Below are 112,942 nucleotides of genomic sequence, written 5' to 3' on the forward strand. Positions count from 1 at the left end.
TGCCTTTGCCCAAGCTATCAGGCAATCGCGAACCTGCCGTTGGACGAACAGCTGATCCATTTGCATGACCCCGCATTCCGGGCCACACTGCTGACCGAGCAGCCGCAGGACGGCAATCCACTGGCGATGATGACCCGCAACTGGGACTGGATCTTCCCGTTTGGAGATCCACCCAACTATGAACCGCCAGCAGAGACAAGCGTCGGGGCACAGGCACGTGCCCAGGGCAGGACACCGGAAGAAGTGGCCTACGATCTGCTGATGAATGGCGGCGACGGGCGTGGGCTGCTCTACAACGCACTTGGCAATTACTATGAAGGGCGGTTCGACGCGCTCTACGAAATGATCAATCATCCCGACACCGTAATGGGGCTGGGTGATGGAGGCGCGCACTACGCCGCAATTTGCGATGCCAGTTATCCGACCTTCCTGCTGACTTACTGGGTCCGTGACCGGAATGGGCCAAAGCTCACTCTGCCACAGGTCGTCCGATCGCTGACGGCACGACCAGCCGAAACGGTCGGGCTGGAGGATCGTGGGCGGCTGGCCCCCGGCTACAAGGCCGACGTCAACATCATCGATACCGAGAGAATGGAACTACACGCACCCACCGTGCGCCGAGACCTTCCGACAGGCGGACGCCGGCTCGACCAGGCAGCAACCGGTTTCGTCGCCACGATATGTTCCGGCACGATTATTCGCCGTCACGATCGTCCCACCGGAGCACGTCCCGGTCGCGTCGTGCGGGGCAGCCAGCCGGTGCCGGAACGGAAATCCGTTCTCGAACGCGATAACGCCTGATTACCCGATCATGCCATCGCCGCGGCATCTGTCGTGCCGCGGCGATGGCCTCGCGTCGATTACCGGCGTTACTACCTGTCAGCCAGCTTCCGTTTCCATTTCAGGCAGATCCCCCCAGGCGACGAATTTGGGCGTACCGTCTTCGCCGATAATCTCGGTCATCATCGACGTCACCCGGCTGCGTGATTCCGCAATCAACCAGCGGCCATCCTGCTTGCGATAGACATCGTCGTATTCCACCGCGAGGTGAGTGACCGCCCGACTGGCCATCAGAATCGTGCGGAAGTTCAAAGACCACTTTCCTTTGGCAGTATCCGGCCCCGTCAATTCGATCTCGGCATTGCTCGCATGATGGATGTCATAGACACCCTCCTGGCAGGCCATCTCTTCATAGACTTTGAGAAAATCCTCACGGTCGGTGAAGAGCGGGAAATTCTGATATTCGATATGCACCGGGCCCGAAAGAAACGTCTCACGCAATTCATCAACCATCTTGAGATCGCAACAACGCAGGTAACGTGCCTTGAGTTGGCGAATTGCCTCGATATCCTCCAAGGCGGTTAGACGGGCAGCAAGGTCTTCAAGACTGACGGACATAACATTCTCCTCCCAATCATCGCCCGTTTCCCGAGCGACAGTGACTTGCGCTTTAATTTCCCGACGCGCATGACGCAAACCAAACCCAACGCCGCGACATATTTCACAAACGCGCAGCATAAAGCCGGTGAATCGCAGGAAAATGCCATGAACGAATATGACACGATCCGATATGAAACCGACGCTGGCCTACTGCGCCTCACTCTGAATCGGCCGGACCATCTCAATGCCTTCACAGTCACGATGGCCGACGAACTGGAGGATGCCTATCGCCGGGCGAGCAGCGATGACGCCGTCAAAGTCATTGTCGTTACAGGTGCGGGCAAGGCCTTTTGCGCAGGGATGGACTTGTCGGTCGAAGGCAACGTCTTCGGCCTCGACGAAACGCTCTCTCCCACGATGGCCGACTTGCAGGAACGCCCCGTCCGTGACGAGATCGAACACGGTGTACGTGACACCGGTGGCCGTGTCGCGCTGGCAATGTTCGACTGCCGCAAACCCATCGTCGGCGCAATCAATGGTGCAGCAGTCGGCGTAGGCGCGACCATGACCCTGCCGATGGACTTTCGGCTGGCATCGGAAAAGGCCCGGATGGGTTTCGTCTTCGGACGGTTGGGCATCACGCCGGAAGCATGTTCCACTTGGTTCTTGCCCCAGATCGTGGGGATGCAGCAGGCACTCGAGTGGTTTTACCGCGCCGACATCTTCGATGCGCAAACCGCCCTTGAAAAAGGGCTCGTACGGTCGATCCATGCTCCGGAGGAACTGATGAACGCGGCCTGCACTTTCGCCCGCACGTTAATCACGGATCGCTCCCCGGTCAGCATAGCATTGATCCGGCAGATGACCCTGCGCAATGCCGGTCAACCGCATCCACGCATGGCTCATGACGTGGACTCGCTGGCGATGTTCTACACCAGCATTGGCGACGGCAAGGAAGGCGTAGAAGCCTTCCGCGAAAAACGCGCGCCCAGATTCACCGGCAAGGCTTCAGCGATGCCGCCATTCTACCCTTGGCAGGAGAGTTGAAGGGACTGAATCACGGGGCCAGCCACGCTCTGAGCACATAGGCCACCGCCCCCAGAACCGATACGCTTGCCACCCACAACCCCGCCATCCAGGCGAGCCTGTTCCATAAAGGTGCTTCGCCGGAACCGCAGTCCCTATGTGATGCGCGACCCCGCATCAGTGATATCCTTCGGAACCGACCTTGCCGCGAAACACCCAATAGGCCCAGCCTGTATACGCGAGAATCAAGGGCATGGTCAGCGCAACGCCAACCAGCATGAATACCTGGCTGCTATGCGGAGCAGCAGCATCCCAGATAGTGACGCTGTCCGGCACGACGTAGGGCCACATGCTGATGCCCAGCCCTATTGTCCCAAGCAGGAAAACGCCCAGCGAGAGCAGGAAAGGCGCGGCATGCTGCCTCTTTGCCAGAGCGCGGATCAGAAAGCCTGTGAGAATTGCAGTCAACAGCGGCACCTGTGCAGCAAACAGCACGTTGGGCATGGCAAACCAGCGCTGCCAATAGCTTTCCTCCAGCAGCGGCGTGTACAGGCTCACCGCCACCAGCAATACCAGAGTTGCGACCATGGCCCGGAACGCCAGCTTGTAGGCATGGCCCTGCGTGCTGCCTTCCGTCTTCCACACGAGCCAGGTTGAACCGAGCAGGGCATAACCGGCTACGACACCCAACCCTGTCAGTAGCGTGTAAGGCGTCAGCCAGTCCCACCAGCTTCCGGCATAGGCCCGGTCAGCCACCTCGATCCCTTGCAAGATAGCGCCCAGCGTCATGCCCTGCGCCATCGCGGCCACCAACGATCCACCGGCGAAAGCCATATCCCAGAACGCCCGATGATCAGGATCGCGCCAGCGGAATTCAAACGCCACACCACGAAAGACCAGGCCGAGAAGCATGGCGATGATCAATGGATAGGTGGCAGGCAGGATGATAGCGTAGGCCAACGGAAAAGCTGCGAAGAGCCCGCCGCCACCCAGCACCAGCCAGGTTTCGTTACCGTCCCATACCGGTGCGATGGAGTTCATCGCCTGATCTCGTTCCTGCCCGACGGCAAAGCTCGGAAACAGGATGCCGATCCCCAGATCGAAACCATCCATTACGACATAGGCGAAAATGCCAAAGGCAATGATGAAAGCCCAGATTACGGTGAGGTCGATTGCCATGACGCTTACTCCTCCCCGACCGGTTTTTCGGTCGGATCAGATGGATTGTGGGGCTGATTCTGTGCCAGCCCGGGGGTGATCCCGGCGGTCCGCACCGGCCCTTTCTCAGTCCGCCTGACACCCAGTTCCTGTATCTTGGGTGCGCTGTGCATCAAACGCAGGATATACCATGTGCCCGTGCCGAAAACTGCAAAATAGACGATGACAAACGCCAGCAATGATGCACCTACGGCTGGCGCATCGAGGGGGGAGGCGGAATGCGCCGTCCGCAACAAACCATAGATCGTAAACGGCTGACGCCCGACTTCGGTGACCATCCACCCTGCAATCACTGCAACGAAGCCTGACGGCCCCATCACGATTGCCGCCTTGTGCAACAGCGGCCAGTCATAAAGCCGCTTTTTCCACCGTGCGAACAGGCTCCACACCCCAAGCCCCATCATCGCAAAACCAAGCCCGACCATGACACGGAAAGCCCAGAATACCGGACCGACCGGAGGCTGGTCGCTTTCGGGGATGGTATCCAGCCCCGCGAGAGGCGCATTGAGATCGTGTTTGAGAATCAGCGAGGAAGCTTTCGGAATCTCGATTGCATAGTCGACGCGTTTCTCTTCGCTGTTCGGGATACCCGCGACAATGAAGGGCGCGCCGTCGGGATGGCTTTGATAATGCCCTTCCATCGCCATCACCTTTGCGGGCTGATGCTCCAAGGTATTGAGCCCATGCAAGTCGCCTGCGAAAATCTGAATGGGCGCGACGATCGCAGCCATCCACATCGCCATGGAAAACATCTTGCGCGCATGCGCATTCGTGCGGTCTTTCAGAAGATGCCAGGCACCGACCCCGCCAACCACGAACGCCGTGGTCAGATAGGCAGCAATCACCGTATGGACGAGCCGATAGGGGAAGCTTGCAGTGAAGATGATCGCCAGCCAGCTTTCCGGCAGATATTGCCCCTCCGGAGAAAGAACGTAGCCTGCGGGCGTTTGCATCCAGCTGTTTACCGAAAGAATCCAGAAAGCCGACACGAAAGTGCCGATTGCGACCATCAATGTGGCCACGAAATGCAGTTTCCTGCCGACCCTTTCCAGCCCGAACAGCATGACGCCGAGAAAGCCTGCCTCCAGAAAAAACGCGGTCAGCACCTCGTAGGCGAGCAGCGGCCCGATCACGGGCCCTGCCTTGTCCGAAAATACCGCCCAGTTGGTCCCGAACTGGTAGGACATGACAATCCCCGACACGACGCCCATTGCGAACGCGACGGCGAAGATCTTCAGCCAATACTTGAACAGATCGAGATAGAGTTGCTTGCCCGTCTTCAACCACAGGGCTTCAAGGACGGCGAGGTAACTCGCGAGCCCGATGGACAAGGCCGGAAAGATGAAATGAAAACTGACGGTGAAGGCGAACTGCACCCGCGCCAGGAACAAGGCGTCGAATTGATCGAACATCTAGCAGGCCTCCTGCGGCTTGGCTTGTGCCTGTAATTTCCGCCAGCGGTAGAACGTCTTTTCGGAAATGCCAACCTCGCGGCAACTTTCACACACTCCCCGGCCAGAGGAAATCAACTTTTCTATCCTGCGGCAGCGTATGTCCTTATCCGGAATAGCAACCATGACTCCCCATTTCCTCCTGCGGCATTCAGGCGAACAAGATCAGTCCGCTTTTGTATAACATGTACGTGGCAACGATCAGGATCAGTGCGGCGAAAACCGTGTTGAGCTGTCCCTTACGGGCAGAAAGGCGTCTCGATGCAGCAGTCCCGCCAACGCTCCCGACAATTCCCCCGGCAATGAAAACGCCCGCGAGCGGCCAGTCCAGCATTCCCGACACCGCATAGTTGAGCGCTGTCGTCACACCGAATGCACTGACGGCAACCAATGACGTGCCGATCGCTCGATAGACAGGCATTGCCGTTGAACGGACGAGCGCGGGCACGATCAAAAATCCGCCGCCGATACCGAAAAACCCGCTCAAGGCGCCCGTGCCGAAACCATATGGCAGGACCGTGGGCAGATTTTCGCGATTGCAGACAACACCTTTCACACCTTCATCGGTGCGCCCGCGGTACATCTGGACGCCCACGACCACCATCAGCAAGGCAAACAGGAACAGCAGCTTTTGCCCATCGAACGCCTTGCCAAGACTTGATCCGGCCAGCGCGCCGATAACGCCCGCCACGGCAAAGGCACTGCCACAACGCCAGTTGACGTTTCCAGCCCTGGCGTGGCTCAATAGCCCGGCCATGGCATTCACTGCCACGGCCAGGGCACTGGTACCGATAGCGATATGCGGGCTCTTCACGCCCACGACATACACCATCAGGGGCACGGCCAGGATCGATCCACCGCCACCGACCAGCCCTAGCGTAAAGCCGACAGCAATTCCGCTGAATGCAGCGAGCAGATAATGCAACTGATCGATCACAGCCGGCTCCTCCTGTCTCCAGTCAGATCAGATTGATCGGGATCTTCAGGTATGTGACGCCATTGCTCTCAGGCGGTGGCATGTGCCCCGCACGCATGTTCACCTGAACTGACGGCAGGATCAGCCGCGGCATGGCAAGCGTTGCATCGCGCCCTTCCCGCATAGCCACGAACTCATCCTCGCTGATGCCATCATGGGCGTGGATATTGCCATCGCGTTCTGCAGCGACGGTTGTCTCCCAGGCATATTCGCTGCGGCCCGCAGGCAGATAATCGTGGCACATGAACAACCGCGTGGCGGGAGGCAGGGAAAGGATACGGCGCAACGAACGAAACAATTTGCGGGCATCGCCGCCAGGAAAGTCTGCCCGCGCTGTGCCATAGTCGGGCATGAACATCGTGTCCCCGACGAACACTGCGTCACCGATGGCATACGCGATGCAGGCAGGCGTATGGCCTGGAACATGCAGGACACTGACTTCCAGATTGCCGAGACCGAAAGTATCCCCGTCCGCGAACAGCCGATCGAAATCGGATCCGTCGCGTTCGAATTCCGTACCGGCATTGAACAGCTTTCCAAATGTCTGCTGTACCGTGACGATATGTTCGCCGATCGCGATCTTGCCGCCGACTTTCTGCTGCAAATAAGGTGCGGCAGACAGATGGTCGGCATGGGCATGCGTCTCTAGCAACCACATTACTTTCAGATTTTCTGAACATATGAAGTCTATGACTTTATCGGCCGACGCATAAGATATGCGCCCCGACGCCTGATCGAAATCGAGTACGGAGTCGATGACAGCAGCCTCCCGCGTCGCTCGATCGTAGACCACATAAGTAACGGTTGAGGTCGATTCATCGAAAAATGAGCGGATTTCCGGACGCAACGCCTTATCCGCAAAAGCCTCCTCTATCCTGGCCGCTGTAGCAGCCAGTGGGATGTCCTGGGAATAGTGAGCCATCTTTACTCCCCTTTCCCACTTTATGTATTTATGTAAATGTATTGCGTCAAGGATTCTTTTGCGGTAGCGGATGTCCATGGAAGCCGAACAACGCCCACAGAACTGTGTTCTGAGAATCGGGGACATCGCCCCCAACTTCAGCGCGCGCAGCACGGGCGGTGCATTGGAAATGGCTGATTTCCGCGGGAAATGGCTGGTACTGTTCTCTCATCCGGCCGACTTTACCCCGGTTTGCACATCGGAATTCATTGCCTTCGCACAAGCGGCCGATCGCTTCGCAGCGCTTGACTGCAATTTGATGGCCTTGTCCGTCGACAGTCTTTACGCCCATTTCGCCTGGGTGCGGATGATCCGCGACCAGTTCGGCGTGGAAGTGCGGTTCCCGATCGTCGAAGACCCCACTCTCGTTATCGGTCGGGCCTACGGGATGATTGCGCAGGATGCCCACGACGCCTCAGCCGCACGGACGGTTTTCATCATCGATCCGGAAGGCATTATCCGGGCCATGATCTGCTACCCGGTCGAAATAGGTCGATCAGTGGAAGAAATCCTGCGGACCCTTGCAGCATTGCAGGCCGTGGACACTCATCAGGCTCTCGCGCCGGAGGGATGGCGCCCCGGCGCACCCCTTTTCGCCCAACCGGAGCCTTCTCTCGACACGGTTTTCGCCGCCAAGGACCCGATGGAATGGTTTCTCAGTAAAGACAGCTTGAAGGATGACAGCGATGGCTGAGCCACCCATCGATGGCCTCAAGGCAATTGCACACCCGCTACGCTATGCGATCCTCGCTGCGCTGTCCGGTGCCGAGTTGAATGTGGGTGAGATCGAAACGGCGACCGGCATCACCCAGCCAGCCCTGTCGCAACAGCTTTCGATATTGCGCAACGCCGGGCTGGTCACATCGCGCCGCGATGCCAAGATGGTCTATTACCGCGGGGATGAACATACATTGGGGGCGCTGGCAGCGGCTGTACACTCGATTGTTCCTGCCAAATCAAAAGTACCGGCGGATAAACCCGGCAAAAAGGTTACGGGTGCAGCGGTTTTCGCACGCTTGCGCTGATTAGCGCCACAAGAGAGCAATTCCCCTCTTTCCTAACCCTTGCACTACCCGGTTTGCTGTTGGGGCCGGTGCTCGGCAACCATGCTCCACACTGCCATAAACAGTGCCGCGATCATCGGCCCGACAATAAACCCATTGAGGCCGAACAACTGCAATCCCGCCAGCGTAGCGATCAGAACCACGAAATCGGGCATTCGGGTATCCTGCCCCACCAAAAACGGGCGCAGAAGATTGTCGATCAGCCCGATGACGAACAATCCGCAAAAAACCAGCACGACACCTTCCCAGATGGAGCCGGTGACCAATAGATAGATCGACACCGGTACCCACACGATCCCGGTGCCGACCGCAGGCACGAGAGAGAAGAAGCCCATAAGCAAGCCCCACAGCAAGGCACCTTCGATTCCAAGAGCCCAAAAAATGAGCCCACCGACCAGGCCTTGCAGCAATGCGACGACAACCGTGCCTTTCATAGTTGCGCGGACGACAACGACGAAGTGACGCAACAGGGCATCTCGCTCCGCAGTGCGCAGGGGCACTGCTGCAAGCACCTTCTTGCCCATGGTATCGCCATCGCGCAGCAGGAAGAACGTGAGGTAAAGCATGATGCCGAGCGAGGCGATGAACTTGAGCGCGCCCTGCCCGAACAGGAGCGCGCGCGAGGCGATCGCCTGCAACCCTCCGGCAACCCCGGATCCGAATACATCCTTCAGACCGTCGAAATCCGCGACTCCAGCGGATGAGACCATCCGGGAGGCCCAGTCAGGCAGCGAGGTCTGGAAGTTGCGGTACATACCCGCGAAATCCACTTGCCCGGACTGGATCTGGCCGTAGATCGCGGTTGCTTCCTGCACCAACGCAATGCCCAGCATGAATGCCGGGATGATCACAAGTGCCACGATCAGCAAAACCGTGAGCATCGCGGCCAGATTTTTCCGTTGCCCAAGCTTCGAACACAGCTTGCGATTAAGCGGCGCGAACAGGATGGCCGCAACCAAGCCCCATAATATAGCCCCGAAATATGGCGCGATCAGCCAGACGAATGCCAGGGTGACAAGCAGGACAAGAGCAATGAAGCCCACATCCTCCAACCTGAATATGCTTGGATCACCTTCATCCATGGCGCATGTGTCGCATCAAAACAGCCCAAAATCCATCACTTATGACAGGTGTCGGAATGCGTCTGGCCTTATGTGAGGCAACGTGCGCAAGATTAGCGCAATCAACCACGTCCGCGGTAATTTGCCACCCCCTGATCCGGAACCCACAGGCCCTCGGGCGCGGGGCCGGACTGCCAGAAGACATCGATCGGTATTCCCCCGCGCGGATACCAGTACCCGCCGATCCGCAACCACAGCGGCGTCATTTCGGTAAACAATCTCTGGCCGATTCCCACAGTCACATCTTCATGGAATCCGTGATGATTGCGGAAACTTCCGAGAAACAGCTTGAGTGATTTCGATTCAACTATCGTCGCTTGCGGAGCATAGTCGATAACAAGGTGGGCAAAGTCCGGCTGACCGGTCACAGGACAAAGCGAGGTAAATTCCGGAGCGGAGAAGCGAATAGTGTATAGTGCCCCTGCACGCGGGTTGGGAACATAGTCCAGCACTGCCACCTCGGGCGACTCGGGAAGAGCGCTCTGTTGTCCGAGATGGCGCGTTTCGGGCGGCTGTTCGTCATTGTTCATGCCCTGCTGATGCATCGAACGGTGTAGATACACAAGCTCACGAATTGACGCGGTAAACTCAATCGCTATTCAACGCGCCCGACGCTGTGGCGTCAAGATGGCAGGTGCTATGGTTATCAAGGTGAAGATTCCGGGAATTGCATTGGCGGCCCTCGCGGCAGCTGTGCCTGCACACGCCCAGACAACCGGTGGTGGATTGGAGGATTTCCGGCTTCCTCCGTCCAGCAAAACCACGCCCGACGTGCAAGGGCCGGTCACGCCCGATAACCCCATTATCGACCTGCCAGCGCCCAATACGCAGACTGCGCCGCACACCACACAACCTGCTCCCAAAGAGCCCACTGCTGCTCCCAGGCCGACAGCCGCCGCACCGTCTGCGCCAAAAAGCGAAAGTCCTGCTCGCGAGCCTCGGCCCACCTCTGCGCCTTCGCCGCGTACGGAGCCTGTCGCCCAGCCACAGACGCGCAATACGGCCCCTGCCCGTCAGACTGCTCCGATAGAGCCCCCCTCACCTGCTCCATCCCCCGTGGCGTCGGCGGAACCCGCGGCTAATTCCACACCGCAGGACGTCGCGCCTGCCCAGACCGAGGTCGTTACGCCGCCTGTAGTGGCGCCGCAGGCTGCAACCGCGCCAGCTCCGGTGAACAACGACCCCTGGTGGCGCTATGTCCTTCTGGGCCTGCTGCTCTTTCCCATGGGTTTTGCCGCAGGCCAGTTCTGGCGGCACAACAAGGGCATGCGCAAGAGTTCCTTCGCGCCCACGATCGAGCGTCCGAAGCCTCGTGCCGTACCGGCCAGAGCCGCTCCGGAAAACGATCAGCCCGCAGCGCCAGAACCACTTCCGGGTGCTTTCGACGAAGAGCTTGAAAGAGCGGAAGCCGCACAGTTGCCGCCTCTACGCCATGCGCTGGAAACGACCAGCCTGAGCGTGACATTGGTCAATGCCCTGTTGTCTTACCAGTTGACCCTGACCAACGCATCCCGCCAGATGATCCGCGACATCCGGATTGCCGGCGACATCGTCTCGGCGCATTCATCTCAATCCATGGAAGAACAACTCTCGGGGCCGGACGGCAACGCCGTGCTGCACACGGTATCCGGCCTGCTGCCAGGCCAGAGTATATTTCTCAATGGCCAGTTGCGGATGCCGATTGCAGCGATCCGCCCAGTGAAACGCGAACATGCCATGCTGTTCATCCCGCTGATCCGTATGCGGATCGAGGCTGAAGGGCTGGCCAGTGCGCTGGTGCAGACCTGTGTTGTCGGCCAGCATCCGGCAGGCCCCGGAGCAGGGCTGCGCCCGTTCCGGCTCGACGCCGGTCCGCGTGTCTACACCGAAATCGGGCAGCGCACCTTGCAGCCCGCGGCGCAGGCCGCAGCCTGAAACCCCCTCGACCTTGCGCCAAGGCGCGGCTAGGTCAGGTTTTGTGACAGGAAACGATAAAGGCAAAGGCACAGGCACACGGTTGGCATCTGCGGGCCGTAAACCTGACTGGACCGGCACTCCCTCCAATCCCGGCAGCGTGGTCAATCCACCTGTCTGGCGCGCCAGCACGCATCTTTACGACGATGTCGCCGCGCTGAGGGAGGGAGGAAAGAGCAATGCCGACGGCCATTTCTATTATGGCAGACGCGGGGCGCCGACCCAGTGGGCACTGGCCGAAGCTCTGACCGAACTGGAACCGGGTGCTGCTGGAACCCTGCTTTACCCAAGCGGAGTGGCCGCCATTGCCGGTGCACTGCTGGCGCTGATCAAGCCCGGCGATCATGTGCTGATGGCCGACAACGTCTATGAGCCGAGCCGCAATATCGGACGCGGTCTCCTGACCAACATCGGGGTGCAAACGGATTTCTTCGACCCCCTCGATCTCGATGGGTTTTCCGACCGCTTCACACCGAAAACCCGTGTCGTGCTGCTCGAAGCTCCCGGTAGCCTGACCATGGAAGTTCCGGACATTCCCGCTTTCGCCGCCATTGCCCGCGAGAAAGAGGCCATCAGCCTGATCGACAACACCTGGGCCAGCCCACTGGGTTTTCCGGCCCTCGAACGTGGCTGCGACATCGCGATCATGTCTTTGACCAAACATGTGGGCGGCCATTCCGACCTGATGATGGGCAGTGTCTCCGCGGGTGAATCACTCTATCGTCGGCTGCGCAGAACATATCACCAGCTCGGCCAGGTCGTATCGCCTGACGATGCCGCCCTCGCCCTTCGCGGGTTGAGAACCCTGCAGGTCCGGCTCGAACGCGCGACAGCCAGTGCGCTGGAAATCGCCGGGTGGCTCGCCACGCGGCCAGAGGTTGCCAAAGTCCTTTGCCCCATGCTGCCTGGCTCTCCCGGCCATGAGATTTGGGCACGGACATTCTCCGGTGGCTGCGGGCTGTTCAGCTTTATCCTCAAGGGCCGGACGGAAGATGCCCGCGCACGCTTCATCGACGCGCTGGACTTGTTTGGCATCGGCTACAGCTGGGGCGGGTTTGAAAGTCTGGTCGTGCCATTCGACCCCGCTGACGCACGCAGTGCCACATCGTGGCCCCCTGCGGGTATGGCCCCGACCGACAGGCTAGGCATCCGGCTGTCGGTCGGGCTCGAAGAGCCGAAAGATCTGATCGCCGATCTCGATCAGGCTTTCTCCGCAATGGAGGCGGTATGACGGACGTATCGGGCGCCGAAGGCATCAAGCAGGCGGTAACGTCAGAAAATCTGACCATCGGCAAGATCATCGACATTCTCGACAGTTACAGCCTTGATGTCGGAAAGACACACGTATCCCTGTGGGATGCGCTGGTGGTCGTTTTCGTCATCGTCAGCGTCATTGTCCTTGCCCAACTGGCGAGCAAACTTTCCCATTTCCTGCTGAAGCGGATTACCCGACTCGACGCGGCGCAAAAGCTATTGGCAGACAAGCTTGCGACAATTGCGGTCTGGGCGTTAGCCATCCTGATCGGTATCGACTTTCTCGGCATAGACCTCACCGCACTGGCCGTCTTCTCCGGCGCTTTCGGCCTGGCCATCGGCTTCGGCCTGCAAAAGACATTCGGCAACCTGATCGCGGGTATCATCCTTCTAATGGATCGCTCGATCAAACCCGGCGACGTGATCGCGGTGAGCGATATGAGCGGACGGGAAAGCTTCGGCCAGATCCGCAAGATCGGCATCCGGGCAATATCGGTCACGACGCGGGACATGAAGGAATACCTGATCCCCAACGAGAACCTGATGGTGAACCAGGTGGAAAACTGGTCCTACAGCACTCGCGATGTCCGCGTGAAAGTGCCCATCGGGGTCAGCTACGGCACCGATATCGAGCTGGCCGAAAAGCTTATGATGGAGGCGACCGAAGGCGCTCCGCGGGTGCTGAAAATACCCGAGCCGAAAGTCCTGCTGATGGGATTTGGCGAAAGCTCTGTCGATTTCGAGATTCGTTTCTGGATTACCGACCCGGAAGAAGGGATCGGGGGCGTCCGCTCAGCCGTACTGAAACGGGTGTGGCACCTCTTTCATGAAAACAATATTGAGATCCCCTTTCCGCAGCGCGATATAAATCTGAGAAATAACGAACAATTCGAACAACTTATTTCCGCAATCGGGCAGCACCTTTCAAACAATCGGAATAGCGACTGAAACGGGGCCCCGACCGGGCCTAAAGATCAGCTAGGCACCCGCCAAAGCTTTCTCGCTGGCGCACAAGACGGCGAGCGGCCATGTCACATCCCATGAATGAGTGCTCTGACATTGGAACAGTCTATCTGGTCGGCGCCGGTCCGGGCGATCCGGATCTGCTGACTCTGCGTGCGGCACGGTTGGTAATGAATGCGAAGATCCTAGTTCATGACGGACTGGTCGATCCTTCGATTCTCGAACTGGCGCGACAGGGCACGCGGATGATTTCCGTCGCCAAGCGGCGTGCGCATCACACCATGCCTCAAGAAGAGATCAACGCCCTGCTGATACGCGAAGCATTGGCCGGTCACGATGTCGTGCGGCTGAAAGGCGGCGACCCGTTCATCTTTGGTCGCGGCGGAGAAGAGGCTGAGGCTTGCCGTGCGGCAGGCGTTCCGGTGGAGGTCGTGCCGGGCATAAGCGCCGCGATGGGCGCAGCCGCAGCCGCACAGATCCCGCTGACTCACCGCGAAGGGGCAAGCATCGTCACTTTCGTTGCCGGGCAATGCAAGGGACTCACCGAACAGGATTGGGTCGGCCTTGCGGGCAAGGACCGCACCCTGGTAATTTATATGGGCGTCAAGACCGCGCCGCAAATTGCTGAAAAGCTCATGGCTGACGGTCTTGCCCCGGACGTTCCGGTAGCCGTGGTTGAAAATGCGGCCCGTTCCGATATGCGCGTGCTGCGTACCGCTCTGGCCGGACTGCCTGATCTCGTGATTCGCGCGAAGGTCAAAAGTCCGGCTCTCATCATCATTGGTGACGTCACCGCACGAGAGGATTCCGTGCTGGCCGCCGTCGCCCTGGAGGCAATCCCATGAAGATCCTGACCGGAAACGACCTCAAGACCGGGGCCGTCACATGGTGGACCGGCCAGGATTGGTCGATTCACGTGGAAGATGCTGTCGATGTCGGCGACGAAGCCGACGCTATCGCGGCGCGCGAAGAAGGCGCTCGCCGCGTCAATTCGCCTTATGCGATCGATGCCGTGCGCGAAGACAATGGCGGCATCCGTCCGGCCCATATCAAGGACCGCATCCGTGCGCTTGGCCCGACCGTGCGCCCCGACCTAACTCTCAAGCCTGCCGATCCTGAAGCCGGCAACTGGGTGATCTGATGTACCGTTATGACCAATACGACCAGGACATGGTCGATGCCCGTGTCGCGGAATTCCGCGATCAGACCCAACGCCGCATCGAAGGCAAGCTGACCGAAGACCAGTTCAAGCCCCTCCGCTTGCAGAACGGTCTCTATCTCCAGCTCCATGCCTACATGCTGCGTGTCGCCGTGCCTTACGGCACGCTCAGCAGCGCGCAAATGCACATGCTGGCCGATATCGCGGACAAGTATGACCGCGGTTACGGACATTTCACCACTCGCCAGAATATTCAGTACAACTGGATCAAGCTGGAAGACGCGCCACAGATTCTGGCTGATCTCGCCACAGTCGAAATGCACGCCATCCAGACCAGTGGGAACTGCATTCGCAACATCAGTTCGGATCAGTTTGCCGGTGCTGCGGCCGATGAAATCGTCGATCCGCGCCCTTATGCCGAACTGCTGCGCCAGTGGTCGAGCTTCCATCCGGAATTTCTCGCCCTTCCTCGCAAGTTCAAGATTTGCGTCATTGCCAGCGAAACCGATCGCGCAGCTATGAAGCTGCACGATATCGGCATCCGCATTGTCAGGAACGATCAGGGTGAACTGGGCGCGGCATTCTATGTCGGTGGCGGCATGGGCCGTACCCCGATGATTGCCCCCCTGCTGCGCGAATTCGTGCCGCTGGACCAGCTTATTACCTATTCGGAAGCGTGCCTGCGCGTTTACAACCGGTATGGCCGGCGCGACAACAAGTACAAGGCACGGATCAAGATCCTCGTCCATGAACTCGGCAAGGACGAATATGCCCGTCAGGTGGAGGAGGAATTCGCCCACCTTCAGACGCTGGGGATAGAACCGCCGATCGCCGAATTGGAGCGGATCAAGACTTATTTCACCGACCCTGCGTTCCAAGCGGGTGCTTCGGATGATCTGGACCTGTCAGATCCCGATTTTGCCCTGTGGGTGGAACGCAATTGCCTGGCCCACAAGCAGTCAGGCTATATCGTCGCGAACATCAGCCTGAAGCCGGTAGGCGGCATTCCCGGCGATGCCAGCGCCGCGCAGATCCACCTGATGGCCGATCTAGCCAAGGAATACAGCTTCGACGAACTGCGCGTAACCCACGCGCAGAACATCGTGCTCCCGCACGTCAGGAAGGCCGATCTCTACACCCTGTGGCAGAAGCTGGACGAAGCCGGACTTGGTGCAGCGAACCTCGACACTATCGAGGATATCATCGCCTGCCCCGGTCTCGACTATTGCAGCCTTGCCAATGCCCGTTCGATTCCCGTTGCGCAAAAGATCGCAACGCGTTTCGCTGAAACCGGGAAGAGCGGGACGCTGGGCGAATTGAAGCTGAAAATTTCAGGCTGCATCAACGCCTGCGGCCATCACCACGCGGGGCATATCGGCATTCTCGGCGTCGACCGTAAGGGAGTTGAAAACTACCAGCTCCTGCTCGGCGGCTGCGAAGGTGACGATACCTCGCTGGGCCAGATCACTGGTCCGGGGTTCGACGAAGACGGCATTGTGGGCGCAGTTGAAACGGCTACCGACGTCTATCTTGCCAACAGGAAGGACGGGGAGCGTTTCCTCGACACTTATCGCCGGATTGGCATGGCACCTTTCAAGGAGGCGCTCTATGGTTGATGTACTCCGCCTGCGCGACGACGATCCCGTTTCGGATCCCGCTGTCACCGTAGATTCCTTCATCGAACAGTCCAATGCGGCTGCCGTGCGGGTCGAGCCGGGCGACGATGCGCGCCAATTGCTGCCGCACCTTGAACAGCTCCGCCTGGTCGAAGTGAATTTCCCCGCTTTCACTGACGGGCGCGGTTATTCTGCGGCGCGCATACTGCGCGAGGGTGGCTACACTGGCGAACTGCGGGCAGTCGGTGACGTTCTGCTCGACCAGCTTTCGCATCTGCGGCGCTGCGGCTTCGACGCTTTCGCCCCGGAGAAGCCGATCGATCAGGCTGACGCCGAGGCGGCGTTCGGACGCTGGCCCCATGTCTATCAGGCCGCAGCGGACGATCGCGCACCCATCTGGAAACTGCGCCATGGCTGAAGCTGCGCGCCGTATCGACCGCATCGACACCTCAGCGCGCTTCACCGCTGCAGACGCCGCCGCGCTTAACGCGCGCTATGCCGGCGCTTCGGCGGAGGACGTGCTGCGTGCCGTGCTGTTGGACGGTGTTGCAGGCAGGATCGCCCTTGTTTCCAGCTTCGGCGCGGAAAGCTCGGTGTTGTTGCACATGGCCTCGCGGATCGACCCTGCGGCCACGGTCCTGTTTCTCGAAACAGGCAAGCATTTCCCCGAAACGCTGGACTACCGGAATGAATTGGCCGAGCTCCTCGGTTTGACCAATGTTCAGGACCTGACACCCGATCCGGCCGATATCGCCGCGAAGGATGAAAGCGGGCTACGCTGGTCTTGGGATCCGGATGGCTGCTGCGACATTCGCAAGGTTTTGCCGTTGGCCAATGCTCTGGCCAGCTACGACGCGTCGATCACGGGCCGCAAGGCATTCCAGTCAGCCACGCGGGCGGACCTTCCCCTGTTCGAACTCGACACCTCGGATTCCGCAGGACGGCTAAAGGTCAATCCGCTGATTTCCTGGGACAAGGCAGCGCTCGACGCCTACATGACCGAACACGATCTGCCTCGGCACCCCTTGGTCGAACAGGGATATCCTTCGATCGGCTGCTCCCCCTGCACCAGCAAGGTCGCACCGGGCGAAGATCCGCGTTCCGGCCGCTGGAAGGGGTGGGACAAGACCGAATGCGGCATTCACGCGCCCAGCAGCACATCTGACGTCCCGGATGGTGGCGGCGAACTCCCGCCGGGCTATGAGCCTGTCTTCTAGAAGCTCTGTCGGCGGCTGACAGCCTGCCGATAGTCGGCTACGCCCGAAAAATGAGAAACGTGCCCTGCATGCGATGGATGGTCAGGCGTCTGTTTTTGACGCTGCTTCTGACCGTCATCGCAACGCATGCTCTTGTTCCGCTACGCTTCAACCTCGAACCGGCGTCGGGCTCTGCCTTCAGTGCGGCAACTGCCGAGGTCGCAATCGGCAGCAACAGCCGACAGTCGTCTTGTATCAAATCTGATCCAAACGACGACAATCCGGGTCTGATCGCGCATCCACCGGAACCGATCGCACTGGATACCGTCCAACACCGGCCTTTCATGAATGAAGGGTTCGGCGCGACCGGTCCGCCGACATTTCACACCACCTGTTCGCCCCTGCACCCAAGAGCGCCGCCAGCCACATGAAGGATCGCCGGCTGCGAAATATCGCAGCCCGTTTCCCCTTCATGGAAGCTGGACAATGTTCAAAAATATTTCCGACGATCTTCCGTCGACGACAAATCGTGCGATCGCCGAAGCCATCATCATTCGTTATCCCAAAATCAGCGATGACGAGTTGAAGGCAGTGCTTCATTACTTGAAGAAAGAAGCCACTGCGATGGACAATGCACTGATCGCGTCCAATCCAGAGCTGACAGAACCCTATCGTCAGCTAAGCCACGACCATTATCTTAATCGCCTGCGCCCGATGGAAACGGCCATGGTAACAGGCTTCGTCATCCTGATTGGCCTCTCGCTATTGCTTCTAAGTGCAATCGCCAAGACGATCTGAGCAAGACAAGTTGGGCGGTCAATCGGTCATCCGATTGACCGCCCATTCTTACATTCGGAACCAGAAGAATTGCGCGATCTAATGTCGTGGCTGAACCATGCGATCAACAAACGCGATACCCAGTGCAGACAGGATAAAGACGCTGTGAATGATAGTCTGCCATAACACACCTTCACTGGTCACATTGGCGTCAGGCGTCCCGATGCGGCTCGCTTCGATGAAAGTCCGCAACAGGTGAATCGACGAAATACCAATGATTGCCATTGCCAGCTTCACTTTGAGAACACCGGCATTCACATGGCTTAGCCATTCCGGCTGATCGGGATGTCCCCGCAGGCCGAGCCTCGATACGAAGGTTTCATATCCGCCGACAATCACCATCACCAGCAGGTTGGAAATCATCACCACGTCAATCAGCCCCAATACGACGAGCATGATCTGCTGTTCGCCGAATTCATTGGCGTGGGCTACGAGATGGTAGAGTTCCTTCAGGAACAAGAAAACATAGACGATCTGGGCCACGATCAGCCCGAGATACAAGGGCAATTGCAGCCATCTGGAACTGAAGATCAGCAGCGGCAGCGGGCGAAGGGGAGAATACGATTCTTTAGTGTCCATGGCCATCCGATTAGCGTGAATTTCCAGTATCAGCCACACTCGGATTCACTGGATTGGCGTGTTTGCACGCGCCCCATGCCCCATTTGATCAGAGCCAGCCTTCCCTGCGATACCAGTCCGCTGTCGCCTTCAACCCCTCACGCGTGGAAACCCTCGGCACCCATCGCCCAGCCGGGACAACCCGATGCCGGCTGACGACCCAATCGGGATGGCTCATGTATCCGACCCGATCGGCAGTCAGCTTGGCTTTGCTCCGGCGCAGAAGCCCCTCGATACGGGAAATCCGGTTGAGCGTGGCACGCGACAGATGAGGCACCCACGGCCGCCGGCCGACCGCCCAACCAATAGCATGGGCGAGATCGTGATGGCTCCAGCCATCGTTGGCGCCATCGTCAGGCTCGAATATTTCGTGAGTCACATCCTCGCCGCCCGGCAGCAAAGCCATCAGCAGCCGCGCAAGATCGAGGACATGGATAACGGAAGTGCGGCCGGGTGGAGGCATGGGGACCACGCCCCATTTCGCAGCGCGGAAAAGGTCCAGCATTTCGGTGTCCCGCGGCCCATAGACAGCAGGAGGGCGCACAATGGTCCAGTCCAGACCGCTGGCGGACACGATTTTCTCCGCGCGGCGCTTTGACGCGCCATAGACCGACAAATGAGGCTCCCGAGCCGCAAGGGAGGAAACGTGGAGAAAGCGCGGAACCCCGGCCGCGACAGCGGCCTCCACAATAGATAGGGTCCCGGCGACGTTGCCGGTTTCAAAACCTGTGACATCGGGAGCATTCACCACTCCAGCCACATGAACGACAGCCTCAACCCCTTTGACCAGCGCCTTGAGCGCCTTGCGGTTGGCAAGGTCGCCCTTCACCCACGTCACACCTTTACGCGATGGCTGCTCGCGACGGGTCAAGGCGCGAACCTTCACGCCCCTGCGCAAAGCTTCGTCCAACAGAGTTTGTCCTACGAAACCGGTTGCCCCGGTCAGGGCTATCGTCACAGCAGCACCAGTTGATCGCGATGCACCACGGCGGAGCGAGGCGCATAGCCGAGAATCCCTGCATGTTCGGCAGAATTATGCCCGAGCAGTTTTGCACACTCAGGCGCATCATACTCAACCAGCCCCTGCGCCAGAACCCTGCCATCGCCGTCGCGGATGGAAACCGGATCACCCCGGCGAAATGTACCTTCCACAGCAATGATGCCAGCAGCGAGCAGGCTCTTGCCTGATCCCAGTGCCTCAACTGCCCCCGCATCGATCACGAGCGCACCTTTCATTCTCATGCGCCCGCCAAGCCAGGCCTTGCGGGCGGCATCCTTGCGCCGAGGCAGGAAAAGCGTGCCTCGGCCCTGGTCGATGGCCCGGGAAATAGGCCGCGTATGCGTCCCGTTGAAGATCGCAAGCGCGATCCCGGCCCGTTCGGCTATCTCGGCTGCTTGCAGCTTGGCAGTCATCCCGCCAGAGCCCAGCCCCGAACCCGAACCGCCCGTCGCCATCGCGTGAATCTCCGGCGTTACACCACGCACTTCGGACAGCATTGTCGCCCCCGCATCACGCGGATCGCGATCATACAGTCCATCTACGTCAGACAGCAAAAGCACCGCCTGTGCATGCGCGGCCTGCGCCACGCGCGAGGCCAAGCGGTCATTATCTCCAAAACGGATTTCCTGTGTCGCCACACTGTCGTTTTCGTTCACGACCGGTACGGCTCCTGCCTTGAGCAGGCGGCCCAGTGTGGCGCTGGCATTGAGGTAACGACGACGATCTTCAAGGTCCTCCAGTGTCAGCAGCAATTGCGCCGCGACGATCCCCTTGGCCCCCAGAAGTTCAGACCACAATTCGGCAAGGGCGATCTGCCCCACAGCCGCGGCGGCCTGCGCATCGGCAAGGTTTGCGCGCCCACCCTTGGGCAACCCGAGGCGCGCCGCGCCAAGCGCGATCGCACCGGAACTGACGACGACGACATCCTGCCCACGCTCACGCGCAGTGGCGATTTCGTCCACCAACCCTTCCAGCCAGGTGCGACGGGGCTCCCCTTGTTCGACAAGCAACGCCGAGCCCACCTTGATGACAAGGCGGGAACACGTGGCAGCATCTGCCAGATCCGAAAGACGGGCTATCGACATGGAGCGGGGACTTAGCCGGAGTTGCCGGGAAATAGAACTGCCTTCGTCGCCCACCCGAACCAATGGCAGGGTCGAAAAGGCTAATATGACGTCAGTTTACAAGGGAGACCATGGTTCGGCTGTCTCCTCTTCCTCAACCTCTCCATCAGGCCGTTCGGTCGCGGTCGCAGCCGGAAGATAAGACAGCACTGTGTCGAGCAGAGCCTCGATCCCTTCCCCGGTCGCTCCCGATATAGGAAACACCTCGCTCGCCCCGGCAGCCTTCAATTCCTGCGCGAAGGCCGCAGCGAGTTCTGCGTCAGCAAGATCTATCTTGTTGAGCGCCACCAAGCGAGGTTTGTCCTCCAGCCCTTCCCCGTAGGCAGCCAGTTCTTCTTCCACCACGCGCATGGCCTCAGCCGGATCCTGCCCTTTGCCAGTGCCGGAAATATCGATCAGGTGGATCAACAAACGGCAACGTTCGATATGGCCGAGGAAACGGTCTCCGATCCCCGCCCCTTCCGCAGCACCTTCAATGAGCCCCGGAATATCCGCCAGAACGAATTCACGCCCTTTGTGCCGCACGACGCCCAGTTTGGGGACCAGGGTGGTGAACGCATAATCGCCCACTTTCGCCTGCGCATTGGACACCTGGTTGATGAACGTCGACTTGCCCGCATTGGGCAACCCCACCAGACCGACATCCGCGAGGAGTTTAAGCCGCAGCCACACCCACATTTCCTGTCCGGGTTCCCCCGGCTGATGCTGGCGCGGGGCACGATTGGTGCTGGTCTTGTAGCTGGCATTGCCACGCCCGCCCAAACCGCCTTCCAGCAGAACGATCCGCTGCCCGACTTCTGTCAGGTCGGCCAAAACCGTTTCCTGATCCTCATCCGATATGATCTGCGTGCCAACAGGGACCTTGATGACAAGATCCGGCGCACTGGCGCCGGTGCGGTCCTTGCCCATACCGTGACTGCCACGCTTGGCCTTGAAATGCTGACTATATCGGAAATCGATCAGAGTGTTCAGCGCGGGCACTGCCTCAAATACGATGTCGCCACCCCTACCGCCATCTCCGCCGTCGGGCCCGCCGTACTCGATATATTTTTCGCGCCGGAAGCTGACCGCACCCGGCCCCCCTCCGCCAGAGCGGAGATAGATCTTGGCTTGGTCGAGAAAATGCATTGTTCTGTTCGTTCTTCCAGCGGCCCTGCATGGTGTTGTATCGGAGGCTCACCCTCCAATTCGATACCAGCAACGTCCGGCCGTCTATCGCACGGCTGAATAACACGTAGCAGGAGACCGGACAAAAGAAACGCAACTGGTGGAGCCGAGGGGGATCGAACCCCTGACCTCGTCATTGCGAACGACGCGCTCTCCCATCTGAGCTACGGCCCCGTTCCAGTGCATTGCCGCAAGCCATGTCCGCTCGCGGAAGCGCGCCTCTTAGCGAAGAGGTATCACGCTTGAAAGAGCAAAATTACGCCGCGTAGAATTTCACATCCACGTTACGGCGTATTCTGGATAATAGGCTGAGCATAGGTCGCGTTGGTGTATTGTACCTGCGTGTAACCGTAGGTCGGGCCATAACGCGTATCCCAATCCGCCACATCGACGCGATACCGTTCGAAGGCACGATAGAATTCGTCAAACACACCTTGCAGCTTGGTAAGGCCCTGATCCGCGAAGAGATCCAGCGAACCGGCAGGCATCATCGCCTCCTGCTGGCCAATCTGCAACACGGCATCGCAGAATTGTGGAAGGACCGGGGGCAGCGCCCAATAATTGTAGACCTGCGTGGTGTAGGTATCGCGGGCGCGCTTGTAACCGCTACCCTCGTTCTTCCGCCATTCGCTTTCGACCGTCTTGTTGATCCGCGAAAGATCACGCTCGTAAGTGGACAGGAAAGACTTGTAACCATCGAGAATTGCGGCGTGCTGCGGCTGGAGACAGTTCAGCGCCGCAACATTGTATGCCGAACGGAAATTCCAGATCCGTTGCGCTTCACTGATGTGGGCGTTTACCGTTTCACGCACGCCATCCGGCCCAACCATGGGTATTACCATGTTGGCGGCGGCGCCGCCGGGAGGCTGGGGGCGGGAAGGAATCGCTACCGGCTCCGGCGCAGGGGGCGGAGGAGGAGGAGGCGTAGCGCATGCAGCCAGCACAGCGAGACCACCTGCAGCCGCAATATTGCGTGGCTTAACAACGGAAAAACTAAGCATTCGGCGGGCCCCTCCACTTGCCGGCACCGTTCGATCCCTACCGCACGGTGCCTTTCGCCACGATGAAGCGATACCTTACGCCTTGTTAACCGCAAAGAAAATGCCCGGAGCGTGATTTTCACGCCCCGGGCACGATAAGCCGACTCGCAATTACGATCAGTCGCGCTGCCCCATGAAGGCAAGCAGGAACTGGAACATATTGATGAAGTCCAGATACAGGCTGAGCGCGCCGAGCACGACGGCCTTTCCGGCAAACTCCGTGCCAGCAACCTGATAATACATCATCTTCAGCCGCTGCGTGTCATAAGCAGTAAGGCCGGCGAAGATCAGCACGCCGATGGCACTGATAGCGAACTGCAATGCAGTCGAGCCAACGAACATGTTGATGATCATCGCCACCAGCAGGCCGACCACGCCCATGATCAGGAACGTGCCCATGCCGGACAGATCCTTTTTCGTGGTGTAACCGAACAGGCTGAGCCCAGCAAAAGCCGCCGCAGTGGAGAAGAAGGTCATCGCGATCGACGATTTCGTATAAACGAGAAAGATCGTCGACAACGACAGGCCCATGACGGCCGCGAAACCCCAGAACATCGCCTGAAGCGTCGGAGTGCTGAAGCGGTTGGCGCCAAAGCTCATCGCAAAGACAAATGCCAACGGCGACAGGATAATCAGCCAAGCGAGGGGATTACCCCCCAGCATGATCTGCGCCGCAAAGCCGGACTGCGCGAAAAGCAGCGCAATGATGCCCGACAATAGCACGCCAGATGCCATGTAGTTGTAGATTGAGAGCATGTGCCGCCGCAGGCCCATGTCGTAGGTTGCGCGGCCGATTGCCTCCCCATTCAGGCTCGGAGACGCGCCGAAGCCCGTTTGCCGGGGCTGGGGGTCGTTCCAATTTGCCATGTGTTCCAAAACTCCTTTGCCAGCCTCACGGACGGGCCGGTCGTCCTCGAATATCGCGATTACCGCACCCTTTTTCAAGGAAAACCGGAATGAATCGCTCCAAAATCGGACTCTCAAGGCATTGCCTGAAAAAAGTTCAGGTTTTGTGACCTTCCGGCATGGAAGCGCGTGCCGCAGCGGCCATTTCCGCCCCACGGTCGCGAGCTGCCCGCAAGGTTGCCTCGACCAGTTCGGCCAGCGCGTGCCCTTCGTCCAGTACCTTCAGGCCTGCAGCAGTCGTCCCCCCAGGGCTTGTCACCCGCCGGGCCAGCTCGGCCGGAGTCACATCGGACGCAGCGGCCAGAGCAGAGGCACCCTCCACCATTGCGAGCGCCAGACGATCCGCCTGAGCCCGCGGCATACCGAGCGATTCCGCACCTGACGCGAGGGCGTCGATGAACCGATAGACAAACGCGGGACCGGAACCGGCCAGAGCGGTGACCAGATCGAACAGACTTTCATCAATCCACTCGCCGCTGCCGAGTGGCCGCAGCAAGTCCTCAACCGCATGTTTGGCCGAATCGCTCACATGCTGGCCCGCGAGCCCCAGCGGCGACTTGCCGAGCGCAGCGGCAAGATTCGGCATGATCCGGATATGACCTGCCGCCCGTGGGAAGCGAGCGGCAAGACTCACCAATTCCACACCGGCCATGATCGACAGGATGACCGTCCGTTCACCTGCAAGCCGCTCTATATCCGGTGCAACCGCATCGAACAGCTGCGGCTTCACCCCAAGCATGATGGCATCGAAATCCGCATCGGGCAGCTCGCGCAGCAGAGCCACGCCAGCAGGCGCCTCCTGCAAGGCGGGGTCGACGATTGTGAAGATGGAAGGAGCAAGCCCACTCGCCAACCACCCGGCCAGCATTGCGCCGCCCATATTGCCGCAACCGACGATCAGGACCGACTGGAATGATTTCATAAACTGCTTCCGCACCCACTTCGAATTTGCCTGTGGGTGCCCTACCCACTCGGATTGGACCTGTCGAAGAAGATCCGCCGATCAGGCCTCACCCGCCGGATCCACCAATGCACTGTCAAGCGCATCTGCCGGGCTCTTGTCACCCCACAACACGAACTGAAACGCCGGATAGAACCGGTCACATTCGCTCACAGCAGCTTCCACCACGGCCTGCGCCTGACCAAGACTCAGTAAACCGTCATCACCCAACATCATCCCATGGCGGTAAAGCAGGACGCTACCATTCGACCAGATGTCGAAATGGCCGAGCCAGAGCTGTTCGTTAACGAGAGCCAACAGTTCGAACATCTCTTGCCGCTTGTTCTGCGGTATCCGCACATCAGGGAGGCAGAGCAACTGCAGCACATGGTCTTCCGCACGCCAGACGCCACGGAGCTGATAGTTGGCCCAGCTCCCCTGGATTTCGCCGGAAATCTCGTCTTCGCTGATGAACTCACACGGCCAGCCCCGTGCTTCGAACAGCTGAACAAGCATTTCGACGGGCGCCGCGTCCTCTTCATCCCGTTCGAAATCCCGTCCGCTCGTTCTCATCATAAATATCTCGTCCTTTGCCCCATGGCTGCATCGATGCGATGCATACCCCCCGGACTGCAATGGAGTGACGTCATGGTGTTGGGCAAAACTTCACAAGCCTGTTTAAAACTTGTGTACAAGCAGGGCGTATCTCCACGCTACTTCAGCGTGCGGACTTAAGTTCCTTGACCTCTTCACCTTCGTCACTTGTGAATGTGAACGCATCGACCCCAGCTTTCTTGAGATCGGTTACAAAAGCCTGGGCAGCGCCTTCATTCGGGAACGGACCGGTCAACAGGCGATTGGTGCGCCCCCAGGAGGCTATATAGGCATCCCGCCCCTTGAACAGCTTTGCCTCACCCCGGCTGATCCGGCGCCAGTCGAAACCAAGCGCCTTGGTGTCGCGCCCTGTTGCGACCTGCACCCAGTTCCGACTGGGATGTGCAGGAGGCTTGGGTTTGGGCTCCGCTTTCGGAGGTGGTGCCTCGCGACGCGGAGTGATCTTGGTGATGTCCACCGCGCCCGATGCGCGAGCAGCCGGCTCAACGGGCTGGGAAAAATCGGCAAAGACATCGACGATACGCCTAGGGGCAGCCGGAGTTTCGGGAACTGAACTTGTGGGCACAGGAGCCACTGCAACGGCAGTCTCCGCGGCAGGCTCCGAAGCCGCCGCCATCGCACTCGTCGCCGGCGGTGCCGTACTGGCAGGGATTTCTACCGGAACGGGTTTATTCAATGGCGCAGCAGCAGGGGTGCTTCGCGATGCGCTTGGTTGTGGTCCGGCCGCATAACTGGCGATCGCCGTTTCACCGCCGGGTGACATGAGAGGTGTCGGAGCCGAACCAGTTGATCTCCCCGCCTGAGTCGGCATTGCCGAGGCTACCTCTGACGTTCCGGTTCGTGAAACTGGCGGCAGTTCGCCCGATGGGGCAGCGGGTGCACTCGATGCGGCCTGTGGCAAATTCGCCTGAGCCGTTTGTGCAGGTTCCGCGCTCTTCTTCGCGCGTTTTGCTTCCTTGGCCGACTTGCCATTCGCACCCGCTGCACCGAGCGGTTCACCGCTCGGAACCAGAGCCGACTGGCTGCTAGCCGCAGATTGATAACGATTTGTCTTGCCCGAATATTTGGCGACGCGCGGATCATCTCTGCCGATGTCCGCTGCTCGCGGAAACTGCCCGAAATTGGCAGCTGCAGCCTGCTGAGCCGGGGTGAGGCGTGGCATGTAACGCAGGTACGGAGCCATCTTTGCGGCCATTTCAACCGGCATTACCCGATCGACAATATCCTGAGCGCCCTTTGCATCACTCGTTATTGCAAGCACGAAAGCGCGGGCACGGTAGGCAGCAAGATCCTGCTTCTCCAGAAGAGGTAGCAGCGCGGCCTCCGCTCCAGCCTTGTCTCCTGAAATTGCCAGACTGAGCGCCAGGCGCCTTGTCACTTCTTCATCGGATTTCGCTGCCAAAGCCTGACGATAGTACAACTGCGCTGACGAATTGTCGCCGACAAGGTCATATGCCAGCCCGCGGTCCCCGGCGAGTGAGATAGGCGCGACTCCAGCCTTTTCGGCTTCTTCGAACATCAGCAGCGCATCGTACGGATTTTCGCTGCGGACGTAGGCTGCACCCAGCCCCGCCTGCGCGCGCGCATTGCCAGGGTCTACCGCATCCGCCCGGCTGAAAAAGCCAACCGCCGCATCGACGTCACCGACATTCAGCGATGCGAAACCTGCATCGACCAAGGCACCGGCATCACGCGGGTTCGCCGCCAACCTTTGCAACGCGTTATTGAGCGCATCCGTACCTGGAGGCGGCAGTGGCTGAACCACCTCTCGTGCCACGACAGGGCTGGACTGAGCCAACGCCGCATTATCCAGCACAAGCAAGGATACTGCGGCTGCACAGGCAGCGCCAAGGCGCTGCCGTGCCCGGAAATGTCTTTCAAATACTTGCAATCGACCCTTCGCTTCCACCCCCGGCATGCCCCCGGGTGCCCGCCATAGCGCCCGAGAATGAACCGGGCGCGAACGGGCGGACTGAGCTACTGGTTATTCTGACGTCCGAGGAAACGCGGGATGTTGAGGGCCGAGCCCCCTTCATCGTCGTCATCCGTATCCTCGTCTTCCACCCGCGAACTACGTGAGAGGTTCGCCATGCGTTCGAACAGCGTACTGCCTCCGCCAGATGGCGCAGCAGCAGGAGACCGCTGCTGTTCAGGCGCGCCAGCCGCGCCTCTGTCGCCTGCCAGCAGGCTACGGCGGCGGCCACCCTGGCCTGGAGCAACCGGAGCATCTTCAGCAGACAAGCGGTCAGCATCACGCAACAACCCGTCTTCCGCCAGATCTGTCAAAGAAGCAGTCTTGCTCTCGTTACCGAGTGTTTCCTCTTCTTCGTCCTCCGCTTCCTCTTCATCGAGTGCGAAGGTCAGCTCAAACGGCTCTTCTTCGGCCGGAGGCGTTTGGGCCTGCTGAGGCTCCCCAGAGTACCCATCGTTCCGAGGCTGGCCGAAAGACGGCTCTTGCGGCTGGGCATCCACCATCCCGGTGGGGACCGGGGGCTCGTAAGGTTCCGGCATCGCTGCCGGAGCCGCTTCACCTGTTGTTCCTGCGGCATCTTCCGCCAGTTCCGCTTCCGTTGGCAGCGGCAGAACAGGGCGCTTGGGCGCACGGCCCGCGCCAAGATTAAGCGGACGGGATTCCGCCTGAACGGGAATGGCCCCCTGATCGATGCCAGTGGCAACGACGGAAACGCGGATTTTCCCTTCCAGATCCGGGTTGAATGCCGAACCCCAGATAATGTTCGCGTCCGAATCAACCAGTTCGCGGATGTGATTGGCTGCTTCGTCGACCTCAAGCAGCTTCATGTCCTCGCCACCGATGATCGAGATAATCACACCCTTGGCGCCGGTCATCGAAACACCGTCGAGCAACGGATTGGCAATTGCCCGCTCCGCGGCCTCGAGCGCGCGGTTGTCGCCTTCGCCCTCGCCAGTTCCCATCATCGCCTTGCCCATCTCGCTCATTACCGAGCGCACGTCGGCAAAGTCGAGGTTGATGAGGCCCGGCATGACCATGAGGTCGGTGATCGATCGCACGCCCTGCTGCAGCACTTCGTCCGCCAGTTGGAACGCTTCCTTGAAAGTCGTTTCCGCCTTGGCGACCAGGAACAAATTCTGGTTGGGGATAACAATCAGAGTATCGACATGCTTTTGCAGCTCATCGATGCCCGCTTCGGCGGAACGCATCCGGCGCGAGCCTTCGAACAGGAATGGCTTGGTCACCACGCCCACAGTCAGCACACCCTTGCGGCGCGCCACCTCGGCAATCACCGGAGCAGCACCGGTGCCTGTGCCTCCGCCCATGCCGGCAGCGATGAAACACATGTTTACACCGTCGAGAGCCCGCTCAAGCTCCTCAACCGTTTCCTCAGCCGCCGCGCGCCCTACTTCAGGCCGCGAACCGGCGCCCAGCCCCTGAGTGATATCAGGCCCAAGCTGGATGCGGGATTCGGCGATCGAATTGTTGAGCGCCTGCGCATCGGTGTTGGCGACGATGAAGTCGACACCTTCGATCTGGGCTGCGATCATGTTGGCGATAGCGTTGCCGCCCGCGCCGCCGACGCCGATCACCGTAATCCGCGGACGCAGTTCATCCACAGCAGGCGGGCCAATATTGATGCTCATAATGCTCCCTCCAGGAGGCGAAAGACGTGATGATCGATTTCGTAACGCTTCTGCCACAAAGCGAATCGCAGGTGCAAAGCGTAATTAGCCTTTTCCACAAGCCGGATCGGTCGAACTGCCGCGCGCCGCATCGATCAGAAATATTCCTTCAACGCGCCGAACACCCGATCGACGAGACCAAGGCCGGAATAACGGGTTGCCGACTGGTGACGCGGACCGAGCGAACGAATGTCGACCGGATCTGCTGCTGCATATAGCACCAAACCGGCAAGGGTCGCGAATCCAGGTACGGAATGCGCTTCCGGCAGGCCCCGCAAGGCAGGTGGTCGGCCAATGCGCACGGGCTTGCCCAGCGCGCCCTGCGTATAATCGGCAATGCCCGCCAGCTCCGCTCCACCGCCGGTCAGCACTACCTGATGCCCACGGGGGCCCGCGAAGCCCATCTCCTTCAGCGCCTGCGCGATTTCCTTGACCAGAATATCCAGTTGACCGGTAATGACCGAGATCAGTTCTGCGCGGGGAATGCGGTTCCGGTCGTCCGCATGGCGAGCGACCGGAGCGACCTGTTCTTCACCCGGCCCATTGATGGGAATCATTTCCCGATGATCCGCGGGGCTCGCGATGGCCGACCCGGCCACACATTTGAGGCGTTCCGCCTGAAAGCGCCGAATACCGAATGCCGAGGCTATCGCGTCGGTAATATCGGCGGAGCCGATGGGAATCGCCGTAAGGCCCAGGAGCATCCCCCCGGCATGGACGGAGACATTGGTCACTTCACCGCCAAATTCGACCAGCGCCACGCCCAGTTCCCGCTCTTCCGGACTGAGGCAGGCATATCCCGCCGACACCGGCGATCCGACCACCCCTTCTACATCCAGATGAGCATTCTGCACCGCTTCGGTAATGTTCCGGATCGGCGCGCCATCTGCCATCATTACGTGAATATCCACGCCCAACCGCTCGGCATGGAGCCCCTTCGGGTTGGAGACACCGTGGGCGCCATCCAGCGTGTAGTGTGCCGGTTGCGCATGGAGCACCATACGTCCGTCGGGCTGAATCGAATCCCTGCCCGCCGCCAGCAACCGCTCGATGTCTTCTTCCTCGATCCGCCGGCCACCAATCTCTATTTCTACTTCGGCGATGCGACTGGCCAGCCCCGCGCCGGAACAGCCGATCCAGACGCTTTGCACACTGGTATTCGCAATCCGTTCCGCACGCTCTATGGCATCGCGCACCGCATAAGTGGCAGCGGCCATATCCGTTACGTAGCCGCGCTTGATGCCCTGGGCCGCCCGGTGGCCTGACCCCAGCACAATCATCTCGCCTGTCTCGGAAAGACCGGCGATCATCGCGGAAATACGGAAGGAACCGATATTCACCGCGCCGAAAACGCGAGTAATACGAGGGGTCGCAGCCATTATTCGCTAGCCTCCGCACTTGCCTTGGCAGCAGCAGCCTTGGCTGCGGCAATCTCTTCCGTCCGCCCCGGAATCCGCATGTAGATCCGTTCGGGCGCACGCATATCGAAAATTGCCACTTTCCCGCCGAGCAGACGATTTACCCCATCAAGCCGCGCAAACGAGACCAGCGCAGTGGCCGCCGGTTTGTCACCCTGTGGCAACGCCAGCACCTGATCGGTCTTGAATGTCAAATTCCAACGCCGATTGCCGATCCATTCTGCCTCTGTGACCTGTGGCTTCAAAGCAGGCGCGGCATCCAGCAAGCGGCTCAACGAGGGCACTTGCCGGGCGGCTCCAGGACCGGAGACGATCAGCCTGCCTTTGGCGGCGGCCGCGGAAATCGGCTCCAGTTCCGCGCCAGTCCCATCGATCAGCACGAGATGTCCCGGCTTGCGCAACACCGCATGCGGTTTCCGTTCCACGATGTCGACCACCAGCGTATCGGGCAACTGACGGGAAACACGGGCATCCTCAACCCAACTGAGCTTGAGCAAATCGGCACGCACCGCGTCCAGATCGACCAGCGGCATGGCCTGATCACGCTCGCCCAGCACGCGCTCATACACTTTGAGCTCGTTCATATGTTCGACTCCGCGAACTTCCACACGGCGAACTTCAAAACCGGCATCGGCTGCCAGCAGGGCAAGCTGGGTATGCGCCATCGCCGGCACACCGGCCAGGCTGGCGACGAACAATGCAAGCGCGGCGGCCCCTCCAAGAATGACGGCAAGGAAAATACGGTGAAGCTGGTCTTCCGTGAAAGGCAGCCAACGCATGGCGGCATCGACCACCGATCCAGTGCGCGCTTTTGCCTTGTCGACCTTGCGCACGGTGCCCCGTGCGGCCGCCGACCGTCGCACGCCTTTGCCCCCGCGCTTGATCGTCTGGGCCATCAGCCCGCCCCCTTTCGATCCTGACCAGCGCCTTCCCCGTAGGCCAGCGCATCGGCAATGATCGCTTCGACCAGATCGCCGTAGTCCATCCCGCAGTATTTCGCCTGTTCCGGCACGAGGCTCAAGGGAGTCATGCCCGGCTGAGTATTGGTTTCCAGAAGAAACAGGCCGGCTTCACCCAGTTCGTCATCCCAGCGGAAATCGGAACGGCTCGTCCCCCGGCAACCCAGCACGCGATGGGCCTGCACAGCATAACTCTTGCACAATTCCGAAATATTGTCGGGGATCTGGGCGGGGCAAACGTGCTCCGTCATCCCATCGGTATATTTCGCATCGAAATCGTAGAACCCCGATTTGGGCACCAGTTCCGTCACGGTCAGCGCGCGCGGCCCATCCGGCCCGGCGATGACAGCGGTCGTCAGTTCATGGCCGCGGACGTAGGGTTCAGCCAGCAGTTCGTCGAATTCCCGCCATGGCCCTTCTGCATCCCGGCGGATCGGATTGCCGCAATTGCTGGCTTCCGTGACGATTGCCACACCGACAGACGACCCCTCGTTGACCGGTTTGAGAACATAAGGCCGTGAGAGTGGATCGCTTTCGTACAGTTCCTCGCTTTTCACGATACGGCCCCCGGGCATCGGGATACCGTGCGGCACCAGGGCCTGCTTGGTCAGTTCCTTGTCGATTGCGATCACCGACGTAGCCAGCCCGGAGTGCGTGTACGGGATCCCCATCAGGTCGAGCATGCCCTGAACCGTCCCGTCTTCGCCCGGAACGCCGTGCAGCGCATTGAACACCACATCCGGATTCGCATCGGTCAGCCGCGCGGCAACATCGCGATCCATATCGATACGCGTGACACGGTGCCCGCGCTCTTCCAGCGCCCTGGCAACGCCTTCCCCGCTCATCAGCGAGACTGGCCGTTCATTGGACCAGCCACCCATCAGCACAGCGACATGGAGTTTGGGGAGCGTCACGGTCTGCCTACTCTCTGTATTTCCCATTCCAGAGTCACACCCTGGCTTTCACCCACCCTGCGGCGTACTTCCTCGCCTAGCCCCTCGATATCCGCGCTGGTTGCATTGCCCGTGTTGATGAGGAAATTGGTGTGTTTCTCACTCACTTGCGCACCACCCAAGGCCAGCCCCCGGCAACCTGCGGCATCGACCAGGCGCCAGGCCTTGTCTCCGGGCGGATTCTTGAAAGTCGACCCCCCCGTCTTGGACCGAAGCGGCTGACTGTCTTCACGCGCTGCGGCAATCCGGTCCATTTCCGCGGCAATTGCCCGCGGGTCCCCCGGTGAGCCTTTGAAGCGCGCCGCAACCACCACTGCGCCATCCGGCAACACCGAATGGCGATAAGTGTATTGCAGATCCGCCAAAGGCAGCCTCACCAATGTGCCATCGGACAGGACAACATCGCAATCGAGCAGCACGTCCGCGACTTCGCGGCCATAGGCCCCGCCGTTCATCCGCACGAAGCCGCCAACTGTCCCAGGAATGCCGCGCAGAAACTCCAGCCCCGCAATGCCCGCATCGCGTGCGGTCGACGCAACAAGGATGCCGCTCGCACCGCCACCGCACTCCAGCACACAGTTACCCTTGTCCTCGACCTTGGCGAAAGGTTTGCCCAATCGGATAACCACCCCAGGCACCCCGCCATCCCTGACGATGAGGTTCGAGCCCAGCCCGAGAGCCATGACCTGCATGGAACCATTCAATGCAGCGAGAAACTGTGTGAGATCGAGCAGATCTGCCGGTTCGAACAGCCAGTCTGCCGCCCCTCCGGACTTGAACCAGACCAGTGGCGCCAGCGGCGCATGCGGCGTCAACTTGCCCCGCACCATCTCGGGGGACAGGTCAGGCGCAGCGACCGCGCCGCTGTCCATCAACCAGTCGTTGGGCTGAATGCTCATCCCCGGCGTCCCGCGATGGCCGGCGCAAGCCCCGATGCCCATTTCGTAATATCCCCCGCACCGAGGCAGACGATCAGATCGTTTTCCGCCACAATCGGCGCGAGAGTGTCCGCCAAAGCATCGGGACCGGCAATTTCCGCCGCCGATCGATGCCCACGTGCCTTCAACCCGGCGACAAGCGCCGCACTGTCCACCCCGGCGATGGGTTGTTCACCCGCCGCATAGACCGGCGCTGCGAAGACCATATCCGCATCGTTGAAGCAATTCTGGAACTCATCCATCAGGTCACGCAGGCGCGTGAAACGGTGCGGCTGCACCACCGCTATCACCCGGCCTTCGCGTTCACCGGAAGTGGCCGCTTCGCGAGCGGCCGCCAAAACCGCACGGATTTCCACCGGATGATGCGCGTAGTCGTCAATCACAGTGGCAGTACCGGAACCGACCGCCACTTCCCCTGCCTTGGTGAAACGACGGCGGACCCCGCCAAACTTGGCGAAGCCTCCCCGGATCACATCGTCCGGACATCCCATTTCCACGGCGACGGCGACGGCCGCCAGTGCGTTCTGGACATTGTGACGCCCCGGCATGGGAAGTTCTATACCCTCTATCCGTCGTTCGGCTCCGTCCCGATCCCGCACCGAAACATCGAAGCGGTTGCCGCCAATAAAAGGGACCACATTTTCGCCGCGAACATCGGCTTGCAGGGAAAAGCCATATGTCACGACACGCCTGTCGCGCACACGGCCGACCACTGCCTGGACTTCCGGATGGTCGATGCACAGGATTGCCGCGCCATAAAACGGCACGTTCTCGATGAATTCGACAAACGCCTTCTTCACCGCCTCGAACGAGCCGTAATGGTCGAGATGCTCGGGATCGATATTGGTGACGACAGCGATTGTTCCGTCCAGCCTCAGAAAGCTGCCGTCGCTCTCATCCGCTTCGACCACCATCCAGTCACTGCCACCTAGCCGGGCATTCGAACCATAGCTTTCAATGACCCCTCCGTTAATGACGGTCGGGTCGATCCCACCGGCGTCGAGCAGTGCCGCGATCATGCTCGTCGTGGTGGTCTTGCCGTGCGTGCCGGCAACTGCCACGGTATTTTTCAGCCGCATCAGTTCAGCCAGCATTTCCGCCCGGCGTACGACTGGAATACGATTTTCAAGAGCGGCGGCCACTTCCGGGTTGTCCCGCTTCACCGCTGTGGACGTGACGACGACGGCAACACCTTCGACATTCCCCGGCGCATGGCCGATATGCACTGTGATCCCCCGCGCGCGCAGCCGTTCGACCGACGCACTTTCCGCAATGTCGGAGCCCTGCACCTTGTAGCCGAGGTTATGCATCACTTCGGCAATGCCGGACATGCCGATCCCGCCAATGCCGACGAAATGGATCGTCCCGATATCGGTCCCCACGCCCTTCATTGCGCAACGTCCCGCGCAAGCGCTTCAAGACCGGAAGCCTGTGTCTCGCTGCTTCCCATACGAATGACATCCATCAGCGGCGGCCTGCCGAAACTTTCGACCAGATCGGCAAGATCGCGCGCTGCGTTAGGCCTGCCGCAGTTCCATGCCGCATGGGCTGCGTTGGCAAGTGTCTCTGGATGCTGCGCCATGACCTGAATCTGCTTGGCCAGTTCCTTGCCGGTAAACTTTTCCTGCCGAATGGCACGGGCACCGCCTGACTTTACCATCTCGCGCGTATTGGCGGCCTGATGATCGTCAGTGGCGATTGCCAGCGGTATAAGAATGGCAGGCCGCCCCACGGCAGTCAGTTCTGCAATGGTCGATGCACCCGCGCGCCCGATGAAAAGGTGAGCGTCGGCCAGCCGCGAGGCCATGTCTTCGAAATACGTGCCAAGCTCGGCAGGAATGTCATGTCCCGCATACCGCGCACGCACGGCTTCGAGATCCTCCACCCTGCACTGTTGCGTGACCTGCAAGCGGGACCGCAAGGCCGGGGGCAACATGGCCAACCCATCCGGCACGACTTCCGACAAGACCCGCGCGCCCTGGCTCCCGCCCGTTATCAGGACGCGCAACAGCCCTTCCTCCGTCAGCGGCGGGAAAGGCCTGTCACGCAACGCGAGAACTTCCGGGCGCACGGGATTGCCGACCAGCCGGACCTTGTCTTCATGGTTTTGGGACAGGCGTTCGACCTCGGGATAGGCAATCGCGATTGCCTGCACCCGGCTGGCGAGCAGTCGGTTAACTCGCCCCAGCACAGCGTTCTGTTCGTGAATCACGCTGGGGATCTTCGCCGATGTTGCGGCAAGGAGAGCGGGAAGCGCAGGGTAACCGCCGAAACCGATCACTGCACTCGGGCCGAAACTTTCGAATAGCCGCAACGCCATGCGGCGACCTTCAAGTATCTTGCTTAGGCCCTTTATCCAGCTCAGCGGATTCTTCGTGATGCGTCCCGCAGGCAGGACATGCGTCGTCAGCGCCTCCGGCTTTCCTGGAATAGCGGCCCCGCGTTCATCGGTAATCAGGGCCACGTGATGCCCGCGCCCGATCAGTTCTTGCGCCAATGCGAAGGCGGGGATCAGGTGTCCGCCGGTGCCACCGGCAGCCAGAACGAAATGGCGGGTGACGCCGCTCATTGCATGTCTCCACTGCTCAACGCATGTTTCCAGTCGAATTTCTCCCGGCTGAGAAAGGGATTACGCCGGGTAATCGCCAGCAGGAAACCGACAGTCAGACACAAGGCGACAGTCGATGAACCACCGTAACTGATAAGTGGCAAGGTCATGCCCTTCGAAGGAAACAGTTGCAGATTGACCAGAATGTTGATGAACGCCTGTCCCCCGATCTGGGCAGTCAGCCCGGCGGCGGCAAGGATCGTGAACAGATCTTCCTCGTTTACCAGCCGCACGAGAATGCGAACCGTAAACGCGAGATAGAGGACCACCACCAGCGCGCAAGTCAGCAGACCGAATTCTTCCCCGATGACGGAGAAGATATAGTCGGTATGCGCTTCGGGCAGCGACATCTTGCGAATGCCCAGCCACATGCCGCTGCCTGTCCATCCACCGGCCAGAAGAGTGCGGCTCGCAAGGTCGACCTGGTCGAACGCCGTACCGCCACCCAGAAATGCATCGATACGGTGGCGGGCGTTGTCGTAGAGGAAATAGGTGGCGGTCATGCAGAGGACGCCCGCCCCCATCAGCCAGCCCATCCGCTTGACCGGAATGCCAGAGAGCAGAACGAGGACGAACCAGACACCCGCGAACAGGATTGTCGATCCGAAATCCGGCTGCGCCATCAACAGCGCAGCCACCAGAGCCATGACACCGGCACTGATGCCCACTACCGGCAGATGCGGATCACGCACACGCCAGGAAAGTATCCAGGCAACGCCGATTGCAAAAGCAGGCTTGAGGAATTCGGACGGCTGAATGGTGAACCCAAAGCGTAGCCATCGTTTCGCGCCGTTTACTTCATAGCCGACCAAAGGCACCAGCACGAGCGCCACCAGCATTGCCGCGCCGAGCAGAATGCCTGCACGACGGGCGGATTCGCGCGGCAGCATCGAAGCCCCGATCATGGCGACGAAACCCAGGAACTGCCAACGCAGGTGCATCCAGAAGAAGTAAAGGTCGGGCAGTTGGACCGCCGAAGTCGACAGCCTGTGAGCGCTGGCCGGAGAGGCCACTGCCACCGCCAGTGATCCAAACCCCATCAGCAGGACCACGATCAACAACAGCGTCCGGTCAATCTCCCGCCACCAGATCCTCAACTCGGTCCTTCGGTCACGCCGCAGACCAGCCGGTTTCGCGATCCGTTCGCCCGGCCCCGGGATGTAAGGGCGGCTCCCGGCACTCATGCCGCAGACCGCCCTTGCTCGGCATACGCCGGATCGGCGCCATCCGGCACGCCGGTTACAGCGGCCACGAATTGCCGAAAAGCTTTCCCGCGCGCCTCATAATCGCGAAACTGGTCAAAACTCGCGCAGGCCGGTGAAAAGAGCACCACATCGCCCGGTTTGGCTGCGGCAGCGGCACGGCCGACAGCTTCATACAGCATCTCGCAGCGTTCCACCGGCATCACAGGCTCGAGAAGAGCGGCAAAATTGGGTCCCGCATCGCCAATGGTATAAGCGCATGCGACATTGCCAAAATGAGCCGCGCACTCCCCGAGATCTTCACCTTTGGGCAAACCACCCACGATCCAGTGCACACGCCGTTCAGGATTTGGGGGAAAGGCCGCCAAGGCTGGTGCCGTGGAAGCCGGATTGGTCGCCTTGCTGTCATTGACGAACAGGACCCCGCCAACCTCCACGATCCGTTCCATCCTGTGCGGCAACCCCCGGAAACTCGCGAGAGCGGATTGCCACTGCGCCCCGCTCACTCCCAGAGCTTCGACCATGGCGACAGCGACAGCAGCATTCTGAAGATTGTGCGGCCCCTGCAGCGATGGCCATTCCGCCTGCAAGCTGGCAAGCGCGGCGGTATTGGCCTGCAGAGCCGCATTCGCTGGCCGGCGGGCACGCTCCACATCGTAAATCGCCCGCGTCGGCTCGTCGTCACAACCGAAAACAGCAACATGGTCGGCCGATTGCATCGCAAACAATCTGGCCTTCGAGGCGGCATATGCCTCGAAGCCGGCATAGCGATCGAGATGATCGGGACTGATATTGGTCAATCCCGCTGCTTCGCAATCCAGTGAATAGGTCAGATCGATCTGGTAGCTGGACAGTTCCAGGACATAGACACCCTCTGCAGGCAGGGGATCCTGCCCCAGTATCGGCAGACCGATGTTTCCACCCATGCGCGCCGGTATGCCCGCACTTTCGAAGATATGATGGACCAACGCCGTCGTCGTCGATTTGCCATTGGTGCCGGTAATTCCAACCACCTTGTGCGACGGCAAATTCCCGCGCGCCAGCGCGAATAATTCGATATCGCCAATCACGGGCACACCGGCCAAACGCGCCCTTTCGGCAATAGGGTGCGTATTGAGCGGCACTCCCGGTGACACCACAACACCGTCGAAACCCGCCAGGTCGATCGACAAGGGATCAGCCAGTTCAGCGCGCCCGGCCAACCGGGCACGAGGCTCCTCCTGCCTGTCCCACGCAACCACTCGGGCACGACTTGCCAGCAACGTCTCGACCGCCGTCATCCCTGACCTTGCAAGACCAAGGACAGCATAACGTTTACCGGCAAAGGCGGAGGAAACGATCACCTGAGCTTCAACGTGGCAAGCCCGAGCAAGGCCAGCACAATCGACACGATCCAGAAACGGATGACGACTGTCGATTCCGCCCAGCCAAGTTGCTCGAAATGGTGATGGATCGGGGCCATCCGGAACACCCGTTTGCCCGTTCGCTTGAAGAAAAAGACCTGAATGATGACGGATGCCGCCTCAAGCACGAAAAGGCCGCCGACGATAGCCAGCACGATCTCATGATGGCTGGCCACTGCAATGGCTCCCAGCGCACCGCCCAGGGCGAGGCTGCCCGTATCGCCCATAAATACCGCAGCGGGCGGTGCGTTGAACCACAGGAAAGCGAGGCCCGCCCCCATGATCGCGGCACAGAATATCGCCAGTTCCCCTGCCCGGGGAACATGCGGAATGCCGAGATAGGCCGAATAATCGACACGCCCGACGATGTAGCAAATCAGCGCAAACGTGCCTGCCGCAATCACCACTGGCATTGTTGCCAGACCATCCAGCCCGTCGGTGAGGTTCACTGCATTTCCAGCGCCGACGATTACGAATGCGGCGAAAACATAGTAGAACGGCCCCAGTGGAATCGAGAAACCCGATACGAACGGGACATAGAGATTGGTGTTGATCTGGCTGACCACGATCCATGCGGCCACACCGGCAACGGCGAATTCGGCCAGAAGCCGCACCCGCCCCGAGACGCCCTTGTGGTGGGATTTGCGGACCTTGTCGTAATCGTCCAGAAACCCGATCAGGCCGAAGCCCACTGTCACCGCCATGCAGGCCCAGACAAACGGATTTGTCAGATCCATCCACAGCAGCATCGACAGCAGCAGCGCGATCAGGATCATCAGTCCGCCCATCGTCGGCGTCCCCCGCTTGGCGAGGTGCGTCTTGGGCCCGTCCTCACGGATCGGTTGCCCCTTGCCTTGGCGAATGCGCAGCATGTTGATGAAGCGCGGACCGATCAGCAGGCCGATTATCAACGCCGTGATCAGCGTCGCGCCCGCGCGGAAGGTCTGGTACCGCACAAGATTGGCTGGCCCTTCGAACTCAAGCCACTGCGCGATGAGGTAAAGCATCAGCCCTCCTTGCCGGAGAAATGCGCGACGAGCCTGGCAAGCCCGACCGAATTGGACCCTTTGACGAGTATCGCATCACCGTCATCCAGCCCGAAGGCAGCAAGCGCGGCGATCGCCTCATCCGTATCCTTGCAATGGGCGAAGGCAATCGCCTTGCCAAGCTTGCCATTTGCGCCTTTCCCCAGTTCGGATGCCAGCGCTTCCATTTCAGGACCGACCAGCAGCGCATATTCCGCACCGGACTGAGCCAACGGCTCAGCGAGCGCAGCGTGGAAAGCCGGGCTGAAATCGCCCAGTTCCTTCATCGCGCCCAGCACGGCGATGCGACGAGCAGCGGGGGTTTGCCCGAGTTGTGCGAGCGTCGCTCGCATCGACGCCGGATTGGCGTTGTAGCTTTCGTCGATCAGCAACGCCTTCCGTCCGTAACCGAGGAGGATGTCATGCCTTGCACCACGACCGACCAGGCCTGTCATCTCAGCCAGTGAAAGCCCGGCCGCACCGAGATCGCCACCCACCGCACGCACTGTCGCCATCACGGCCAGCGAGTTGATGATCCAGTGCTCGCCAGCGGCGGCCACCGTATAGCAGATCCGGGTATCGCCCATGTCAGCAGTGACCAGCGAACCGCCACTGCTGGCCGCCACACTATCCAGCAGACGAACGTCCGCATGTGCCGCCTTGCCAAAGGAAATGGTGTGGGCTCCCAAGGCCCGTGCCGCATTCCTCAGCCGTTCAAAATGGGGGCTGTCCGCAGGGATTATCGCGGTACCGCCCTTTTCCAATCCAGCGAAAATTTCCGCCTTCGCGTCTGCAATCGCTTCTTCGCTGCCGAGGTTCTCTATGTGAGCCGGGGCAATCGTGGTGATGACTGCAACGTTCGGGCGCACCTGATGGGTCAGCGCGGCAATCTCGCCGGCATGGTTCATGCCCATCTCGAAAATACCGAAGCGGGTACGCGCGGGCATCCGGGCAAGGCTCAGCGGGACACCGACATGGTTGTTATAGCTTTTGACCGACCGATGCGCCCCGCCACGGCTGGAGCGATCGAGCGCAGCGAAAATGGCTTCCTTGACCCCTGTCTTGCCGACCGATCCGGTTACACCGACAATTCTGCCGTCGACACGATCACGCGCCGCCCTGGCAAGTGCTTCCAACGCTTCGGTCGTATCGCGCACCAGAATGTGCGGTTGCGGGATTGGCCGATCGACCACGGCGGCAATCGCCCCGTTGGCGAACGCCGCGTCCAGAAACCGATGGCCATCGGTTGTTTCCCCCTTCAGCGCGAAGAACAAATCGCCTTCCCGTACGTCACGGGAATCGATCTCCACACCCGAACACAGGAAATCTCCGCTGGCAGTGCCGCCTGCCGCCTCCGCAATCGTCGCTGCATCCCACAGCGCCAGCGGCAGCAAATCGTCTTCCTGAACCGGCCAGGCGAGTATCGCGGGGTTGGCATTCATCACTTTTCTCCTAGGAGAGTGCCCGCGCACTCCCGCGCCACTTTAACGTCATCGAAGGGCAATATCCGGGTTTCGTTCCCGCGCCCTATGATCTGTCCCTGTTCGTGCCCTTTGCCCGCAATGAGGACAATGTCACCTTCCCCCGCAGCGGCAATGGCAGCAGCAATTGCCTCCCGGCGGTCCGGCACTTCGCGAGCCCCCGGCGCACCTTCCATCACCATCGCCCGGATAAGCCCCGGATCTTCGCCACGCGGATTGTCATCGGTCACGATGGTGAGATCCGATCCCTTCACCGCAGCCGCCCCCATCACCGCACGCTTCCCCGCATCGCGATCGCCGCCAGCACCGAAGACGGTAATCAACCGCCCCGCCGTATGCGGGCGAAGCGCCGCAATTGCCGCTTCCAGGGCATCGGGAGTGTGTGCATAGTCGACATAGACCGGCGCACCACCACTTGTAATCGCAGCCCGTTCCAACCGCCCCCGGACCGGCTGCAGGCGGGAAAGAGCATCGAACGTCATCGAGGCATCCCCGCCCGTCGCAAGCACCAGACCAGCCGCAACCAGCGCATTGGCGACCTGATAGGCACCAATGAGGGGCAACATAACAACGATCTGCTCGCCTTCATAGGCAAGCACCAGCCGTTGTCCCAAACGAGTTGGTTCGCAAGCGAGCAGGCCGATCCCATCTGCCTGCTCGCCCACGGTGAACACGCGCAGCCCCCTCCGTCGCGCATGTTCACAAGCCCTCTGCGACCAGTCACCGCCAAGTGCGATAACCGCCGAACCGCCTTCCCCCACTACTTCATCGAACAGCCGCATCTTGGCCACGAAATAGGCGTCCATCGTGCCGTGATAGTCCAGGTGATCGCGGCTAAGATTGGTGAAGGCTCCGGCAGCAACAGCTGGCCCCTCGTTGCGGAATTGCGCGAGGCCATGGCTGGACGCCTCATACGCAACGTGGCTTACCCCTTCACGCGCCAAACCGCTCATATTCGACAGGAATGTAACGATATCCGGCGTGGTCAGGCCGGTCGCAACCGAACCATCCGGGGTCGTGACGCCAAGAGTGCCAATAGAAGCAGCCCTGTGCCCGGCCATCCGCCAGAGCTGGCGCGTCATCTCGACTGTCGAGGTCTTGCCATTGGTTCCCGTAACGGCAACGACCTGTTCTGGGAAAGGCGCGAAGAATGGCGTTGCAAGACGGGCAAACGCGCGACGCGGCTCCGCATCCGCAATATGCGCGGCCCCTTCGACCACCGCCTGCTCGCCTGCTACCACGGCAATCGCCCCAGCACTGATGGCTGCCGGGATGAAATCCTCCCCATTGACCCGTGCCCCGCGAAACGCACCAAAGACGGTACCGGGGGCAACCTTGCGATGATCGATAGCAAAGCCGGTGACGGTTTCACCGCCGCCTTGCGAGACCTCGAACCCGCACAATGCTGCGAGCTCGGCCAGCTTCATCCCTCGCCCCCATGGACCAGCGGCTTGAGATCGGTGAGATCGATATCGCGCGTCTCGTCAGGCATCACGCCCAACAGCGGGCCGACGCGCGGGACCACCTTGCCGACGATAGGCGCCGCGTTCCAGGCAGCGGTACGCTGATAGGAACTGGCTGCCGTCCCCTTCGGCTCATCCAGCATCACGATCACGACATAGCGCGGCCGATCCATCGGGAAAGCCGCCGCGAAGGTCGAGATCAACGAGTGGTGGCGATAGCCTCCTGCCCCCGGCTTCTCGGCCGACCCTGTCTTGCCGCCGACGCGAAAACCGGGGGCATCAGCCTTCCGCCCGGTGCCATAGACCGCGATCATACGGAGCAACTGGTTCATCCGCGCACTTGTCGACGCCTTGAAAACTCGCCGCCCGCGCGGCGCATGGCCCGGCTCGACCTTGTAAAGCGTGGCAGGCCGCCAGATGCCACCGTTGACCATTGCCGCATAGGCGGAGGCAAGGTGCAGCGGCGTAACCGCGATACCGTGGCCATAACTTACGGTCATGGTCCGAAGGCGAGGCCATTCACCACTCGGCCAGATCGGGAAACCGCGCGCCGGCAGTTCGATATACGGCCGCTCATTCATTCCGAGGTCGGCCATGGTCCGCTTCAACGCTTTTCCGCCCAGTGCATCGGCAATCTGCGCGGTGACGATATTGGACGAATGGATCAAGGTTTCCGGTACGTTGAGCGTATCACCGATCGTGTGGCTGTCGCGGATCTTGAACCGTCCGATTTCCAGCGGACGATTGGCCTGATAGCGTTTTGAGAGGTCGGTCACGACCCCAGCGTCAATCGCGGCTGCCACAGTCAGCGGCTTGAAGGTGGAACCCAGTTCGTAAACCTGGTTGGTCACGCGGTTGAACATGTTCTTTTCGCCCGCGGCATCGATCTTGTTCGGATCGAAAGCCGGGAGAGAGGCCAGCGCCAGCACTTCGCCCGAATCCACATCAAGGATGATACCGGCAGCCCCCATGGCATCCACCGCCAGCATGCCGCTCTTCAGTTCGTCTTCCAGCGCGCCTTGCACGCGCATATCGATCGACAAGGCCGCAGGCTCACCGCGATGAGCGGGATCCCTCAAGCGCTTGTCGAGCACTTCCTCCATCCCGACCTTGCCATGGCCATCGGCACCGACATAGCCGAGAACGTGCGCCGCCATCGATCCTTGCGGATAGAAACGCTCCGTCTCCTGGGGGATTTCCAGAGCAATTTCACCGATGGCCTGCACTTTGTTGGCTTCTTCCGGAAGCAGACGCCTGCGCAAGTACCCCGGACGGCCACTGGCCAACCGTCGCGTCACATCCTGAACATCAATATCGGGGAAGATATGAGCCAGTTCGCGAGCGACTTCCGCCGGTGATTTGATTAGCGGCGCACCGCCATCGTCCAGCGCGCGGGGATTGTACCACAGGGCATAGGCCGGGAAGGCGCGGGCCAGCGGCACGCCATTACGATCTGTGATCTCACCCCGCGGGGGCAACAGCGCCTCGCTCAACGACCTGCTTTGGGGCGCATCTTCAAACAGGCCGAGAATTCCGATCCGCGCCAAGGCGGCAATGGCAACCAGAACAAAGCCTGCCACAACCCAAAGCACCCGCAAGCGGGCGGTTAACAGCGAACGCTGGCGGACGTTGACAAGGGCGACACGGCCGGAGGAGATGGCAGTGGAGACGCTGAGCGCCGTCATTCCCCTGCCTCCGCGCGGGCCGATAGGACGATCCGCGCGGCACCACGGGTCAGACGGCCTGACAGCGTCTCGTGGTTGGTGAGCGGCCCATCGTCTGCGCCTTCATGCATTTCGGCGGCAAAAGCCCTGCCAGTCAATGGCGACACCATCGCGGGGAATGAATCCGTTTCCGATTCCACATTCGCCGCGCTGGCAACCCGGATCGGCATCGGGGCGCCCACCGCACGTGGCGTACCGAGGCTGGCCAGCTGCCGCTCATTTTCCAGGAACTGGTCGGCACGAGGCGCCCGATAGCCAAATTCAACGGCATTCCAGTTGGCCAGTTGCTGTTGACTGGAACGGGTTTCAAACTCGGTCTCCAGCAGCATCTTTTCGCGTTCCAGCGACACGATCCGCCGTTCGGCAAGGCGAACCTCGCTTTTCACGGAATTGACCCGGAATGTCAGGCAGACGAACAACGCGATGCACACTGCCAGAGTTGCCGCCCAGCCGATCGAACGCAAGCGAGAGGAAGGGAACATCAGGCTGCCTCCTTCCGCGCAGGCGCAGCAGTCCGCACCGCTGCCCGCAAAGTGGCCGAACGGGCCCGCGGATTACGCGCGGTTTCCTCATCCGACGGACGGATCGCCTTGCCGACTTTGGCAAACACCGGTTCCGCCGTGTCATTTGCAGCCGGCAGGTGGCGCGAACCGCGGGGTTCGGTCCGCGAAGCCTCGCGCAGGAAACGCTTCACGATCCGGTCCTCGAGGCTGTGGAAACTGACGACCGCGAGACGTCCACCTTCGCCCAGAAGCAGCTCCGCACCATCCAGCGCAGCCTGCAATTCGTCCAGTTCCGCATTCACGTGAATGCGGATCGCCTGGAAACTGCGGGTCGCGGGGTCTTTCGGCGCGCCGGTCCTGTATCCCAGCGATTTGCGGATCACGCGGGCCAGTTCACCGGTCGTCGACAAAGGACGCGCGGCGACGATTGCACGGGCGACCCGACGCGACTGACGCTCTTCCCCCAACTGGTAGAGGACATCGGCAATTGCCGCCTCAGGTGCGTTGTTCAGGAAATCGGCAGCGCTTTCGCCTTCCTGGCTCATCCGCATATCGAGCGGTCCGTCAGAGGAAAAGGCGAAGCCACGTTCCGCCTGGTCGAGTTGCATCGAGGAGACACCGATATCCATGACAACCCCGTCGACTCGGGCAATGCCCGCTTCGGCCAAGGCGGCCACCATTTCGGAGAAACGACGCGGATGGAGAATGAGGCGTGGGGGATTTTCCACCGTTTCCGACCAGGCCCGGCCAGCGGCAATGGCGTCGGGATCGCGATCGAACGCGTGGACAGTGGCCCCGGCATCAAGCAACGCCCGGGTATATCCACCAGCGCCGAATGTCGCATCGACGATCACATCGCCCGGTTGGGGATCGAGCGCGGCTATCACTTCATCGAGGAGAACGGGGATATGCGGCGCGTTCATGCCTTTTTCCCCTTCGCCAGAGTATCTGCTTCAAGCATGCGGCAGGCCGCCTGCGCGCCTTCCCAACCCTCACCCATGCGATAGAGTTCGGCCGGGTTCCACAGCGTGAAGAAACTGCCCGCACCTTGGAAATAGACGCCTTGTTCGAGCCGCCCGAGTTCGGCGAGGTGCTCCGGCATGATGAAACGGCCGCTATCGTCGAACGGCACTTCGATGAAGCCATAGAGCTGCATCGCGCGCAGATCGCGATCGAATTCCAGATTGAGACGAATGGCCCGTTCTTCCTCACGGTCAATTTGGGCTTCGAGTTCGACGCGGCGCGAGAGGCCAAAGCCGGTCAGGCAATTCCAGCGTTCATGCTTGGCAAGGCACAGCACGCGGCCTTCGCTGGATTCCTTGACCGCCTTGCGGAAAGCAGGCGGCAGGACAAAACGGCCCTTCTCACCACGAAGCGAGAAGCCCTGACCGCTATATCCAAATGGCTGAAGCGCCGCCACTTTGCCCGTGTCCCCCGCTTGGACCAATCCCTGACCCGGACAAATTCCTCCCCGCCTGACCGCGCGCGGGCGCAGCCAGTTCATTCCATGAAGGCGGAATGCGGCCAGGAACCATGTCCGATGTACAGGTGTCATAGCCCGGACAGCGGAGGGAAAAAAGGGAAAAACACGGGAAATTAGGGGATTAATCTATAATCATCTGATTTATATAGGATTTATAAATTCGCTTGAGATGTTGCCAAGTCATTGGTTCATATAATGTTCTTCCGGAAAACCCGCAAAATCCCGCGACTCTCCGAGATAGGCCAAACGCCACCCCCATTGCGTCCCGCAATTTCCCCGAATGCTCAGCTTGTCTTGAAAACCGGTCTATCCGGTCGAGAAATATCAGCGCCCGCCGAACGCCCGCTGGATCACCGTGGACAGCGCCTTTGTGCGCTGAGCCGGGTTGGGAGCATCCCCATCGAGCAAGGCTGCATCGGCAAGGATTACCGCATGGCCTTTGCCAATAGCGCATTCAGCAGCCAGGCCCTGTTCGCCAAGTGCACACGAAACACCCTCGCTCCCACCACGAAGGACGAACTGACCGGGTAGATCCACCGGTACTTCAGCATCGTACAGGGCTGCTTGCCGTTCTCCGGCAGGTTGGGCGAAATCGAACTGAAGCTCCAACCCCCAATGGCTCAAAATGGGCGACAGGAGAACCACGTCCTGCGGCCGCCGCCTGTCACCGATCGAAAACTCCGAATGCCCCGTCAACATCGGATCAGCAAACAGCAGAAGCCGCCCACCACTACGAACCCATGCATCAAGCGCCACGTTTTCCGCAGGGGACAAGGCGCGCGGCTGGGCGAGAATAAGGTAATGCAACGACGTTAGCGCATTGCCCTGCTCACCTGCGTTCTCACCTCCATCAAGTCGATCGATTGGCTTGAGTACGAAATCTCTTTCGAGAGCGCTGCGGACCCAGTGCGGATCGTCCCGGCTGGACAGCAACGCACCGACATCGTCGGCTTCCGCCCAATAGATCGGCAAGGAGGTAAACAGGCCCAGTTCCGGCTTGTCCCGTGACGATCCGCTCAACGCCAGGCCACCGGCAGCCATGGCAAGGACCAGAACGAGTGACGCGATGGCGAGTTTAAGGCTGCGGCGCGCCATTGGCGGCGGCCTTTTGCGCCTCGCTATCCTGCTTGACCGTCGACGAAGAAGGAACATCGGGCACTACACCCGCGTCAGCCAGTGGATCCCGCACCGGTGTCGCCTTCGGTTCCGGCGCGAGTGTGGAGGCAGCCTCTGGGACCGTCGTGGCTTCCGTTTCCTTGGCGCGATCCATCACGATATTGGCAAGGCCGATCATCATCAGCATCGCAGCGAGGCCAGCCAAGCCGATCTGCAAGCGACGGATCGTCTCCGCCCGCCTGCCGCCAAGCAACGCGGCAACTGCTTCAGAATCGCTGTCCTTCTCAGACTGCAAGATGTTCTCAAGGGCCGGCATGATGAAATGAAGCTAGTCCGTGCAGGCGGACAGTCAATCCTTAAGCCAGCCGAAAACGGGAAGACCCTTGGCCTCAAGCCATTCGCGATTGTAGAGCGACGACAGGTAACGAAAGCCGGTATCGCACAGAATGGTGGCGACACGCGCGTTTGTCCTGCCCTGGGCGACCAGCTGCCTACCCAACGCAACCGCGCCGGCGACATTGATGCCCGACGACAGGCCGAGGCACAGCCCTTCTTCCTTCAGCAGCCGCCCGACCCATTCCAGCCCTTCCTCGTCGGAAATGCGGAATTGCGTGTCGATGGGCGCTCCTTCGATGTTGGCCGTGATCCGCCCCTGGCCAATCCCTTCGGCCACCGAGCTGCCTTCGGCCTTTAGCTCACCATGCGCGAAATAATTATAAAGCGCCGCACCATGGGGATCGGTCAGCGCAATCGCGATGTTCTCGTCAAATGCCTTGAGCCCCAGCCCAACGCCCGCAATCGTACCGCCAGTGCCCGCCGCACAGGTGAAACCGTCGATCCGGCCCTCCATCTGTTCCCACAATTCGGGCGCGGTCGATTCGATATGCGCCTTGCGGTTGGCCGTATTGTCGAACTGATTGGCCCAGACCGCCCCCGCCGTCTCCTGCGCCAGCCGCCGCGAAGTGTGCACGAAATGGCCCGGGTTGGAATAGGGGGCCGCCGGCACCAGCACGAGTTGCGCGCCCAGCGCACGCAAGGTGTCCATCTTCTCGCGCGACTGAGTCTCGGGCATGACGATGACCGTCTTGTAGCCCAACGCGTTACCGACCAGCGCAAGACCGATACCGGTATTGCCCGCCGTTCCCTCGACGATCGTTCCGCCGGGTTTAAGATCCCCGCGCGCTTCCGCGTCACGCACGATCCACAAGGCCGCCCGATCCTTGACCGATGCGCCGGGATTGGCAAATTCGCATTTACCGTAGATCTCGCAACCGGCGGCCTCGCTAGGCCCCTTGAGCAGAACCAGCGGGGTGTTGCCGATCAGGTCGAGCGTGCTTTGGCGAATAGGTGGTGCGGTCATGACTGCATGAGTTAGAGCCTGCCGCCTGCCGCTGCAATGCATTGCGCGCAGGCGGCCCTGCTACCCGGGATCAATCTTCGGGCGCGATCGTGACCTTGAGGCCGTCCAGATCGTCCGTCAGCGGCACCTGGCAGGACAGACGCGATGTTTCGTTGCGATGATCGGAACTATCGAGCAGGTCGTTCTCGTCTTCGCTCATTTCGGGCAACTTGCCCGCGAAAGCCGGGTCGATGAAGACATGGCAGGTGGCGCAGCTGCAGCAGCCGCCGCACAGGGCCAGCAGCTCGTCGAAACCATTGTCACGGATTGCTTCCATTACGGAAACGCCGCTTTCGGCATCAACGGTCTTTTCTTCGCCTTCACGGTTTACCACGATCAGTTTCGGCATATTTTCCCACTTCCCTCAAGAGATGTTCGCCCTGTCGGGCAGTTCGCGCGCGTGCTAGGGCTTGGCGACCCATTTGACAAGCCGGAGGTACCATGGGACTGGACGCCAGCAGACTGCAGGCCGGGATCGATTTTGCTGCGAGCCGGGAACCAGCGATGGCTGCCGCGCTGGCAAAGGCCGGGTATCCCGAGCCCCGCATCCGCGAAACAGGCTACCGCACGCTCCTGCGCACGATTGTCGGCCAACAGGTCAGCGTGGCCGCGGCGGCGTCCGTATGGGCCAAGCTGGAAAGCCGTTTCGGCCCGGACCTCGCGCCAGACGATCTGCTCGCCGCCGATTTCGACACCCTGCGTGGTTGCGGCCTCTCCCGCCAGAAGCAGGGCTATGCCCGTTCCCTGTGCGAACTCGTGTCGGATGGCTCCCTCGACCTCAGCCGCCTGCCGGAAGAAGACGAACCTGCGATTGCCGAACTGACCCGGATCAAGGGCATCGGTCGCTGGTCCGCAGAAATCTACCTGCTGTTCGCAGAAGGGCGCCCCGACATCTGGCCCGCCGGAGACCTTGGGGTGCAAGCCGGGCTGCACCGGATACTGGCACTCGACGCACGCCCCGATGAAAAAGCCGCACGGGCGCTGGGCGAAGCATGGCGACCGCACCGTGGCGCAGTCGCGATCTTCACCTGGCACTGTTACGACAACCCGGCGCTTTAGACAGTCTCTGCCCCCATCTCCCGGCGAACGCCTCCCATTCAGGCCAGCAAGGCGTCCATTGCAGTCGCCATTTTCACGTCTCGCTCGGACAGGCCACCCGCATCATGGGTGGTCAACGTCACCTGAACCCGGTTGTAAACATTGAACCATTCCGGATGATGGTCCTGCACTTCAGCCAACAGCGCCGCCCGCGTCATGAAGCCGAATGCTTCGCTGAAATCCTTGAACAGGAACGTCCGCTCGATAGCGAGGCCATCGTCCCGCAGGCTCCATTCCGGCAAGGCCGCAAGCGCATCCGTGCGTTGTTGTTCCGTCAATTGCGTTACCGACATCTCACTCTCCTTGGCAGGGTGACGCCTTTCCCCTATCCCGCTGCGCGATGCAAGCCACCCTGCCACAACCGGCAATTACCGTGACGGACCTTGCCTGCCGCCGCGGGGACAGACTGCTGTTTCGCGGGCTGCATTTCGCGGTCGGTCCGGGCGAGGCCCTGCATCTTGCGGGACCGAACGGCATCGGCAAATCCAGCCTCATTCGGATGCTTGCCGGATTGCTGAGGCCGTTTGCCGGGACCGTAACCCGCGAAGGCACCATTGCCTTGCTCGACGAACGGCCAGCGCTCGATCCCTACCTGCCCCTCGGCAAGGCGCTTGATTTCTGGTCCCGGCTCGACGGAGCCCAATCCGCACATGCAGGGGAAATTTCCGAGCGGCTGGGCTTGACCCACCTGCTCGATGTGCCTGTCCGCTATCTTTCCACCGGTCAGACCAAGCGGGCGGCCTTGGCCAGACTCGCGGGGCAACAGGCGAATACCTGGTTGTTGGACGAACCTCTGAACGGGCTCGATCGCAATGCGGTCGCGACAGTGGAAGCTCTGGTTGCAGACCATTGTGCCGCGGGGGGGACCGCCATAATCGCCTCGCACCAGCCATTCATGCTGGCCGAACTGGCCCGCTTCGAACTGGAAAGGTACGCGCCGTGACGGGCGCCTTGTGGCGGATTTTCCTGCGCGATTGCGCCTTGCTGGTCCCCGGTGGACGCGGCGGCGGGAGCCTGTTGCCATTGCTGTTTTTTCTCGCCGTCGCGATGCTCTATCCGTTTGCGGTTGGGCCTGATGCCCCGTTACTCGCGCGCACCGGAGGCGGCGTCGTGTGGGTCGCGGCATTGCTTGCGGCCATCCTTCCACTCGACCGACTGATCGCCCCCGACCTGGAGCGCGGCTTTTTCGACCAATGGGCCTTGCGCGGTATTGCCGAGGAAGCGGTAATGGCAGTGCGCATCGTCGCGCATTGGCTGAGCTTCGGCCCGCTCCTGATGCTTGCGGCACTGCCCGCCGCCGCCCTGTTGGGCATAGACGGTTCAACCCTGCGCACGGTCGAGCTTGGATTGCTGGCAGGCACGCCGGGACTGGCGGCGATCGGCGTGTTGATCGCCGCACTCACCGCTTCGCTACGATCCGGCGCAGCCCTGGCCGGGTTATTGCTGATCCCGCTGGCCGTGCCGATCCTCATCTTCGGGGCGGGGAGCCTGTCCACCGGAGGCGAAAGCGGCCTCGCGCTAACAGCCGCGATCAGCCTGGTCCTTCTGGCGATCACGCCTTTTGCAGCAGGAGGCGCGATCCGCGCTGCCCGGGATTAGCGCACATGCAAACCCACCCAGTCGGGCGGTTCATTGATAAGGCGGCTTATCCAGCCCTTTCGGGCTAAGCGTGAATATCTCGCATCCATCTTCAGTGATGCCGATGGAATGTTCGAACTGCGCTGACAGCGACTTGTCGCGTGTCACGGCAGTCCAACCATCATTGAGCAGCTTCACTCCCGGCTTGCCGAGATTAATCATCGGCTCGATGGTGAAGAACATGCCTGGCTTCAGTTCAGGCCCGGTGCCAGCCCGTGCCGCATGAATTACTTCTGGCGCATCGTGAAACAGACGCCCGACGCCGTGCCCGCAGAATTCCCGTACCACGCCATAACGGAATTGCTCCGCATGTGCTTGAATTGCGGCGCCGATATCCCCCAGCCGTGCACCCGGCCGTGCCTTTTCGATACCGAGCATGAGGCATTCATGTGTGACTTCAACCAGCCTCCGCGCTTTCAGCGATACGTCGCCGACAAGATACATCCGACTGGAATCCCCGTGCCAACCATCGAGCAACGGCGTGACGTCGATATTGACGATATCGCCCTCTTTCAGCGCCTTGTCGGATGGAATGCCATGGCAAACCACATGATTGATCGAAATGCAGCAACTATGTTCGTATCCGCGATAGCCGAGGGTTGCCGGAACCGCTCCGCCATCCATAGTCATTTCACGGACGACATCATCAAGTTTGCCAGTGGTCACTCCCGGCTGCACCAGCGGAACCATCGCATCGAGGATTTCCGCAGCCAGCCGACCGGCCTTGCGCATACTTTCGAAAGCTTCGGGCCCATGCAGCTTGATCGTGCCGTCCCGCAGCACAGTATCGTCGGAAGTAATCGTCTGGTATTGTGTCATGGCTCGCCATGTAGCGAGCATCGGCACAAAATGCGAGTATTCAGCGGCCGGTCGCGAAGCTTTCCTTGAATTCCGGCTTCACGGCCCGCAGGATCGCCGATGTGACCGGCAGTGTCACTTCGTAGCTGCCTTCGGCGTAAGGTCCCGCCGCATAAGGTGGGATAAGGAAGCCGATACGGTCGAAAGCCTTCCCGCTGGAGGAACCGAGAATCGGGATCGTATCCTCCAACCCGATACAAGCGCTCATCCAGTCGCTCTGATCGCGTACGATCTTCTTGCCTCGCTTTTTCGCGCGAGCACGGTCAAGCGCATCACACAACGCGGGCTGGACCGCCTTCGCCAGGGTCGCAGACGACGTGAAAAGAGACATGAGCTTGCGCTGCTGCCCCGCCTTCTTGTCCCACAGCAAACTGTCGAAGGTGGTGTTGCCGTGTGCGCCGCCGGTAAAGGCGTAGATCTCCGCCGAAAGGCTGAGCCAATTCGGAAGATCCGTTACCACGGCCCAGTCGGTCGACTGGGCATAAGGGCGGAATGGGAAGCCGTCCTTCTCCGCTTCGACCCGGAATTCCGCCGTTTCCTTCGCCAGGGTCGTGCGCTTCTTTTCCGCATCGGCATCGAGCTGCGCTTTCAGTTCCGGGATCTGTCCGGCTTGTGCGGGATAGGCATAGTGAAACGTGTAATCGTCATATTCGACATCGATCGCTCTCGCCCCACCCACCGGGCCGGACGCAAGATCCTTCGCCGCAGCATCCACTGCCGCTGGATCGGGAACAGCGGCATCTGCCTTGTCCGTCTCGGCAGCAACCTCTCCGTCCGGTGAAGCTGCCTTGCCTTTCGGCTCGGAACTGCTGTTGTCCGGCGTGCACCCCGCCATCATGATCGCTACCAGGCCCGCCAGCACTGGCAGGCCGCGATGCGGATTCTTCTCGCGCATATCGACTCCCTGAGGCATGAAGCAGGAATATGACGGACAAACATGCGCTGATCCAGCCCGACCGTGGGCAAAACTCCATTCCCATTCATCTCGTTACCAAGGATAATCTGGGCGACTGGCTGAAATCACTGTCCAAAGCGCAGCGTTCTGCGCTGGCAGCACAAAGGTTTGCAGGCCACAAAGGCGAAACCGCCATCGTACCGGACGGCGACACCTGGTTTGCAGTCGGAGGTGTCGGCGACCCCGCAGCGCTTTCAAGCTGGTGCCTTGCGAAACTGGCCGAAATCCTGCCTGCCGGAACTTATGCATTGGCACAGGGCGAGCCCGGCAAGGCCCTGCTGGGCTGGCAGACTGCGCAATACCGGTTCACGCGCTACCGCGAGGACAAGGAGGCCACCGGGCCGCGCATTCTGCTCACGAAAGATGCCAGGGCCGTCGGACCTGCGCTGGCCGAAGCGGCAGCGGTGAACAAGGTCCGCGATCTCGTCAACACACCTGCCGAAGATATGGGGCCCTCTGACATCGAGGCCGAAGCCGAACTGCTGGCGAAGACATATCGGGCTGAGCTCAACGTGGTCCGGGGCGACACCCTGCATCGCGACTATCCGATGGTGCATGCCGTCGGTCGCGCGGCCAGCCGCCATCACGCACCGCGCCTGATCGAACTGACATGGGGCGACCCCAAGGCCCCACGCCTCGCCATTGTCGGCAAAGGTGTATGCTTCGATTCCGGTGGCCTCGACATCAAGCCCGCATCGGCAATGCTCCTGATGAAGAAGGACATGGGCGGTGCCGCTCATGCCCTGGCACTGGCGGGACTCGTCATGGGCTCAGGCCTGAAAGTGCGCCTGCATCTGCTGGTGCCCGCAGTGGAAAATGCCGTTTCGGGCAACGCCTTCCGCCCTGGTGATGTGCTCAAATCACGATTGGGCACGACAGTGGAGATTGGCAACACGGACGCTGAAGGCCGCCTTGTCCTGGCCGACGCGCTTGTCCGGGCAAGCGAGGAAAAGCCCGATCTGATCATTGATTTCGCTACTCTGACCGGTGCCGCGCGGGTCGCGCTGGGGCCCGATTTGCCAGCGCTGTTCACACGATATGATGAAACTGCCGATGCTCTGATTAGCGCTGGCAGGGCCAGCAACGATGAGATCTGGCGGTTACCGCTGCATGAAGGTTATGCCGACTGGCTGAAATCGGACATCGCAGACACCAACAACACGCATTCCAACGGCTTTGCAGGCGCCACCATTGCAGCCTTGTTCCTCGACAAGTTCGTCGGGAAAGACATCGACTGGGCTCACTTCGATACTTACGCATGGCGGCAGGCGGCCAAGCCGGGACGCCCCAAAGGCGGGGAAGCGCTGGGCCTGCGCGCGGCGTGGAAGATGCTGCAGGAACGCTACGGATAACTTGATAGAGGGGCCTTGCGGGGCTAAGCGCCCGCTCTTCCGTTTCGAAGGGCACATGGAATTGACTGCACTGACCATCCCCACCGGCCAGTTGACCCTGTCCGGCCCGAGCGAACAGCTCGACGCCGCGCATTTGCCCCTGCGTGGGGATCTCGCGCATGTTCGCCTCGCAGGGCGTTGTTTCGTGCCCCATTATGCCGTCCCGATGGCCCGCGTCGTCATTAAGGATAACTCGTTGCTTCGAAGCATTGCCAGGACGGATGCCGAGGAACTGGCGATGCTCGCCAGCGGAACCGTCTTCAATGTGCTCGACATTGCGGGCAATTGGGCATGGGGCCAGGTCGGAGACGACGGTCTGGTCGGCTATCTTCCACTCGAAACATTGGGTGAGGCATGAGCATCACGGTATTCATCGATGGCGCGGCAGGAACCACCGGCCTGGAAATCGCCGAGCGGTTGAGCGGGCGGGATGAGATCTCTCTCCTGATCCTCGACGATGAACGGCGCAAGGATGCCAGTGCGAGACGCGATGCATTTCATGCCGCCGATTTCGCCATTCTGTGCCTCCCCGACGATGCCGCTCGCGAAGCCGTGGCATTGGCCGAAGGGGCCAAAGTGCGGATCATCGACGCGTCGACCGCGCATCGGGTGGCAGATGGCTGGACATATGGCTTTCCCGAAGTTGTGGGGCATGAAGCCGTGGCTCACGCCGACCGGGTCAGCAATCCCGGATGCTATTCCACCGGCTTCATCGCGCTGATCGCCCCTCTGGTGAAAGCCGGACTGCTGCCGGCTGACTGGCCTTACACCTGCAATGCTGTCTCCGGTTATTCCGGCGGCGGCAAGGCATTGATCGAACGGTTCGAACAGGACGGCGACATCGCATGGCGCGGTTACGCGTTGCAGCTCGGACATAAACATGTGCCGGAAATGCAGGCCCGCTGCGGTCTTGCAATAGCTCCTCTATTCGCACCTGCCGTAATTCCTGCCCATCGCGGCATGGTCGTGGAAGTTCCGCTTCCTCTTTCCGCCATGAAGGGCGCGGGCACACCTGAAGCCATGCGGGAATGGCTGGCCAATTTCTATGCCAGCAGCCCGGTCGTACATATGGGCCGGGATCCCGGTAGCGAGTTGCTGCTGCGCAAAGCCCGCGAACCTGGCGACCGGTTGGAATTGCATGTGTTCGCCTCTGACGATGGCAGCCAGGCACGGCTTGTCGCGATGCTCGATAACCTTGGAAAAGGGGCCAGCGGGGCGGCTGTTCAATCGCTTAACCTGATGGCGGGCCTGCCTGAAACGGCAGGCCTCCGTTTGTAGCCACCTGTCAGGGTGAGGCTGCCATTTTACAAGGAATGCCTAAGAATCGGGCAGCGATCTGACCAATATTTGCACACGCGTTAACCGTAGGGTGCAACGGCACTGGCCGTCGCAATCGTTTCCTGACCGCAAATGGCAGATTCCTCCCTTTTACACGCGGTCGCAATGGCCTAATCCACTGGTGAGCGCCTTGGCATGATTCTTGATTAGGAAAAGGCCAAGGATAGTGTGACATCCCGGTTTCGCTCCCTGCGGGGCCGGCTCGATGTGCGGGGGTTTTTGAAGAAGTGAAAAAGATCGAGGCGATCATCAAGCCGTTCAAGCTCGACGAGGTGAAGGAAGCGCTGCATGAAGCAGGCGTATCCGGCATCACGGTAACGGAGGCAAAAGGCTTCGGACGCCAAAAGGGCCACACCGAGCTTTATCGCGGCGCGGAATATGTCGTCGACTTCCTGCCCAAGGTGAAGTTGGAAGTCGTCGTCAGTGACGAAACCGCCGACCGGGTCGTGGAGGCGATTGCCTCCGCAGCGCAGACCGGACGGATCGGCGATGGCAAGATATTCGTGAGCCCGGTCGAGGCTGCAGTCCGTATCCGGACCGGCGAACGCGACGACGACGCAATCTAAACACCAGTTTCCGGGCCGCTTACGCCGAAGGGCGGCTCAGTGTTCAATCGGCACAGAAGGGAAATACCGAAATGGCCAGTGCAAAGGACGTCCTCAAACAGGTCAAGGACGAGGAAATCGAATGGATTGATCTGCGCTTCACCGATCCCAAAGGTAAGTGGCAGCACCTGACGATGGTCTCTTCCGTCATCGGTGAGGACGAACTGGAAGAAGGCCTGATGTTCGACGGCTCGTCGATCGAAGGCTGGAAGACCATCAACGAATCCGACATGATTCTGAAGCCGGATCTCGATGCGGTCTACATCGATCCGTTCAGTGCGACGCCGATGATGATCATTTTCTGTGACATCGTCGAACCGTCCACCGGCGAACTCTATGCCCGTGACCCGCGCTCGACCGCCAAGCGCGCCGAAGCCTTCGTCAAGGCCAGCGGCATTGGCGACACCGTCTATGTCGGACCGGAAGCGGAATTCTTCATGTTCGACGACGTTCGCTTCTACGACGGCTACAACGGCAACGGCTTCAAGATCGACGATGTCGAATTGCCGACCAATTCGGACAAGGAATTCGAGGAAGGCAACCTTGCTCACCGTCCCCGTGCCAAGGGCGGCTACTTCCCCGTTGCTCCGGTCGACAGCGCCGTTGATATCCGCGGTGAAATGGTCACCACCATGCTCGAAATGGGCCTTCCTTGCGACAAGCATCACCACGAAGTCGCGGCTGCCCAGCACGAACTGGGCCTGACGTTCGGCACGCTGGTCAACACGGCCGATCGCATGCAGATCTACAAGTACGTCGTGCACATGGTTGCGCATGCCTACGGCAAAACTGCCACGTTCATGCCCAAGCCGATCATGACCGACAATGGTTCGGGCATGCACACGCACATTTCCATCTGGGACGGCGGCAAGCCGCTGTTCGCGGGTAACGGATATGCCGGCCTGTCTGACACCTGCCTCTATTTCATCGGCGGCGTCATCAAGCATGCCAAGGCCCTGAACGCCTTCACCAACCCGACGACCAACAGCTACAAGCGTCTGGTTCCGGGTTACGAAGCCCCCGTGCTGCTGGCTTATTCCGCCCGCAACCGTTCGGCTTCCTGCCGTATCCCTTACGGCAGCGGCGACAAGGCAAAGCGCGTGGAATTCCGTTTCCCCGACGCGATGGCCAACCCCTACCTCTGCTATGCGGCTCTGCTCATGGCCGGCCTCGACGGGATCAAGAACAAGATCCACCCGGGCGAAGCGATGGACAAGAACCTCTACGATCTGCCGCCGGCAGAACTGGCAGAAGTTCCGACCGTTTGTGGCTCGCTCCGCGAAGCGCTGGAATCGTTGGCTGCCGACCATGAATTCCTGCTCGACGGCGGCGTCTTCACGGTCGACCAGATCGAAGCTTACATGGAACTCAAGTGGCCGGAAGTCATGCGTGTGGAAACCACGCCGACTGCCGCTGAATTCGATATGTATTACAGCGCCTGATCCGCGCTTTCATACGATCACCAGAGGGGCGTCCGGAAATCCGGGCGCCCTTTTTGTTTCCGCAGCCATGGTCTGAAACGGTTTTCCTACACGGCATTCTGTTCACTATATGCCCGGTCCCGCCAATTCAGCGAGACTGGACACCATGCACCGAAAACCTCTCTTCGATACCGTTCGGCACCTGTTGGGACGTGGCTTCCGGCAACACGAAGTCGCAGCACTGGATGCCGCAATCGACCTGCTCATCGAATCGGAACCCGCCATTTCCTTGCCAGAACCGCTGGCTCGCCCTCGTAAGGCCAGTGAAGGAGCGGTCACTCTCATCAAACAATTCGAAGGGTGCGCGCGTCGGCGTTCGGACGGGCAGATAGAAGCCTATCCCGACCCCGGAACGGGAGGGCAACCATGGACTATAGGCTGGGGAGCAACCGGCGCTGATATCGGCCAAGATACCGTCTGGAGCCAGAGCGAATGCGACGCGCGCCTGTCGCAGGACATTGCCCGGTATGCGGCGGAAGTCGATCAGGCGATCAGCCATGCACCGACCAGCCAGAACCAGTTCGACGCACTGGTTTCGTTCCATTACAATACGGGCGCCATCCACCGCGCGACTTTGACGCGCAAGCATTGCGCTGGCGACTACGCCGGTGCAGCCGCAGAATTCGGGCGTTGGTCAAAAGCCGGCGGACAGGTCCTGCGCGGTCTTGTCAGGCGCCGCGAAGCGGAAGCCGAACTCTACGCTCAGTAATCCTTGCTCGCCTTCACCAACATACTCTCGCGGCCCAACGTCGAGACGCTGCCAAGCAGCGATAGCCAGCTTGTCACGCGAAACTCGAGTTGGGTCGCGCTATACCCTTGGCCATCGGTCACAATTTCCACGTAGCCACGCTTACCGATATTCTTCCCGGCAGCGATGGCCGTTCCCTGCCCCCGCGCTGGATCGGAAGACACGATCCGCAAACGATCCAAACCGATGGCCGTGCGCAGGCGGTTGATCGGATCGAGACCGCCACCGCCTCTCAGGGAAGCCAGTGCTGCCCCAAGCTGTAACGCATCGGTAGCACTAAGATCGCTGACCGATCCACCGAACAGCATGCGCGCAAGCAGTTCTTCCTCGGGCATGGCCGGTGTCGAATTAAAGGCAATTTCCGGCTGGCTGGCGCTGCCTTTGACAGTCACGCGAACCGAAAGATTGTCGAGATCGGTTTCGGCCAGAATATCGAGCCTCGGATCGGGCGGCACCGTGGCATCGAAAGCAATCCTGCCTCGCGTGAGATCGAAACGCGTGCCCGCGAATTCGTAGCTTCCGCGCACCATATCCGCCTTGCCGCCAATGCGCGGATCGCTCGTTGTGCCACGAAGGGAGATATTCGCACCCCATTCGCTGTCGAGCCCCATACCACGCACGAACAGACGGCTGCTGCCCTTGGCATCGATCATGTACCGCCACGGCGCAGCAGGACGTGCGCGGGGTGCCACGTCCGCCGCAAGATTGATTTCCCGCGTCGCGATATCGGGCAGTTCAGCCACCCCGGCGGATGAACCGAGCCGCCAGTTTGCCTCTTCGATCCGCACCCGCCCGGCAATCGTTCCACCATTTCCATCCGAAACGATCCGCATCGGTCCGGTGACTCTTGCCGCCATATCCTTGCGGTCGAGCACCAGGGCATCGTGCGCGGCGAGGCGCAGATCCATCTGCGGGCCATGCTCGTCAAGCCCGCCAATGTCGATCATCCCGCTACCACTGACTTTGCCGCCGTTGCTCGCCTCTCCGGCAAAGCTTGTCAGGCGCAGGCGCGATCCCGAAAAACTGCCCCGAGCCCTGATCTTGCGCACATCAGTGCCAGTGATCGAGCTACGGAACCTCAGGCTGTCACTGGCGAGAGAGCCGCGTACATCGGGATCCGCCAGCGATCCGGTGAAATCAGCCGCCAGATCGACGGGCCCGGTAAGGTCGAAGCCATCTATCGCTGCCAGACGCCAGACTGCGTCGGCGGGCCCGGCATAGCGCAACTGGGCAAACAGAGCGCCCTGATTCAAACGCTCCATCATGCCGCCAAAGCGGGGAAGCCCACTAATCCTGGCCTGCAGACGGCCGCGCCGTTCTCCTCCCTCGCGAATGGCCGCGCGTGCCTGCAATTCCTTGGCAGAGAGCTCAGCCACCAGATAGAGGTCGACCGGGCGGGACGTAAGAACCAACCCCGAACGCGTCAGCCCTTCGACTGCCAGTTTTGCACTGCCGGAAGGCGGTTCATCCCCGCTATCGCGGTAATCGACGATGCCGGAAACTTTCCCTCCGACACTGAGATCGGTCAAGGCTATGTCGAACAGCGACAACGACATGTCCGACAGTTTCAATTCGATTTCGGTTGGGCCCCCGCCCCCGAAACGGCCTTCGGCAATGGCAATACCATCACCATAGGAAAGCTGTGTGGGGGCAAGCTTCCACCCCTCACCGGCTTTGGTCAGAACCGCACGGCGGGGCATGGCTATGTCCCGATCGGCGAATTCGCCCTTTGCCAGAAGGGTGACGCGTTCGGGCGCGCTTGTTCCTTGCAACTGCAGACTAAAGCGGCTGCCTCGCCTTCCGGCGACCGACGCGTTGAATGTTCCGTTGCCGTCAACGATTCCGGCACGGGCAGCAAAGCGCCCCACGAACAACTGCCCATGACTGATCCCTTGAGCATAAATGGAACCCTTGGCCTGCGTACGATCACCGCCCAACACACCTCCCGCCTCAATCCGGGCAGAACGGATCAGCGTAGGGGTCGCACCGGCAAAGCGGGCATTCTTGGCATTCAGCGCGACATCGAAACCCTGACCACCGCCACGCGGCATCAACGAAATCGTTCCATCGAGCCCGCCACCCGCCAGCGCAAGCTTTCCAGAAGCTCCACCGTCGCCCAGCGTAAGCGCGCCGGACAATTCGGTGCGCGAGACAGTCATTCGTTCCACCGCAAGCCGGGTCGGCTCTCCGGTGCGCATGACAAGATTTACCCTGCCATCAAATGGCCCAAGCAGGGACTGACCCCCGGTATCGATCCCAAATCCATCCGGGATCGGTGCAAGTGCAACGCGCACGTCCTTTAACCCGGCAGCAGGCAAGGGATCGGCAAATACCAGCTCAGCTCTCGGCCCGTCGCCGGCGACACTCGCTTCCACGGTGAACGGTCCGTAATCGCTGTGCTTGCCCCTGCCCGCGATTTTCGTGTGGCCATCGGCTACACTGCCGTCCAGCCGCAATTCCAGCTTGGCCGCATCCAGGGCAACATTCTCAAACAGGATCGGCCGGTCGCTGCCCAACGCAATTCCACCCCGAAAACGAATTCCGCCGCCAGTCAGCGATGCCAGGGTATCGTTGGTGATTTGGGGCATACGTCCCGCCAGATTGGCCTTGACCAGCCATCCGCCGTTTGTCGCCAGCTTGGCCAGCACTTTTGCCTGACCGTCAATCTTACCCAGATTCTGGAGCGCGAGACCACGCGCCGCAATGGGGCCGGCCAACGCATAGCCCCCCTTCGCAGTATCTCCACGCAGCGAGAAATTGCCCGTAAGGCCGGGGAACGCCAACCGCAGGTCATCCGAGAGCAGTTGCCCCTCGCCCAATGAAATCGTGCCCTGAATCTGCCCGTTGGTCAGCAGCGGATCGGCCATCGCATTGCCGGTTTCGATCTTCGCCACGGCCATATCCAGCGGCAAGGCCCAATGGGTCCCGTCATAATGCAGAACGCCCTGCTGCCGGATACCGGCAAGCTTCGTTCCGGCATCGAGCCTGTCGATGCGGAGATCATGCGGAATATCGAGATCGCGAAAAGGTCCATCCAGTCGGGCCGTCAGCCGGGCGCCCTCGATCTTCATGCCGTCGCCCAAGGCGTCAGAGCGGGTTAGCCGCCCTGCAATCACGAGGCCATCGGCCGCATTTGCAGCGAGATCGAGAGCCCCGTTCGCAGTAAGGTCGACCGCGCGGCCCTGGAGCCGCAGCCTGCCATCCACTACGCTTTCATTCAGTGTGGCACTGCCACCCAGCGATACTTTCGCGCCCAGCAGCGTTGCGGCGGACCCTTCCAGCAATTTTGACGGATAAACTTGTCCGAGCAGGCCGAAGCGGCCTTCCTTGTTGCTGAGCGTGAACGCCGCCAGCCTGTCTTTGTCTTGCCGTGCGAGGAAGGCGCCCTTCCAGTCCTTCCAACTGCCATCCCCCACGATCCGAACTGTCATATCCTGGCGCGATCCAACCAACCCAGCCAGGAATCCACCAGCCGGAGCGCGGTAATCGACATCGAGATCGAAACGGTCGCGATCGGGATCGGAATCAAGCAAGGCATGGAGCCGATCCTCTCCACCCAGCTTGCCATCCACACGCACATAGGCCCGACGAGGCTGCTTTTTCGCTTTCGCGATCAGGTCTATACGCCGTTTTTCCCCGAGAACGCCCTCGGCAACGGTAAAGTTATCGAGTTGAAAACGATCGACCCTGATGTCGAAATCCGGCAGCAGGGGCGCATCCGGATCGCCCGGTTCAAGGTCGGGCATACGCAGCAAAGTCCCGCGACGCGCAGTCAGATTACGAACGTCGAGGCCACTGAAAAACCAATGGAATGGACGCCAATCAAGTTCCGCGACCGGCACTGTCAGGAACGCCCCTCCGGGATCGGAAAGCGTTATGTCACGCAGAGTGGCTTGACCGTAGAGAGAGCCTTCGATTCGGCCGATCTGTATGCGCAACCCGCTGGCGGGGGCTATTTTCGCAATCTGGTCCGCGACGAAGCGGTGACCGATGGGCGAATTCAACACCACCAGCGCAAGGAGAACCGCTCCGACAAACAATGCGAGCGCGCGCGAAACTATGTAGCGCGTGCGGCGCCGGCGCGGGCTCACTGCTGCTTCGGGCGTATCGTCATCGCCCGTGGGGACTTCGCTGGCATCTTCCCCACTCATCAGAAAGCCTGCCCCAGACCGACATAGACGGCAACCGGCGCATCGCCCGGTCTCGGATTGATCGGAGTTGCCACATCCACGCGCAACGGCCCGAAGCCAGTCTGGTACCGGACCCCAAGACCCGCACCGAATTGGAGGCCGCTGAGGTCAGGCGTCGAACTCCGATTGACGGCGCCAGCATCGATAAACGGAACAACCGACAATGCTCCACCGAACATTCCCGTTTTCACCCGCGCCTCAAGCGAGAATTCCACCAGCGAACGGCCACCGTTCGGATCGCCCTCCGCATTGCGCGGGCTGACCTGCTGGTAGCCATACCCTCTCACGGACCCACCGCCACCGGCATAAAGGCGCCGAGACAGGGCGATATCGTCAACGGGCGCGCCCACAATCGCACCGACACGGCCACGCCCTGCAAGTACGACCTTGTCGCCCACAGGCAGGTACCCGCTAAGATCGAACTGGGTGCGCAGGTATGTCGACTTGTTGCCATTCTGCACAGAGATTTCCGGTGAAATGCGTGCGTTCGCCCGGAAACCCTTGGTTGGGTTCAGCAAGTCATCGCTGGTGTCGATCCCGGCGCTCAATGGCAGGGCACCGATGAAATAGGTCTGGCTCGGCTGTTTTACGCCATTCACTTTCGGAACGCGTTCGTCAGTTGCCAGAACTTCCACCCCCACACTCCAGGTGAAGGGCTTCTGGAACAACAATGTGCTGACCCGTTCATAGGTCGCTACCGCGGAAACGGTTTTTGCGTCGTAAGCATCCTGCCGGACCGTATTGGCGTAAGTGTCGATGGTGAGAGTCCGATCTCGCCCATGAAAATTGTTGCGCCTGAACGTGATGCCCGCCAACTGTTCACGCGTGCCCGCCACGCCGCGCAGCCGCAAGGCTCCTTCGGGTGGGAAGAAATTGCGATGCTCCCAGCTCGCTTCGGCCCGGAAACCTTCACCCGTGCCATAGCCGACCGCCCCGCTGATGGTGCGCAGCGGAGCCTTGGTCAGCTCGATATCCATATCCACCCTGCCCGGTTGATCCCCCGACGGGGCCTCCACCTCGCGCGGGGTTATCGCGACGCTGGACACCAAACCGGTCGCGATGATCGCCCGCCGCAGATCCATTTCATCGCTGCGGCGGTAAGTGTCCCCCGGTTTGAAACGGGCGATTTCCTGCAAGTGACGACTGGACAGGAATTTCGGCGATTTGCTCACAATCGAAGCGAAGCGGTACTTGCCGCCGGGCGACACCGGCAGAGTCAGGTCACCTTCCTGACGATCATGATCAACCAGCAGTTCGGGATCGCCAATCTTGGCAAATGGATAGCCACCCTCACCGAGAGCTTTATCCAGATCGAAGCTTTCCTCGACAATCTTGTCGGCAATCAAGGGATCACTCGGCCAGATCTCGAAGCTGCGCCGCAATTCGTCATAGTCGGGCGCCTGCCGCAATTGACCGAGGTCGATTGCCCCGAAACGGAACTGTGGCCCCGGCAAGATATCGAAACGGACGGCAGGCCGGTCATCTGCCTCAGGGTTTTCCGAACCGCTTACCGTGCGCAAAATCTGGCCATCGTAGTAGCCGTAGTTGCGCAGCAACCGCTCAAGCAGTTCCTGATCCTGACGCGCACGCGCGGCGATCTGGGCCAGGTTATCCTTGCTGCTGGCGAGGCCATCGACATTGGACAGCGCCTCGAAGCGATCGACAAACGCCTTGCGGAGCGGAAATTCTTCCTCGTCCTCAGGAAAGACAAGCACGAGTTCGGACGACAGCCGCTCCCGCTTTCCCCTGCGCATGGGGGCAAACGGCTCGAAAGTCTCGTTTGCCAGTACCGCTTCGTCATCTGGAGCGAGAGGTTCGGGCCGGGCAATTTCGGTTTCATCCGGCCAGGGCACCGTGACTTCCGGCATTTCAGCCAATGGCGCCCCGGCATCCAGCGTCAGCGGACCGTCAGCTTGCTGGGATACAGCGTCGCCATCGGCTGAGGCGGCCGCCCAAGTATCCGGATTGTCAATCGCACTATCGGGGATGAGGTCTTCAAGGCCTGGCGAGGCGGATCTGTCCTGCGCCCCCGCCGGAGGTGCGAGAATTGAAAGAGAGACAAGCGCGAGAGAGGCCAGCCAACCGCGACGAAAATCAGCGCTGTACCTGATACTGCCCCTGACCGCCGGGAACACCGTCTTTCCCGCTGCCGTCGACAGGAGACGCGCGATTACCACGCGCCGTAGCGGTTTCGGCAATAAGACGAACTTGCTCTTCGGGATCGAACCGCTCCCATCCGTTGGGGCCCAGCTTTTCAAGCGGTCGGTAACGGATCTTGTATTGCATCCGGACAGAGCCATCGACCCAATAGCCGAGATAGACATAGGGAAGGCCTGCTTCGACCGCGCGTCGGATGTGGTCAAGGATAATATAGTTGCCAAGGCCGCTTCGCGCATCGTGGTCCGGATCGTAAAAACTATAGATCATCGACAGCCCGTCCCCCTGCCGATCAGTAAGGCAGGCACCGACGAGCCGACCCGGCTCTTTCCCACAGGAAGGTTCGCGATACTCGATGACGGAGCTCGTCACCGGGGTATGCTCAACCATGTCGGCAAAATCGATTTCGTCCATCGAAGCCATTCCGCCGCCAGGGTGCCGGGCACCGAGATAACGCTGGAGCAGGTCAAACTGTTCCGAAGTCGCCCAAGGGCGGCATTCCGTGCCGATGAGATCCGAATTGCGGCGCTGGTCCCGGCGCTGGGTCGACGATCCCCGAAATTCGTCAGCAACGACCCGAACGGAAATACAGGCCTGACAATCCGCGCAACTGGGGCGGTAAGCCACCGTCTGACTACGGCGAAATCCAATCCGGCTCAACGCATCGTTCAATGCGTCCGCATTCGAGCCCCGCAATTCGGTGAACACCTTCCGCTCGCTCCGCCCCGGCAAATAGGGGCATGGCGCAGGGCTCGTCACGTAGAACCTGGGGAAACGAATTGGAGCCGTCACGAGACTGGGAAAGTCCTCTTTTATGCTTTCATGCGATTTCGCAATGACAGGCTTTATGCCTGCCCGACTCGCATGTTGAAAGATCCTTAACCAAGATTCATGGTTAACCGAATCTAATTTTGCACAGAAGTTAACCCTTAGGCCCGCATAAATGTGTGTCGGCGGGAAGATCGGGCGCTTTTACAGCTCAGTCGAGTTCGACCTGGCTGACAGTGTAGCCCTTCGCTCGCAATGCATGGATCAGCGTATCAAGCTGCTCCCGATCCCGCGCCTCGCACTCAATGTCCGTAACCAGGCCCTTGGCCGGCAAGGTTGAGAAAATGCGCTGGTGAGAGATCTCGATGATGTTGACGTTGTGAGCGTCGAATTCATGCATCGCATGATAAAGCGAACCGGGACGGTCCTGCAGGAATATCCGCAGCCGTGCGAGGCGGCCCTGCCGTGCAAGATCGCGCAACAGGACATTGGCCAGCAAGCGCGTGTCGATGTTCCCACCGCACAACACGATGCCGACATTCTTACCGGCGAAAATCTCGCGATTGTTCATTACCGCCGCGAGGCCTGCCGCGCCTGCGCCTTCGACAACCGTCTTTTCGATCTGAAGCAACAGCGCAAGCGCGGTTTCTATCGACGCTTCGTCCACCAGCACGAGATCATCGAGCAATCCGGCCAGCATATGAGACGTGTAGCGGCCCGGCTCCAGCACGGCGATGCCTTCGGCCAGCGTATCGCCACCGCACGGCAGGCTGGTCCCCTTCAGGCGGTTATACATCGACGGAAACAGTTCCGCCTCCACCCCGATCAGACTGATATCCGGATTGATCCCGCGCGCGGCCACACCCATGCCGGTGGCAAGCCCGCCACCGCCAATTGGGATTGCCAGCGTGTCGATTTCCGGCACGTCCTCAAGCATTTCAAGCGCGACCGTGCCTTGCCCTGCCGCGACCATCGGGTCATCGAAAGGATGGATAAAAGTCAGCCCAAGCTCCTTTTCCATACTAAGCGCATGTTCGTAGGCCTGATCGAAATTCTCACCCTTGAGCACGACTTTGCCGCCGACACTCTCTGTCTGCATCACTTTGACGTGCGGAGTGGTGCGCGGCATCACAATCGTCACCGGCACGCCAAGGCGAGTGCCATGATAAGACAGGCCTTGCGAATGGTTACCGGCAGACGCAGCGATCACACCCCGCTGGCGTTGTTCCTCGTTCAACAACGTAAGAGCGTTCAGCGCCCCACGTTCCTTATAGGCAGCCGTGAACTGGTGGTTTTCGAACTTGAGCCAGATGTTCGCCCCGGTAATGTCCGACAGCGTCTTGCTCCGCAACGTAGGCGTGCGGACAACCGCACCCTTGAGCCGTTCTGCGGCCTTGCGGACATCGTCGATCGTCAGGAGCGGAGTTCCGCTATTCTGTTCCAGGGTCGTGCTCTTTTCCATGCCAGCGCGCCCTAAACGAAAGCGCGCCCATGGGAAACCTTCATTCATGCGTGCGACAGCCCCCGCCCATCATGTTTCGCGCGCATTGACCATTTGTTTCGCGAAAAAAGCCGCTACACAGCCCCGCATGTCTGACAGCAAGAATATCGCATTTCTCGGCCTCGGCGTGATGGGAGGGCCCATGGCAGGCCACCTGCTTGACGCCGGCCACACCGTAACTGCCTATAATCGCACGACAGCGCGCGGCGAAGCCTGGCTGAGGCGCTTTGCGAATGCAGGCGATGCCCGTCTCGCCGACACGCCGGCCCAGGCCGCGCGGAATGCCGACATCGTCATCAGTTGCGTCGGCAATGATGATGATCTGGCCGCCGTCATGCGCGGCGAAAACGGCGCCTTGGGGGCACTCGCACCGGGCGCGCTGATCATCGACCATACCACTGTTTCTGCCCGGATCGCCCGCGAGCTGGCGACGGAATGCGCGACAGCCGGACTCGATTTCGTCGATGCGCCGGTATCGGGCGGCCAGGCTGGCGCCGAAAACGGGAAGCTCTCGATCATGTGTGGCGGCACAGACGCTGCCATGGCGCGGGCTGCCCCGATCATGGCAGCCTATGGTGCGCGGATAGTCCATATCGGCAGTGCCGGCGCCGGGCAGACGACCAAAATGGTCAACCAGATCTGTATCTCGGGCCTGATGGCCTCTCTGTCCGAAGCCGTCCGTTTTGCCGATGCCGCCGGGCTGGATATGGACAAGGTCCTCGAAGCCGTCTCTGGCGGCGCGGCGCAGAGCTGGCAGATGGAAAACCGCTGGAAGACCATGGCTGCCGGAGAGTTCGATTTCGGCTTCGCAATCGACTGGATGCGCAAGGACCTGGGCTATGCGCTCGAGGAAGCCGGAGCGCTGGGCGTCTCCGTGCCCGTCACTGCGCTGGTCGATCAGTTCTACGCCGAAGTGCAGGCGATGGGTGGTGGCAGGCAGGACACCAGCGCCCTGATCCGTCGGCTGCCGAAAGGCGGCGCGTAATGATGGTCAAAAAAGCCGCCGCGTTCGCGGTGTCCTGGCTCGCCCTGACGTCCCCGGCGCTGGCCGACACTTTGCTTGATAATATCAATGGCGTCACGCTCGATGAAACCGGCAAGGTCGAACACTTCACCGGACTGATTTTCGATGCAGACGGCAAGATTGTCCAACTTCTGGCCAGCAAGGACAAACGTCCGAAAAAGATCGACTATCAATTCGACGGGGCAGGCCGCTTCGTTGTGCCAGGCATCGTGGATTCCCATGTCGCATTGATGCGGATCGGCTATACCGCGTTGACCGGGGGCAAGGACGGATTGCCCCCACCCCGCCCCGAAGACCGGGATGTCGCCTTGCAGAAAGCCCAGCGCCTGCTTGCAGCACAAGGCATCACTGCCGTCTCCGACATGGGCACGACGATTGAGGACTGGCAGACCTATCGCCGTGCCGGCGACAAGGGCACCCTCTACATTCGCATCATGGCCTATGCGGCCGCGGTGGACGACATGGCATTGATTGGCGGCCCCGGCCCCACTCCCTGGCTCTATGACGACCATCTGCGTTTCAACGGCCTCTATCTCGATCAGATTACACCCGCGAACACGGGCGGCAGTGAAGCGACAGCCGCCGCCACCCAGCTACGCAACCGAATGAGCCGTGCGGCAATCGACAACTTTCAGGTAGCGGTGGCGACGCCGAACCATGCGGCTGCGGACGATGTTCTCGACGCAATCGACGAACTGACACCGACCTATCAAGGTGAGCGCCGCTGGCGGCTGGAAAATCTGCGCGAAATCGATCCCGTACAGACGGGCCGAGCCTCTGCCGACCAGGCCATCGTCTCTTTCCAGTTCGGCACGCTCGAACGCGATATGGCGGCCGCTCCTGCCAGCGCAGCGCAAATACAACCCTGGCAAAGCGTAACGGCGGCAGGCGTGAGAGCCATTTACGCGTCGGCAACGGCAACCACGCCGTCATCGCCATTCCTTGCGATGGCGATGGCCATCACGCGCGAAAATGCCGCTGGGGAGCCGTTTGGCGGATGGCAACCGCAGGAGCGCCTGACCCGCGAGCAGGCTCTCGCTGCCATGACGGTCAACGGGGCCTATGCAGGCTTTGCCGAGGGTCGCTTCGGGCGGCTGGAGAAAGGCGCACGTGCCGATTTCGTGATGCTGGATCGCGACCCGATGTTGTCATCACCTGCCGATCTGCGTGGCGTTCAGGTGGTTGAAACCTGGATTGGCGGCGCGCGAATCTATGTCGCAGGCCAGGAAGCAGCGCAGTCTTTCGGCAAGGAGATGCCCGGCTGGTAGGACCAGATCAGGATTCGGCAGCAGTTGTTTCGGCCTGTTCCTTGGCCACTCGCTTTTCCCCGAACCACATGATCAGCAGCGATCCTTCGAACAGAAGGATCAACGGTGTGGCCAGCAGCAATTGCGAGACGACGTCAGGCGGGGTGATAATCGCGGCGACAGCAAAGATCGCAACGATGACATAGCGGCGCGCGCTCGACAGTTGCCGACGTTCCACTATTCCGGCACGATTGAGCAAAAGCAGCAGAACCGGCAGCAGAAAGCTGATCCCGAATGCCAGTATGAACTGCATTACGAGATCGAGGTAATCCCCCGTCCCCGGCAACGCTTCCAGTTTGAGCCCTCCCGCGTCGCCCTGAAAACCGAGAAACCAGGTGAAGGCCGTGGGCATCACCACGTAATAGGCCATGGCAGCACCGAGCAGGAAAAGCACAGGTGTTGCGAGCAGGAAGGGCAGGAAGGCCTTCTTTTCCTTTGCATAAAGTCCCGGTGCGATGAACGCCCATAGTTGGTTGGCAATGATCGGGAAACTGACGAAGAAGGCAGCGAATAGCGCCACCTTCACTTCGACGAAAAACGCCTCGTACAACTTCGTGTAGATCAGACGCCCTTCGCCCTGCGGGAAAGCCTCCGTCAGTGGTCGCGCCAGAAAGCCGAAGATATCCTCGGCGAAATAGAGGCAAACTGCGAACGCCACGCCAAGCGCAAGCACACAGCGCAACAGGCGAGTCCGAAGCTCGATCAGATGGTCGAGCAACGGGGTCTGCGTCTCGTCGATGTCCTTGATCGAAAAAGCCATGAATCAGGGCTCACCCCGGCTGCGGGTGCCACCAAAGGGCAACTGTGGTTCAGCGGCGGGTTGTCGCGAAGCATTCTGTCCTTCAACCGGGCCATCTGCGCCTGCTTCAGCCACAGGCGTACCATCCGTGGCGGGTGAGGTTTCGTTTTCCGACCCGGCCGGTGTCTTCGATGGCGGCAGCGGCTGCATCTCCGCACCCGGATGCGCGGCCATGATCTGCTCGTTCTGCTCCCGCCACTTCTTTTCCATCTCCTCCATCTCCGCCTCGCGGATCATGGTTTCGATGCCTGCACGGAAATGGCTGGAGACACGCCGGATCCTGCCAATCCAGCGGCCTGCGGTACGCAATGCCAATGGCATGTCTTTCGGACCGATAACGACGACCGCCACGATCACGATCAGCAGCAGCTCGGACGCGCCGATGTCAAACATGGCGCCCTCTTGCTATCAGTTGGAGGTCGGCTGGTTGTCGGCCGACTTGTTGTCTGTGGTTTCGCCGGACTTCGGCGCAGTGCCCGGTCCGTCAATACGCGGTGGCGCGACCGGGGTTTCGCTACCCTCGTTCATGCCTTCCTTGAAGCTCCTGATGCCCTTGCCGAAATCCCCCATCATTTCGGAAATCCGGCCACGCCCGAACAGGACGAGGACCACCAGGGCAATAATCAGGAGCTGCCAAATGCTAAGTCCCATGGGAATTCTCTCAGTTCATGTTGGTGGCCGATATAGGCGCTTTGTAAAGCCAATGCCAGTCAGGCCGCTTCGTCTGACGAGTTTTCCGCCTGCTGGCCTTCATCCGTCTCTTCGTCGCCGGAATCCGCCCCAAGCAAGCCTTCCAGCGCCTCTTCCACCGGATCGAGCAGTCCGGCTGCGCGCAATTCATCGATACCCGGCAGGTCGCGGCGCGAAGCCAATCCGAAATGGGCGAGAAATTCCTGAGTCGTCGCATAGATCACCGGGCGACCCGGCACTTCGCGACGCCCCGCGACTCGCACCCATCCTGCTTCCAGCAGCACGTCGAGCGTACCCTTGGCCGTCTGGACGCCACGGATCGATTCGATTTCCGCGCGGCTGACGGGTTCGTGGTAGGCAACTATCGCCAGCACTTCCGTCGCCGCCCGGGAAAGGCGGCGAACCTGCTCCCGTTCCCTGCGCAACAGATGGGCCAGATCGGGGGCTGTCTGGAAATACCAACGCCTGCCCCGTTCCACCAGTTGCACACCGCGCCCCTCATAATGGCTCGTCAACTCGCGCAAAGCCGCCCGCACGTCGGCACCGCCAAGGTGAGTGGAAAGAGCCTCCACGCTCATCGGTTCTTCCGCCGCGAACAAGGTCGCTTCGACCGCTCGCAGCAAGTCGTCCGGTTCCTCACTCATGAGGCGATCCGGCGCAAACGCAGTGGCCCGAAGGTTTCCTCCTGCGCAATTTCCGCCCGCCCTGTCCGTGCCAGTTCCAGTGCCGCGAGAAAACTGGAGGCAAGCGCCGATTTGCGCAGGCGTGGATCGTGATGCACCGGCAAAAATTCCTCCAGCTGCATCCAGTTCAGCGTAAGGCCCAGCATCGACTGAACCCGCTGGATCGCGGTCTCCAGCGTCATAACCGGGCGCTCTCGCACCATATGGACGACAGGGGTGTTGCGGGCCTGGACCTGTCCGTATGCCTGAACAAGATCGAACCACTCGCACTGCCAGGCATTCTTGCGGTCGACCCGGAGCCCTTCAGGCGCGCCGCGCACAAATACGTCTCGTCCCAGCCGGTCGCGCGCCAGCAATCGGGCCGCCGCCTCGCGCATCGCCGACAATCTCTGCAACCGCAATTGCAGGCGGAGGGCCAATTCTTCCGGGCTTGGATCTTCCTGCTCTTCCCGCGGGAGCAGCATTGCGGACTTGAGATAGGCCAGCCACGCCGCCATCACCAGATAATCGGCGGCCAGTTCCAGCCGGAGCGCCTCGGCCTGCTCGATATAGGCCAGGTACTGGTCCACCAGCGCCAGGATCGAGATGGTCTTGAGATCGACCTTTTGCCGTCGCGCCAGATCGAGCAACAGGTCAAGCGGTCCTTCCCAGCCATCCAGTTCCAGATAGAGCGCCTTTTCCTCAGCCTGGGTGGAGGCAGGAGCGAGCCAGTCGTCAGTCTGGTCAGGCGACCCGAACAGGACGCCCTCATCATTCATGCCACGGCCTCGATCTGCGAGAGCAGGCTATCGCGCCGGGCAATCAGTTCTTCCTGCACGCCCGCAGTTCCATCATCGCCCACAGCAATCAGTGCGCGCTGCAACCGCATGGCGGTTTTCTCACCCATCGAGGGCAAACGTTCGGCAATCCCGACCATGTCTTCCATCTTTGCCCAGCAGTTGAGCGCAATGTCGCAACCGGCCGCAATGGCGCGTTCCGCCCGTTCCGGCACAGTGCCGGAAAGCGCCTGCATGTCGAGATCGTCGGTCAGCAACAGCCCGGCAAATCCAATCCGCTTGCGGATCACCTCCTCCACCACGAAGGGGGATAGCGTGGCCGGGTTTTCCGCATCCCAGGCGGTGTAGCGAACATGGGCCGACATACCCACGGGCGAATCCGACAACGCCTGAAATGGTTGCAAGTCGATGGCCAGCTCTTCCTCGCTGGCATCGACAGTGGGTAATTGCTTGTGACTGTCGGCCAGTGCCCGGCCATGGCCCGGCATATGCTTTATGCACCCCACCACCCCTGCGCGGGCAAGACCGGCGAGGATCGCCCGCCCCAACGCGGCCACGCGCAAAGGCTCCGCCCCGAGCGCCCTGTCACCGATAACGTCATGCGCACCTGTCTGGCGAACATCCAGCAGGGGATGACAATCGACAGTGATCCCTACCCGGGCCAGATCGATAGCAAGCGCTTCGGCATTGGCGCGTGCCGCTTCGATCGCGCTCGCAGGCGCAACATCGTACAAGCGATCGAACACTTCGCCGGGCGGGAAGGCCATCCATTCTGGCGGCTTCATCCGTGCAACGCGACCGCCTTCCTGATCGATGCAGATGAATACACGATCACGGCCGTGCAATTCGCGGAGAGAATCCGTCAGCGCCCGCAACTGGATGCGGTTTTCCACGTTGCGGCCGAAAAGGATGTAACCGGCCGGATCGCACTCACGGAAAAACGCCCGCTCGTCAGCGGTCAATATGGGGCCGGCCATCCCGAAAATCGCGGGTATCATGATAGGGAAAGTCGCAGCAAAGCCTCATCGAAGCAAGTTCAAGCCTTGCCTCGCATGTGGATTACATCCCGCCCGCTATCACGGCCTGGCGATCATTGCTTGACCTGGCAGGCCGTGCCCGCAGCCTTGAGCTTGGCGCACAGGCTCTCCGCCGAAGCGACATCCGGCGCGACTGCCTGCAAACGATAGACAGTGCCGATATCCGCCTTCCCCTGAACGATGCGATGCTTGTAACCCTTGAGCACTTCGTTGGAAGCATACAGCGTGTTCCAGCCCGTCTGGGCGCTGGCCTTGGTGGAATATGCTCCAACCTGCACACCGACACCACTCGTTGCCGGCTCTGCTGCCTCGCTGTCCCCCGCCTTGGCCTCACCCGCGTCGGGATCGGCAGGCTTCGGCACTTCCTGCGTCGCCAGCTTGCCTTCGGTGACTTCCCCTTCGCCAACCTTGAAGCTGGTGTCGCCCGTACCGGCGAATTCCTTGCCGCCCGGATCGTCCGGCCTGGATTTGTATGGCTTGTCCGGCGCTTCGATGGTGCCGCCATCTGCAACCATGTCGGGATCGGGGCCACGATTGGCCAGCCACCAGATCAGGCCGACGATCAGTGCCAGAATGGTAAATCCGATCAACGCGAAACCGACTATCCGCCCGGTATCGACGCCTTCCTCTTCATCATCTTCACCTGATTCGAGCCATGGCAGGCGCTCATCCTCATCATTGAGGGCAAGTTGCGCGGCAGTGTCCGGCCCGGCTTCCATGCCGTCCGGGCGACCGTCATCTTCGCCATTACGGTCGAATTCGCCGAACCCGCTCATACCTACAACTCCTCAACAGCCTCCACGCCCAGAAGCGCAAGACCGTTTTTCAACACTTGTCCAACCTGGATGGCAAGAAAAAGCCGCGCACCAGTCAAGGCCGGATCTTCCGGCAAGACGAAGCGCATCTCCGGCCGATCATTGCCAAGATTCCAGTATGCATGGAAGGCGGCAGCCAGATCGTGCAGGAAAAACGCGATACGATGGGGTTCGCGGGCGGTCGCAGCCGCTTCCACTGTGCGAGGGAATTGAGCCGCAAGCTTAATCAGTTCAAGTTCTTCCGCACCAAGCCGCTCGATGTTTTCGGATGAAGGCCCCAACGATTGTTCGGCTGCCTTGCGCAGGGTCGACGCGATCCTGGCGTGGGCATACTGGACATAGAATACGGGGTTGTCCTTGCTCGCTTCCACCACCTTGGCAAAATCGAAATCCATCTGCGCTTCAGGCTTGCGGGTCAGCATGGTGAACCGCACCACATCCTTGCCCACTTCGCGTACGACGTCAGCCAGAGTCACGAACGTACCCGCCCGCTTGGACATCTTCACCGGTTCGCCGTCACGCAGCAACTGAACCATCTGAACCAGCTTGACCTCGAACGGCAGCGCGCGCCCCGCGCCTTCAGTCAACGCAGCAACGGCAGCCTTGATACGCTTGACCGTCCCCGCGTGATCTGCACCCCAGATATCCACCAGGGCATCGGCGTTTTCCGCCTTCTGGAAGTGATAGGCCAGGTCGGCGCCGAAATAAGTCCAGTTGCCATCGCTCTTCTTGATCGGGCGATCCTGATCGTCCCCGAACTTGGTCGAACGGAACAGCGGCAGCTCTACAGGCTCCCAATCCTCCGGCGTCTTGCCCTTCGGCGCTTCCAGCATTCCATCGTAAACGAGATCATGCGCCCGCAACCATGCCTCGGCTTCAGCCGGTTTTCCGGCAGCCTGCAGAGCCGCTTCGGACGAGAACACGTTATGTTCGATCCCCAGCAGCTTCAGGTCCGCCCGAATCATGTCCATCATGTCGGACACTGCTTCCTTGCGGAACAGTGCCAGCCATTCAGCCTCCGGCGCGTCGAGAAACTTGCTGCCATAGTGCGTGGCCAGCCGATGTCCGACCGGGGCAAGATAGGCACCCGGATAGAGCCCTTCCGGAATAGCGCCAATCTCTTCACCCAGGGCCTCGCGATACCGCAGATGTACTGAGCGGGCGAGCACATCGACCTGTCCGCCAGCATCGTTGATGTAGTATTCACGAACAACCTTGTGCCCTGCATATTCGAGCAGTGCAGCCAGCGCGTCACCGACTACGGCGCCCCGGCAATGCCCCATATGCATCGGCCCGGTCGGGTTGGCCGAGACATATTCGACATTCACCGTGGTCCCTCCCCCCATGGTGGAACGGCCATATTCGGCACCCAAGGCAGCGATGCCTGTCATTTCAGCACGCCATGCATCATCGGAGATGCGCATGTTAATAAAGCCAGGCCCTGCGATCTCGGCACTGGTCACTTCAGGCAGTTCGCCCAGCTTCGCCACCAGCAGTTCGGCCAGTGCCCGCGGATTGGTTCGGGCCGGCTTTGCCAGCACCATCGCGGCATTGGTGGCCAGATCGCCATGGCTGGGATCGCGCGGCGGTTCCACAGCGACATTACCACGCGGCAGACCAGCAGGCAGCGCGCCATCGCGTTCGAGGGCGTCAAGCGCATCGGATACATGGGCCGCGAAGGCGGCATGAAGAGTAGTGATATCGGACATGGCCCGCGCGGTTAGCGGGTTTATGCGCCCGGGGGAAGGTATCCCTTACCGCGTGACGTTGTAGGCCAGTTGATCCTTGGTCAGTTGGAAACCGACCAACAACTCGAAGCTGGCGCGGGCAACTGCCGCCTTCACGTCGGGTTCTGTCAGCGGATCGACAGCAGCATCGGCTTCACCAGACTTGCGCCTGCGAGTGATTCGCTCGCGGATATCGTCGGGCAAAGTTGCTTCCGCCCGATTGATGTAGGCCCCGGCCTGACCGGTCGTCTGCGTACGTTCCTGTCCCGGCGCAAAATTCAGAGTAACCGTGCCGATGCGTTTGGAAACGATGGCACTGTCGCCGCGCACGACTGTGGAGAAGTACGGCAGAGTGACCGTTGCCGGGCCCTGCGTGTTGTAACGCCGGGCAACGACATCGAACGTGGCGACCGAATAGATGTCCGACCCCGAATCGTCACAGGCCACACGTACGTTGGTAATCGCCGCCGTAACTGCGAGCGCACTGGCGGTCCGCTCCTGCGAATTGAACAAGGTGATGTCGCCAGTGTAGTCGGGCACGCCCACTGCGGGGCAGACTGTCCGCAAAGCGGTGATGCCCACGCCTTCTTCCACGACGATGTCACCCTTCGACCTGCAGCCGGCCAAGGCAACGGTAGCGCAAAGTCCAAGGGCAAGCAGGCGAAAGCGAGCAGTCATTGTCGTTCCTCGTCAAAAGGTCGGCAGCAGCCCTACGGCCTGAGCAACGAAAGCGCAACGGGTCTGGTCCTGTCGCCGGGAAAGTTCGCATACCCTTCCACCGCCGCGCCCCAGGCGCTAGAGGCATGCGCATGAATGCACCCTTGCCTCGCGAAACCGCAATCGGCGGTCAACGGCCGCTGACGGTCCTCGTGGCCGCGCCGCGCGGCTTTTGCGCCGGCGTGGACCGCGCGATCGAGATAGTGGAGCGCGCGCTCGAACGGTTCGGTCCACCGGTCTATGTCCGGCACGAAATCGTCCACAACCGGTTCGTGGTCGACGGACTGAAAGCAAAAGGTGCGGTTTTCGTGGAGGAACTGGACATGGTGCCGGATGGCGTGCCGGTCGTGTTCAGCGCCCATGGCGTCCCCAAATCCGTCCCCGCCGCAGCCGAAGAGCGGGGGCTTTCCTACCTCGACGCGACTTGCCCGCTGGTCAGCAAGGTCCATCGCCAGGCCGAGCGACAGGTCCAGGCAGGGCGCCATATCGTATTCATCGGCCACCGCGGGCACCCCGAAGTGATCGGCACTTTCGGTCAGGTTCCAGACGGGGCGATGACATTGGTCGAAAGGCTGGAAGATGTCGCCACGCTTGAATTCGCGGACAACACTCCGCTGGCGTTTCTGACACAAACCACACTTTCGGTCGACGATACTGCCGCAATTGTCGCGGCATTGAAGCAGCGTTTCCCCGATATCGTCGGTCCCAAGGCAGAAGATATCTGCTACGCGACATCCAATCGCCAGGCTGCGGTCAAGGCGATTGCCCCCGATTGCGATCTCGTGCTGGTGATTGGCGCGCCCAATTCGTCGAATTCGGTGCGTCTGGTCGAAGTGGCCGAACGCAGCGGCACACCCGCGCAACTTATCGGACGGGCCAGCGACATTGCCCCTGAATGGCTGGAAGATGTCGATACCGTGGGCGTGACAGCCGGGGCCTCTGCCCCCGAAACGCTCGTCCGCGAAGTGGTCGAACGGCTGGCTTCGTGGCGGCAAGTGGAAGAACACACCCATGTGGCAGCCGAGGAACGCATGATCTTCAAACTTCCCCGGCAACTGGCGGAGTAGGCGGCAGATGGCAGTTTACACCCATCTCGGCGCAGAAGAACTCGCCGCCTTGATCCGCGAATACGATGTCGGGGCGCTCGTCTCGGCCAAGGGGATTGCCGAAGGCGTCTCCAATTCCAACTGGCTGGTGGAAACGACCGGGGCGGACGGAACCGGTGCGCGTTTCATCCTGACGATGTACGAACGGCGGATTGAGCTGACGGAACTGCCGTTCTTTCTGGGCCTGCTGGATCATCTGGCGGAAAAAGGGTGCCCAGTCCCCCGCACGATCCACGACCGCGCGGGGCAGGCATACCGGATGCTGGGCGAAAAGGCAGTGGCCCTGATCGAATTTCTGCCGGGCATATCCGTCGATCACCCGGAACCAGCGCAGGCTTGCTCGGTTGGTGCCGCACTGGCCGGCATCCACCTCGCCTCTTCTGACTTCACGGGCGAACGTGCCAACGGGCTTGGGCCCGACGGCTGGCGCGAACTGGCTGACGATTGCAGTGAAGCGGGACTAACTCAGATCGATCCCACCCTTCCGGACCTCGTAACGGAGGAACTGGGGTTCCTCATGACGAACTGGCCGCGAAACTTGCCGCAATCGGTCATCCATGCCGACCTGTTTCCGGACAATGTCCTGATGATGGGCGATAAGGTCGGTGGTCTGATAGATTTCTATTTCGCCTGCAACGACATCACCGCCTACGATCTTGCCGTGACTCATGCCGCATGGTGCTTTGACGCAGAGGGAACCTACCGGCCGACTATCGCAGAAGCACTGATCGAGGGCTATTGCTCTGTCCGGTCGCTCTCCGATGCAGAATATGTGGCGTTGCCGGTACTGGCCCGCGGGGCCTGTATGCGGTTTCTGATGACGCGCGCCTACGACTGGCTGCACACGCCCGCCGACGCCATGGTGACCCGCAAGGACCCAATGGATTTCGCCCGGCGGCTCCGTTTCTATGTTGAACGGGGGCAAGAAGCCTTCCCCTTGCCCGGCGCTTGAGGCAAGCCAACCCGATGAAACGCGTAGAAATCTTCACCGATGGTGCTTGCAAGGGCAATCCCGGCCCAGGCGGCTGGGGCGCGCTACTTCGCGCCGGCAGGCATGAGAAGGAAATGTCGGGCTCCGACCCGCATACGACCAACAACAGGATGGAATTGACCGCCGCGATCAAGGCGCTGGAAGCCCTGATCGAACCGTGCGAAGTGCTGCTTCACACTGACAGCAAGTACGTAATGGACGGCATCACCCGCTGGGTTCATGGCTGGAAACGCAATGGCTGGAAAACCGCCAGCAAGAAGCCAGTTCAGAATGCGGAACTGTGGCACGAGCTTATCGAGGCTGCGGCGAGGCACCAGATCGAATGGATCTGGGTCAAGGGCCACAATGGCCACCCCGAAAACGAACGGGCCGACCGTCTTGCCAGTGATGCCGCCGTAGCAGCCGGAAACAGCGCTACATAAGCTCGCTTCCGGCTACGCTTAGTATCGTTCAATCAGCTTTCATCGACGATTTCCGCAGTCGGGCCATTCTTCTTGATGGATTCAATAGCATTCCTCGCACTGGCCTTGGAACTATAGCCTTCCGTCCAGAAGATCGTTTCTGCGTTGTAGCAGAAATAAGCGACGAACTCGCCTTTCTTGTTCTTCCGGATCTCGAAACGGTGGGCCATCGTGCTGCTCCTTTCGGTTGGTGTCCGCTCGCAGATTAATGGCTGGTCCGCCATTGGCTAGGCAAAACGTGCAGGACTGTAGCGCAGAGGATCAAGTGCGGCTGTCATCGCATCAGGTGCGAGCCCAAGCAGCATCTGACCGGCCAGCCGCGCTGCCGCTGGAGCAGTCTGAATGCCGAAACCACCTTGCCCGGCAAACCAGAAAAACGCCCTGTCACGCGGATCGAAACCATAAACGGGCAAACGATCAGGCGCGAAGCTGCGCAACCCCGCCCATTTGTGATCCAGTTTCCTGACTCCCCAATCGACCGCGCCCTGCAACCGGTCGATCGCCAGCGCCACGTCGATCTCTTCAGGAGCGGTATCGCATGGCTCGCTCGGCGTCTCATCATGGGGGCTGAGCCACAGCCGTCCGCTTTCCGGTTTGAAATAGAAGGTCCCGCCGATGTCGAGCACGACCGGCATATCGTCGGCGGGGACAGGATTGGTGCGGATCTGAAGCATCGTTCGGCGGAAGGGTTGAATACCGAGGGGTCGCAAGCCGGCTATCTCCGCCACCCCGTCAGCCCAGGCCCCTGCCGCATTGACCAGCACACTTGCCTTCACTGCTGAGCCGTCCGCCAATGCAAGCTGCCAGCCGCCAGCGGTCCGTTCGACGGCGGTCAGTGCTCTATTGCAGCGAACCTCGACATTTGCGCGGCGGGCGCAATTGAGGAAATGCGCGTGGACCGCCGCAACATCTATGTCCTTGCTGTCAGGCTCATAGACGGCTTCGACCCATTCCGGCCGCAATCCGGCAACGCACCCCTCCATCCGGGCACGATCCCATCGTTCCAGCCGAATGCCCGAACCGACAAATTCCGCCATGAACCCGTCCAGTTCCCTGCGCTGCTCTGCCCGGCCAATCGTGAGACCGCCACGAGCGCGCAAAAAGCCATGCTGATCGAGCCAGGGCCCCGACGCGGAGGTGAGAGGCTGGACCAGGGGGCCACCATAACTCTCCACCCAGAATGCAGCCGAACGCCCGGTCGCATGATAACCCGGTGTCGCTTCGCTCTCGATCACCAGAACCCGGGCATGAGGAGCAAGCTCCGCCGCAAGGCTCGCACCCGCCATCCCTGCCCCGACAATGACTATATCGGCGCTTTCGCTCACCCGTCATCCCCTGTTCCGGGTGCCACGCGATCGAGAAATCCGTCGATGGCGGTCAATGCACGATCCCGAACCGGATCGGCCTCTCGCAGGATTTCGTGGCGAGCCTCCTTGCCGAAGCACAGCATTTCGCATTCGGGCAAGCGGGCACAAGTTCGTCTGATGGCACTTGGGCTGACCAGCCGATCCGCAGAGGTCGCAAGAACGAACACCGGGGTCGTGATACTTTCAAGCAGGCCCGGCCGCTCCAGCGCGCGCATCGAAGCATAGGCCCGCTCAATCCAGCCCCAGCTCCCCGGCCCCATGACCAGCTCTGGCCGGTGCTCGCGCCACCATAATTCATCGGCATAGCGATCCCGGTCATGAGTCAGAAGATCGCTGCGATCGGCCGGTACTTCACCCGGCTTCTCGCTCCACTTCCACGCCGGGCGGTGCGGATCGCCAATACGGGTCATCAGCATGGCGATGCCATGCAACAACGGAATTGGCAGGAGCCCTGTCGTAAAGCCCAGCATCGGAGCGGAAAGCAGCAGCGCCACCGGATCGACCCTTTTTTCCGCAAGCGCCCGCAAGGCGATATGCCCCCCCATCGAGTGGGCGGCAAGGACATGCGGCCCCGGCGTTTCGCGTTTCCAGGTGCTCCAGAAGGCCGAAAGATCATCGACCCATAGAGAGAAGTCCGGAATATGGCCGGTAACCTCATCCGTTCCCAGGCGCCCTGAACCGGCCTGCCCTCGCCAATCGAGAGCTGTTACCCTCCAGCCTTTCCGCGCCCAGTAATCAAGCGTCTCAAGATATTTCTCGTAGGCATCGCCTCTGCCCGGCAGGAACAGGATCGAACCGCGCGCAGCGCCGCCGGGGCCGGGCCAGTCGATCCGGCGAATCGCAAACCCATCCGATGCGTTCCAGCGCCCCTCGACGGCATCAGCCGGAATGGCCCTGCGATCGAAGGCTATCTCATGACCGGGACTATATTGGCTAATACCGGCCTCCTGCCCTTGGTTACTTTTTGGTAAGTCATGCCCGTTACCACGTCCCCTGGGATCAAGCCGGGGGGCTTTCAATGCAAGATGGATTTTTCCACGATTTTCTGCTGCTCGCTTTGGCGGTCCTGCTGCTGGTCGCAGCATGTACCGATATTCGCCGCCGCCAGATCGATAACTGGCTCAACATAGCCATCGTCGCGGGTGCGCCGGTTTTCTGGTGGGCCAGCGGGCTCGACCTGTGGCCCGGTGTCGCGATCCAGATCGGCATGGCGACCGGCGTGTTTCTGGTGCTTGCGGTTCTGTTTGCAATCGGCGCCATGGGCGGCGGCGACGTCAAGCTGCTCGCGGCCCTGGCCCTGTGGCTAGAACCCGACTGGTTTCTTCGCATGCTGCTCATCATGGCTCTGGTCGGCGGCATGCTGACCATCGTGATGGCCGGCTGGCACGTCATCCGCCGTCAACGCGGCAAACTGGCGATACCTTATGGTGTCGCGATTGCAGCGGCAGGGATCTCGATCCTCGGCATCCAATATCTTTCCGACAATCCCATTCGTTCGAGCCTTTTGGGGTGAACCCGATGTTAACCATTAACGCGGTATTGCGGAACGATGATCTTCCGGCACTCGCCGGGAACAATGAGGGGGCTTAAAGCGCCATGGATAGGAAAAAGCTGGTTCTGCTGCTGGGGGCACTGATCATCGCGATCGGCACCGCCCTCGCCGCCCGGAGCATGCTGACAGGTGCATCCGCACCGCAGGCCAACGCCGTACCGCAGGCGCCGAAAGGCCCCAAGGTACTGGTCGCGCAACGCGCGCTTCCGGTTGGAACCATTATCACGGCAGATGCAATCGGGTTCCAGCAATGGCCGAGCGAAATGGTCGAGAACGCCTATTTCGTCGATGGCGAAACCGACATGAACAAGCTGCTGGGCACAGTGGTCCGCCATGCGATTACCGCAGGTGAACCCGTGACTCAGGGCGCTCTGGTCAGCCCGGGCGACCGCGGTTTCCTTGCCGCGGCACTTGGCCCGGGCATGCGCGCCGTGACTGTCCCGGTATCCGCCAAGACGGGCGTGGCCGGCTTTGTTTTCCCCGGCGACCGTGTCGATCTGGTCCTCACCCAGACGGTAAAGGGCGACGAAGAAGGCCCGTTGCGTGCTTCGGAAACCTTCCTCAGCAATGTCCGTGTCCTGGCCACAGACCAGTCGACCGACAGCGAGGTGGTGGATGGCAAGACCGTGGTCCGCGCCTTCCGCACCGTCACGCTCGAAGTAACTCCCAAGATTGCCGAGAAGATTGCAGTCGCACAGACCATCGGCACTATCAGCCTGTCACTGCGTTCGCTTGCCGATAATCAGGGTGAGCTTGAACGCGCAATTGCCAGCGGCGCAGTCGATGTGCCCGACGGGGTGAGCAAAAGCGAAGAAGAGAAGATCCTGCGCACGGCCATGGGCCGCCCTCAGGACAAGTCTTCCAGTTACGTCACTGGTGGGGATGTCTCCCGTTTCCAGCGCCGCTCGATGCCCTCATCCGGCAGCCGGTCCGGTCCGATGCCTGGCGGTGGCGCACCTGCGGCAACGGCTTTCGCCCAGATGGGCCCGGTGGTCCGCGTGACCCGCGGCAAGACTACCGAAGCCGTTCCGGTCGGGGGGAAGTGACATGACCGCACATCACGCCAAGACCATGCTTGATCCGCGCGCTGCGCAAACGAAGGGCAAGATGATGAAACGCCGCCTGACCGCCGCTATCATGAGCGCAGCCTGCGCCGTGGTGCCGATGGGCACACTGACCGTCGATGCCGCTCTGGCTCAGTCCGTTGCCCGGCCTTCCAACGATGTCGATCTCTCGATCGGCCGGGGCAAGCTGATCACTGTACCAGGTGCAATGGCCGACATTTTCGTGGCCAACGACTCAATTGCCGACGTGCAGGTAAAGTCGCAACGCCAGCTCTATGTCTTCGGCAAGGCGGGCGGAGAAACGACAGTCTATGCCAGCAACTCTACCGGCGCGATTATCTGGTCGGCCAATATCCGCGTCGGCTCCAACCTCGATAGCATCGACCAGATGCTCTCGCTGGCAATGCCCGAAGCGAAAATCGGCGTCTCGACCATGAGCAACAGCACCGTGCTGCTGACCGGGACCGTCGCGGCACCGGAAGATGCCGCCGAAGCCGAACGGCTGGTCAAGGCTTTCGTCGGCGAAGGCTCGACCGTCATCAGCCGCCTCAAAATGGCGACGCCGTTGCAAGTCAATCTGCGGGTCCGCTTTGCGGAAGTCAGCCGCTCGCTCGTTCGTTCGCTCGGCACCAACCTGATGTCACGCGACAATAGCGGCGGTTTCCTGTTCGGTGTGTCACGCGGCCGGGATTTCGCAACGATCGGCAATCTCGACACGAGCAGCCTGCCGATGCTCGACGCCTCGTCGCTCTATAATCTTCCGGCAGGCACACTCAGCCTGCCGTTTGATCCCGCCAGCGGCAAGTTCATCACTGGCGGCACGCAGTACACCTTCAAGGCACCGACCGACGGCACGACCGCGCTCAACTTCGCGGGCAAGCTGCTGGGCATGGATGTGGCCAGCGCACTCGACCTCGGGGAACAGATGGGCCTCGTGACGACGCTTTCGCAGCCGAACCTCACGGCTCTCTCGGGCGAAACCGCCGACTTTCTGGCAGGTGGTGAATTCCCCATTCCAATGAGTCAGGGCCTCGGCACGACCAGCGTGGAATACAAGAAATACGGCGTCAGCCTCTCTTATACGCCGACCGTTCTCGCCAATGGCCGCATCTCGATCCGCGTCCGCCCCGAAGTGTCCGAACTCTCGACACAAGGTGCAGTGACGCTGAACGGCTATCAGGTGCCGGCTCTCACCGTCCGTCGGGCGGAAACGACTGTCGAACTCGGCTCGGGCCAGAGTTTCATGATCGCCGGCCTGTTGAGCAACAATGCCCAGAACGCGATCGACAAGGCACCGGGCATCGGTGATCTGCCGATCCTTGGCACCCTGTTCCGGTCGACCGAGTTCCGCAAGGGTCAGACTGAGCTGGTGATCGTGGTCACACCGTTCCTGGTCAACCCGGTCGACGACAAGGACATCAAGCTGCCAACCGACGGGTTCCATGCCCCCACCGCTTTCGAGCAGTTCATGGGCAACATGGAAGCAAAGGGGCGCAGCAACGAAACCCGCCCCATGCCCACGGCAGATCCCGAGGTTCCGACCGATCCTCAGCTCGGCTCTTCGGACAATGCGCTCACTGCGCCGTCGGCCAGGGCGGACAAGAAAGACAAATCGCGCAGCAAATCGCGTAAGAGCGACAGCAAGGCCAAAGAGGCTGCGGCTCCCGGCTTCAGCATTAATTGAGAAAGGTGACTATGATGCGCAATCGCATGACAAAACCGGTGGCCGCCGCCATCCTCCTTTCTCTGGGGATGACCATGGCAGGGTGCTCCAGCGCCAGCTATGAAAAGCGCGGACTTGACAGCCTGCATCAGCCGGTCGTCAAACGGACCAACTACACTATCGACCTCGTGACGGGGGCCGGTGGCCTGTCGCTGCCCGAACAGCGCCGACTGGCCGGATGGTTCGAAGCGATGGATCTGCGCTACGGCGACCGGGTTGCACTCGACGATCCTCTCGAGAGCCCCGTCACCCGCAATGTGGTGAGCCAGATTGCAGGGCGCTACGGCATTCTGCTGGCCGAAGGTACGCCGGTCACTCCTGGCTATGTCGATCCCGGCAATGCCCGCGTGGTCATCACCCGTTCCACTGCCAGCGTGCCGAACTGCCCGGACTGGTCCGATACTTTCGCGTCCAATCTCGGCAACGAGACCCGGTCGAATTTCGGCTGCGCCGTGAACAGCAATCTTGCCGCCATGGTGGCCGATCCCGAACATCTCATTCGCGGCGCACGTGGCTCTGGCGAGACAGTGGTCATGTCGTCGAACAAGGCGATCGACAGTTATCGCACTCAGGCGCCTACCGGCATGAAGGGCCTGACAACGAACGCAACGGGGGGGAACTGAGCCATGAACGCACCTTGGAAACCTGGAATGTCCGGCAATCGCGATCCGTTCGCGGCCTACGTATGCGACGATACCACGCTCGACCAGTTGCGCCCGGTCATTATCGAAATGGGCTGGCCTCCGGAAAAGTGCAACAAGGGCGGGCTGCGTAATGCGGTCCAGTCCCTGTCGATCAGCGCGAGTCCGGCCATCCTCATGGTCGACCTGTCGGAAAGCGGAGACCCGCTGAACGATATCAACGCACTGGCCGAAGTTTGCGAACCGGGTACGGTCGTTATCGCCGTAGGCCAGGTCAATGACGTGCGTCTCTACCGCGATCTGTTGGCCAGCGGGATTCACGACTACCTGCTCAAGCCGCTCACAGCCGCCCAGCTGCGCGATGCGCTGACCCAGGCCCAACTGGTTTTCACCTCTCCGAAATCCGCCGATGGTGCGACGCCGAAACGGCACATTTCAACCGCCGTTATCGGAACGCGCGGCGGCGTCGGCGCTTCCACGATCGCCACGTCGCTGGCCTGGCTGTTCAGTGCCGATCACAAGATGCCGACCGCCCTGTTCGATCTCGACGTGCATTTCGGCACCGGAGCGCTGACACTGGACCTTGAGCCCGGACGCGGTCTGACTGACGCGATCGACAACCCCAGCCGCATCGACGGCCTGTTCATCGAACGCGCAATGATCCGCGCCAACGACAATCTGGCAATTCTGTCAGCCGAAGCGCCGATCAACGCTCCGCTGATGACCGACGGATCGGCATTCATTCAGCTGGAGGAAGAATTCCGCCAGGCTTTCGAAATGACGGTGGTCGATCTGCCGCGCAACATGTTGATCAATTTCCCGCACCTGATGGCGGACATAAATGTTGCAGTGATCGCCGCTGAACTGACGCTCGCGTCAGCGCGCGATGCCATTCGCATTCTCGCATGGCTGAAAGCGAACGCGTCGCACGTGCGCCCGCTGATCGTGGCCAATCGCGTACCTCCCGGTCCGGGGGAGATTTCCAAGGCCGATTTCGAAGCGTCGATCGAACACAAGATCGACTACCTGATCCCGTTCGACCAGAAGGCGGCTGCCAATGCCGCCAAGCTGGGACACACCTTCGTCGACGCCAACCCGTCGAGCAAGGCCACCGCCGTTATGCGCCATCTTGCGCAAACGATAATCGGTACGGCTGAGGAGGCCGAAGGAAAACAAGACGCGGCCGCACCAAAGGCCAAGGGATCCCTGCTGGGCAAGCTCGATCTCAAGAGCCTCGTGGCGAAGAAGGACAAGGCACACGCTGAATGACCTTCTGCGAGGCGGCATGCGCAATAGCGTCCGCGCCGCCGCCTCGCCGGGGTCCGAAGGCATGCGGGTAAGGAAAGTCGAGGCCAGGACATGAGCATTTTCCAGCTACTGCTGATCGCCACCGGGCTGATCCTGGCCCTGATCCTTGCCTACAGTGCATTGTCGGGGCCGTCAGCGGCCAAGGAAGGCGCCCGGCGCCTGCAGGGTGTCCGCGAACGACACTCGGAAAGCACCAAGGACAAGGTCGAAGCCCAGTTGCGCAAGGCCGTGGCCGCTCGCAAGCCCAAGGTCCACCAGATTGCCGGTTCCCAGTCTCGCGCCGAAGCACTTGCGCTGCGCCTTCACCGCACCGGCAAGAACTGGACCATCACCCAGTATCTCTATGCTTCTCTCGGGCTCGCTCTGACGATTGCAGTGCTGATCTATCTGCGCAGCGGTGCACCTCTGTTGTCGCTCGGCTTCGGTATCCTTGTCGGCGCCGGCTTGCCGCACATGGTGGTGAATTTCTTCATCAACCGGCGCACCAACAATTTTACGTCCAAGTTTCCCGATGCGATCGAACTGCTCGTACGCGGCTTGCGGTCCGGCTTGCCGGTAACCGAAACTCTTGCCGTGGTGGCACAGGAAGTACCGGGCCCCGTGGGCGAGGAATTCAAGGCGATCGTCGATCGTATCAAGGTCGGCCGTACAATGGAGGAATCGCTTCAGGAAACCGCGGACCGTCTCAACACAGCCGAATTCAGTTTCTTCTGCATCACTCTGGCGATCCAGCGGGAAACCGGCGGTAATCTTGCCGAAACCCTGTCCAACCTTGCCGACGTGCTTCGCAAGCGTGCCCAGATGAAGCTAAAGATCAAGGCGATGAGTTCGGAATCCAAGGCTTCGGCCTATATCGTCGGGTCGCTGCCGTTTATCGTCTTCGGCCTGATTTGGTGGATCAATCCAAAATACATTGGCTCCTTCTTCACTGACGAACGGCTGATTGTCGCCGGCCTTGGCGGCATGATCTGGATGGGCATCGGTGTCTTCATCATGGCCAAGATGGTCAGTTTCGAGATCTGAGCAGGAGCGGACGAGAACAGTCATGATTACCACCACGCCCGGTCCAACTCTCCTCGGTGTCGATGTCGTTCTGGTCGGCTCGATCCTTGCCGGGATCGCCGCCATGGCCGTCATCTTCGCGATCTACACGGCTGTGACCGTTCGCGACCCGATGGCCAAGCGCGTCAAATCGCTCAACGAGCGGCGGGAACAGCTCAAGGCCGGCATCATCGTGAATTCGGCCAAGAAGCGCGCCAGCCTCGTCCGCAAGAACGAAACGACCGACAAGATGCGGCACACCCTGCAAGGCCTGAAGGTCCTGCAGGACACCGAACTCAAGAAAATCCAGCAAAAGCTGGCCCAGGCCGGCATTCGCAACAAGGAATGGGCTGTCGCCGTCATCTTCGGACGACTGATCCTGCCGATCGTTTTCGGTGTGGTCGCTCTTTTCCTGTTCTATGTCTCCAACATGTTCCCCGACTGGGGTGGGATGAAACGGTTTTTCGGTTTCGCGGTAATGGTGGTTGGCGCCTACAAGGCCCCGGACCTCTACATCCAGAACATGATTTCGAAGCGGTCCGACGCCATTCGCAAAGGGCTGCCCGACGCGCTCGACCTGCTGGTCATCTGCGCCGAGGCCGGCCTGACCGTGGATGCCGCCTTCAACCGCGTGGCAAAGGAATTGGGCCGTGCCTATCCCGAACTGGGCGATGAATTTGCGTTGACCGCGATTGAGCTGTCGTTCCTGACCGAACGCAAGATGGCATTCGACAACCTTGCCTATCGCGTCGATCTGGATGCGGTAAAAGGCGTGGTCACGACCATGATCCAGACCGAACGCTACGGCACCCCGCTGGCATCCGCATTGCGCGTGTTGTCTGCCGAATTCCGTAACGAACGCATGATGCGGGCAGAAGAAAAGGCCGCGCGACTGCCGGCAATCATGACCGTTCCGCTGATCCTGTTCATTCTGCCGACGCTATTCGTCGTCATTTTGGGCCCTGCGGCATGCTCGATCGCCGATGCCTTCGGCAGCGGTGGCCCCGGACACGCCGGCGGCTAGGCCCAAGATAAGGGGTTGCCTCGCGGGGCCCCCTTATTTTCGTTCTGGCTTACTCAGGCGTAGCAAGAAGCCGTCTGGCCACTGCATCCAGCCGCGCCCAAAGTGCCGGGTCATGCTTGTCGGGAGAAGTCACCAGCGCACCATCCAGAGCCGTATCGGCCGGGCTCGGCGTCCGCTTGGCAGGCAGCAGTTGGGCCAGCCGTTGCAAAGCCCCTCGTGCAAGGTCAGCATTCGCCTTTACCACCGCGAGGACTTCGGAAACTTCGACTCCCGCTTCGCTGTCGCGCCAGCTGTCATAGTCGGTGACCATGGCAAGCATGGCGTAAGGAAGCTCCGCCTCGCGAGCCAGTCGGGCCTCGGGCATTCCGGTCATCCCGATCACGTCCGCGCCCCATTGGCGATACATCCTGCTTTCCGCGCGGGTCGAAAACTGCGGCCCCTCGATCGCGACATAACAACCGCCGCGATGAACCGTAGCCCCCGCCCTTTCAGCCCCGTCTCCCACCAGTTCGGACAGACGGTGGCAAACGGGGTCGGCAAGCGCGACATGCGCGACGAGCCCCGGCCCGAAAAAACTCCGCTCACGGCCCGTCGTCCGATCGATCATCTGATCGACGGCGACAAAATCGCCAGGGGCGAATTGCTCCTGCAACGATCCGACTGCTGAAATCGCCAGAATATCCGTCACGCCGCAGCGTTTCAGAACATCCACATTCGCACGGTAATTGACTGACGATGGCGGCAAGGGATGCCCTTCCCCATGCCGGGCGATGAAACTGAAGCGGACCGGGCCGATCCGGCCGACAGTGACAGGGCCGGAAGGTACACCGAAAGGGCTCTGCACCGCGATCTGCTGAGCATCTTCCAGTCCGATATCGGCGTAGAGCCCCGAACCGCCGATAACACCGATATGCCATTCGCGCTGCACGGCCAGATCCTCCTGCCGGTTAGTGGAACACCGGCCTAGGTAGCGGCCCCGCCACGGTCAAGACCGCAACGGAAGGTGAAATGAAAGAGCCCCGGCACATGACCGGGGCTCCTGAAAACTGCGTTTGGGTTCAACCAACAGTGATGTTCAACGCACCATCGCCTTCGTCGATGTGAACGGTCGAGCCATCGGGGATCTCTCCACCCAGCAGTTTTTCCGCCAGAGGGTCCTGCAGGTAGCGCTGCACTGCCCGCTTCAGCGGCCGTGCACCATAGACCGGGTCGTAGCCGACCCGCCCCAGCCAGCGCTTCGCCGCGTCAGTGAGCTCCAGCACGATCTTGCGATCCTGCAGCAGCTTCTGCACCCGCCCGACCTGGATTTCGACAATCGGCCCCATATGGTCGGCGCCAAGCCGATGGAACAGAATGATCTCGTCCAGCCGGTTGAGAAATTCGGGCCGGAAATGGCCCCGCACCACTTCCATGACCTGCGGCTCGACGCTTTCGACATCCTGACCTTCCTCGATAGTGGTGAGGTACTGGCTACCCAGATTGGAGGTCAGAATAATCAAGGTGTTGCTGAAATCGACCACACGGCCCTGACCATCCGTCAGCCGCCCGTCGTCGAGCACTTGCAGCAAGACATTGAATACGTCCTGATGCGCTTTCTCGACCTCATCGAACAGCACGACCTGATAGGGCCTGCGCCGCACGGCCTCAGTCAGCACGCCGCCTTCCTCGTATCCGACATAGCCCGGAGGTGCACCGATCAGGCGGGCCACCGCGTGCTTCTCCATGAATTCACTCATGTCGATGCGCACCATCGCCGTGTCGTCGTCGAACAGAAATTCGGCCAAGGCCTTGGTCAGTTCCGTCTTGCCGACCCCTGTCGGCCCGAGGAACAGGAAGCTGCCCAACGGACGATGCGGGTCCTGCAGTCCGGCGCGCGCGCGCCGCACAGCCTTGGAAACGGCTTGTACAGCCTGCTCCTGCCCGATGACACGCTTGCCGAGAACTTCCTCCATCTTGAGGAGCTTTTCCCGCTCGCCTTCCATCATCTTGTCCACTGGAACACCCGTCCAGCGGCTGACGACACCGGCAATATCGTCATCGGTCACTTCCTCGCGCAGCAAGGCGTTGTCAGTCTGGCCCTGCGCATCGGCAAGCCGTTTTTCCAGCTCGGGAATCTTCCCGTAGGAAAGCTCCCCGGCGCGTCCGAGATCCCCGGACCGTTGCGCCTGTTCCAGTTCGATCCGTGCCTGATCCAGCTCCTCCTTGATCTTGCCCTCGGCAGCAATCTTGTCCCGCTCGTTCTGCCAGCGGGTCGTCAGTTCAGAGCTTTGCTGTTCCAGATTGGCCAGTTCTTCCCGCAACGCGGCCAGCCGGTCCTTAGACGCCTGGTCGTTTTCCTTGGCCAGCGCCGATTCCTCGATCTTGAGCTGGATGATGCGCCGGTCGAGAGATTCGATCTCTTCCGGTTTCGATTCCACCTCCATACGAATACGGCTGGCGGCCTCATCCATGAGGTCGATCGCCTTATCCGGCAAAAACCGGTCGGAAATGTAGCGGTTGGACAATGTTGCCGCCGCCACGATCGCCCCGTCGGTGATCCGCACGCCGTGGTGCAGCTCGTACTTTTCCTTAAGCCCACGCAGGATCGAAATCGTATCCTCGACCGTCGGTTCACCCACGAAAACCGGCTGAAACCGCCGTTGAAGCGCAGCGTCCTTTTCAACGTATTTCTGATACTCATCGAGCGTGGTCGCACCGATGCAGTGCAACTCGCCCCGGGCAAGCGCCGGCTTCAGCAGGTTGCCCGCGTCCATCGCACCTTCAGACTTACCCGCGCCAATAAGCGTGTGCATTTCGTCGATGAAAAGGATGATTTCGCCTTCGGCACCTTTCACTTCGTCGAGTACGGCTTTCAACCGTTCCTCGAACTCGCCGCGGTACTTGGCGCCAGCGATGAGTGAGCCCATGTCCAGCGCCATCAGGCGGCGGTCTTTCAAGCTGTCAGGCACATCGCCATTGGCGATACGCAGCGCAAGCCCTTCGACAATAGCTGTCTTGCCCACGCCGGGATCGCCGATGAGCACAGGATTGTTCTTTGTCCGCCGGGCGAGAATCTGCACTGTGCGGCGAATTTCCTCGTCACGGCCGATGACCGGATCGAGCTTGCCTTCACGTGCGGCCGCAGTCAGGTCGCGTGCGTACTTTTCCATCGCTTCGTAGCTTTCCTCGGCACCCGCACTGTGTGCTGCACGGCCGCCCGTAACTTCCTGAATGGCAGCCTCAAGCGCCTGTGGCGTTACATTCGCCGCCTTGAGCGCCTGCCCGGCCGCAGTGGTGGTTGCGAGCGCCAAAGCCTGCACGATCCGCTGTACCGGAACGTAGCTGTCGCCAGCCTTCGTCGCGAGTTGCTCCGCCTGGTCGAGTATGCGCACGGTATCATTGTCGAGCCCGGGAGACTGCTGTGCCCCTCCGCCAGAAACGGCAGGTATCTTGGCAAGCGCGCGGTCAACTTCCTCAACGGCAAAATTCGCGTTGCCCCCGGCCCGCTGGATCAGCCCCGCAGCCATGCCTTCGCTGTCTTCGAGCAATGCCTTCAACAAGTGTTCCGGCGCGATCCGCTGATGACTCATGCGGATGGCAACGGTCTGTGCCGACTGGATAAAACCCTTGGCGCGATCGGTGAATTTTTCGAGATTCATGAGATGTCCCTCACTGCCTTTCGGTCATCAGATAGTGTTGCCCCTTTGCAACACAAGGACATGGATCAAATTTTTCCAATACCTGCTCCCGCTCGCCCAAAACCTTGCCGCCAGACGGCACCGCCATTACTTTTTTACAGATTGTCGATTTATTTTGACATATTGTCAACATCACATAGCTTGATGCGCGTTCACCTACGGAATCCAGGCCCATGACCACCGATGAGCAATTGACCGCGCCACTTGCCGACCACCTGTCGTCACTCAGGCTTGTCGATGCCCGCAGCCTGCGCGGCGAAAAAATGCGGCTGCGCATACTGGAAGCAGCCAAGACGACCTTTTCGCGACTGGGTTATGAAGCTGTCACCGTCGATGACATCGCGCGCGAAGCGGGCATCAGCCGTCCAAGTTTCTATGTCTATTTTCCAAGCAAGTTCAGCGCGGCGGAGGCATTGGCCGACACTGTCGGGATATTCATCCTGAAAGATTTCGACGATCTCGCCGCCCTGGGGCCGGAGGCCAGCGAGGCAGACCTTGCCGAATGGGTGCAGCGACGATTCAGCGTGATGCTGGAACAAGGCGAATACATGCGGATCTTTCGCCATGTCGCCGCTGCGGAGCCTTCGTTTTCCGCGCGCACTCGGGCCAGATATGCAGCAGAATTCGCACGTCTCGGTATAGTCTATCCCGCTTTCAGACGCGCAGCCGCATCTCCCGACGGAGAAGACGCCTTGCGCGCTCATATGCTGCTGTCCCAGCTGGACCAGATCTCCATGGACCTGATCGCGGGATGGGCCGCCGACAGCAGGACGATTGCCCGGATATTGGCGAGCCAGCTCGCGCAATTCCTCAATTCATGACGCAAACACACGCATAAACCCAAGGAGAGGATGTCATGTCATATACTGTGGAACAACTGCCCGATCTGGAGGAAATCAAACGCCTCAAGAGCCGCTATTGCCGGGCGACCGATGCGGGGGACGAAGTTCTCCTACGCCAACTGTTCACGGATAACGTCACCGTCGAATATCGCGGCGGTGCCTATACGGCGATCGCACACGGCAAGGACGAGATGATCGATTTCCTGATGAACGCACACCATTCGGAAATGATCACCATGCACCACGCACACTTGCCGGACATCGAATTCACCGGATCTGATTCCGCGCAAGGCATCTGGTATTGCGAGGATTTCCACATCGCACTCGATCGCAAGGAAATCACTATGGGCTGCCTGATCTACAAGGATCAGTACGTCCGGCAGAACGGCACCTGGCTGATCGCCCGGACCGAATACGATCGGGTGTGGGAAGCGTTCGAACCCTTGCGTCCCGGCATTCAGGTAACGGCGCACCAGTTGGCCAGGACCGGACGCAAGCCTGATGAACGCAAGAACATCGACCACCTGCTGCATTGGAAGGACCGGGCCACAGCATAATATCGGTTACCGGGGCTTACCGCAGCCGTAATCAGTGGCCAAATTGCCTGCGTAACGCCTGATAAGCGGCGGCGGTCACGGTATTGGCGAGATTGAGCGAACGGATATGTTCCGACCGCATGGGCAACTTCACCATGCGGTCGGAAAGCGGCTCTGCAATCTTGGCAGGCAACCCTTTCGTCTCGCTGCCAAAGACGAGATAGGCGTCATCGGGGTAGTCCGGCTCATAAAAACTGCGGGAGCCATATTCCTCAAAGAGGAAAAGCTGGTCGCCACGCGGGCTACGTGCCTCCAGAAACGCATCCCAGCTCGAAAATTCGGTGATCCGCACGTGCGGCCAGTAATCAAGGCCGGAACGCTTCACCCGCTTGTCCGAAAGGTCGAACCCCAGCGGGTGAATCAGGACCAGTTCCATGTCCAGAGCGACACAGGTGCGCCCTATCGCGCCGGTATTGCCGGGAATTTCCGGGTGAACGAGGACGATACTTATCGACATGGATGAACGCCCGACCACACAGGCTGGACTTTATCCGAGCTTCGTCTTGAGCAATTCGTTCACAACCTGCGGATTGGCTTTGCCCTGCATCGCTTTCATGGTCTGACCGACGAAGAAGCCGAACAGTTTGTCCTTGCCGCCGCGATACTCCTCGACCTTGTCGGCATTCGCGGCCATCACCGCATCAATTGCCGCCTCGATCGCGCCAGTGTCGCTTTCCTGCTTCAACCCCTCACGCTCGACAATCGCCGCAGCGCCATCTCCGGTTTCAAGCATCTTTTCCAGCACCTGCTTGGCGATGGAACCGGATATCGTGCCGTCTCCGATCAAAGCCAGCAATTCGGCCCCTGCGGCAGGGCTGACGGGACTATCATCCAGCCCCTTGCCAACCTTGTTGAGCGCACCGAACAGTTCCGAAGTCAGCCAGTTCGCAGCCTGCTTGGCAACGTCCGCATCGTCCTTACCCTGCGCCTTGGCCGTCTGGACCAGCAGTTCTTCGAACCAGCGGGCCGTTTCGACCTCCGCAGTCAATATGCCTGCGTTGTAAGCCGACAGGCCCAGCCCGTTCTCATACCGGTGGCGCTTGGCATCCGGCAGTTCAGGCAGGCTGGCGCGACACTCATCAAGGAACGCATCTTCCAGCACCAACGGGAGCAAGTCCGGATCAGGGAAATAGCGGTAATCGTGCGCGTCTTCCTTGCTGCGCATGGATCGTGTCGTGCCGGTGTCCGGGTCGAACAGCCGGGTTTCCTGCACGACCTTGCCGCCGCTCTCAATCAGATCGACCTGACGGTTCGCCTCATGCTCGATCGTGGCCATGACAAAACGAACGGAATTGACGTTCTTCGTCTCCGTCCGGGTGCCGAAAGGCTCGCCCGGCCGCCGCACGGACACGTTGACGTCGGCACGCATGGAGCCTTCTTCCATGTTTCCGTCGCAACTTCCGACATAGCGTAGAATCGTACGCAATTTGCGCACATAAGCGCCTGCTTCGGCAGGGCTCCGCATGTCGGGACGGCTGACGATTTCCATCAGCGCCACGCCCGACCGGTTGAGATCCACATAGGACATCGTCGGGTGCTGATCATGCATCAGCTTGCCCGCATCCTGTTCCACATGGATACGCTCGATCCCGATCGTCTTGGTGTTTTCGGGATCCTTGTCATCCAGCTGGATTTCCAGCCGTCCTTCACCCACCAGCGGGTGATAGAGCTGGCTGATCTGATAGCCCTGCGGCAAATCGGCATAGAAGTAATTCTTGCGGTCGAAACGAGACCATTTGTTGATCTCCGCATCGATGGCCATGCCAGTGCGGACCGCCTGACGAATGCATTCGCGGTTGGGCACCGGCAGCATGCCGGGCATAGCCGCATCGATCAGGCTGACCTGGCTGTTCGGCTCCGCCCCGAAAGCAGTCGCCGCGCCCGAAAAAAGCTTTGCCTTGCTCGTCACTTGCGCGTGGACTTCGAGGCCGATCACGACCTCCCATTCGCCTGTTGCGCCCTGAATGCGATATTCGCTCACTCAGTGGAACTCCAAATCATCAGGTAGTTTTCGCGCATATTCGAATCCTTTGTTGTCTGGTGTTTCCTGACCATAAAATTCGATCTGACGATTTGTACCATCAATGCTTCTTTTTTCCGGTTTTGCCTTGACCCAAAAAACAAAATCATCACACAGGCAACGCTGCAAATCCGTATTTCGCACAATTCTTAGTGCCGTAGGGTTTTGCTCTTCATCAAGTGCGACAAGCGCGACAAAGCCTTCATTCGTGAGCGTCGGCACTATCCCTTCACCAGAAGCCTGCCATCGAAACTTTCCGTCTTTCCCAGGCTTCACATACATACGAACAACTCTGCCATCATTTCGTGAAACATTGAAATATGGCGAGCGTCCGCTTATCCATTTGAGTGTGTATCCCCTTTTACACAAGACCTCACATAAGTGCGCACGGGCAACTTCGGCATTGCTCTGTTTCACCACCACTTTTCCGGTTTGGCCGTAAACCCGGCGCGCTGTTCAAGCGCGAGACCGGCATTAAGCACGCCCTGTTCGTCGAACGCGTTGCCGATGATTTGCAGGCCGAGCGGGAGCCCTTCGCGGTTGAGACCGGCAGGGACGCTCATCGCCGGGAGCCCGGCAAGGCTCGCCGGGACCGAGAACACGTCGTTCAGGTACATTTCCAGCGGATCGCCCGATTTTTCCCCAAGTGCGAAACTCGCGCTCGGCGTGGTCGGTGCAAGGATAACGTCACATTCGGTGAAGGCGTTCTTGAAATCGTGGCTGATCAGAGTCCGGACCTTCTGTGCCTGGGTGTAATAGGCATCGTAGAAACCAGCCGAAAGCACGTAAGTGCCGATCAGAATACGGCGTTTGACCTCCGCTCCGAAGCCCGCTGCACGGGTTGCAGCGTACATGTCCTGCAGGCCCGCCCCTTCCGGCAGGTCCCGCAGACCATATCGGACACCATCGTAGCGTGCGAGGTTGGACGACGCTTCTGCCGGGGCGATGATATAATAGGCTGGAAGCGCATATTTGGTGTGAGGCAGGGAAATATCGACGATCTCGGCCCCGGCATCACGGAGCCAGGCAATGCCGTCTTCCCAGCTTTTCGCGACATCCGCATCCATGCCGTCCATGCGGTATTCGCGCGGAATACCCACCTTCTTGCCCTTCATGTCGGCGGTAAGGCCAGCTTCCCATTCAGGCACAGGCATATCGAGGCTGGTCGCATCTTTCGGATCGAACCCGGCCATTGCCTCCAGCATGATCGCACAATCGCGCACGTCGCGCGCCATCGGCCCCGCCTGGTCGAGCGAACTGGCGAAGGCGACAATCCCCCACCGGCTGCACCGGCCATATGTCGGCTTGATCCCGGTAATCCCGGTAAAAGCCGCCGGCTGACGGATCGACCCGCCCGTATCCGTGCCCGTCGCCGCGGGACACAGCCGCGCGGCGACGGCCGAGCTGGACCCGCCGGATGAACCACCAGGAGCCAACGGGGCATTTCCGCCGTCGTTGCGCCGCCATGGCGAAATCACGTTGCCGAAATAGCTCGTTTCGTTGGACGAGCCCATGGCGAACTGGTCGAGATTGAGCTTGCCCAGCATCCCTGCACCAGCATCCCACAACTTCTGCGAGACAGTGCTTTCATACTGCGGGCTGAACCCTTCGAGAATGTGCGATGCGGCAGTGGTCTGCACACCATTGGTGGCGAACAGATCCTTCATGCCGATCGGCACACCGGCCATCTTGCCCAGGGCCTTGCCAGCCGCACGGTCGGCATCGACCCTGCCGGCAGCTTCCAACGCCATGTCGGGAGTTGCCACGATGAAGGCGTTCAACTCGCCAGCGGCTGCAACATTGGCATTGAACGCCTCTGCCACTTCGCGCGCGCTGAAGTCACCTTTGGCCACCCCGTCGCGGATGGCGGCAACGCCCAGTTCCGTAACGTCGTTTGCGTTGTCTGACATTATTCAATCACCTTCGGCACGCCAAAGAAGCCATGCTCGGCTGCGGGAGCATTGGCCAGAACCGCATCGCGCCGACCGCCGCCTGTCAGGGGATCGGCATCAACGACATCGTCGCGCAGGCGCAACGTATTCGGAATGACTGCGGTCATCGGTTCGATGCCGGTTACATCCACTTCCCCCAACTGTTCGACCCAGCCCAAAATCTGGTTCAGTTCGGGCACCATCGCCTCAAGCTCTTCATCGCTGACCTTGATCCGGGCCAGCGAGGCAATTCTGGCCACAGTGGCCTTATCAACTGACATAGGCTTCGACAGCCATGGCTGCCCCTTTGTAATGGAATCCCAACGCCTTTGCAGGCGCGCTTATTTCGCCGCTTCGCCGCCTTGCTTGGCCGCCTGTGCCTGCATCATTTGCTGGAACATTCCCAACCGGCTCTGGAAATCGTCTTCCGACATGAAATCGACCAGTTCGATCTCGAAAGTCAGGTCGGCATTCGGCGGGATCGGCGCACCCTGCGGCGGGGTCGCACCATAGGCCTTGTCCGCCGGGATGACGAGACGGTACTTGCCGCCCTTCTTCATCTTCATCGCGCCTTCGCGGAAGCCCGGCACCATCTGCGACAGAGGCAAAGGCTGTCCTTGCGGGAAGATTCCCGGAATCGGAAGATCCACATCCTTGCCCTCGTCGAACACGGTCCCGTCGGACAGCTTGCCGACATACCGGGCGAAGATCACGTCATTTTCACTGGGTGAAGCACCAACGCCAGCAGTAATTTCCACCACTTCGACGCCATGCGGAACTGTCGCACAGGCGAGCCCCGCGCCAGCCAGGGCAGCGGCGGCGACACCGATCCAGAGCTTGGGCAGAGAGCCCTTCTTGATCGGCAGGATCGGAACGCGGGTGATTTCGGTCATCTCAGAATCCTCGAATGGGCCATGCCCGGATAGCAAAAGGGCGCGGAAACGAATCCGCGCCCTCTTGGCTCATCGATGAGTGGCGATCAAGCGGGTCCTTGAAACCACCCCTCGTCAGACGGCCTTAACGGCTGCCGTCGCGTTCCATCCGCTTGCGCTCCAGCTTGCGGGCGCGGCGGACGGCGGCGGCCTTTTCACGGGCGCGCTTTTCGCTCGGCTTTTCGTAGTGGCGGCGCAGCTTCATTTCGCGATAGACGCCCTCACGCTGCAGCTTCTTCTTGAGCGCGCGGAGAGCCTGGTCGACATTGTTATCGCGAACGATGATCTGCATAAATCCAAGTACCTCAACAGCTATGGGTGACTGCCCACGCCGGTGGGTAAGGCCTCCCTAAATCAGAGAAAACGATGCCGATTCCCCTTCGGACTCGCATCGATTGCGGGCGCCCCTATCGGAATCGGGGGGAAATGGCAAGGGATTACGCGTCGTACATGCATCCGGCTTCCCCCCGCGGCCATCGGCGTCTAAGGCGAATTGCATGACACCTCCTACCCCCCTGATTGCCTCGCTCTATGTCGCGCTGGGCGGCGGCACCGGCGCCGTCCTGCGCTATCAACTCGGGCGGCTGGTGACGCACTGGTTTGGCCCGAACATCGCCTTTCCGTGGGCGACGTTCACCGCCAATGTCGTTGGCAGCCTGTGCATGGGCCTGCTTGTCGGCTTTCTCGCGCGCCACGGGCACGGCGGTGAACACTGGCGGCTACTATTGGGTGTCGGCATGCTGGGCGGATTCACCACGTTCTCGTCATTCAGCATGGAAATGGTACTGCTGGCTGAACGCGGAGCGATCGGCATGGCAGTAGCCTATGCCGGCTTTTCGCTGGCGGCCGGCGTCGCGGCAATGTTTCTCGGCCTCATGACCATGAGGTCAATCGGATGAGCGATTTCGTCAGGCAATTTACTGTCGCACCGGACGACGATGGTATCCGGCTGGACCGCTGGTTCAAGCGTCACCTGCCGCAGATCGGCTTTGCCATGGTTTCGCGCTGGGCACGCACCGGGCAGATCCGGGTGGATGGCAAGCGGGCAAAGCCCGAAGACCGGCTGGAGACCGGCCAGATACTGAGAATCCCGCCAGGCGGCGATACCGCTGGCCGCGCGCAACCCACACGCCGCCCGCTAACGGAGGACGAACTCGCACAAGCCGATGCGATGGTCATCCATCAGGACAAGGCGGCGATCGTGCTCAACAAACCGCCGGGGCTCGCGACCCAGGGCGGGACAAAGACGACCAGCCATGTCGACGGTCTGCTGGACGCCTACATTCCTCCGCATGACGAGAAGGCCCCTCGCCCTCGTCTGGTCCACAGGCTCGACAAGGATACGTCCGGCGTTCTGCTGGTCGCCCGCACACCCGGCAGCGCGGCTTTCTTTTCCAAGCGCTTTTCGGGCCGTTCCGCGAAGAAGATCTATTGGGCACTGGTCGTCGGCGTGCCGGATGTCGCCGAAGGCACCATCGACGCCCCACTGGCGAAGCAACCGGGCACCGGCGGCGAAAAGATGCATGTGGACGAGGAGAACGGCCAGCCGGCCAAGACTCGCTATCGCATCGTCGATCGGGCTGGAAACCGTGCGGCCTGGCTGGAACTGCAACCGCTGACCGGACGCACGCATCAGCTTCGCGTCCACCTGGCTGCCATCGGACACCCGATCGTCGGCGACGGCAAATATGGCGGACAGGATGCATTTCTGACCGGCAGCATCAGCCGCAAGATGCATCTTCATGCCCGGCGCCTGATTATCGATCATCCCGACGGCACACCGCTGGACGTCACTGCCGGGTTGCCCGATCATTTCGCGGCTTCGATGGCACAACTCGGCTTTGACGAGGCCGATGGCCATGCCTTGCCCGAAGCTCCGGCAGTTCCCGAAAAGGTTGCGAAGAAGCAGGCTGCGAAAGCCCATGCCAAACAATACCGCAAGGAACGGCGTGGGGAACGCCGCAGCCGCAAGAGTGGCGAGCGCGGTCAGGCCGCCGGCAAGCCATCGAAAGGGAAGCGTCCCACCGGTAAACCCTCTTCTCCCAAGGGGAAACGGCCTGCGTCGAGGCCACGCAAGCCCTGATGCATCCCAACGCCGCCTTTCGTCCGGTGTTTTCTGGTGCTTCCGACCATGCGCTGCTGGAAACCCTGATCGACCAGATCGGCTTCGGCATGATCTTCGCCGCCACGCCCGATGGCCCGCGCGTGGCTCATGCATCGCTGCTATCGACCGGCGATGGCGCTGTGCAGTTCCACCTCGCCAGAGGAAATGCCCTTGCCCGCCACCTGGCCGGAACGGTTGCACTGGCCGTGATTAACGGCCCTGACGGCTATGTCAGCCCGCGGTGGTACGCCGATGGAGCTCAGGTCCCGACCTGGAATTACGTCTCACTGGAATTGGAAGGTCCGGTCCGCCGGATGGATCAGGATGGATTGCTCGGCCTGCTGACCGCATTGACCGAACGGCATGAGGCGCGGATCGTCAATGGACAGCCCTGGACGATGAAAAAGCTGCCCGACGCAGCACTTCAAAAATTGATGGGCGCAATCGTCGGTTTTGAAATGGAGGTGCGCGCGCGGCGCCCCACCTTCAAGCTGAGCCAGAACAAGCCTGCGGCCGAACAGGCAAGAGTCGCAGACGGGCTGGAAACCGAAGGTTCGCGCGCCATCGCGCAGTTGATGCGCCAATTGGGGAATAGCCAATGACCATACGCCTTGCCGTTTTTGACTGCGACGGCACTCTGGTGGACGGGCAGGCCGATATCTGCACGGCTATGGAACTCGCCTTCGCCGAGACCGGCCTTGCCACACCCGACCGAGCCGCTGTGCGCCGCATAGTGGGCCTGAGCCTGCCGATTGCCATCCGCAACCTCGTACCCGACGCCTCCCCGGACCTGTGGCATATGACAAGCGAGGCCTACAAAAAGGCATTCCGGACGATGCGCGCCGAAGGGCGGCTTTCCGAACCGCTGTTCCCCGGCATTGCGCCGTTGCTGATCCAGCTTGCCGGCAGAGGCTGGGATCTTGGGGTTGCCACAGGCAAGTCCGACCGGGGCCTGCGCAATGTGCTGGCCGTCCACAATCTTTCCGATCACTTCGTAACCTTGCAGACAGCCGATCGTCACCCTTCGAAACCACATCCTGCCATGCTGGAGGCCGCTTTGGGAGAGGCGGGCGCCGCGCCGAACGACAGCGTCATGATCGGCGATACGACGTATGACATTGCGATGGCCAGCGCGGCGGGAGTGCGCCCCATCGGCGTCGGCTGGGGTTATCACACGCCCGACGAATTGCTCGCAGCGGGGGCAGATGCCGTCGCTGAAACACCCGAAGAACTAGGGAAATTGCTCGCATGAATCAGGACCCTGCCCGCAACCGCTTTATCGTGATGCAGGCCCTGCGACTGGGCGGAGTGGTCATGGTACTGCTTTCTCTCCTCGCGCTGAACGGAGTGCTCCCGATCCCCGAAATTGCCGCCTGGCCAATCCTCGTGATTGGGCTGGTCGATATTTTCGTCGTCCCACAAATACTGGCCCGTAAATGGCGAACCCCGCTCCCATGAAGAAATTTTACAAAGAAGCCCTGGCAGAATCCGCAGACGGCGGCTGGCGCGTGATGCTCGATGGGCGGGGCATCAAGACCGCAATGGGCGCACCGCAGGTCGTGCCGAACGAGACCCTTGCCAACGCGCTGGCCAGCGAATGGGACGGACAAGGCGAGGAAATCGATCCCGCGCATTTCCTGTTTCGTGACATGGCCGACTATGCAATCGACGTCGTTCGCCCCAACCGAGACGCCGCCATTGGTGAATTGCTGCGCTATGCGGAAACCGACACGCTCTGTTACCGGGCCGATCCGGATGAAGCCCTGTTCCAGCGGCAACAGGAAGTCTGGGAGCCGTTGCTTTCCTCCATCGAAGCCAGACACGGTGTACGCTTCACTCGAGTCAGCGGGATCATGCACCGCCCGCAGCCACCCGAAACTCTGGAAGCCATCCGTCGGCATCTCGCCGAACAGGATGATTTCGCGCTGGCCGCACTGAATACCCTGGCCTCGCTTTCCACTTCGCTTTCCATTGCCCTTGCCGCGCTGGAAGAGGATGCCGACGCAGAAGCGCTCTGGGCTGCGGCGAACTGCGAGGAAGACTGGCAGATGGAATTGTGGGGCAAGGATTATCTCGCCAAGGAAAGACGCGACCGGCGGCAGGCGGAATTCACCAACGCCCTGCGCTTCGCACGGCTGACGCGCGAAGAAGCTTCCTGACCTCGACCAAAGAGGCTGGACAACCGCAATGCGCATAATCTTCAGCCGCAAGGGTTTCGACAGTTCCGCCGGCGGCAGGCCTTCACCGATCATCGATGGGCGCCCGATTTCTCTTCCAATTCCGGCGCAGGACCGTTCGCATACGACTTACGCGGATCGCCAACTGGGCGATCTAGTGGAAGAAACTACTCGTGGCCGCATACGGCATGAGGCCCTGTGCCACGACGATCCGATGTTTGCCCGCGAACAGTGCTGGTTCGGGCAATGCGCCGCCGCGCAAGGGCATCTGGCAAAGAACGATGTCGGGACAGGAGATGTATTCCTGTTTTTCGGACTGTTCGCCGATCCTGAAAGCGGAGAGCGGCATCACCGCATTTTCGGCTACATGCAGGTGGCATGCTTCGGTGCGCCAGACGACGTCAGACAGGCCGATGGCTGGAATGAACCACCACGTGCCCATCCCCATCTGATCGGGGAATGGGGCGGCAATAATACGATCTATCACGGCCCCGGCGCGCTGGCCGCAGCGGCGACGCCATCGCTCCGCCTCACAGTGCCGGGTGGCCCGCTCAATCGCTGGTCAGTCCCGGCCTGGCTCCAACGGTATGGGCTGACTTACCACGGCAAGAACGAACGCTGGCCCGGCAAGGGGGAACTGATCGCCGCCAGCCGGGGGCAGGAATTCATTTGCGATATCGGCAATGATCCTCTGCCCCATCGCTGGCTCAACGCAACGATCGCCGCGATCCGCGGCTAGGGCCAGTCTTCAGCCAACCCATTCCGCGACTTGCGCCGCAACATCGTTTGCTGCCTCATTCAGTGCCGGGCCGACATATTGCGCCTTGGGTGCAACCCCGGCAATCTCGCTTTCGAAACGCCGTGTGGCGATCTTGCCCCCCGGGCGGGCCAAAACCGCCTCAAAACGCACGACGACCGATTGCGTCCGCGCGTCATAACCCATGGCGAGCAATTGTCCGGTCAGCTTGGTCGCGGCGGCATATTGTTCGTCAGCCCCGCCTATCACCAGCCGCGTTCCGCCCGCGCGGATCGTTTCCGAGAGCAGGCGGCGAAACAACCGTGCAGGCTTTTCCACCCATGTCGCATCCTTGAGATAGGCGATTTCGGTATCGTTCACCTGCACCGGAATGCGTTGTACATCGAGTTCACGCGGCGTGCCGGGGTCGATGACGGCAATCGCATCGGCCAGCGTTCCGCTTGCCACCGATCCGGCACTTGCCGACACGTCGGGCGTGAGAGTCATGAGCTGGTCGGGCACCTTGGCGCCCAGGCTAATGCACCCCGGCAAGGTCAGCAGCAGCGAAAGCGCAGCCGCACCGAATATCCCGTTCCGTGTCATGCGGCGTGTTACAGTCATCGCCTGTTCCCCAATCATGGCTTGTAATCGGGCAACTGCTGCCCCTTGAGCACCGCGCCCGCGCCACCGCTCTCGACGCTTTCGGTCATGTTCCGCAATGCCCGGCTCGTCGCTCTGAGATCACGCAGGGTTGCCTCGGCTGCGGGCAAAGTGCTTTGCGACAATTGTTGTGCGGCTGGCCTGGCCTCGTGCAGCGTTGCTTCCAGTTCATCCGAGGCCTTCTGCACCGAAGCCATCGTCGCACGCATCTGATTGGCAAGCGAGTTGCCATCTTCATTCAGCAGCTTGTCCGTCGATCCCATGACCTTTTCGAACGCCGCGAGGCTATAGTTGGCCTGACGCAGGGTCGCCTGGAGTTCGGCCAGAACCCGTTCGATTTGCGGAGAAGCATCGGCAAGGTTGGCGGTCATCCGATTGGTATTCGCCAGAATACCCGAAATCGATTTCTGATTGTCGTCGGAAAGAACAATGGTCAGCCTTTCCGTCAACGTGGCCAGCCGTTCGAGCAACAAGGGCGCATTGGAAAGGATTTCCCCCAGTCCGCCGGGCTTGGTCGGAATCACCGGGGCACCTTCCGGTCCCGGCTCCTTGATCGGCGGCGCGCCGCGCACAGCCCCGTCGAGCTGAATTTTCGAAACCCCGGTAAAGCTGCCCTGCACTGTCGCCGTCGTTCCCTGCAGAATTGGCACCTTGTCATCCAGGGCGATCCGCACCCGCACGAATTCCGGGTCCTTCGGCCACAGCTCTATCGACTTCACCAAACCAGCAGGAACCCCGGAAAAGGTGACTTCCGACCCCTTCGCCAGTCCATCGACGGACTGTTTGAAGAAGATGTCGTATTCGTGCTGGTCCCCCGCATTGATTCGCGCGATCCAGATGACGAATGCCGCCAGCGCCGCCGTGAGCACCAGCGTGACGACCCCAACCCAAACGTGGTTTGCCCGTGTTTCCATTGCCGTGGTCTATGCCTTCCCGCTGGGCTGCTTGTCCATGGCCTTCGCCCGTTTGCGGCTTGCCTTGGCGGCACGACCGCGTGGCCCGTTGAAATATTCCTGAATCCACGGGTGATCGGTTGCCAGCAATTCGGGAATGGTCCCGACAGCGATCACCTGTCCATCGGCCAGCACGGCCACCCTGTCACATATCTCGTACAAAGTATCGAGATCGTGCGTGATGAGAAAGACCGTGAGGCCTAACGTATCCGTCAATTCGCGCGTGCGCCGGTCGAAAGCAGACGCGGCGATGGGGTCGAGCCCGGCGGTCGGTTCGTCGAGGAACAGCAGTTCAGGGTCGAGCGCGAGCGCACGGGCAAGCCCGGCGCGCTTCTTCATCCCGCCCGAAAGCTCCGAAGGGTACTTGCTGGTCGCTTCCTCCGGCAGCCCTGACAGGCGCACTTTGTAACGGGCGATCTCGTGGCGCAATTCGTCTCCGATTTCAGGATAGAACTGTCGCAGCGGCACTTCTACATTCTCGCCCACAGTCAACGTGGAGAACAGCGCCCCTCCCTGGAACAGAACGCCCCAGCGCGACCGCACACCGATCTGTTCGTCCGGCTCCGCCTCGGTAATCGAATGGCCCAATACCTCGATATGCCCTTCAGAGGGAATCTGCAGGCCTATGATCGAGCGCATCAGGACCGATTTGCCAGTGCCCGATCCACCCACGATGCCCAGAATTTCGCCGCGCCGAACCTTGAGAGAGAGGTTTTCGTGGACCGCCTGATCACCGAACCGGTTGGTAAGCCCCTCAACGACAATCGCATAATCGCCGTTGTAATGCTCCTCGTTCGGGGCGGCCTCTTCCACAATATCTGGCTGCTGGTTTTCCGCCATTGTCAGTCCCAGCCCACTTCGGTGAAAAAGACCGCGAAAAACGCATCGAGCACGATCACCATGAAAATGGCCTGGACCACGGCCATGGTCGTGCGCAGGCCGACTTCCTCGGCATTCGATTTGACCTGCATCCCCTGATAGCAGCCCGCCAGCCCGACGATCAGCCCGAACACCGGCGCCTTGACCAGCCCGACCCAAACGTCGTGCAGCGGCACCACCTCCTGAATCCGCGCGAGGAAAGTGAAGAACGGAATGTCCAACGCCACATCCGCCAGAAAGGCGCCACCAATGATGCCAATGACGGCGGAAAAGAAGCCCAGCAGCGGCATCATCAACACAGCGGCCAGAATGCGCGGAATCACCAGCGCTTCGATCGGTGACACACCGATCGTGCGCATCGCATCGACTTCCTCGGTCAGTTTCATCGTCCCGATCTGCGCCGCGAAGGCCGAGCCCGAGCGGCCCGCTACCATAATCGCCGTCATCAGAACGCCCAGTTCGCGCAAAGTGATCCGGCCGGTCAGGTTGATGGTGTAGATTTCCGCCCCGAACTGACGCAGCTGCACCGCACCCTGCTGGGCAATGACGATACCGATGAGGAAACTCATCAATCCGATAATGCCCAGCGAATTAACGCCGACCAATTCAATCTGGCGGACAAGAGCCTTCGTCTGGAAACGCGAAGGCTGACGGACCATGCCCCAGAATGCGACGAGGATCGAACCGAAGAAGCCGACCAACTGGATCGCGCCCTTGCCCCAGCCGGTCACTGTCAATCCGACGATTTCCGGCACCCGTTCGAACACAGGCATCCGCGGCGGTGCGATTTCCGCAGTGCTGGCGCTGGAACGCACAGTTTCAATCAGGCGCTGGGCCTTGTCGTTCGCCCCGGTGATTTCGGCATCGTGATCGCGTGCCAGACGCCAGACGAGCCACGCCCCGACCGTGTCGATTTCTTCGACCTGTGCAATGTCCACACGAGCAATCGGGCGGTCGATATTCCGCAGTTCCCCATCGAGAGAACCGACCGATGAAATGATAAGGCGTCCGGCCAGCGCAAGCTCCGCGCCATCCGCATTGTCTTCTTCAAACGTGTAACTGGCCCATTCGGTCATCGCCGCGCGGTATGGGGGTAAAATGCGGCCCCGGCAAGGCACCTAAGCGCGGCAACGGTTGCGCTGTCAGAGCGGCGCTGGCAAAGGCCGGACCAGCATGAGCACCGAATTGGACAAGACATTCGACCCCGCCGCTATCGAGGCGAAATGGTACGCGCACTGGGAAGGCAACGGCCTGTTCCGCCCGGAACGGCCGAACGCGCCCCCATTCACCATCGTAAACCCGCCGCCGAACGTGACCGGCAGCCTGCACATCGGCCACGCGCTGGACAACACGTTGCAGGATATCGTGATCCGGTACGAACGCCTGCGCGGCAAAGACGCGCTGTGGGTCGTGGGTGTGGACCATGCAGGCATCGCCACCCAGATGGTCGTCGAACGCCAGATGGAAGAGCGGCAGGACAAGCGCACCAATTACACGCGCGAACAGTTCATCGACAAAGTCTGGGAATGGAAAGAGGAAAGCGGCGGCACCATTACCCGCCAGCTACGCCGCCTGGGCTGTTCCATGGACTGGAGCCGGGAACAGTTCACCATGGACGAACATTTCACGCGTGCCGTGCTCAAAGTGTTCGTGGACCTGTATAATCAGGGCCTGATCTACCGCGACAAGCGGCTGGTGAACTGGGACCCGAAGCTGAAGACTGCCATCTCCGATCTCGAGGTCGAGACGAGGGAAGTGAAAGGCGGCTTCTGGCACTTCAAATATCCGCTCGCTGACGGTGTAAAACTCGACAACGGGCAGGACTACATCGAAGTCGCCACCACACGGCCTGAAACCATGCTGGCCGATATGGCCGTGGCCGTTCACCCGGAAGATGAGCGGTACAAGTCGGTTATCGGCAAGGACATTCTGCAACCTATCACCGGTCGCCGGTTCAAGGTAGTGGCGGATGAACATGCCGACCCGGAACTGGGCAGCGGCGCAGTAAAGATCACGCCGGGGCATGACTTCAACGACTTCGACGTGGGCAAGCGCGCGGGGATTGAACCCTCGCAGATGTTGAACATGCTGGATGCCGACGCCCACGTGGTGCAAACCTCGGATGGGCTGGTACCGGACAAGTACCTTGGCATGGATCGCTTCGAAGCGCGCGATGCTGTCGTTGCGGAAATGAAGGAACTGGGTTTCCTCATCCCCCATGTCACCAAGGACAAGGAAGGCAACGAGGTCATACAAGATGCCGAGCCGCGTACGATCCAGACGCCTTTCGGCGACCGTGGCGGCGTGGTGATCGAGCCTTGGTTGACCGATCAGTGGTACGTGAACGCCGCCGAACTGGCGAAAGCCCCGATCGAGGCAGTGAAGACCGGCAAGATCGAAATCGTGCCCAAGACTTGGGAAAAGACCTTCTTCAACTGGATGGACAATATCCAGCCCTGGTGCGTGTCCCGGCAACTGTGGTGGGGACACCGGATTCCAGCGTGGTATGGGCCAGCGGTCGATTCATCCGTCGGTCTAACTTGGGACCGCTCAACAGCGTCCGCACCTGTCTTTGTGGCTGAGACGGACGAAGACGCGAAAATTCAAGCAGCGCTCTTTTATGACGTAGAGCCTTCCAATATCCATTTCGCAGAGGACGGCATCCAAGCACCCCGAGTTTGGCTGGAAACCAAGCGGCCAGACGATTCCATTGTGCTCTGGCGCGACCCCGACGTCCTCGACACCTGGTTCTCGTCCGCCCTGTGGCCATTCGCCACGCTCGGCTGGCCGGATGAAACGGAGTTGCTGACAAAGCACTATCCCAACGACTTGCTGGTTTCCGGCTTCGACATCCTGTTCTTCTGGGATGCGCGCATGATGATGCAGGGTATGCATTTCATGAAGGACGTGCCATGGCCGAAGCTGTACCTGCACGGCCTTGTCCGTGCGGCGGACGGGCAGAAAATGTCCAAGTCCAAGGGCAATGTCGTCGATCCGCTGGGCCTGATCGACAAATATGGTGCTGACGCGCTGCGCTTCTTCATGGCGGCGATGGAAAGCCAGGGCCGCGACATCAAGATGGATGACAAGCGGGTCGAAGGATACCGCAACTTCGCTACCAAGCTGTGGAATGCCACTCGCTTCTGCCAGTCCAACGGGATCGGCGCCAGCACCAGTCTGGCGGCACCCAGAGCGACCAGCGCAGTCAACAGATGGATCGTCGGCGAAGTGGTGGAAACCCTCTCCGCGCTGGACAAGGCGATGGCCGAACTGCGCTTCGACGCTGCGGCCAATACCATCTACCATTTTGCGTGGGACACCTTCTGCGACTGGTACATCGAGCTGATCAAAGGCAATTTCGATGACGAAACGAAGGAAGTTGCCGGCTGGGTACTCGACCAGATTCTCGTCATGCTGCACCCGTTCATGCCCTTCATCACCGAAGAGCTGTGGCACGCACAGAGCCGGGTCAACGGGACGGAGCGGCCCTACGAACTGATTCTCGCCAAGTGGCCGCAACCGAGCACTGCGATCGACGCGGAGGCAAAGACCGAAGTCGATTGGTTGATCGCGCTGACATCAGGCATCCGTGCCGCGAAAAACGAGCTTGGTATTGCTCCGGGTACCAAGCTGGCCGCATTCTGCGAGATGCCGAGCGAGTTGGCCGCCAAAGCCGTATCGAACAACATGGCCGCGATCGAACGGCTGGCCCGTCTTTCGACCATTGAAGTTGCGCCCGCGACGCCCGGTGCGGCGATGCAGGTAACGGTCGGCAACGATATCTTCGTCATCCCCCTTGCTGGAGTGATCGACATCGATGCGGAAAAGGCCCGCCTGGAAAAGGCAATGGCGGCTTCCGCCAAGGAGCGGGATGCCCTCGCCAAGCGGCTGGACAATCCGAACTTCGTTGAACGAGCCAAACCGGAAGCAGTCGAAAAGGCCAAGGCCGACCATGCCTACCATACCGCCGAAGCTGAACGTCTGGCCACGGCGCTGGCGCGGCTGGGGTGAGAAAGCGTTCGGCATCCGCCGATAATCGTACCCGGTCTTTCCCGGGTACGGTGACGCACGTGGGCATGGGAAGAACCGGCCCGCCATGCCCCTAGTCCTCGCCACGACGACGCCGGGCGAGCCGGAAATCTTTGCCTCCCTGCAAGGCGAGGGACCGTCCCAGGGCCAGCCCAGCACTTTCATTCGGCTATCACGCTGCAACCTCGCCTGCCACTGGTGCGACACGGCGTACACGTGGCGCTTCACGGGCGACAACCGGCCCCATCGCGACGACGCAGCGTTTGACCGTGCAGCCAATCAGGTAACTTTTGCGGAAGAGGATGCTGCTGCCAGGATTTCAACCCTCGGCCAGAACCGCCTTGTTGTGACCGGCGGAGAGCCGCTGTTGCAGGCCCCTGCCCTTGCCCGGATGCTGGCACACCTGCCAGACATGCACGTGGAAGTTGAAACCAACGGCACTGTCGCCCCCCCACCCGCGCTGGATGCATTGATCCACCAATACAACGTCAGCCCCAAGCTGGCGCATAGCGGCAACCCGACAGAACTGGCTTTGCTGCCTGAAAGACTGACGGCATGGGCCGCCGACCGGCGGGCGTTCTTCAAATTCGTGGTCGCGCAGCCAGCAGATGTGGAAGAAGTGCTCGCCTTGCAAGAGCGTTACGCAATACCCGCGGAACGCATCTTCCTGATGGCAGAAGGAACTGACAGCATCACTTTGCGCACGCGCGAAAAATGGTTGTCGGACCTGTGCATGCAGCATCGTTTCCGCATGAGCGACCGCCTGCATATCCATCTTTACGGCGATACGCGGGGGACGTGATACTTCCCCTTCTTACCCGTCTGTCAGAGGCGAGAGACGACGAAGTTGGTCGCATAAGTGCGCGACCCGGCCTTGGCGAGGCAACTGACCAAAGACACTTTGCCGCCTCTATAGAAAATCTCGCACGTTCCGGTCGCCTCGACGGCAGGTCGTTCCCGGAAATATATGTGGTCGATTGTCATGCGCGCGCCGGACATCCTACCAGATATTCGGATCATCGAGCCCCAGCTCTGCCTGCTGAAATCAAGTACTGTCTCATCCCCTTCGCTGCCGATCGCAAGGGAATCGCATAGCACGAGCGTGGTTTCGTAGCGGTAGCGCGCCACCGCTTCGGGATATTGGCACCGGCCATCCAGCCGAATCACGGCAGGGTCACCGCTAGCGGTGGCTTGCAAGGACAATAGCGCCAGCAAAGTTCCGATCATTATCGCGCCTCCCGCAAAATGGCCACCTTCCTGCCATTCTCCCCGCATGGAATTAACGCCTGCTTAGCGGGCCGGACAGCATTCCGCATCATTTGGGCCGAAAGTTATAATCGATGCGTATCCCGACCCATTCCCCAACCATCGACCGCCCGCCGATCCGCGGGGGTCGAACACGAAACTGCCATGATGCGGCCAACACGGCCCGAGCAATGTTGGAACCCTTGGGATATTCATCCACGATCACGCAATCGTCCACCCGGAAATCGGGAACCGTGCGACAGGCGATACGCCCCCAGCCAGGCCCCATTGCGGTCGACAGGTACCCACGCAATTCGTCGGGATAGGGTTCGCGATACCATGATGCGGCGTAGAGCGGTTCACCGTGCGGCCCCACCCCTCCGATCCGCGGAGTATCCTGAGGTCCCCCGATATCCGGCGGCCCGATTACCGGTTCACTTGTGGACGATTCTTTGGGCTGCGTCGGAGCTTTGGCGATATCGGCCGACACCATCTGATCGTGCGTCAAAGGAATCATGATGGGCCGCGTCGGGGCCGGTTCCTTCTGCTCTTCCTGCTTTGGCTCAGCCGGTTTGGGCTTGGGCGGCTGTGGCGCTTCCTTCACGCTGGGTTCGGGAGAAGGTTCTTCCGGCTGCGGTTCGGGCTCTGCACTCACTTCGAAGG

Annotated in this window: 118 protein-coding genes and 1 tRNA gene (2 of these 119 only partly in view); 46 read left to right on the top strand and 73 right to left on the bottom strand. The window is 60.6% G+C overall.

Annotated elements, in window-relative coordinates; all coding sequences use genetic code 11:
• Positions 1-801 carry the final stretch of an N-acyl-D-amino-acid deacylase family protein gene (locus tag MB02_RS00270; RefSeq protein WP_170304613.1) on the top strand. Its footprint begins 957 nt before the window's first position, so 801 of the gene's 1,758 nt are visible here — the last part of the coding sequence; its start codon lies off the left edge, out of view; it ends in the stop codon at positions 799-801.
• 78 nt (positions 802-879) lie between these two features.
• Here MB02_RS00270 and MB02_RS00275 read toward each other — a convergent pair whose 3' ends face one another.
• Positions 880-1,398, bottom strand: a complete 519-nt coding sequence (locus MB02_RS00275) for a nuclear transport factor 2 family protein (protein ID WP_067531160.1) — start codon at positions 1,396-1,398, stop codon at positions 880-882.
• A gap of 147 nt (positions 1,399-1,545) precedes the next feature.
• Here MB02_RS00275 and MB02_RS00280 point away from each other — a divergent pair, with 147 nt between their 5' ends.
• Positions 1,546-2,427 (top strand): crotonase/enoyl-CoA hydratase family protein, encoded by an 882-nt coding sequence (locus tag MB02_RS00280; protein WP_067532109.1) that lies wholly within the window; start codon positions 1,546-1,548, stop codon positions 2,425-2,427.
• A gap of 10 nt (positions 2,428-2,437) precedes the next feature.
• Here the strand turns inward: MB02_RS00280 and MB02_RS17300 are convergent, their stop codons facing one another.
• From MB02_RS17300 to MB02_RS00300, 6 genes are read right to left on the bottom strand one after another with little or no spacing between them, the layout of a single operon-like run.
• On the bottom strand, positions 2,438-2,584 hold the full coding sequence (locus tag MB02_RS17300; protein WP_082825871.1) for a DUF2474 domain-containing protein: 147 nt from the start codon (positions 2,582-2,584) through the stop codon (positions 2,438-2,440).
• A complete protein-coding gene (gene cydB / locus MB02_RS00285; protein ID WP_067531162.1) occupies positions 2,584-3,585 on the bottom strand; it encodes a cytochrome d ubiquinol oxidase subunit II in 1,002 nt (333 codons plus the stop codon). The genes MB02_RS17300 and cydB overlap by 1 nt, the downstream gene beginning before the upstream one ends.
• A 5-nt stretch (positions 3,586-3,590) precedes the next feature.
• Entirely contained in the window at positions 3,591-5,036 is a 1,446-nt protein-coding gene (locus MB02_RS00290) for a cytochrome ubiquinol oxidase subunit I (RefSeq protein WP_067531164.1), read from the bottom strand.
• Positions 5,037-5,201 carry a helix-turn-helix domain-containing protein gene (locus tag MB02_RS18130; protein ID WP_082825872.1) on the bottom strand — a complete coding sequence of 55 codons (165 nt, stop codon included), beginning with the start codon at positions 5,199-5,201 and terminating at the stop codon, positions 5,037-5,039.
• 25 nt (positions 5,202-5,226) lie between these two features.
• Positions 5,227-6,012, bottom strand: coding sequence for a sulfite exporter TauE/SafE family protein (locus tag MB02_RS00295; protein WP_067531166.1), 786 nt, complete (start codon positions 6,010-6,012; stop codon positions 5,227-5,229).
• A 22-nt stretch (positions 6,013-6,034) separates the two neighbouring features.
• On the bottom strand, positions 6,035-6,973 hold the full coding sequence (locus MB02_RS00300) for an MBL fold metallo-hydrolase (RefSeq protein ID WP_067531168.1): 939 nt from the start codon (positions 6,971-6,973) through the stop codon (positions 6,035-6,037).
• A 76-nt stretch (positions 6,974-7,049) separates the two neighbouring features.
• Between MB02_RS00300 and MB02_RS00305 the strand changes: the two genes are divergently transcribed.
• Together MB02_RS00305 and MB02_RS00310 are read left to right on the top strand one after the other, a co-directional pair.
• Positions 7,050-7,706, top strand: coding sequence for a peroxiredoxin (locus MB02_RS00305; protein ID WP_067532112.1), 657 nt, complete (start codon positions 7,050-7,052; stop codon positions 7,704-7,706).
• Positions 7,699-8,037 carry an ArsR/SmtB family transcription factor gene (locus MB02_RS00310; protein WP_156495362.1) on the top strand — a complete coding sequence of 113 codons (339 nt, stop codon included), beginning with the start codon at positions 7,699-7,701 and terminating at the stop codon, positions 8,035-8,037. Before MB02_RS00305 ends, MB02_RS00310 begins: the two co-directional genes overlap by 8 nt.
• Positions 8,038-8,081: 44 nt before the next feature.
• Here the strand turns inward: MB02_RS00310 and MB02_RS00315 are convergent, their stop codons facing one another.
• Together MB02_RS00315 and queF are read right to left on the bottom strand one after the other, a co-directional pair.
• On the bottom strand, positions 8,082-9,158 hold the full coding sequence (locus MB02_RS00315) for an AI-2E family transporter (protein ID WP_067531172.1): 1,077 nt from the start codon (positions 9,156-9,158) through the stop codon (positions 8,082-8,084).
• A gap of 101 nt (positions 9,159-9,259) precedes the next feature.
• Entirely contained in the window at positions 9,260-9,727 is a 468-nt protein-coding gene (gene queF, locus MB02_RS00320) for a preQ(1) synthase (protein WP_067532115.1), read from the bottom strand.
• A gap of 97 nt (positions 9,728-9,824) precedes the next feature.
• Between queF and MB02_RS00330 the strand changes: the two genes are divergently transcribed.
• The 10 genes from MB02_RS00330 (at position 9,825) to MB02_RS00375 (ending at position 18,136) form a co-directional block, all read left to right on the top strand.
• A complete protein-coding gene (locus MB02_RS00330; protein ID WP_156495363.1) occupies positions 9,825-11,111 on the top strand; it encodes a hypothetical protein in 1,287 nt (428 codons plus the stop codon).
• A 43-nt stretch (positions 11,112-11,154) separates the two neighbouring features.
• Positions 11,155-12,381, top strand: a complete 1,227-nt coding sequence (gene metC, locus MB02_RS00335) for a cystathionine beta-lyase (protein ID WP_067531178.1) — start codon at positions 11,155-11,157, stop codon at positions 12,379-12,381.
• Positions 12,378-13,352 carry a mechanosensitive ion channel family protein gene (locus MB02_RS00340; RefSeq protein ID WP_067531179.1) on the top strand — a complete coding sequence of 325 codons (975 nt, stop codon included), beginning with the start codon at positions 12,378-12,380 and terminating at the stop codon, positions 13,350-13,352. The genes metC and MB02_RS00340 overlap by 4 nt, the downstream gene beginning before the upstream one ends.
• An 80-nt stretch (positions 13,353-13,432) precedes the next feature.
• Positions 13,433-14,212 (top strand): uroporphyrinogen-III C-methyltransferase, encoded by a 780-nt coding sequence (gene cobA / locus MB02_RS00345; protein WP_067531181.1) that lies wholly within the window; start codon positions 13,433-13,435, stop codon positions 14,210-14,212.
• Entirely contained in the window at positions 14,209-14,508 is a 300-nt protein-coding gene (locus MB02_RS00350) for a DUF2849 domain-containing protein (protein WP_067531183.1), read from the top strand. The genes cobA and MB02_RS00350 overlap by 4 nt, the downstream gene beginning before the upstream one ends.
• Positions 14,508-16,142, top strand: a complete 1,635-nt coding sequence (locus MB02_RS00355; RefSeq protein WP_067531184.1) for a nitrite/sulfite reductase — start codon at positions 14,508-14,510, stop codon at positions 16,140-16,142. The genes MB02_RS00350 and MB02_RS00355 overlap by 1 nt, the downstream gene beginning before the upstream one ends.
• Positions 16,135-16,560, top strand: coding sequence for a DUF934 domain-containing protein (locus MB02_RS00360; protein WP_067531185.1), 426 nt, complete (start codon positions 16,135-16,137; stop codon positions 16,558-16,560). Before MB02_RS00355 ends, MB02_RS00360 begins: the two co-directional genes overlap by 8 nt.
• Positions 16,553-17,359: a phosphoadenylyl-sulfate reductase gene (locus tag MB02_RS00365; protein WP_067531186.1), complete on the top strand. Its 807-nt coding sequence runs from the start codon at positions 16,553-16,555 to the stop codon at positions 17,357-17,359. Before MB02_RS00360 ends, MB02_RS00365 begins: the two co-directional genes overlap by 8 nt.
• A gap of 95 nt (positions 17,360-17,454) precedes the next feature.
• Complete coding sequence (locus MB02_RS00370; RefSeq protein ID WP_156495364.1) at positions 17,455-17,769, top strand: hypothetical protein; 315 nt, start codon at positions 17,455-17,457, stop codon at positions 17,767-17,769.
• Between the two features lie 55 nt (positions 17,770-17,824).
• Positions 17,825-18,136, top strand: a complete 312-nt coding sequence (locus MB02_RS00375) for a hypothetical protein (RefSeq protein ID WP_067531190.1) — start codon at positions 17,825-17,827, stop codon at positions 18,134-18,136.
• A 78-nt stretch (positions 18,137-18,214) separates the two neighbouring features.
• On the opposite strand, the gene MB02_RS00380 is transcribed toward MB02_RS00375, so the two are convergent.
• The 30 genes from MB02_RS00380 to MB02_RS00525 all read right to left on the bottom strand — a co-directional run bounded on the left by MB02_RS00380 (position 18,215) and on the right by MB02_RS00525 (position 49,266).
• Positions 18,215-18,754, bottom strand: a complete 540-nt coding sequence (locus tag MB02_RS00380) for a TIGR00645 family protein (RefSeq protein ID WP_170304592.1) — start codon at positions 18,752-18,754, stop codon at positions 18,215-18,217.
• A gap of 88 nt (positions 18,755-18,842) precedes the next feature.
• On the bottom strand, positions 18,843-19,751 hold the full coding sequence (locus MB02_RS00385; protein WP_067531194.1) for an NAD-dependent epimerase/dehydratase family protein: 909 nt from the start codon (positions 19,749-19,751) through the stop codon (positions 18,843-18,845).
• Positions 19,748-20,878: a glutamate 5-kinase gene (gene proB / locus MB02_RS00390; protein ID WP_067531196.1), complete on the bottom strand. Its 1,131-nt coding sequence runs from the start codon at positions 20,876-20,878 to the stop codon at positions 19,748-19,750. The genes MB02_RS00385 and proB overlap by 4 nt, the downstream gene beginning before the upstream one ends.
• Positions 20,879-20,974: 96 nt before the next feature.
• On the bottom strand, positions 20,975-22,045 hold the full coding sequence (gene obgE, locus MB02_RS00395; protein ID WP_067531197.1) for a GTPase ObgE: 1,071 nt from the start codon (positions 22,043-22,045) through the stop codon (positions 20,975-20,977).
• A 137-nt stretch (positions 22,046-22,182) separates the two neighbouring features.
• A tRNA-Ala gene (locus MB02_RS00400) sits at positions 22,183-22,258 on the bottom strand.
• Positions 22,259-22,368: 110 nt separating this feature from the next.
• Positions 22,369-22,926 carry a hypothetical protein gene (locus MB02_RS00405; protein WP_067531199.1) on the bottom strand — a complete coding sequence of 186 codons (558 nt, stop codon included), beginning with the start codon at positions 22,924-22,926 and terminating at the stop codon, positions 22,369-22,371.
• A 315-nt stretch (positions 22,927-23,241) separates the two neighbouring features.
• A complete protein-coding gene (locus MB02_RS00410; protein WP_067532118.1) occupies positions 23,242-23,991 on the bottom strand; it encodes a Bax inhibitor-1/YccA family protein in 750 nt (249 codons plus the stop codon).
• A 136-nt stretch (positions 23,992-24,127) separates the two neighbouring features.
• Complete coding sequence (gene proC / locus MB02_RS00415; protein ID WP_067531201.1) at positions 24,128-24,952, bottom strand: pyrroline-5-carboxylate reductase; 825 nt, start codon at positions 24,950-24,952, stop codon at positions 24,128-24,130.
• Between the two features lie 81 nt (positions 24,953-25,033).
• Complete coding sequence (locus MB02_RS00420; RefSeq protein ID WP_067532121.1) at positions 25,034-25,543, bottom strand: type III secretion system chaperone family protein; 510 nt, start codon at positions 25,541-25,543, stop codon at positions 25,034-25,036.
• 145 nt (positions 25,544-25,688) lie between these two features.
• Positions 25,689-27,383 (bottom strand): tetratricopeptide repeat protein, encoded by a 1,695-nt coding sequence (locus MB02_RS00425; protein WP_170304593.1) that lies wholly within the window; start codon positions 27,381-27,383, stop codon positions 25,689-25,691.
• Positions 27,384-27,562: 179 nt separating this feature from the next.
• Positions 27,563-29,203, bottom strand: coding sequence for a cell division protein FtsZ (ftsZ, locus tag MB02_RS00430; protein WP_067531203.1), 1,641 nt, complete (start codon positions 29,201-29,203; stop codon positions 27,563-27,565).
• A gap of 134 nt (positions 29,204-29,337) precedes the next feature.
• Positions 29,338-30,621, bottom strand: a complete 1,284-nt coding sequence (ftsA, locus tag MB02_RS00435; RefSeq protein WP_067531205.1) for a cell division protein FtsA — start codon at positions 30,619-30,621, stop codon at positions 29,338-29,340.
• Positions 30,621-31,556: a cell division protein FtsQ/DivIB gene (locus tag MB02_RS00440; RefSeq protein WP_067531206.1), complete on the bottom strand. Its 936-nt coding sequence runs from the start codon at positions 31,554-31,556 to the stop codon at positions 30,621-30,623. The genes ftsA and MB02_RS00440 overlap by 1 nt, the downstream gene beginning before the upstream one ends.
• Entirely contained in the window at positions 31,556-32,533 is a 978-nt protein-coding gene (locus MB02_RS00445) for a D-alanine--D-alanine ligase (protein WP_170304594.1), read from the bottom strand. Before MB02_RS00445 ends, MB02_RS00440 begins: the two co-directional genes overlap by 1 nt.
• Positions 32,530-33,444 (bottom strand): UDP-N-acetylmuramate dehydrogenase, encoded by a 915-nt coding sequence (gene murB, locus MB02_RS00450; RefSeq protein ID WP_067532127.1) that lies wholly within the window; start codon positions 33,442-33,444, stop codon positions 32,530-32,532. The genes MB02_RS00445 and murB overlap by 4 nt, the downstream gene beginning before the upstream one ends.
• A 23-nt stretch (positions 33,445-33,467) precedes the next feature.
• Positions 33,468-34,901 carry a UDP-N-acetylmuramate--L-alanine ligase gene (murC, locus tag MB02_RS00455; protein WP_067531211.1) on the bottom strand — a complete coding sequence of 478 codons (1,434 nt, stop codon included), beginning with the start codon at positions 34,899-34,901 and terminating at the stop codon, positions 33,468-33,470.
• Positions 34,898-36,079: an undecaprenyldiphospho-muramoylpentapeptide beta-N-acetylglucosaminyltransferase gene (gene murG / locus MB02_RS00460; protein WP_067531212.1), complete on the bottom strand. Its 1,182-nt coding sequence runs from the start codon at positions 36,077-36,079 to the stop codon at positions 34,898-34,900. The genes murC and murG overlap by 4 nt, the downstream gene beginning before the upstream one ends.
• Positions 36,076-37,302, bottom strand: a complete 1,227-nt coding sequence (locus tag MB02_RS00465; RefSeq protein ID WP_082825876.1) for an FtsW/RodA/SpoVE family cell cycle protein — start codon at positions 37,300-37,302, stop codon at positions 36,076-36,078. Before MB02_RS00465 ends, murG begins: the two co-directional genes overlap by 4 nt.
• Positions 37,299-38,663 (bottom strand): UDP-N-acetylmuramoyl-L-alanine--D-glutamate ligase, encoded by a 1,365-nt coding sequence (murD, locus tag MB02_RS00470; RefSeq protein WP_067531214.1) that lies wholly within the window; start codon positions 38,661-38,663, stop codon positions 37,299-37,301. Before murD ends, MB02_RS00465 begins: the two co-directional genes overlap by 4 nt.
• Positions 38,660-39,730, bottom strand: coding sequence for a phospho-N-acetylmuramoyl-pentapeptide-transferase (mraY, locus tag MB02_RS00475; RefSeq protein ID WP_067531216.1), 1,071 nt, complete (start codon positions 39,728-39,730; stop codon positions 38,660-38,662). Before mraY ends, murD begins: the two co-directional genes overlap by 4 nt.
• Positions 39,730-41,190, bottom strand: a complete 1,461-nt coding sequence (locus MB02_RS00480; RefSeq protein WP_067531218.1) for a UDP-N-acetylmuramoyl-tripeptide--D-alanyl-D-alanine ligase — start codon at positions 41,188-41,190, stop codon at positions 39,730-39,732. Before MB02_RS00480 ends, mraY begins: the two co-directional genes overlap by 1 nt.
• Positions 41,190-42,656, bottom strand: coding sequence for a UDP-N-acetylmuramoyl-L-alanyl-D-glutamate--2,6-diaminopimelate ligase (locus tag MB02_RS00485; protein ID WP_067531220.1), 1,467 nt, complete (start codon positions 42,654-42,656; stop codon positions 41,190-41,192). The genes MB02_RS00480 and MB02_RS00485 overlap by 1 nt, the downstream gene beginning before the upstream one ends.
• Positions 42,653-44,377 (bottom strand): peptidoglycan D,D-transpeptidase FtsI family protein, encoded by a 1,725-nt coding sequence (locus MB02_RS00490; RefSeq protein ID WP_067531222.1) that lies wholly within the window; start codon positions 44,375-44,377, stop codon positions 42,653-42,655. Before MB02_RS00490 ends, MB02_RS00485 begins: the two co-directional genes overlap by 4 nt.
• A complete protein-coding gene (locus tag MB02_RS00495) occupies positions 44,374-44,898 on the bottom strand; it encodes a hypothetical protein (RefSeq protein ID WP_235829369.1) in 525 nt (174 codons plus the stop codon). Before MB02_RS00495 ends, MB02_RS00490 begins: the two co-directional genes overlap by 4 nt.
• Positions 44,898-45,842, bottom strand: a complete 945-nt coding sequence (gene rsmH / locus MB02_RS00500; RefSeq protein WP_067531224.1) for a 16S rRNA (cytosine(1402)-N(4))-methyltransferase RsmH — start codon at positions 45,840-45,842, stop codon at positions 44,898-44,900. Before rsmH ends, MB02_RS00495 begins: the two co-directional genes overlap by 1 nt.
• Positions 45,839-46,339: a division/cell wall cluster transcriptional repressor MraZ gene (locus MB02_RS00505; protein WP_067532133.1), complete on the bottom strand. Its 501-nt coding sequence runs from the start codon at positions 46,337-46,339 to the stop codon at positions 45,839-45,841. Before MB02_RS00505 ends, rsmH begins: the two co-directional genes overlap by 4 nt.
• A gap of 387 nt (positions 46,340-46,726) precedes the next feature.
• Positions 46,727-47,497 carry a motility-associated ABC transporter substrate-binding family protein gene (locus MB02_RS00510; RefSeq protein ID WP_067531226.1) on the bottom strand — a complete coding sequence of 257 codons (771 nt, stop codon included), beginning with the start codon at positions 47,495-47,497 and terminating at the stop codon, positions 46,727-46,729.
• A complete protein-coding gene (locus MB02_RS00515) occupies positions 47,478-47,813 on the bottom strand; it encodes a hypothetical protein (protein ID WP_156495366.1) in 336 nt (111 codons plus the stop codon). The genes MB02_RS00510 and MB02_RS00515 overlap by 20 nt, the downstream gene beginning before the upstream one ends.
• Positions 47,814-47,867: 54 nt before the next feature.
• Positions 47,868-48,878 carry a cysteine synthase A gene (locus MB02_RS00520; RefSeq protein WP_067531230.1) on the bottom strand — a complete coding sequence of 337 codons (1,011 nt, stop codon included), beginning with the start codon at positions 48,876-48,878 and terminating at the stop codon, positions 47,868-47,870.
• A gap of 70 nt (positions 48,879-48,948) precedes the next feature.
• Positions 48,949-49,266, bottom strand: a complete 318-nt coding sequence (locus MB02_RS00525; protein WP_067531232.1) for a 2Fe-2S iron-sulfur cluster-binding protein — start codon at positions 49,264-49,266, stop codon at positions 48,949-48,951.
• Positions 49,267-49,358: 92 nt separating this feature from the next.
• On the opposite strand from MB02_RS00525, the gene MB02_RS00530 reads away from it, so the two are divergent.
• Positions 49,359-49,976, top strand: coding sequence for a DNA-3-methyladenine glycosylase family protein (locus MB02_RS00530; protein WP_067531234.1), 618 nt, complete (start codon positions 49,359-49,361; stop codon positions 49,974-49,976).
• Positions 49,977-50,014: 38 nt separating this feature from the next.
• Here MB02_RS00530 and MB02_RS00535 read toward each other — a convergent pair whose 3' ends face one another.
• On the bottom strand, positions 50,015-50,308 hold the full coding sequence (locus MB02_RS00535; RefSeq protein WP_067531236.1) for a 4a-hydroxytetrahydrobiopterin dehydratase: 294 nt from the start codon (positions 50,306-50,308) through the stop codon (positions 50,015-50,017).
• A gap of 47 nt (positions 50,309-50,355) precedes the next feature.
• Between MB02_RS00535 and ccmA the strand changes: the two genes are divergently transcribed.
• On the top strand, positions 50,356-50,958 hold the full coding sequence (ccmA, locus tag MB02_RS00540) for a heme ABC exporter ATP-binding protein CcmA (RefSeq protein ID WP_067531238.1): 603 nt from the start codon (positions 50,356-50,358) through the stop codon (positions 50,956-50,958).
• Positions 50,955-51,614, top strand: a complete 660-nt coding sequence (locus MB02_RS00545) for a heme exporter protein CcmB (protein ID WP_067531240.1) — start codon at positions 50,955-50,957, stop codon at positions 51,612-51,614. Before ccmA ends, MB02_RS00545 begins: the two co-directional genes overlap by 4 nt.
• Positions 51,615-51,644: 30 nt before the next feature.
• On the opposite strand, the gene map is transcribed toward MB02_RS00545, so the two are convergent.
• Both map and MB02_RS00555 read right to left on the bottom strand, forming a co-directional pair.
• Positions 51,645-52,472, bottom strand: a complete 828-nt coding sequence (gene map / locus MB02_RS00550; protein WP_067531242.1) for a type I methionyl aminopeptidase — start codon at positions 52,470-52,472, stop codon at positions 51,645-51,647.
• Between the two features lie 40 nt (positions 52,473-52,512).
• On the bottom strand, positions 52,513-53,406 hold the full coding sequence (locus tag MB02_RS00555) for a DUF4163 domain-containing protein (protein WP_235829370.1): 894 nt from the start codon (positions 53,404-53,406) through the stop codon (positions 52,513-52,515).
• A gap of 29 nt (positions 53,407-53,435) precedes the next feature.
• Between MB02_RS00555 and MB02_RS00560 the strand changes: the two genes are divergently transcribed.
• The 6 genes from MB02_RS00560 (at position 53,436) to MB02_RS00585 (ending at position 58,990) form a co-directional block, all read left to right on the top strand.
• The gene (locus MB02_RS00560) at positions 53,436-54,818 is read left to right on the top strand and encodes a leucyl aminopeptidase family protein (protein ID WP_067531244.1); all 1,383 of its coding nucleotides are present in this window, start codon (positions 53,436-53,438) and stop codon (positions 54,816-54,818) included.
• Positions 54,819-54,873: 55 nt separating this feature from the next.
• Positions 54,874-55,215, top strand: coding sequence for an SH3 domain-containing protein (locus MB02_RS00565; protein WP_067531245.1), 342 nt, complete (start codon positions 54,874-54,876; stop codon positions 55,213-55,215).
• Entirely contained in the window at positions 55,212-56,135 is a 924-nt protein-coding gene (gene argC, locus MB02_RS00570; protein ID WP_067531247.1) for an N-acetyl-gamma-glutamyl-phosphate reductase, read from the top strand. Before MB02_RS00565 ends, argC begins: the two co-directional genes overlap by 4 nt.
• A gap of 287 nt (positions 56,136-56,422) precedes the next feature.
• Positions 56,423-56,761, top strand: coding sequence for a P-II family nitrogen regulator (locus tag MB02_RS00575; RefSeq protein ID WP_067531249.1), 339 nt, complete (start codon positions 56,423-56,425; stop codon positions 56,759-56,761).
• A gap of 71 nt (positions 56,762-56,832) precedes the next feature.
• The gene (gene glnA / locus MB02_RS00580; RefSeq protein WP_067531251.1) at positions 56,833-58,242 is read left to right on the top strand and encodes a type I glutamate--ammonia ligase; all 1,410 of its coding nucleotides are present in this window, start codon (positions 56,833-56,835) and stop codon (positions 58,240-58,242) included.
• Between the two features lie 145 nt (positions 58,243-58,387).
• Positions 58,388-58,990 (top strand): lysozyme, encoded by a 603-nt coding sequence (locus MB02_RS00585; protein ID WP_067531253.1) that lies wholly within the window; start codon positions 58,388-58,390, stop codon positions 58,988-58,990.
• On the opposite strand, the gene MB02_RS00590 is transcribed toward MB02_RS00585, so the two are convergent.
• The 4 genes from MB02_RS00590 to MB02_RS00605 all read right to left on the bottom strand — a co-directional run bounded on the left by MB02_RS00590 (position 58,984) and on the right by MB02_RS00605 (position 67,606).
• Complete coding sequence (locus tag MB02_RS00590) at positions 58,984-63,180, bottom strand: translocation/assembly module TamB domain-containing protein (RefSeq protein ID WP_067531255.1); 4,197 nt, start codon at positions 63,178-63,180, stop codon at positions 58,984-58,986. The genes MB02_RS00585 and MB02_RS00590 overlap by 7 nt on opposite strands.
• Entirely contained in the window at positions 63,180-65,354 is a 2,175-nt protein-coding gene (locus MB02_RS00595) for an autotransporter assembly complex protein TamA (RefSeq protein WP_235829371.1), read from the bottom strand. Before MB02_RS00595 ends, MB02_RS00590 begins: the two co-directional genes overlap by 1 nt.
• Complete coding sequence (locus tag MB02_RS00600) at positions 65,314-66,168, bottom strand: arginyltransferase (RefSeq protein WP_067531257.1); 855 nt, start codon at positions 66,166-66,168, stop codon at positions 65,314-65,316. Before MB02_RS00600 ends, MB02_RS00595 begins: the two co-directional genes overlap by 41 nt.
• Positions 66,169-66,355: 187 nt before the next feature.
• Positions 66,356-67,606 carry a threonine ammonia-lyase gene (locus MB02_RS00605; protein ID WP_067531260.1) on the bottom strand — a complete coding sequence of 417 codons (1,251 nt, stop codon included), beginning with the start codon at positions 67,604-67,606 and terminating at the stop codon, positions 66,356-66,358.
• Between the two features lie 127 nt (positions 67,607-67,733).
• Between MB02_RS00605 and MB02_RS00610 the strand changes: the two genes are divergently transcribed.
• Together MB02_RS00610 and MB02_RS00615 are read left to right on the top strand one after the other, a co-directional pair.
• Positions 67,734-68,630, top strand: coding sequence for an NAD(P)-dependent oxidoreductase (locus MB02_RS00610; protein ID WP_067531262.1), 897 nt, complete (start codon positions 67,734-67,736; stop codon positions 68,628-68,630).
• Complete coding sequence (locus MB02_RS00615) at positions 68,630-69,937, top strand: amidohydrolase family protein (protein ID WP_082825878.1); 1,308 nt, start codon at positions 68,630-68,632, stop codon at positions 69,935-69,937. The genes MB02_RS00610 and MB02_RS00615 overlap by 1 nt, the downstream gene beginning before the upstream one ends.
• A 7-nt stretch (positions 69,938-69,944) precedes the next feature.
• Here the strand turns inward: MB02_RS00615 and tatC are convergent, their stop codons facing one another.
• The 9 genes from tatC to MB02_RS00660 all read right to left on the bottom strand — a co-directional run bounded on the left by tatC (position 69,945) and on the right by MB02_RS00660 (position 77,181).
• Positions 69,945-70,736 carry a twin-arginine translocase subunit TatC gene (tatC, locus tag MB02_RS00620; RefSeq protein ID WP_067531264.1) on the bottom strand — a complete coding sequence of 264 codons (792 nt, stop codon included), beginning with the start codon at positions 70,734-70,736 and terminating at the stop codon, positions 69,945-69,947.
• A 3-nt stretch (positions 70,737-70,739) separates the two neighbouring features.
• On the bottom strand, positions 70,740-71,168 hold the full coding sequence (gene tatB, locus MB02_RS00625; protein ID WP_067531266.1) for a Sec-independent protein translocase protein TatB: 429 nt from the start codon (positions 71,166-71,168) through the stop codon (positions 70,740-70,742).
• A gap of 15 nt (positions 71,169-71,183) precedes the next feature.
• Positions 71,184-71,426 (bottom strand): twin-arginine translocase TatA/TatE family subunit, encoded by a 243-nt coding sequence (gene tatA, locus MB02_RS00630; protein ID WP_067531268.1) that lies wholly within the window; start codon positions 71,424-71,426, stop codon positions 71,184-71,186.
• 59 nt (positions 71,427-71,485) lie between these two features.
• On the bottom strand, positions 71,486-72,109 hold the full coding sequence (scpB, locus tag MB02_RS00635; protein WP_067531270.1) for an SMC-Scp complex subunit ScpB: 624 nt from the start codon (positions 72,107-72,109) through the stop codon (positions 71,486-71,488).
• Positions 72,106-72,906 (bottom strand): segregation and condensation protein A, encoded by an 801-nt coding sequence (locus MB02_RS00640; protein ID WP_067531272.1) that lies wholly within the window; start codon positions 72,904-72,906, stop codon positions 72,106-72,108. Before MB02_RS00640 ends, scpB begins: the two co-directional genes overlap by 4 nt.
• Positions 72,903-73,922: a beta-N-acetylhexosaminidase gene (gene nagZ, locus MB02_RS00645; RefSeq protein ID WP_067531274.1), complete on the bottom strand. Its 1,020-nt coding sequence runs from the start codon at positions 73,920-73,922 to the stop codon at positions 72,903-72,905. The genes MB02_RS00640 and nagZ overlap by 4 nt, the downstream gene beginning before the upstream one ends.
• A gap of 92 nt (positions 73,923-74,014) precedes the next feature.
• The gene (locus tag MB02_RS00650) at positions 74,015-74,737 is read right to left on the bottom strand and encodes an SPOR domain-containing protein (RefSeq protein WP_067531276.1); all 723 of its coding nucleotides are present in this window, start codon (positions 74,735-74,737) and stop codon (positions 74,015-74,017) included.
• A 2-nt stretch (positions 74,738-74,739) separates the two neighbouring features.
• A complete protein-coding gene (argS, locus tag MB02_RS00655; RefSeq protein WP_067531278.1) occupies positions 74,740-76,485 on the bottom strand; it encodes an arginine--tRNA ligase in 1,746 nt (581 codons plus the stop codon).
• Positions 76,486-76,530: 45 nt separating this feature from the next.
• Entirely contained in the window at positions 76,531-77,181 is a 651-nt protein-coding gene (locus MB02_RS00660; RefSeq protein WP_067531280.1) for a hypothetical protein, read from the bottom strand.
• Between the two features lie 131 nt (positions 77,182-77,312).
• On the opposite strand from MB02_RS00660, the gene ispH reads away from it, so the two are divergent.
• Genes ispH through rnhA form a run of 3 tightly spaced genes read left to right on the top strand, consistent with a single transcriptional unit; the run spans position 77,313 to position 79,739 of the window.
• On the top strand, positions 77,313-78,287 hold the full coding sequence (ispH, locus tag MB02_RS00665) for a 4-hydroxy-3-methylbut-2-enyl diphosphate reductase (RefSeq protein WP_067532145.1): 975 nt from the start codon (positions 77,313-77,315) through the stop codon (positions 78,285-78,287).
• 7 nt (positions 78,288-78,294) lie between these two features.
• A complete protein-coding gene (gene thrB, locus MB02_RS00670; RefSeq protein WP_067531282.1) occupies positions 78,295-79,278 on the top strand; it encodes a homoserine kinase in 984 nt (327 codons plus the stop codon).
• Positions 79,279-79,292: 14 nt separating this feature from the next.
• Positions 79,293-79,739 (top strand): ribonuclease HI, encoded by a 447-nt coding sequence (gene rnhA, locus MB02_RS00675; RefSeq protein WP_067531284.1) that lies wholly within the window; start codon positions 79,293-79,295, stop codon positions 79,737-79,739.
• A 32-nt stretch (positions 79,740-79,771) separates the two neighbouring features.
• Here the strand turns inward: rnhA and MB02_RS00680 are convergent, their stop codons facing one another.
• From MB02_RS00680 to MB02_RS00690, 3 genes are read right to left on the bottom strand one after another with little or no spacing between them, the layout of a single operon-like run.
• Entirely contained in the window at positions 79,772-79,948 is a 177-nt protein-coding gene (locus tag MB02_RS00680) for a YegP family protein (RefSeq protein WP_067531286.1), read from the bottom strand.
• 57 nt (positions 79,949-80,005) lie between these two features.
• Positions 80,006-81,103, bottom strand: coding sequence for an NAD(P)/FAD-dependent oxidoreductase (locus MB02_RS00685; RefSeq protein WP_082825879.1), 1,098 nt, complete (start codon positions 81,101-81,103; stop codon positions 80,006-80,008).
• The gene (locus tag MB02_RS00690; RefSeq protein WP_067532157.1) at positions 81,100-82,083 is read right to left on the bottom strand and encodes an alpha/beta fold hydrolase; all 984 of its coding nucleotides are present in this window, start codon (positions 82,081-82,083) and stop codon (positions 81,100-81,102) included. Before MB02_RS00690 ends, MB02_RS00685 begins: the two co-directional genes overlap by 4 nt.
• Positions 82,084-82,163: 80 nt before the next feature.
• Between MB02_RS00690 and MB02_RS00695 the strand changes: the two genes are divergently transcribed.
• The 7 genes from MB02_RS00695 (at position 82,164) to MB02_RS00725 (ending at position 89,498) form a co-directional block, all read left to right on the top strand.
• The gene (locus MB02_RS00695) at positions 82,164-82,658 is read left to right on the top strand and encodes an A24 family peptidase (protein ID WP_067531288.1); all 495 of its coding nucleotides are present in this window, start codon (positions 82,164-82,166) and stop codon (positions 82,656-82,658) included.
• An 83-nt stretch (positions 82,659-82,741) separates the two neighbouring features.
• Positions 82,742-83,743, top strand: coding sequence for a Flp pilus assembly protein CpaB (cpaB, locus tag MB02_RS00700; protein WP_067531290.1), 1,002 nt, complete (start codon positions 82,742-82,744; stop codon positions 83,741-83,743).
• Position 83,744: 1 nt separating this feature from the next.
• Positions 83,745-85,445 carry a type II and III secretion system protein family protein gene (locus MB02_RS00705; RefSeq protein WP_235829372.1) on the top strand — a complete coding sequence of 567 codons (1,701 nt, stop codon included), beginning with the start codon at positions 83,745-83,747 and terminating at the stop codon, positions 85,443-85,445.
• 26 nt (positions 85,446-85,471) lie between these two features.
• The gene (locus MB02_RS00710; protein ID WP_235829373.1) at positions 85,472-86,107 is read left to right on the top strand and encodes a CpaD family pilus assembly protein; all 636 of its coding nucleotides are present in this window, start codon (positions 85,472-85,474) and stop codon (positions 86,105-86,107) included.
• Between the two features lie 3 nt (positions 86,108-86,110).
• A complete protein-coding gene (locus MB02_RS00715) occupies positions 86,111-87,394 on the top strand; it encodes a pilus assembly protein CpaE (protein ID WP_067531292.1) in 1,284 nt (427 codons plus the stop codon).
• 90 nt (positions 87,395-87,484) lie between these two features.
• A complete protein-coding gene (locus MB02_RS00720; protein ID WP_067531294.1) occupies positions 87,485-88,456 on the top strand; it encodes a type II secretion system F family protein in 972 nt (323 codons plus the stop codon).
• A gap of 22 nt (positions 88,457-88,478) precedes the next feature.
• On the top strand, positions 88,479-89,498 hold the full coding sequence (locus MB02_RS00725) for a type II secretion system F family protein (RefSeq protein WP_067531296.1): 1,020 nt from the start codon (positions 88,479-88,481) through the stop codon (positions 89,496-89,498).
• 49 nt (positions 89,499-89,547) lie between these two features.
• On the opposite strand, the gene mtnP is transcribed toward MB02_RS00725, so the two are convergent.
• Both mtnP and clpB read right to left on the bottom strand, forming a co-directional pair.
• On the bottom strand, positions 89,548-90,426 hold the full coding sequence (mtnP, locus tag MB02_RS00730; RefSeq protein ID WP_156495367.1) for an S-methyl-5'-thioadenosine phosphorylase: 879 nt from the start codon (positions 90,424-90,426) through the stop codon (positions 89,548-89,550).
• Between the two features lie 130 nt (positions 90,427-90,556).
• Positions 90,557-93,136, bottom strand: a complete 2,580-nt coding sequence (gene clpB / locus MB02_RS00735) for an ATP-dependent chaperone ClpB (RefSeq protein ID WP_067531300.1) — start codon at positions 93,134-93,136, stop codon at positions 90,557-90,559.
• Between the two features lie 212 nt (positions 93,137-93,348).
• Between clpB and MB02_RS00740 the strand changes: the two genes are divergently transcribed.
• Positions 93,349-93,996 carry a TetR/AcrR family transcriptional regulator gene (locus MB02_RS00740; protein ID WP_067531302.1) on the top strand — a complete coding sequence of 216 codons (648 nt, stop codon included), beginning with the start codon at positions 93,349-93,351 and terminating at the stop codon, positions 93,994-93,996.
• Between the two features lie 35 nt (positions 93,997-94,031).
• Positions 94,032-94,574 carry a nuclear transport factor 2 family protein gene (locus tag MB02_RS00745; RefSeq protein ID WP_067531304.1) on the top strand — a complete coding sequence of 181 codons (543 nt, stop codon included), beginning with the start codon at positions 94,032-94,034 and terminating at the stop codon, positions 94,572-94,574.
• Between the two features lie 31 nt (positions 94,575-94,605).
• Here MB02_RS00745 and MB02_RS00750 read toward each other — a convergent pair whose 3' ends face one another.
• The 7 genes from MB02_RS00750 to rpsU all read right to left on the bottom strand — a co-directional run bounded on the left by MB02_RS00750 (position 94,606) and on the right by rpsU (position 99,788).
• Complete coding sequence (locus tag MB02_RS00750; protein WP_067532164.1) at positions 94,606-95,070, bottom strand: tRNA (cytidine(34)-2'-O)-methyltransferase; 465 nt, start codon at positions 95,068-95,070, stop codon at positions 94,606-94,608.
• 30 nt (positions 95,071-95,100) lie between these two features.
• Positions 95,101-96,594, bottom strand: a complete 1,494-nt coding sequence (gatB, locus tag MB02_RS00755; RefSeq protein WP_067531306.1) for an Asp-tRNA(Asn)/Glu-tRNA(Gln) amidotransferase subunit GatB — start codon at positions 96,592-96,594, stop codon at positions 95,101-95,103.
• Positions 96,595-97,050, bottom strand: coding sequence for a hypothetical protein (locus MB02_RS00760; protein WP_156495369.1), 456 nt, complete (start codon positions 97,048-97,050; stop codon positions 96,595-96,597).
• Entirely contained in the window at positions 97,047-98,543 is a 1,497-nt protein-coding gene (gene gatA / locus MB02_RS00765; RefSeq protein ID WP_067531310.1) for an Asp-tRNA(Asn)/Glu-tRNA(Gln) amidotransferase subunit GatA, read from the bottom strand. The genes MB02_RS00760 and gatA overlap by 4 nt, the downstream gene beginning before the upstream one ends.
• A complete protein-coding gene (gene gatC, locus MB02_RS00770; protein ID WP_067531312.1) occupies positions 98,543-98,845 on the bottom strand; it encodes an Asp-tRNA(Asn)/Glu-tRNA(Gln) amidotransferase subunit GatC in 303 nt (100 codons plus the stop codon). Before gatC ends, gatA begins: the two co-directional genes overlap by 1 nt.
• 60 nt (positions 98,846-98,905) lie before the next feature.
• Complete coding sequence (locus tag MB02_RS00775; RefSeq protein ID WP_067531314.1) at positions 98,906-99,457, bottom strand: FKBP-type peptidyl-prolyl cis-trans isomerase; 552 nt, start codon at positions 99,455-99,457, stop codon at positions 98,906-98,908.
• A gap of 124 nt (positions 99,458-99,581) precedes the next feature.
• Positions 99,582-99,788, bottom strand: coding sequence for a 30S ribosomal protein S21 (gene rpsU / locus MB02_RS00780; RefSeq protein WP_067531316.1), 207 nt, complete (start codon positions 99,786-99,788; stop codon positions 99,582-99,584).
• 205 nt (positions 99,789-99,993) lie between these two features.
• Between rpsU and crcB the strand changes: the two genes are divergently transcribed.
• From crcB to MB02_RS00815, 7 genes are read left to right on the top strand one after another with little or no spacing between them, the layout of a single operon-like run.
• Complete coding sequence (crcB, locus tag MB02_RS00785) at positions 99,994-100,395, top strand: fluoride efflux transporter CrcB (RefSeq protein WP_170304595.1); 402 nt, start codon at positions 99,994-99,996, stop codon at positions 100,393-100,395.
• On the top strand, positions 100,392-101,579 hold the full coding sequence (locus MB02_RS00790) for an RluA family pseudouridine synthase (protein ID WP_067531318.1): 1,188 nt from the start codon (positions 100,392-100,394) through the stop codon (positions 101,577-101,579). Before crcB ends, MB02_RS00790 begins: the two co-directional genes overlap by 4 nt.
• On the top strand, positions 101,579-102,202 hold the full coding sequence (locus tag MB02_RS00795) for an FMN-binding negative transcriptional regulator (RefSeq protein WP_067531320.1): 624 nt from the start codon (positions 101,579-101,581) through the stop codon (positions 102,200-102,202). Before MB02_RS00790 ends, MB02_RS00795 begins: the two co-directional genes overlap by 1 nt.
• Complete coding sequence (locus tag MB02_RS00800; protein WP_067531322.1) at positions 102,199-102,852, top strand: HAD-IA family hydrolase; 654 nt, start codon at positions 102,199-102,201, stop codon at positions 102,850-102,852. The genes MB02_RS00795 and MB02_RS00800 overlap by 4 nt, the downstream gene beginning before the upstream one ends.
• Positions 102,849-103,058 carry a hypothetical protein gene (locus tag MB02_RS00805; protein ID WP_067531324.1) on the top strand — a complete coding sequence of 70 codons (210 nt, stop codon included), beginning with the start codon at positions 102,849-102,851 and terminating at the stop codon, positions 103,056-103,058. Before MB02_RS00800 ends, MB02_RS00805 begins: the two co-directional genes overlap by 4 nt.
• The gene (locus tag MB02_RS00810; protein WP_067531326.1) at positions 103,055-103,759 is read left to right on the top strand and encodes an ATP12 family chaperone protein; all 705 of its coding nucleotides are present in this window, start codon (positions 103,055-103,057) and stop codon (positions 103,757-103,759) included. Before MB02_RS00805 ends, MB02_RS00810 begins: the two co-directional genes overlap by 4 nt.
• Before the next feature lie 28 nt (positions 103,760-103,787).
• On the top strand, positions 103,788-104,516 hold the full coding sequence (locus MB02_RS00815) for an Nmad3 family putative nucleotide modification protein (protein ID WP_067531328.1): 729 nt from the start codon (positions 103,788-103,790) through the stop codon (positions 104,514-104,516).
• Between the two features lie 9 nt (positions 104,517-104,525).
• On the opposite strand, the gene MB02_RS00820 is transcribed toward MB02_RS00815, so the two are convergent.
• Genes MB02_RS00820 through MB02_RS00835 form a run of 4 tightly spaced genes read right to left on the bottom strand, consistent with a single transcriptional unit; the run spans position 104,526 to position 108,081 of the window.
• Positions 104,526-105,134, bottom strand: a complete 609-nt coding sequence (locus MB02_RS00820) for an ABC-type transport auxiliary lipoprotein family protein (RefSeq protein ID WP_235829374.1) — start codon at positions 105,132-105,134, stop codon at positions 104,526-104,528.
• Positions 105,135-105,148: 14 nt separating this feature from the next.
• Positions 105,149-106,087, bottom strand: coding sequence for an MlaD family protein (locus MB02_RS00825; RefSeq protein WP_067531330.1), 939 nt, complete (start codon positions 106,085-106,087; stop codon positions 105,149-105,151).
• Between the two features lie 9 nt (positions 106,088-106,096).
• Positions 106,097-106,966 carry an ABC transporter ATP-binding protein gene (locus MB02_RS00830; RefSeq protein WP_082825881.1) on the bottom strand — a complete coding sequence of 290 codons (870 nt, stop codon included), beginning with the start codon at positions 106,964-106,966 and terminating at the stop codon, positions 106,097-106,099.
• Between the two features lie 2 nt (positions 106,967-106,968).
• Positions 106,969-108,081 carry an ABC transporter permease gene (locus tag MB02_RS00835; RefSeq protein WP_067531332.1) on the bottom strand — a complete coding sequence of 371 codons (1,113 nt, stop codon included), beginning with the start codon at positions 108,079-108,081 and terminating at the stop codon, positions 106,969-106,971.
• A gap of 97 nt (positions 108,082-108,178) precedes the next feature.
• On the opposite strand from MB02_RS00835, the gene MB02_RS00840 reads away from it, so the two are divergent.
• Together MB02_RS00840 and MB02_RS00845 are read left to right on the top strand one after the other, a co-directional pair.
• Positions 108,179-111,016: a valine--tRNA ligase gene (locus MB02_RS00840; RefSeq protein WP_067531334.1), complete on the top strand. Its 2,838-nt coding sequence runs from the start codon at positions 108,179-108,181 to the stop codon at positions 111,014-111,016.
• Positions 111,017-111,101: 85 nt separating this feature from the next.
• Positions 111,102-111,836: a 7-carboxy-7-deazaguanine synthase QueE gene (locus MB02_RS00845; RefSeq protein WP_067531336.1), complete on the top strand. Its 735-nt coding sequence runs from the start codon at positions 111,102-111,104 to the stop codon at positions 111,834-111,836.
• A gap of 23 nt (positions 111,837-111,859) precedes the next feature.
• Here MB02_RS00845 and MB02_RS00850 read toward each other — a convergent pair whose 3' ends face one another.
• Positions 111,860-112,261: a hypothetical protein gene (locus MB02_RS00850; protein WP_156495370.1), complete on the bottom strand. Its 402-nt coding sequence runs from the start codon at positions 112,259-112,261 to the stop codon at positions 111,860-111,862.
• Positions 112,262-112,349: 88 nt separating this feature from the next.
• Positions 112,350-112,942, bottom strand: partial view of a hypothetical protein gene (locus tag MB02_RS00855; protein ID WP_235829375.1) — the 3' portion only. It continues 181 nt past the right edge of the window; 593 of the gene's 774 nt are visible here — the last part of the coding sequence; its start codon lies beyond the right edge, outside the window; it ends in the stop codon at positions 112,350-112,352.

The sequence above is a fragment of the Croceicoccus estronivorus genome (genome assembly GCF_001625325.1).
Taxonomy (GTDB): Bacteria; Pseudomonadota; Alphaproteobacteria; order Sphingomonadales; family Sphingomonadaceae; genus Caenibius; species Caenibius estronivorus.

What these genes read in the sequence shown, in the direction of transcription:
- MB02_RS00275 (WP_067531160.1), bottom strand. Translation starts at nt 1,398, where the DNA reads ATGTCCGTCAGTCTTGAAGACCTTGCTGCCCGTCTAACCGCCTTGGAG.
- MB02_RS00280 (WP_067532109.1), top strand. Translation starts at nt 1,546, where the DNA reads ATGAACGAATATGACACGATCCGATATGAAACCGACGCTGGCCTACTG.
- MB02_RS17300 (WP_082825871.1), bottom strand. Translation starts at nt 2,584, where the DNA reads ATGCGGGGTCGCGCATCACATAGGGACTGCGGTTCCGGCGAAGCACCT.
- cydB (WP_067531162.1), bottom strand. Translation starts at nt 3,585, where the DNA reads ATGGCAATCGACCTCACCGTAATCTGGGCTTTCATCATTGCCTTTGGC.
- MB02_RS00290 (WP_067531164.1), bottom strand. Translation starts at nt 5,036, where the DNA reads ATGTTCGATCAATTCGACGCCTTGTTCCTGGCGCGGGTGCAGTTCGCC.
- MB02_RS18130 (WP_082825872.1), bottom strand. Translation starts at nt 5,201, where the DNA reads ATGGTTGCTATTCCGGATAAGGACATACGCTGCCGCAGGATAGAAAAG.
- MB02_RS00300 (WP_067531168.1), bottom strand. Translation starts at nt 6,973, where the DNA reads ATGGCTCACTATTCCCAGGACATCCCACTGGCTGCTACAGCGGCCAGG.
- MB02_RS00305 (WP_067532112.1), top strand. Translation starts at nt 7,050, where the DNA reads ATGGAAGCCGAACAACGCCCACAGAACTGTGTTCTGAGAATCGGGGAC.
- MB02_RS00310 (WP_156495362.1), top strand. Translation starts at nt 7,699, where the DNA reads ATGGCTGAGCCACCCATCGATGGCCTCAAGGCAATTGCACACCCGCTA.
- MB02_RS00315 (WP_067531172.1), bottom strand. Translation starts at nt 9,158, where the DNA reads ATGGATGAAGGTGATCCAAGCATATTCAGGTTGGAGGATGTGGGCTTC.
- queF (WP_067532115.1), bottom strand. Translation starts at nt 9,727, where the DNA reads ATGAACAATGACGAACAGCCGCCCGAAACGCGCCATCTCGGACAACAG.
- MB02_RS00330 (WP_156495363.1), top strand. Translation starts at nt 9,825, where the DNA reads ATGGCAGGTGCTATGGTTATCAAGGTGAAGATTCCGGGAATTGCATTG.
- MB02_RS00340 (WP_067531179.1), top strand. Translation starts at nt 12,378, where the DNA reads ATGACGGACGTATCGGGCGCCGAAGGCATCAAGCAGGCGGTAACGTCA.
- cobA (WP_067531181.1), top strand. Translation starts at nt 13,433, where the DNA reads ATGTCACATCCCATGAATGAGTGCTCTGACATTGGAACAGTCTATCTG.
- MB02_RS00350 (WP_067531183.1), top strand. Translation starts at nt 14,209, where the DNA reads ATGAAGATCCTGACCGGAAACGACCTCAAGACCGGGGCCGTCACATGG.
- MB02_RS00355 (WP_067531184.1), top strand. Translation starts at nt 14,508, where the DNA reads ATGTACCGTTATGACCAATACGACCAGGACATGGTCGATGCCCGTGTC.
- MB02_RS00360 (WP_067531185.1), top strand. Translation starts at nt 16,135, where the DNA reads ATGGTTGATGTACTCCGCCTGCGCGACGACGATCCCGTTTCGGATCCC.
- MB02_RS00365 (WP_067531186.1), top strand. Translation starts at nt 16,553, where the DNA reads ATGGCTGAAGCTGCGCGCCGTATCGACCGCATCGACACCTCAGCGCGC.
- MB02_RS00375 (WP_067531190.1), top strand. Translation starts at nt 17,825, where the DNA reads ATGTTCAAAAATATTTCCGACGATCTTCCGTCGACGACAAATCGTGCG.
- MB02_RS00380 (WP_170304592.1), bottom strand. Translation starts at nt 18,754, where the DNA reads ATGGACACTAAAGAATCGTATTCTCCCCTTCGCCCGCTGCCGCTGCTG.
- proB (WP_067531196.1), bottom strand. Translation starts at nt 20,878, where the DNA reads ATGTCGATAGCCCGTCTTTCGGATCTGGCAGATGCTGCCACGTGTTCC.
- obgE (WP_067531197.1), bottom strand. Translation starts at nt 22,045, where the DNA reads ATGCATTTTCTCGACCAAGCCAAGATCTATCTCCGCTCTGGCGGAGGG.
- MB02_RS00405 (WP_067531199.1), bottom strand. Translation starts at nt 22,926, where the DNA reads ATGGTAATACCCATGGTTGGGCCGGATGGCGTGCGTGAAACGGTAAAC.
- MB02_RS00410 (WP_067532118.1), bottom strand. Translation starts at nt 23,991, where the DNA reads ATGGCAAATTGGAACGACCCCCAGCCCCGGCAAACGGGCTTCGGCGCG.
- proC (WP_067531201.1), bottom strand. Translation starts at nt 24,952, where the DNA reads ATGAAATCATTCCAGTCGGTCCTGATCGTCGGTTGCGGCAATATGGGC.
- MB02_RS00420 (WP_067532121.1), bottom strand. Translation starts at nt 25,543, where the DNA reads ATGAGAACGAGCGGACGGGATTTCGAACGGGATGAAGAGGACGCGGCG.
- ftsZ (WP_067531203.1), bottom strand. Translation starts at nt 29,203, where the DNA reads ATGAGCATCAATATTGGCCCGCCTGCTGTGGATGAACTGCGTCCGCGG.
- ftsA (WP_067531205.1), bottom strand. Translation starts at nt 30,621, where the DNA reads ATGGCTGCGACCCCTCGTATTACTCGCGTTTTCGGCGCGGTGAATATC.
- MB02_RS00440 (WP_067531206.1), bottom strand. Translation starts at nt 31,556, where the DNA reads ATGGCCCAGACGATCAAGCGCGGGGGCAAAGGCGTGCGACGGTCGGCG.
- murB (WP_067532127.1), bottom strand. Translation starts at nt 33,444, where the DNA reads ATGGACAGCGGCGCGGTCGCTGCGCCTGACCTGTCCCCCGAGATGGTG.
- murC (WP_067531211.1), bottom strand. Translation starts at nt 34,901, where the DNA reads ATGAAGGGCGTGGGGACCGATATCGGGACGATCCATTTCGTCGGCATT.
- murG (WP_067531212.1), bottom strand. Translation starts at nt 36,079, where the DNA reads ATGAGCGGCGTCACCCGCCATTTCGTTCTGGCTGCCGGTGGCACCGGC.
- MB02_RS00465 (WP_082825876.1), bottom strand. Translation starts at nt 37,302, where the DNA reads ATGAGTGCCGGGAGCCGCCCTTACATCCCGGGGCCGGGCGAACGGATC.
- mraY (WP_067531216.1), bottom strand. Translation starts at nt 39,730, where the DNA reads ATGCTTTACCTCATCGCGCAGTGGCTTGAGTTCGAAGGGCCAGCCAAT.
- MB02_RS00480 (WP_067531218.1), bottom strand. Translation starts at nt 41,190, where the DNA reads ATGAATGCCAACCCCGCGATACTCGCCTGGCCGGTTCAGGAAGACGAT.
- MB02_RS00485 (WP_067531220.1), bottom strand. Translation starts at nt 42,656, where the DNA reads ATGAAGCTGGCCGAGCTCGCAGCATTGTGCGGGTTCGAGGTCTCGCAA.
- MB02_RS00490 (WP_067531222.1), bottom strand. Translation starts at nt 44,377, where the DNA reads ATGACGGCGCTCAGCGTCTCCACTGCCATCTCCTCCGGCCGTGTCGCC.
- MB02_RS00495 (WP_235829369.1), bottom strand. Translation starts at nt 44,898, where the DNA reads ATGTTCCCTTCCTCTCGCTTGCGTTCGATCGGCTGGGCGGCAACTCTG.
- rsmH (WP_067531224.1), bottom strand. Translation starts at nt 45,842, where the DNA reads ATGAACGCGCCGCATATCCCCGTTCTCCTCGATGAAGTGATAGCCGCG.
- MB02_RS00510 (WP_067531226.1), bottom strand. Translation starts at nt 47,497, where the DNA reads ATGGCGCGCCGCAGCCTTAAACTCGCCATCGCGTCACTCGTTCTGGTC.
- MB02_RS00520 (WP_067531230.1), bottom strand. Translation starts at nt 48,878, where the DNA reads ATGACCGCACCACCTATTCGCCAAAGCACGCTCGACCTGATCGGCAAC.
- MB02_RS00525 (WP_067531232.1), bottom strand. Translation starts at nt 49,266, where the DNA reads ATGCCGAAACTGATCGTGGTAAACCGTGAAGGCGAAGAAAAGACCGTT.
- MB02_RS00530 (WP_067531234.1), top strand. Translation starts at nt 49,359, where the DNA reads ATGGGACTGGACGCCAGCAGACTGCAGGCCGGGATCGATTTTGCTGCG.
- MB02_RS00535 (WP_067531236.1), bottom strand. Translation starts at nt 50,308, where the DNA reads ATGTCGGTAACGCAATTGACGGAACAACAACGCACGGATGCGCTTGCG.
- ccmA (WP_067531238.1), top strand. Translation starts at nt 50,356, where the DNA reads ATGCAAGCCACCCTGCCACAACCGGCAATTACCGTGACGGACCTTGCC.
- map (WP_067531242.1), bottom strand. Translation starts at nt 52,472, where the DNA reads ATGACACAATACCAGACGATTACTTCCGACGATACTGTGCTGCGGGAC.
- MB02_RS00555 (WP_235829370.1), bottom strand. Translation starts at nt 53,406, where the DNA reads ATGCGCGAGAAGAATCCGCATCGCGGCCTGCCAGTGCTGGCGGGCCTG.
- MB02_RS00560 (WP_067531244.1), top strand. Translation starts at nt 53,436, where the DNA reads ATGACGGACAAACATGCGCTGATCCAGCCCGACCGTGGGCAAAACTCC.
- MB02_RS00565 (WP_067531245.1), top strand. Translation starts at nt 54,874, where the DNA reads ATGGAATTGACTGCACTGACCATCCCCACCGGCCAGTTGACCCTGTCC.
- argC (WP_067531247.1), top strand. Translation starts at nt 55,212, where the DNA reads ATGAGCATCACGGTATTCATCGATGGCGCGGCAGGAACCACCGGCCTG.
- glnA (WP_067531251.1), top strand. Translation starts at nt 56,833, where the DNA reads ATGGCCAGTGCAAAGGACGTCCTCAAACAGGTCAAGGACGAGGAAATC.
- MB02_RS00585 (WP_067531253.1), top strand. Translation starts at nt 58,388, where the DNA reads ATGCACCGAAAACCTCTCTTCGATACCGTTCGGCACCTGTTGGGACGT.
- MB02_RS00590 (WP_067531255.1), bottom strand. Translation starts at nt 63,180, where the DNA reads ATGAGTGGGGAAGATGCCAGCGAAGTCCCCACGGGCGATGACGATACG.
- MB02_RS00605 (WP_067531260.1), bottom strand. Translation starts at nt 67,606, where the DNA reads ATGGAAAAGAGCACGACCCTGGAACAGAATAGCGGAACTCCGCTCCTG.
- MB02_RS00610 (WP_067531262.1), top strand. Translation starts at nt 67,734, where the DNA reads ATGTCTGACAGCAAGAATATCGCATTTCTCGGCCTCGGCGTGATGGGA.
- MB02_RS00615 (WP_082825878.1), top strand. Translation starts at nt 68,630, where the DNA reads ATGATGGTCAAAAAAGCCGCCGCGTTCGCGGTGTCCTGGCTCGCCCTG.
- tatC (WP_067531264.1), bottom strand. Translation starts at nt 70,736, where the DNA reads ATGGCTTTTTCGATCAAGGACATCGACGAGACGCAGACCCCGTTGCTC.
- tatB (WP_067531266.1), bottom strand. Translation starts at nt 71,168, where the DNA reads ATGTTTGACATCGGCGCGTCCGAGCTGCTGCTGATCGTGATCGTGGCG.
- tatA (WP_067531268.1), bottom strand. Translation starts at nt 71,426, where the DNA reads ATGGGACTTAGCATTTGGCAGCTCCTGATTATTGCCCTGGTGGTCCTC.
- scpB (WP_067531270.1), bottom strand. Translation starts at nt 72,109, where the DNA reads ATGAGTGAGGAACCGGACGACTTGCTGCGAGCGGTCGAAGCGACCTTG.
- MB02_RS00640 (WP_067531272.1), bottom strand. Translation starts at nt 72,906, where the DNA reads ATGAATGATGAGGGCGTCCTGTTCGGGTCGCCTGACCAGACTGACGAC.
- nagZ (WP_067531274.1), bottom strand. Translation starts at nt 73,922, where the DNA reads ATGATACCCGCGATTTTCGGGATGGCCGGCCCCATATTGACCGCTGAC.
- MB02_RS00650 (WP_067531276.1), bottom strand. Translation starts at nt 74,737, where the DNA reads ATGAGCGGGTTCGGCGAATTCGACCGTAATGGCGAAGATGACGGTCGC.
- argS (WP_067531278.1), bottom strand. Translation starts at nt 76,485, where the DNA reads ATGTCCGATATCACTACTCTTCATGCCGCCTTCGCGGCCCATGTATCC.
- MB02_RS00660 (WP_067531280.1), bottom strand. Translation starts at nt 77,181, where the DNA reads ATGACTGCTCGCTTTCGCCTGCTTGCCCTTGGACTTTGCGCTACCGTT.
- ispH (WP_067532145.1), top strand. Translation starts at nt 77,313, where the DNA reads ATGAATGCACCCTTGCCTCGCGAAACCGCAATCGGCGGTCAACGGCCG.
- thrB (WP_067531282.1), top strand. Translation starts at nt 78,295, where the DNA reads ATGGCAGTTTACACCCATCTCGGCGCAGAAGAACTCGCCGCCTTGATC.
- rnhA (WP_067531284.1), top strand. Translation starts at nt 79,293, where the DNA reads ATGAAACGCGTAGAAATCTTCACCGATGGTGCTTGCAAGGGCAATCCC.
- MB02_RS00680 (WP_067531286.1), bottom strand. Translation starts at nt 79,948, where the DNA reads ATGGCCCACCGTTTCGAGATCCGGAAGAACAAGAAAGGCGAGTTCGTC.
- MB02_RS00695 (WP_067531288.1), top strand. Translation starts at nt 82,164, where the DNA reads ATGCAAGATGGATTTTTCCACGATTTTCTGCTGCTCGCTTTGGCGGTC.
- cpaB (WP_067531290.1), top strand. Translation starts at nt 82,742, where the DNA reads ATGGATAGGAAAAAGCTGGTTCTGCTGCTGGGGGCACTGATCATCGCG.
- MB02_RS00705 (WP_235829372.1), top strand. Translation starts at nt 83,745, where the DNA reads ATGACCGCACATCACGCCAAGACCATGCTTGATCCGCGCGCTGCGCAA.
- MB02_RS00710 (WP_235829373.1), top strand. Translation starts at nt 85,472, where the DNA reads ATGACAAAACCGGTGGCCGCCGCCATCCTCCTTTCTCTGGGGATGACC.
- MB02_RS00715 (WP_067531292.1), top strand. Translation starts at nt 86,111, where the DNA reads ATGAACGCACCTTGGAAACCTGGAATGTCCGGCAATCGCGATCCGTTC.
- MB02_RS00720 (WP_067531294.1), top strand. Translation starts at nt 87,485, where the DNA reads ATGAGCATTTTCCAGCTACTGCTGATCGCCACCGGGCTGATCCTGGCC.
- MB02_RS00725 (WP_067531296.1), top strand. Translation starts at nt 88,479, where the DNA reads ATGATTACCACCACGCCCGGTCCAACTCTCCTCGGTGTCGATGTCGTT.
- clpB (WP_067531300.1), bottom strand. Translation starts at nt 93,136, where the DNA reads ATGAATCTCGAAAAATTCACCGATCGCGCCAAGGGTTTTATCCAGTCG.
- MB02_RS00740 (WP_067531302.1), top strand. Translation starts at nt 93,349, where the DNA reads ATGACCACCGATGAGCAATTGACCGCGCCACTTGCCGACCACCTGTCG.
- MB02_RS00745 (WP_067531304.1), top strand. Translation starts at nt 94,032, where the DNA reads ATGTCATATACTGTGGAACAACTGCCCGATCTGGAGGAAATCAAACGC.
- MB02_RS00750 (WP_067532164.1), bottom strand. Translation starts at nt 95,070, where the DNA reads ATGTCGATAAGTATCGTCCTCGTTCACCCGGAAATTCCCGGCAATACC.
- gatA (WP_067531310.1), bottom strand. Translation starts at nt 98,543, where the DNA reads ATGTCAGACAACGCAAACGACGTTACGGAACTGGGCGTTGCCGCCATC.
- gatC (WP_067531312.1), bottom strand. Translation starts at nt 98,845, where the DNA reads ATGTCAGTTGATAAGGCCACTGTGGCCAGAATTGCCTCGCTGGCCCGG.
- MB02_RS00775 (WP_067531314.1), bottom strand. Translation starts at nt 99,457, where the DNA reads ATGACCGAAATCACCCGCGTTCCGATCCTGCCGATCAAGAAGGGCTCT.
- rpsU (WP_067531316.1), bottom strand. Translation starts at nt 99,788, where the DNA reads ATGCAGATCATCGTTCGCGATAACAATGTCGACCAGGCTCTCCGCGCG.
- crcB (WP_170304595.1), top strand. Translation starts at nt 99,994, where the DNA reads ATGACACCTCCTACCCCCCTGATTGCCTCGCTCTATGTCGCGCTGGGC.
- MB02_RS00790 (WP_067531318.1), top strand. Translation starts at nt 100,392, where the DNA reads ATGAGCGATTTCGTCAGGCAATTTACTGTCGCACCGGACGACGATGGT.
- MB02_RS00795 (WP_067531320.1), top strand. Translation starts at nt 101,579, where the DNA reads ATGCATCCCAACGCCGCCTTTCGTCCGGTGTTTTCTGGTGCTTCCGAC.
- MB02_RS00800 (WP_067531322.1), top strand. Translation starts at nt 102,199, where the DNA reads ATGACCATACGCCTTGCCGTTTTTGACTGCGACGGCACTCTGGTGGAC.
- MB02_RS00805 (WP_067531324.1), top strand. Translation starts at nt 102,849, where the DNA reads ATGAATCAGGACCCTGCCCGCAACCGCTTTATCGTGATGCAGGCCCTG.
- MB02_RS00810 (WP_067531326.1), top strand. Translation starts at nt 103,055, where the DNA reads ATGAAGAAATTTTACAAAGAAGCCCTGGCAGAATCCGCAGACGGCGGC.
- MB02_RS00815 (WP_067531328.1), top strand. Translation starts at nt 103,788, where the DNA reads ATGCGCATAATCTTCAGCCGCAAGGGTTTCGACAGTTCCGCCGGCGGC.
- MB02_RS00820 (WP_235829374.1), bottom strand. Translation starts at nt 105,134, where the DNA reads ATGACTGTAACACGCCGCATGACACGGAACGGGATATTCGGTGCGGCT.
- MB02_RS00825 (WP_067531330.1), bottom strand. Translation starts at nt 106,087, where the DNA reads ATGGAAACACGGGCAAACCACGTTTGGGTTGGGGTCGTCACGCTGGTG.
- MB02_RS00830 (WP_082825881.1), bottom strand. Translation starts at nt 106,966, where the DNA reads ATGGCGGAAAACCAGCAGCCAGATATTGTGGAAGAGGCCGCCCCGAAC.
- MB02_RS00835 (WP_067531332.1), bottom strand. Translation starts at nt 108,081, where the DNA reads ATGACCGAATGGGCCAGTTACACGTTTGAAGAAGACAATGCGGATGGC.
- MB02_RS00840 (WP_067531334.1), top strand. Translation starts at nt 108,179, where the DNA reads ATGAGCACCGAATTGGACAAGACATTCGACCCCGCCGCTATCGAGGCG.
- MB02_RS00845 (WP_067531336.1), top strand. Translation starts at nt 111,102, where the DNA reads ATGCCCCTAGTCCTCGCCACGACGACGCCGGGCGAGCCGGAAATCTTT.
- MB02_RS00850 (WP_156495370.1), bottom strand. Translation starts at nt 112,261, where the DNA reads ATGATCGGAACTTTGCTGGCGCTATTGTCCTTGCAAGCCACCGCTAGC.